General features: G+C 60.5%; 75 protein-coding genes and 2 tRNA genes. 25 read left to right on the forward strand and 52 right to left on the reverse strand.

From position 1 onward, the window contains the following. From J5441_00255 to J5441_00275, 5 genes are all read right to left on the reverse strand, one after another. The coding region (locus J5441_00255) for an ATP-dependent Clp protease ATP-binding subunit ClpC (protein MBO4933592.1) at window positions 1–664 on the reverse strand (664 nt) is incomplete at its 3' end. A 37-nt stretch (window positions 665–701) separates the two neighbouring features. Next, the gene (locus tag J5441_00260; protein MBO4933593.1) at window positions 702–1,202 is read right to left on the reverse strand and encodes a UvrB/UvrC motif-containing protein; all 501 of its coding nucleotides are present in this window, start codon (window positions 1,200–1,202) and stop codon (window positions 702–704) included. A 46-nt stretch (window positions 1,203–1,248) separates the two neighbouring features. After that, a complete protein-coding gene (locus tag J5441_00265; protein ID MBO4933594.1) occupies window positions 1,249–1,692 on the reverse strand; it encodes a CtsR family transcriptional regulator in 444 nt (147 codons plus the stop codon). 119 nt (window positions 1,693–1,811) lie between these two features. Continuing rightward, window positions 1,812–2,315 carry an RNA 2',3'-cyclic phosphodiesterase gene (gene thpR / locus J5441_00270; protein MBO4933595.1) on the reverse strand — a complete coding sequence of 168 codons (504 nt, stop codon included), beginning with the start codon at window positions 2,313–2,315 and terminating at the stop codon, window positions 1,812–1,814. Between the two features lie 101 nt (window positions 2,316–2,416). Next, a tRNA-Thr gene (locus J5441_00275) sits at window positions 2,417–2,492 on the reverse strand. A 192-nt stretch (window positions 2,493–2,684) separates the two neighbouring features. Between J5441_00275 and J5441_00280 the strand changes: the two genes are divergently transcribed. The 3 genes from J5441_00280 (at window position 2,685) to J5441_00290 (ending at window position 7,412) form a co-directional block, all read left to right on the forward strand. Further along, window positions 2,685–4,949: a dockerin type I repeat-containing protein gene (locus tag J5441_00280; protein ID MBO4933596.1), complete on the forward strand. Its 2,265-nt coding sequence runs from the start codon at window positions 2,685–2,687 to the stop codon at window positions 4,947–4,949. A 44-nt stretch (window positions 4,950–4,993) separates the two neighbouring features. Next, entirely contained in the window at window positions 4,994–6,697 is a 1,704-nt protein-coding gene (locus J5441_00285; protein MBO4933597.1) for a dockerin type I repeat-containing protein, read from the forward strand. Between the two features lie 154 nt (window positions 6,698–6,851). After that, window positions 6,852–7,412 carry a hypothetical protein gene (locus J5441_00290; GenBank protein ID MBO4933598.1) on the forward strand — a complete coding sequence of 187 codons (561 nt, stop codon included), beginning with the start codon at window positions 6,852–6,854 and terminating at the stop codon, window positions 7,410–7,412. A 250-nt stretch (window positions 7,413–7,662) separates the two neighbouring features. Here J5441_00290 and nagB read toward each other — a convergent pair whose 3' ends face one another. The 17 genes from nagB to J5441_00375 all read right to left on the reverse strand — a co-directional run bounded on the left by nagB (window position 7,663) and on the right by J5441_00375 (window position 25,313). Further along, on the reverse strand, window positions 7,663–8,388 hold the full coding sequence (gene nagB, locus J5441_00295; GenBank protein ID MBO4933599.1) for a glucosamine-6-phosphate deaminase: 726 nt from the start codon (window positions 8,386–8,388) through the stop codon (window positions 7,663–7,665). Window positions 8,389–8,431: 43 nt separating this feature from the next. Then, window positions 8,432–9,775 carry a phosphoglucosamine mutase gene (locus J5441_00300; GenBank protein ID MBO4933600.1) on the reverse strand — a complete coding sequence of 448 codons (1,344 nt, stop codon included), beginning with the start codon at window positions 9,773–9,775 and terminating at the stop codon, window positions 8,432–8,434. A 1-nt stretch (window position 9,776) separates the two neighbouring features. Further along, on the reverse strand, window positions 9,777–10,445 hold the full coding sequence (locus J5441_00305) for a UDP-N-acetylglucosamine pyrophosphorylase (protein ID MBO4933601.1): 669 nt from the start codon (window positions 10,443–10,445) through the stop codon (window positions 9,777–9,779). Between the two features lie 46 nt (window positions 10,446–10,491). Continuing rightward, window positions 10,492–12,828 carry a hypothetical protein gene (locus J5441_00310; protein ID MBO4933602.1) on the reverse strand — a complete coding sequence of 779 codons (2,337 nt, stop codon included), beginning with the start codon at window positions 12,826–12,828 and terminating at the stop codon, window positions 10,492–10,494. Window positions 12,829–12,891: 63 nt separating this feature from the next. Continuing rightward, window positions 12,892–15,168: an ATP-dependent Clp protease ATP-binding subunit gene (locus J5441_00315; GenBank protein ID MBO4933603.1), complete on the reverse strand. Its 2,277-nt coding sequence runs from the start codon at window positions 15,166–15,168 to the stop codon at window positions 12,892–12,894. Between the two features lie 39 nt (window positions 15,169–15,207). Then, on the reverse strand, window positions 15,208–15,987 hold the full coding sequence (locus tag J5441_00320; protein MBO4933604.1) for a CDP-alcohol phosphatidyltransferase family protein: 780 nt from the start codon (window positions 15,985–15,987) through the stop codon (window positions 15,208–15,210). Between the two features lie 32 nt (window positions 15,988–16,019). Next, window positions 16,020–16,718: a CvpA family protein gene (locus J5441_00325; GenBank protein ID MBO4933605.1), complete on the reverse strand. Its 699-nt coding sequence runs from the start codon at window positions 16,716–16,718 to the stop codon at window positions 16,020–16,022. 15 nt (window positions 16,719–16,733) lie between these two features. Beyond that, window positions 16,734–17,897 (reverse strand): hypothetical protein, encoded by a 1,164-nt coding sequence (locus tag J5441_00330; GenBank protein ID MBO4933606.1) that lies wholly within the window; start codon window positions 17,895–17,897, stop codon window positions 16,734–16,736. Window positions 17,898–17,910: 13 nt separating this feature from the next. Continuing rightward, window positions 17,911–18,651, reverse strand: a complete 741-nt coding sequence (gene truA / locus J5441_00335; GenBank protein ID MBO4933607.1) for a tRNA pseudouridine(38-40) synthase TruA — start codon at window positions 18,649–18,651, stop codon at window positions 17,911–17,913. Continuing rightward, complete coding sequence (locus J5441_00340; GenBank protein ID MBO4933608.1) at window positions 18,624–19,463, reverse strand: energy-coupling factor transporter transmembrane protein EcfT; 840 nt, start codon at window positions 19,461–19,463, stop codon at window positions 18,624–18,626. Before J5441_00340 ends, truA begins: the two co-directional genes overlap by 28 nt. Further along, complete coding sequence (locus tag J5441_00345) at window positions 19,460–20,305, reverse strand: energy-coupling factor transporter ATPase (GenBank protein ID MBO4933609.1); 846 nt, start codon at window positions 20,303–20,305, stop codon at window positions 19,460–19,462. Before J5441_00345 ends, J5441_00340 begins: the two co-directional genes overlap by 4 nt. Window positions 20,306–20,311: 6 nt before the next feature. Next, window positions 20,312–21,148, reverse strand: coding sequence for an energy-coupling factor transporter ATPase (locus tag J5441_00350; protein MBO4933610.1), 837 nt, complete (start codon window positions 21,146–21,148; stop codon window positions 20,312–20,314). 3 nt (window positions 21,149–21,151) lie between these two features. Continuing rightward, the gene (locus J5441_00355; GenBank protein ID MBO4933611.1) at window positions 21,152–22,012 is read right to left on the reverse strand and encodes a class I SAM-dependent methyltransferase; all 861 of its coding nucleotides are present in this window, start codon (window positions 22,010–22,012) and stop codon (window positions 21,152–21,154) included. Window positions 22,013–22,031: 19 nt separating this feature from the next. Then, window positions 22,032–23,078 carry a Holliday junction branch migration DNA helicase RuvB gene (ruvB, locus tag J5441_00360; protein ID MBO4933612.1) on the reverse strand — a complete coding sequence of 349 codons (1,047 nt, stop codon included), beginning with the start codon at window positions 23,076–23,078 and terminating at the stop codon, window positions 22,032–22,034. 19 nt (window positions 23,079–23,097) lie between these two features. Continuing rightward, entirely contained in the window at window positions 23,098–23,673 is a 576-nt protein-coding gene (gene ruvA, locus J5441_00365; GenBank protein ID MBO4933613.1) for a Holliday junction branch migration protein RuvA, read from the reverse strand. A 12-nt stretch (window positions 23,674–23,685) separates the two neighbouring features. Then, entirely contained in the window at window positions 23,686–24,207 is a 522-nt protein-coding gene (gene ruvC / locus J5441_00370; GenBank protein ID MBO4933614.1) for a crossover junction endodeoxyribonuclease RuvC, read from the reverse strand. Next, window positions 24,204–25,313, reverse strand: a complete 1,110-nt coding sequence (locus J5441_00375; protein ID MBO4933615.1) for a hypothetical protein — start codon at window positions 25,311–25,313, stop codon at window positions 24,204–24,206. Before J5441_00375 ends, ruvC begins: the two co-directional genes overlap by 4 nt. A gap of 220 nt (window positions 25,314–25,533) precedes the next feature. Between J5441_00375 and J5441_00380 the strand changes: the two genes are divergently transcribed. Beyond that, a complete protein-coding gene (locus tag J5441_00380) occupies window positions 25,534–26,484 on the forward strand; it encodes a glycosyltransferase family 2 protein (protein MBO4933616.1) in 951 nt (316 codons plus the stop codon). Window positions 26,485–26,726: 242 nt separating this feature from the next. On the opposite strand, the gene J5441_00385 is transcribed toward J5441_00380, so the two are convergent. From J5441_00385 to J5441_00435, 11 genes are all read right to left on the reverse strand, one after another. Then, window positions 26,727–29,060: a hypothetical protein gene (locus J5441_00385; protein ID MBO4933617.1), complete on the reverse strand. Its 2,334-nt coding sequence runs from the start codon at window positions 29,058–29,060 to the stop codon at window positions 26,727–26,729. A gap of 323 nt (window positions 29,061–29,383) precedes the next feature. Continuing rightward, window positions 29,384–30,562: a coenzyme F420-0:L-glutamate ligase gene (locus J5441_00390; protein MBO4933618.1), complete on the reverse strand. Its 1,179-nt coding sequence runs from the start codon at window positions 30,560–30,562 to the stop codon at window positions 29,384–29,386. A gap of 34 nt (window positions 30,563–30,596) precedes the next feature. Further along, window positions 30,597–31,994, reverse strand: a complete 1,398-nt coding sequence (locus J5441_00395) for an HlyC/CorC family transporter (protein ID MBO4933619.1) — start codon at window positions 31,992–31,994, stop codon at window positions 30,597–30,599. Between the two features lie 166 nt (window positions 31,995–32,160). Next, window positions 32,161–34,482 (reverse strand): family 16 glycosylhydrolase, encoded by a 2,322-nt coding sequence (locus J5441_00400; protein ID MBO4933620.1) that lies wholly within the window; start codon window positions 34,480–34,482, stop codon window positions 32,161–32,163. 7 nt (window positions 34,483–34,489) lie between these two features. Then, entirely contained in the window at window positions 34,490–35,515 is a 1,026-nt protein-coding gene (locus tag J5441_00405) for a carbohydrate ABC transporter permease (GenBank protein MBO4933621.1), read from the reverse strand. A gap of 13 nt (window positions 35,516–35,528) precedes the next feature. Then, entirely contained in the window at window positions 35,529–36,713 is a 1,185-nt protein-coding gene (locus tag J5441_00410) for a sugar ABC transporter permease (protein MBO4933622.1), read from the reverse strand. Then, window positions 36,710–39,211: a hypothetical protein gene (locus J5441_00415; protein ID MBO4933623.1), complete on the reverse strand. Its 2,502-nt coding sequence runs from the start codon at window positions 39,209–39,211 to the stop codon at window positions 36,710–36,712. The genes J5441_00410 and J5441_00415 overlap by 4 nt, the downstream gene beginning before the upstream one ends. Before the next feature lie 19 nt (window positions 39,212–39,230). Then, window positions 39,231–41,543: a YIP1 family protein gene (locus J5441_00420; GenBank protein ID MBO4933624.1), complete on the reverse strand. Its 2,313-nt coding sequence runs from the start codon at window positions 41,541–41,543 to the stop codon at window positions 39,231–39,233. Between the two features lie 5 nt (window positions 41,544–41,548). Beyond that, window positions 41,549–42,448, reverse strand: coding sequence for a carbohydrate ABC transporter permease (locus tag J5441_00425; protein MBO4933625.1), 900 nt, complete (start codon window positions 42,446–42,448; stop codon window positions 41,549–41,551). 105 nt (window positions 42,449–42,553) lie between these two features. Continuing rightward, a complete protein-coding gene (locus J5441_00430; protein ID MBO4933626.1) occupies window positions 42,554–43,477 on the reverse strand; it encodes a sugar ABC transporter permease in 924 nt (307 codons plus the stop codon). A 14-nt stretch (window positions 43,478–43,491) separates the two neighbouring features. Next, on the reverse strand, window positions 43,492–46,662 hold the full coding sequence (locus J5441_00435) for an extracellular solute-binding protein (GenBank protein MBO4933627.1): 3,171 nt from the start codon (window positions 46,660–46,662) through the stop codon (window positions 43,492–43,494). A 385-nt stretch (window positions 46,663–47,047) separates the two neighbouring features. Between J5441_00435 and J5441_00440 the strand changes: the two genes are divergently transcribed. The 3 genes from J5441_00440 to J5441_00450 all read left to right on the forward strand — a co-directional run bounded on the left by J5441_00440 (window position 47,048) and on the right by J5441_00450 (window position 49,780). Continuing rightward, window positions 47,048–47,806, forward strand: a complete 759-nt coding sequence (locus tag J5441_00440; protein ID MBO4933628.1) for a histidine phosphatase family protein — start codon at window positions 47,048–47,050, stop codon at window positions 47,804–47,806. Window positions 47,807–47,934: 128 nt separating this feature from the next. Beyond that, window positions 47,935–48,987 (forward strand): O-acetyl-ADP-ribose deacetylase, encoded by a 1,053-nt coding sequence (locus J5441_00445; GenBank protein MBO4933629.1) that lies wholly within the window; start codon window positions 47,935–47,937, stop codon window positions 48,985–48,987. A gap of 118 nt (window positions 48,988–49,105) precedes the next feature. Beyond that, window positions 49,106–49,780: a VWA domain-containing protein gene (locus tag J5441_00450; protein MBO4933630.1), complete on the forward strand. Its 675-nt coding sequence runs from the start codon at window positions 49,106–49,108 to the stop codon at window positions 49,778–49,780. 64 nt (window positions 49,781–49,844) lie between these two features. On the opposite strand, the gene J5441_00455 is transcribed toward J5441_00450, so the two are convergent. Next, a complete protein-coding gene (locus J5441_00455) occupies window positions 49,845–50,264 on the reverse strand; it encodes a helix-turn-helix transcriptional regulator (GenBank protein ID MBO4933631.1) in 420 nt (139 codons plus the stop codon). 273 nt (window positions 50,265–50,537) lie between these two features. Between J5441_00455 and J5441_00460 the strand changes: the two genes are divergently transcribed. Continuing rightward, window positions 50,538–51,440 carry a 30S ribosomal protein S1 gene (locus tag J5441_00460; GenBank protein MBO4933632.1) on the forward strand — a complete coding sequence of 301 codons (903 nt, stop codon included), beginning with the start codon at window positions 50,538–50,540 and terminating at the stop codon, window positions 51,438–51,440. A 201-nt stretch (window positions 51,441–51,641) separates the two neighbouring features. Here the strand turns inward: J5441_00460 and J5441_00465 are convergent, their stop codons facing one another. The 4 genes from J5441_00465 to J5441_00480 all read right to left on the reverse strand — a co-directional run bounded on the left by J5441_00465 (window position 51,642) and on the right by J5441_00480 (window position 64,463). Then, window positions 51,642–54,950 carry a dockerin type I repeat-containing protein gene (locus J5441_00465; GenBank protein MBO4933633.1) on the reverse strand — a complete coding sequence of 1,103 codons (3,309 nt, stop codon included), beginning with the start codon at window positions 54,948–54,950 and terminating at the stop codon, window positions 51,642–51,644. A 269-nt stretch (window positions 54,951–55,219) separates the two neighbouring features. After that, complete coding sequence (locus J5441_00470; protein ID MBO4933634.1) at window positions 55,220–58,531, reverse strand: hypothetical protein; 3,312 nt, start codon at window positions 58,529–58,531, stop codon at window positions 55,220–55,222. A 356-nt stretch (window positions 58,532–58,887) separates the two neighbouring features. Then, window positions 58,888–62,211: an FIVAR domain-containing protein gene (locus J5441_00475; GenBank protein MBO4933635.1), complete on the reverse strand. Its 3,324-nt coding sequence runs from the start codon at window positions 62,209–62,211 to the stop codon at window positions 58,888–58,890. A 587-nt stretch (window positions 62,212–62,798) separates the two neighbouring features. Beyond that, complete coding sequence (locus J5441_00480; GenBank protein MBO4933636.1) at window positions 62,799–64,463, reverse strand: phospho-sugar mutase; 1,665 nt, start codon at window positions 64,461–64,463, stop codon at window positions 62,799–62,801. Window positions 64,464–64,607: 144 nt separating this feature from the next. Between J5441_00480 and J5441_00485 the strand changes: the two genes are divergently transcribed. From J5441_00485 to J5441_00500, 4 genes are all read left to right on the forward strand, one after another. Next, the gene (locus tag J5441_00485; GenBank protein MBO4933637.1) at window positions 64,608–67,136 is read left to right on the forward strand and encodes a DNA polymerase I; all 2,529 of its coding nucleotides are present in this window, start codon (window positions 64,608–64,610) and stop codon (window positions 67,134–67,136) included. 108 nt (window positions 67,137–67,244) lie between these two features. After that, window positions 67,245–67,733: a ribosomal protein S18-alanine N-acetyltransferase gene (rimI, locus tag J5441_00490; GenBank protein ID MBO4933638.1), complete on the forward strand. Its 489-nt coding sequence runs from the start codon at window positions 67,245–67,247 to the stop codon at window positions 67,731–67,733. Continuing rightward, window positions 67,730–68,728: a tRNA (adenosine(37)-N6)-threonylcarbamoyltransferase complex transferase subunit TsaD gene (gene tsaD, locus J5441_00495; protein MBO4933639.1), complete on the forward strand. Its 999-nt coding sequence runs from the start codon at window positions 67,730–67,732 to the stop codon at window positions 68,726–68,728. The genes rimI and tsaD overlap by 4 nt, the downstream gene beginning before the upstream one ends. 27 nt (window positions 68,729–68,755) lie before the next feature. Further along, window positions 68,756–69,964: a cofactor-independent phosphoglycerate mutase gene (locus tag J5441_00500; protein MBO4933640.1), complete on the forward strand. Its 1,209-nt coding sequence runs from the start codon at window positions 68,756–68,758 to the stop codon at window positions 69,962–69,964. Window positions 69,965–70,154: 190 nt separating this feature from the next. Here J5441_00500 and J5441_00505 read toward each other — a convergent pair whose 3' ends face one another. Together J5441_00505 and J5441_00510 are read right to left on the reverse strand one after the other, a co-directional pair. After that, the gene (locus J5441_00505; protein MBO4933641.1) at window positions 70,155–71,990 is read right to left on the reverse strand and encodes a dockerin type I repeat-containing protein; all 1,836 of its coding nucleotides are present in this window, start codon (window positions 71,988–71,990) and stop codon (window positions 70,155–70,157) included. Between the two features lie 227 nt (window positions 71,991–72,217). Beyond that, window positions 72,218–74,821, reverse strand: a complete 2,604-nt coding sequence (locus J5441_00510) for an ABC transporter ATP-binding protein/permease (protein ID MBO4933642.1) — start codon at window positions 74,819–74,821, stop codon at window positions 72,218–72,220. Between the two features lie 208 nt (window positions 74,822–75,029). Here J5441_00510 and J5441_00515 point away from each other — a divergent pair, with 208 nt between their 5' ends. The 8 genes from J5441_00515 to J5441_00550 all read left to right on the forward strand — a co-directional run bounded on the left by J5441_00515 (window position 75,030) and on the right by J5441_00550 (window position 82,098). After that, entirely contained in the window at window positions 75,030–76,481 is a 1,452-nt protein-coding gene (locus J5441_00515; GenBank protein MBO4933643.1) for a polysaccharide deacetylase family protein, read from the forward strand. Window positions 76,482–76,485: 4 nt separating this feature from the next. Continuing rightward, a complete protein-coding gene (locus J5441_00520; protein ID MBO4933644.1) occupies window positions 76,486–77,136 on the forward strand; it encodes a hypothetical protein in 651 nt (216 codons plus the stop codon). Between the two features lie 42 nt (window positions 77,137–77,178). Beyond that, a complete protein-coding gene (locus J5441_00525; GenBank protein ID MBO4933645.1) occupies window positions 77,179–78,447 on the forward strand; it encodes a hypothetical protein in 1,269 nt (422 codons plus the stop codon). A 49-nt stretch (window positions 78,448–78,496) separates the two neighbouring features. Then, the gene (locus J5441_00530; protein MBO4933646.1) at window positions 78,497–79,192 is read left to right on the forward strand and encodes a hypothetical protein; all 696 of its coding nucleotides are present in this window, start codon (window positions 78,497–78,499) and stop codon (window positions 79,190–79,192) included. A gap of 277 nt (window positions 79,193–79,469) precedes the next feature. Beyond that, window positions 79,470–80,054, forward strand: a complete 585-nt coding sequence (locus J5441_00535; GenBank protein ID MBO4933647.1) for an NUDIX hydrolase — start codon at window positions 79,470–79,472, stop codon at window positions 80,052–80,054. Further along, window positions 80,051–80,956, forward strand: a complete 906-nt coding sequence (prmA, locus tag J5441_00540; protein MBO4933648.1) for a 50S ribosomal protein L11 methyltransferase — start codon at window positions 80,051–80,053, stop codon at window positions 80,954–80,956. The genes J5441_00535 and prmA overlap by 4 nt, the downstream gene beginning before the upstream one ends. A gap of 93 nt (window positions 80,957–81,049) precedes the next feature. Then, window positions 81,050–81,478: a zinc-ribbon domain-containing protein gene (locus J5441_00545; protein ID MBO4933649.1), complete on the forward strand. Its 429-nt coding sequence runs from the start codon at window positions 81,050–81,052 to the stop codon at window positions 81,476–81,478. Window positions 81,479–81,615: 137 nt separating this feature from the next. After that, window positions 81,616–82,098, forward strand: coding sequence for a zinc-ribbon domain-containing protein (locus J5441_00550; protein ID MBO4933650.1), 483 nt, complete (start codon window positions 81,616–81,618; stop codon window positions 82,096–82,098). Between the two features lie 307 nt (window positions 82,099–82,405). On the opposite strand, the gene J5441_00555 is transcribed toward J5441_00550, so the two are convergent. Continuing rightward, complete coding sequence (locus J5441_00555; GenBank protein ID MBO4933651.1) at window positions 82,406–82,621, reverse strand: hypothetical protein; 216 nt, start codon at window positions 82,619–82,621, stop codon at window positions 82,406–82,408. Next, on the reverse strand, window positions 82,621–84,795 hold the full coding sequence (locus J5441_00560) for a hydratase (GenBank protein ID MBO4933652.1): 2,175 nt from the start codon (window positions 84,793–84,795) through the stop codon (window positions 82,621–82,623). Before J5441_00560 ends, J5441_00555 begins: the two co-directional genes overlap by 1 nt. Before the next feature lie 236 nt (window positions 84,796–85,031). Between J5441_00560 and gdhA the strand changes: the two genes are divergently transcribed. From gdhA to J5441_00575, 3 genes are all read left to right on the forward strand, one after another. Beyond that, window positions 85,032–86,378, forward strand: a complete 1,347-nt coding sequence (gdhA, locus tag J5441_00565; protein MBO4933653.1) for an NADP-specific glutamate dehydrogenase — start codon at window positions 85,032–85,034, stop codon at window positions 86,376–86,378. Between the two features lie 130 nt (window positions 86,379–86,508). Then, window positions 86,509–87,378: a 2-oxo acid dehydrogenase subunit E2 gene (locus J5441_00570; GenBank protein MBO4933654.1), complete on the forward strand. Its 870-nt coding sequence runs from the start codon at window positions 86,509–86,511 to the stop codon at window positions 87,376–87,378. A 325-nt stretch (window positions 87,379–87,703) separates the two neighbouring features. Beyond that, entirely contained in the window at window positions 87,704–89,587 is a 1,884-nt protein-coding gene (locus J5441_00575) for a hypothetical protein (protein MBO4933655.1), read from the forward strand. A 262-nt stretch (window positions 89,588–89,849) separates the two neighbouring features. On the opposite strand, the gene J5441_00580 is transcribed toward J5441_00575, so the two are convergent. From J5441_00580 to J5441_00590, 3 genes are all read right to left on the reverse strand, one after another. Beyond that, window positions 89,850–90,431 (reverse strand): hypothetical protein, encoded by a 582-nt coding sequence (locus J5441_00580; protein ID MBO4933656.1) that lies wholly within the window; start codon window positions 90,429–90,431, stop codon window positions 89,850–89,852. 532 nt (window positions 90,432–90,963) lie between these two features. Beyond that, window positions 90,964–91,587 carry a DUF47 family protein gene (locus tag J5441_00585; GenBank protein MBO4933657.1) on the reverse strand — a complete coding sequence of 208 codons (624 nt, stop codon included), beginning with the start codon at window positions 91,585–91,587 and terminating at the stop codon, window positions 90,964–90,966. 43 nt (window positions 91,588–91,630) lie between these two features. Then, window positions 91,631–92,686, reverse strand: coding sequence for an inorganic phosphate transporter (locus J5441_00590; protein ID MBO4933658.1), 1,056 nt, complete (start codon window positions 92,684–92,686; stop codon window positions 91,631–91,633). A 259-nt stretch (window positions 92,687–92,945) separates the two neighbouring features. On the opposite strand from J5441_00590, the gene J5441_00595 reads away from it, so the two are divergent. After that, a tRNA-Gln gene (locus tag J5441_00595) sits at window positions 92,946–93,019 on the forward strand. Between the two features lie 52 nt (window positions 93,020–93,071). On the opposite strand, the gene J5441_00600 is transcribed toward J5441_00595, so the two are convergent. Further along, window positions 93,072–94,865, reverse strand: a complete 1,794-nt coding sequence (locus J5441_00600; GenBank protein ID MBO4933659.1) for an ATP-binding protein — start codon at window positions 94,863–94,865, stop codon at window positions 93,072–93,074. Between the two features lie 35 nt (window positions 94,866–94,900). Then, window positions 94,901–95,767 carry an HD domain-containing protein gene (locus J5441_00605; protein MBO4933660.1) on the reverse strand — a complete coding sequence of 289 codons (867 nt, stop codon included), beginning with the start codon at window positions 95,765–95,767 and terminating at the stop codon, window positions 94,901–94,903. Between the two features lie 532 nt (window positions 95,768–96,299). Between J5441_00605 and J5441_00610 the strand changes: the two genes are divergently transcribed. Beyond that, window positions 96,300–97,118 (forward strand): YwaF family protein, encoded by an 819-nt coding sequence (locus J5441_00610; protein MBO4933661.1) that lies wholly within the window; start codon window positions 96,300–96,302, stop codon window positions 97,116–97,118. A gap of 208 nt (window positions 97,119–97,326) precedes the next feature. On the opposite strand, the gene J5441_00615 is transcribed toward J5441_00610, so the two are convergent. The 5 genes from J5441_00615 to J5441_00635 all read right to left on the reverse strand — a co-directional run. Beyond that, a complete protein-coding gene (locus J5441_00615) occupies window positions 97,327–98,016 on the reverse strand; it encodes an SGNH/GDSL hydrolase family protein (GenBank protein MBO4933662.1) in 690 nt (229 codons plus the stop codon). Between the two features lie 69 nt (window positions 98,017–98,085). After that, window positions 98,086–98,871: a hypothetical protein gene (locus J5441_00620; GenBank protein ID MBO4933663.1), complete on the reverse strand. Its 786-nt coding sequence runs from the start codon at window positions 98,869–98,871 to the stop codon at window positions 98,086–98,088. Then, window positions 98,868–99,206, reverse strand: a complete 339-nt coding sequence (locus tag J5441_00625; protein MBO4933664.1) for a PadR family transcriptional regulator — start codon at window positions 99,204–99,206, stop codon at window positions 98,868–98,870. The genes J5441_00620 and J5441_00625 overlap by 4 nt, the downstream gene beginning before the upstream one ends. 359 nt (window positions 99,207–99,565) lie before the next feature. Beyond that, window positions 99,566–100,657: a sodium ion-translocating decarboxylase subunit beta gene (locus J5441_00630; protein ID MBO4933665.1), complete on the reverse strand. Its 1,092-nt coding sequence runs from the start codon at window positions 100,655–100,657 to the stop codon at window positions 99,566–99,568. Between the two features lie 99 nt (window positions 100,658–100,756). Then, a partial coding sequence (locus tag J5441_00635) for a biotin/lipoyl-binding protein (protein MBO4933666.1) occupies window positions 100,757–100,993 on the reverse strand: 237 nt, incomplete at its 5' end.

Consider the following 100,993-nt stretch of genomic DNA (forward strand, 5'->3'; position numbering starts at 1 on the left):
CGGCGGTCTTGCCGACGCCCGGCTCGCCGATCAGGCAGGGGTTGTTCTTCGTGCGGCGGGAGAGGATCTGCGTGATACGCTCGATCTCCTCCTCCCTGCCGATGACGGGGTCGATCTTGCCCTGCGCCGCGAGCGCGGTAAGGTCGCGGCTGTACTTTTTCAGCGCGTCGCCCTTAGCCTTGCGGCCGCCGCCCTCGGGCTCGTCCTCCCCGGCCTCCTCCTCGTACGCCTCGCGGCATTCGGAAAGCAGCTCCTCCATAACGGCGCTGACGTTTCCGCAAAGCTCGCTGATGATGCGGCATCCGATGTTGTTATTCTCTTCGATTATCGCTATGAGCAGGTGCTCGGCGCCGATGAGCTGCTTGCCCATACGGTTCGCCTCCGCGAGCGAAAGCTCGACGATGCGCTTGGTGCGCGGAGTCAGCTCCGCGTTGACCACCTGCGCAGGATCGCCCCTGCCGATGGCGGCTTCTATCTTTTCCCGTACGGCGTCTTCGGTGACGCCGTTGTTCTCAAGCACCTTCGCGGCGACGGAGCCGCCCTCGCGGAGCAGTCCGAGCAGCAGGTGCTCGCTGCCTATATAAGCGTGTCCGAGCTCCTTCGCGGCCTGCACGCTCAGTTCAAGCGCCTTTGACGCTTCTTCCGTAAATCTTCTGTTATACATAAGTCATTCCTCCTTTTCGGCCTTCGGGAAACCGCGCTTACGCGTTCTTTCCGCGCAGCACGTCCCTGATGCGCGCCGCCTCCTCGAAGTTTTCATCGGCGACGGCTTTTTTCAGCTGCGCCTCGAGTTCCTCGCGCGAAGGCGTTTCGTTCTTCGGCGGTTCCTCGCCGGGCTCGCGCTTCGGCTTCGGCAGCGGCATGCCGCCGAAGACGCTGTAGCATTCGCCGCAGCCAAGACGGCCGTTGCGGGTTATGTCCGCGAGCGTGGAGCCGCAGACGGGGCAGCGCTTTTCGCCGCGGGGCTCGCGCCTGCCGCTTTCGAGCGCGAAGGACGGCATCGCGGCGTTCAGCAGGCCGTTGAAAAGGCCGCCGCCGAACAGACCGCCGCCGAAGTTCAGCATCTCCCTGCCGAAGTCGGGGATGCTGACTCCCTTTTCCGCCGCGCAGTCGGGACAGAGCTTGTAGCTCTTCTTTTTGCCGTTTATGTTTTCCTCGTAGAAGACGGTCGCTTCTCTTTTCTTGCAGTTTTCACACAACATATCAAACACCTCTTTCAAGTGATATTTATATAATGTAGTATTTGCGCTAAATATTCATGAGCATATTTTTGAGAAGGTCCGCGCGGATCGCGCCCGCGGTCTCCGGCGGAAGCGACGCTACGCTCCTGCTGCGGAGCGCGGCGAGGATCAGCTTGCCCTCCTTCTCGGTCAGGCAGCCGTTGGCGACGAGGTTGCGCAGTATCGCGAAGGCGGAGTTCATATCTATATATGCGCCGATGCTGTTGACTATATGCATCCGGTAGCCGTCGCGGCTGCCGTCAACCATTCTGATGCGGATGTAGCCGCCGCCTCCGCGCCGGCTCTCCACGATGTAACCCTGCTCCGGCGTGAAGCGCGAGGAGATAACGTAGTTTATCTGGCTCGGAACGCACCCGAGCTTGCCCGCGAGTTCGTTGCGGGCGATCTCCGCGGAACCCTCGCTTTCGATAAGCTCGCGTATCATCGCGTATATCCTGTCGGTCATTGCCATACCGTTTCGCCTCCGTTTTTGACTTTGACTTTCTTTGACCTTTCGAGACATATTATAGCACCCCTTTCGGATTTGTCAAGGGGTGCGGAGAAAATTTTTTGAAAATTTTTCGGGAGCGGTCAGCCGAGGGCTTTGCGGAAGACGGGGGTGTAGACGAGGCGGCCGTCGACGCGGTCGGAGCGCATGAGGACGAACTCCGTTACCGGCGCGGAAACGGCGGGCAGCTCGAGCTGCGGCTTCCCCTCGCAGACGGCGCGGCGCGCGAGGGTGATATGCGGGCGGAAGGGCTTCGGGTCGAGCGCGAAGGCGGCGGCGTTGAGCGCTTCGCGCACCTTCGCGGCGAGGAAGTCGAGGCCGGGCTCGCGGCGGAGTCCCGCCCAGAGCAGATCGCCGAAGGCGCCCGAGCCGCCGAGCGCGACGCGGAAGGTACGCGCTTTCACGGTATCGAGCGCCGCCTTCGCATCGGCAAGGCGGTGTGTCTCGCCGATGAAGGCGAGCGTCAGGTGCATATTCTCGCGGCTGGTGAAGTTCGCGGACACGCCCTGCGATTTCAGCGAAACGATCGCGGCGGAGAGGGCGTCCTTTATCTCCGGCGGGAACTCTATGGCGACGAAAAGTCTCATACGCGGCTCCTTATATCGTGATAGCGGTTTCCCCTATTATATCACCCGGCGGCGCGGATTTCAATTATAAAAGAGCGATGCTTTCGCATCGCTCTTTTGAATGGAGCCGGTGGACGGACTTGAACCCCCGACCTGCTGATTACAAATCAGCTGCTCTACCGACTGAGCTACACCGGCGACAAGCGTTATTATATTATCCGCGCGTCAATTTGTCAATATATTTTTCCAAAACGCGCCGCGTTCCGCCACGCCGCCGATACCCCCGGCCGCACGTTTTCTATCATATTATAATAATTGACTATACATTTCGTGAAAAATGTGATATAATTCATATGGCGTATACTAATCCGACACACAGGAGGACTTTTTATGAAACGGCTTATTTCAATCATTATCGCTATCGCGATGCTCATCGGGATCGCGCCGCTCGCGGTCTTCGCCGGCGGCGGAAACGACTTCCCGCCGGTGCCCTGCATCAACGAGGGCAACCCCATCCGCGCGGAAGGCGAATACGAATTCGACTACGACGGCAGCGGGGTCTACATCAACCTCTACACCGGCGCCGCGGGTATGTATACCATCGAATCGGAGAGCGATCTCGACCTCTACTGCTACGTCTATGACAGCGAAGGTCAGCAGCTCGGCTACGACGACGACAGCGGCGAATACACCAACTTCAAGTGCTACTGCGACCTTGGAAAAAGGACGAACGTATACATTTACGTCGGCATGTGGGGCTCCTCCTCGGGCCACGTGAAGGTCACCGTATCGCGCTCCGACGTGCAGAGCGTCGACGTCATCAGCTGGCCGACGAAAACGACCTACCTGCCGAACGATCGCAATCCCGACCTTGCCGGTCTCACGTTCAGGATAAACTACGCGAACGGCGACAAGGCGACCTGGATGCCCGCTTCCGGCGAGTACTCCGACGTTGAATCCCCCGACGGCGTCATATGCAAGGCCGATTTTGAAGACGAGCCCACGGCGGGCTGCGCCAACCGCGTCATAATCGAATGCTACGGTTTCAGATTCGTCTACGACGTCAGCTTTCTCTCCTACAACTTCGACGAGGCGCGCGTCACCCGTATGCCCTACAGAACGGAATACATCGTCGGGCTCGATAACCACAGCTTCTACCCCGACGGCATGCTGATACAGTTCTGTAAAAACGGCTCGCCCGTAGAAACGGTCAACTTCCGCAACGATTCGCCCACGCATCCGTTCTTTCAGGATTACGTCTTTCCCGACGAGTACTCGCTCGGCGATAACACGGTCACGGTCAGATTCACCAACGGCGTCACCGCCGAGCTGACCGTTACCGGCATCGAGAATCCCTATAAGTCCATCGAGTTCGTCAAGCTTCCGGACAAGACCGTCTACGACACCACGCCCAACGGCTTCTTCCCCGCTCCCGACCTCACCGGCGCGGTGCTGCGCATCCATTACAAGAACGACGATTATTACGACTACACGTTCGAAAATAACTACGACTGGCAGATACTCGGGCATTATTACATGTGCGACTTCGAATCGGGGCTCTCGGTCGGAACAAACACCGTTATGTTCGAATACTGCGGCATGACCTGCTCCTTCAACGTCACCGGCACCGCGTCCAAGATAAAGAGCATCGAGCTGACGAAGCTCCCCGACCACACCGTCTACTATATCGGCGAACAGTATCCCTCGATCAAGGGCGCGGTCCTGAAGGTCAACTACACGGACAACACCTATAAGACCATCGTCTTCAAAGACGACACCAGATACGTCGACGGCTTCTATATCGACTTCTGGTTCGACGGCGACATCACGGTCGCCGGCGCGAACACCGCCACGCTCTGGTACGGCGGCGAGAGCGTCACGATCGACGTCACCTTCGTGGAGAGCGGTATCAAGCGCATAACCGTCGCGCAGGAACCCTACAATAACGAATTCGCCCTCTCCTCCGTCGTCAGACCCGAGGACCTGGACGGCCTCGTGCTGAACGTGACCTATAAAGACGGCACGACGGAAAGCTGGGACTTCACCGCGAACGGCGGTATCTTCAAGGGCACGCAGACCTTCAGCGCCGCTTATATCCAGCACGACGGCTACAACGCCGTGACGCTCGACATGGCCGGCAATCACGCGACGATCTATCTGCTCGCCAAAGACTTCTACGTCATGCAGCGCGAAATAATCAACAACGCCGACGCCTTCGGCAACAACGCCACGATCAAGTTCACGCTCGAGGACGGCAAAACGTTCGAGGTCACCTTCGTCGGCAAATATAACGAAAACGACTACGCGACCGGCTTCTTCACCCTCCCCGGATACGGCACCTTCAGCTACGACCTCTACCGCAACGTCACGCTGACCGGAGTCAAGGGCGTCAACGTCTACGTCTTCCAGAACAACGAACCGATATTCGTGCCTATGGAAGAAGGCGGCGTTTCCAAGGGCGATATGGACGGCGACGGCGAGATCACGGTCGCCGACGCGCTGAAAGCGCTCCGCATCGCCGCCAAGCTCGTCGCCCCGACCGCGCAGGATATCACGCTCGGCGACGTCGATAACGACGGCGAGATAACCGTAGCCGACGCGCTGAAGATACTCCGCGTCGCCGCGAAGCTGGCTCCTCCGAGCAGTCTTGGATAAGTTTTTGAAGCAAGCGCACGATATCCATAATTACGGAGGAAAAAATGAAACGCATTCTTTCAATTATAACGGCGTTCGCGATGCTCATCGGGATCGCGCCGCTTGCGGTCTTCGCGGACGGCGGGAAGCCGGTTGAATCGAGCTTTAACATCACCTACGATCCTTCGATGGTAATCGCCACCACCCGCCTGACCGGCAAAGACGTATCAAAAATGCTGAGGCTCGCCGTCACCTCGCTCAAGAGCACCGACTATTACGGCGACGATCAGGGCTGGTACGTTTACGCGAATCTGAACGCGGACGACAGCGAATACACCTCGCTCGGATATTTCGAAGACGACCGTTTCCGCAGTCTTGCGGATTCGGACGAGTACCTGACCTTCGGCAGAGAGTATTATTACGAATTCAACGTCGAGAATACGAGCGGTTATATCTGGGACGTAGACAATCTGCCGGCCGTGACGGTCAACGGCAAACCCGCCGACGTCAGATGGAGAAACCATGACGAAACCGGCGATATCGACGTCTTCGTCAAGGCGCCGCTCGACGACAGCGGCCACGCCGTCGCGCAAGTCAAAGTAAATCCCGATCACGCCATAGTTCAGCGCGGAACGCAAAAGCAGTTCTCGCTCGAGGCGCTCGGCACCTCTAACTCCGCCGAATGGACGGTCATCGGCGCCGAAAGCGCGTCTACGCGAGTCAGCTCCGGCGGCCTGCTCACGGTCGCCGCAAACGAGACCGCGAGCCTCATCCTCGTCAAAGCGTCCTCCGCTTATTCGACCGCGTGGGCGCAGGCGCAGGTAACGCTCATTGACGAGCCCGTCAGAATCGACAGCGTTACGCTCGACGTTTCCGCCGCGGTCGTTCCGAGAGGCGGCGCGCTGGATATCGAAGCGACCGTCACCGGTACGGACGTGCTCGACGTCGAATGGACGCTCGACGGAGACGGCATGGATCCCGGAACCGAACTGACGGCCTTCGGCTCGTCCGCGCGCCTGAACGTTTCGGTGAACGAAGGGGAAAAGGTCCTGACCGTCACCGCGCGCTCCGTCGCCGACCCCACGAAATTCGCGGTCGCAAAAATCACCGTCGGCCCCGGCGTCCCGGTCCCGTCGAGCATCAACGTCGAATATGACGCGGCTCAGGTCGCGCTCACGACCGCGACGACCGGAAAAGAAGCCACACAGGCGCTCCGCGACTCGCTGATCTCGGTTCACGGAACGGAATCATACCGCCCGGGTGAAACCTGGTACGTTTACTGCAACGCCAACGCCGAAGACAGCGTCTACACCTGCATCGGCTTCTTTGACGAATACGGCGCCTTCGTAACGCTCAACGACAGCGACGAGCCGCTTTCGGCGGACGTACAGTATTATCTCTGGTTCAACGTCGAGAACTGCTCCGGCTGCGAATGGGACGTCGACAACCTCCCGGCCGTGACGGTAAACGGCGCAAAAGCGGACTTAATCACATGGAGAACACATGACTACAACGGCGACGTCGACGTCTTCATCAAGGCTGACGTCGCGCCCGCCGGCGCTCTGAAGGGCGACTTCGACGGCGACGGCGAAATCACCGTCGCGGACGCGCTCTACGCGCTCCGCATAGCCGCGAAGCTCGTTCCCGAAACGCTCGAAGCTATCGCCGTCGGCGATACGGACGGCGACGGACGCCTCACGGTTTCCGACGCGCTGGCGATACTGCGCGTCGCCGCGAAGCTGGCAACCCCCGGTTCGCTTCAACAGTAAAGCAAACTTTCCCCGCCGTCATCCCGGGCGAAGCGAGTGGCCCCGCGCCTTTTGCAGACGGCTGCACGGGGATTCCCCGCCGGCGCGTCCGCGGCTCGGAATGACAGACTGAAACGCGATAACCGCAATTCAAAATACAGAAAGGAAAAACACCATGAGCATTTTCGATTCCCTCAAAAAGACGGCTGAAAACGTCGTCAGCGGCTTCAAAAAGGAGCAGAAGACCGAGACCTTCACCTTCGCCGCGCTGCCCGAAAGCGTCGACGAGATGAAGGCGCTGCCCGAAGGCGCGCTCGACACCCCCTTCAAGACCGCGGCTCTGTCGATCTGCGCGCTCTGCGCCTACGCCGCCGCGCCCGAGATCGGCACTCAGATGCTGGACTTCCTCAAGGGGCCCCAGCCGCTGAGCCCGCTCAACAAGCAGTTCCTGCGCGACCGCTTCATGGACGGCAGCACCTACGTCCCCTTCTCCTATTTTGAAGGCGCCGTCCCCGGCAACGACTACACCCCCACCGAGCCATTCAAGGTGACCTTCTTCACCAACCCCTACTCCTTCGATAACGAGGGCTACGTCAAGCTCTTCGTCCGCTCCGGCGGCGCCGACAGCGAACGCTACCTCGTGCTTCGTCAGAAGGGCGAACAGTGGTTCCTGTGGGAGTACGAAGGCCTGCTCTCCGGCATCCGCAAGCCGAAGTCGCAGGATCCGTGGGCGTAAGCTCGCTGCGCTCGCAGCTAAATTCGCGGGCGTTGCCCGCGCGAACTCTTAACTCGGCGGAGCCGATCATAACTCTAAACTATAAACTATAAACTCAAAAGCCCCATCCGGATTCGGATGGGGCTTTCTTTTAGTGATGAGTTTAGAGTTATAATGCCGCTCCGCGGCAGTTATGAGCCGCCTTCGGCGGCGTACAACCCCTCCGCCCCTTCGGGGCACCTCCCCTCGCACAAGGGAGGCGTCGCTGCTCTTACAGCAGCTTCGCGGCGTCCTTGTCGATGAAGACGTGCACGTCGGGGTGGAGCTGCAGTATCGACGCCGGACAGAGCGGATCGACGCCGCCGGTCAGCATCGACGCGATCGCCTGCGCCTTCGCCTCGCCGTTGGCGACGAGGACGATGCGTTTGGCGGACATTATCGCGCCCATACCCATAGTGACGGCGAAGCGCGGAACGTCGGCTTCGCTCGCGAAGAAGCGGGCGTTCGCCTTTATCGTGTTCTCGGTCAGCGCGACCTTGTGGGTCGCGGCGGTGAAGAAGCCGTCCGGCTCGTTGAAGCCGATGTGGCCGTTGCATCCGATACCGAGCACCTGCACGTCCGCGCCGCCCGCCGCGGCGAGCGCGGCGTCGTATTCGGCGCACTCCTTTTCCACGTCCTCGGCGACGCCGCTGGGTACGCGGGTATTCGCCTTGTCGATGTTGACGCGGTCGAAGAGGTTTTTATTCATAAAGTAGCGGTAGCTCTGGTCGTTCTCCGGCGAAAGCGGATAGTATTCGTCCAGATTGAAGCTGCGGACAGCGGAGAAATCCAGCTCGCCGGCCTCGTATTTGCGGGTCAGCGCGTCGTATATGCCGACCGGCGAAGAACCGGTGGCGAGCCCGAGGATGATATCCGGCTTATCCAGCATCAGCGCGGCGATGTAATCCGCCGCCGCTTCCGAAAGCCCTTCGTAGCTGTCGAAGACTTCGACCTTTATGTTTTTGTTATAGCCGTAATAAAGCGTTTCCATAGCGAACCTCCTATTTCTCGCCGAGCCGTTCTCTGACGGTGTCGGCAACCTGCGCGACGACTCGCTGCGCCTTATCTTCGTCGCCGCACTCGACCATGACGCGGATCAGCGGCTCGGTGCCGGACTCGCGCACGACGATCCTGCCGTCGTCGCCGAGATCCTTACCCGCTCCGTCGATCGCCGCGCGGACGACCTTGTCGGTGAAGAGGCGCTCCTTGCCCGCGGGCGTGACGCGGACGTTGATGAGATGCTGGGGATAGCGCGTCATAACGCGCTTCAGCTGCCCGATAGGCGCGGAGCTGCGGGTGAGCATATCCAGCACCTGAAGGGCGGTAAGCTGCCCGTCGCCCGTCGTGGCGAACTCCTTGAAGATGATGTGCCCCGACTGCTCGCCGCCGAGGGAGTAGCCGTTTATCAGCATCTCCTCGAGCACGAAGCGGTCGCCGACCTTCGTGGGAATGAAGGCGAGCCCGTTCTCCGCGCAGAAGCGGTTGAAGCCGAAGTTGGTCATTATCGTGCCGACGACGGTGTTTTTGTTCAGCGTGCCGCGCTGCTTCATATCGACGGCGGCCATCGCCATAATCATATCGCCGTCCACGACCTCGCCCGCCGCGTCCACCATGAGGCAGCGGTCGGCGTCGCCGTCGAAGGCAATGCCGAGGTCGTAGCCGCCGGCGACTACATTTTCGCAGAGCTTATCCAGATGCGTCGAGCCGCAGCCGGCGTTGATGTTCACGCCGTCCGGCTCCGCGAAGATGATATCGCAGTCGCAGAGCGACGGGAAAAGCACCGGCGCGGTCACGGAGGCGGAGCCGTTCGCGCAATCGATCAGCGCGCGCACCTTGAAGCCGCCGCCGACGGTGGACTTCAGGTATTCCACGTAGTCCGCCACGGCGTTCTCCGCGCGCGAGATCCTGCCGACGGAGGCGCCGTCGCAGGCGTAGAACTCGTTACCGAGCACGAGCGTTTCGACCTTCTCTTCCAGCAGGTCGGGCAGCTTGTAGCCGTCGCCGCTGAAAATCTTGATGCCGTTATACTCCGCGGGATTGTGCGACGCGGAGATCATCACGCCCGCGTCCGCCTTGTACCTGCCGACGAGGTACGCGACCGCGGGGGTCGGCACGACGCCGAGCTGAAGCACGTCCGCTCCGGCGGCGCAGATGCCCGCCGCGAGCGCGGAGGCGAGGAAGTCGCCGCTTATGCGGGTGTCCATACCGAGCGCGATGACGGGGCGTTTCCCGTCCGCATCCGTGAGCACACGCGCCGCGGCGTTGCCAACCTTCATGGCGAGGTCCGCGGTCAGTTCCTTGTTGACTACGCCGCGAACGCCGTCGGTTCCGAAAAGTCTGCCCATACTATCTCCTTTCGGCCACGTTGTTCTTCTCCTTGTAGATGCTGTTCGCGGCGAGCACGCCGCGGAAGCAGGAGGTGGGATATACTATGCAGTTTTTGCCGAGCACCGAACCGGGATTCAGCACGCTGTTGCAGCCGACCTCGGTGCCGTCGCCGACCATCGCGCCGAACTTTTTAAGCCCGGTCTCGATATCGCCCTCGTCGGAGCCGTGAAGCACGACGAGCGTTTTGTCGCTCTTGACGTTGGAGGTCACGGCGCCGGCGCCCATGTGCGCCTTCCAGCCCATGATGCTGTCGCCTACGTAGTTGAAGTGCGGCACCGTCGCCTTCTCGAAGAGGATAGCGTTCTTGACCTCGACGGAGTTGCCGACAACGGCGTCCTTGCCTATCAGCGCGGAGCCGCGGATGAAGGCGCAATGGCGTATCTCCGCGCCCTCGTCGATGATGCAGGGTGCGCCGATGAACGCCGTGGGCGCGACCTTAGCGGTCTTATGTATCCAGACGCCCTCGGACGGGTTGTCGAACTCGTCGGCCGGCAGAGTCGGGCCGAGCGCGAGCAGGAATTCCTTTATCCCGCCCAGCGCCTCCCACGGACGCTCGAAGCCTTCAAGCCAGCTGCCCGCGCGCGACTTCGTCAGGTCGAAAAGCTCGGTTGTTTTTACTGTTTTCATTCGTATCACTCCCGGATATATACGTTCTTTCTATTCTATTCGGCGATTACGAAATCGTTACCTTGACCTCGTGCCTGCCGCCCTCGAACAGAGGCAGACGCGCTCCTTCGATAGCTTCGCCGTCGACAGAAACGGAAACGGCGCCCTTCTCGAGCCCCTTCGGGTTCTCGATCGTGATGTCGTATTCCGCGCCGCGATAGACGCGCTTGACGGCGCAGTGTTTGAACTCGGCGGGCAGGCAGGGATCGATGACGATGCCGCCGAAATCGGGCTTGACGCCGAGCATTTCGTTCAGCAGAACGGTGGTGAACCACGCGACCGAGCCGGTGATCCAGGTGAACTCGGTGATGTACGCGCTGTTCTTGTGGTCGGGCCCGAAGTAGCAGTTGGCGTACATGAAGGGCGGGTTGTTATCCTTGTTGTCGTCCGCGGAGACGAGGTATCCGGGCGAGACCTTCTTGAAGAGCTCGTAGGCGAGGTTGCCCTTGCCGATGCGGAGCAGGCCGAGGATCATCCAGATATTGAGGTGGGAATAGATGGTGCCGTTCTCGGCGATGCCGGGCTCCATGCTGCTGATCCTGCCGATGCCGGGATCGAATTCGCGGAAGCAGGGTGCGAGAAGCAGGTAGCCGTATTTGCTGCCGAGCAGACGGTCGCAGGTCTTTATGACCTGCTCGGCGCGTTCGCCCGTGGCGACGCCGGAGATGAGGCTCCAGCACTGCGGCTCCATGAAGATCTCGGCGGCCTTCGCGCCGGCGGCGCCGACCTTCTTGCCGTAGTCGTCGATGCAGCGGATGTATCTGTCGCCGTCCCACGCTTTTTCGTTGATGACGGCCTTCATATCCTCCATACGCGCGAGGTAGTCCGCCTCCGCGTCCTTTTCTCCGAGGTAGTTCGCGAGCGCCGCCATTTCGGTCAGCGCCTCGACGTAGGCGATGCTGAGCCAGACGCTCTCGCCTCTGCCCTCCTTGCCGGTGCCGGTAAGGGAGTCGTTCCAGTCGCCGAACTTGATAAGCAGCAGGCGGTCGGCGCCCTTGTTGCTCTCGAGGAAGTTCAGCGCGCGGTCGATGTGGCCGCGGACGGTGGCGCTGCCGCCGTCGTAGAACGGGACTTCTTCTTTAAGCAGGTCAAAGTCGCCCGTCTCGCGCAGGTACGCGATGAGGGTGAAGACGAGCCACATCGCGCTGTCGGAATACGCCTTTTCGTCTATCGGGTTCCAGCCGCGGACGGCGAGGCCGCTCGAATACTGGCGCTTGAGCGCTTCTACGAGGATCTCGCGGGTGCGGGCGGGAGTCTGCGCAGCGCAGCCGAGCCCCTGCTGGACGATGTCGCGGTAGCCGTTGTAGCCCCAGCGGCCCCAGGCGGCGCCGTAGAGGTTCGCCTGCTTCGCCCATACGTTGATGAGGCGGTCGAAGTGCTCGTCCGGAGTCGTCGCCTTGTTCTTGCCGATGACGGAGGCGAAGTACGCCTTGACCTCGGCGAGCAGCGAATCGAGCCTGCCTATGTACTTATCCTTGAACGCCTTGACCTCGGCGGGCGAATCGACGACGCCGACGACGATCTCGACGTTCTTCTTCTCGCCGGCGGCGAGCTTGTAGTTATACTGCGCGGCGCCCACGGTCGCTTCCGCGGAGCCCTCGGTGTTCGTGCAGCTTCCGGCGGCGACGGCGTCCGGCGCGGCGAGCGAGCCGTATCTGCCGACGAAGGCGGCGCGGCTGCCGTCGAACGCGGCGATCTTCTCATCCGACGCGAAGAAGGCGGTCAGGTGGTTGTGCGGCTTGATGAAGGGGTGCTTCGTGGCGACGATGGCGTTGTTCTCCTTGTCGAAGACGACGCTGCGGTAGATCATATCGCCGTAGCTGTCGAAGCCCCACTTGAAGGAAAACTGATACTGGTTATAGCAGAAAACGGAGATATCGCGCTCTCTGCCGGAGACGTTCTCGAAGGAAAGCTTCCAGAGCTCCGCGGGCACGGGGCCGACGGGCAGGAAGACGGTCATTTCGGCGGCGATGCCGTTGGTCTGATTGCGGATTATCGAGTAGCCGAGCCCCTGGACACACTCGTATTTCTCATACTTCGCCTTTATCGGCTCCCAGTTGAGAGTCCAGAACTCGCCGGTCTCGTTGTCGCGGATGTAGATAAGGCGGCTCATGAGGTGGTCGCGGCCGAAGACGTCGAAGTCGCAGATGCGGCCGATGCCGGTGTAAAGCTGAACCGCTTCCTTGTCGCCTATCTGATAGTCGAACCAGCCGATGCCGGTCTGCTCGACGTTCGCCTGCGAGCACTCGTTGAACAGGAAGTTGTCGAACGCTCTCGGGCAGTCGGGACGGGTAACGATGAACTCGGTGCCGTCGGAATTGAAATGTCCGTACTTGTAATCCATTTTTGTCTTTCCTTTCGGTTTTATATTTTTATTTTAATTATTTTTCAATAATTGATTCGCCGATTACTTTGCGGTGATTTTGAGCTCTTCGCCGTCGGCGGAAAGCGCGACGCCGGACTTGATCTTTCCGGTGACCATCAGCTCCGCGACCTCGTCCTCGACGTTGCGGCGTATCAGACGGCGCAGTTCGCGCGCGGACTGCTGACTGCCTTCCGCGCGGGAGGCGAGCCAGAGTCTGACGTCGTCGCCGTATTCGAGGCTGAGCCCCTTCTCCTTCATGCCGGAGGCGAGCTCGTCGAGCATCAGGCCGGCGATGTCTTTGTAGTTATCGAGCGTGAGCTTGTTGAAGAAGATGACGTCGTCGATGCGGCTCAGAAGCTCGGGGCGCATTATCTCCTTGAGCGCCTTCTCCGCCTTCGTCTTATCGAAGCTGCCTCCGCCGCCTCCTGTGAAGCCGAGGGTGGAAACGCCCGTTCCGCTGCCCGCGTTGGAGGTCATGACGACGATGGTGTTCTCGAAGTTCACGCGCCTGCCGTGGGCGTCGGTGAGGCGGCCTTCGTCGAGTATCTGAAGCAGTATGTTCAGCACGTCGGCGTGCGCCTTCTCGATCTCGTCGAAGAGGATTATCGAGTTCGGCTTGCGGCGGACGCGCTCGGTCAGCTGCCCCTGTTCGTCGTAGCCTATGTAGCCGGGTGGCGAGCCGACGAGCTTGCTGACGGAATGCTTCTCCATATACTCCGACATATCCAGCCGGATGAAGTTCTCCTTCGTGTCGAAAAGCTCCTCCGCCATGACGCGCACGAGCTCCGTCTTGCCGACGCCGGTGGGACCCATGAAGACGAAGGACGCAGGGCGGCGGCGCGTGGTAAGCCCCGCGCGGGCGCGCTTGACGGCGCGGACGACGGCTTCGACCGCCTCGTCCTGCCCGATGACGCGGCGCTTGATGCGCTCCTCGAGCAGCGAGAGCTTGTCGAACTCCTGCTCCTTTATCCTGTCGGCGGGAATGCCCGTCCACAGCTCGATGACGGAGGCGAGCTCCGCGATCGTGACCGGCATAATGAGGTTCTTTTGGCGGAGCTTCTCGGCGTCCTCTTCAAGACGGCAGCGCTCGACGCGCAGGTCGGCGATCTCTTTGAATATCTCGTCCTTGTTCTCCTCGCCGCCTTCGGAGGCCTCGACGTTCGTAAGCTCCTCCTCGCGCGCGGAGAGCTCGGCGATCTTTTCCTCCAGCTCCGCGAGCTTCGCCGCTTCCTTGTTCTTGATGCTCGCGGTGGAGCACGCCTCGTCGATAAGGTCTATCGCCTTATCCGGCATGAAGCGGTCGGTGATGTATTTCGCGGCGAGGGAGGCGGCCTTGTAACAGAGCCCGTCGTCCAGCTTCACGCCGTGGTGTTCTTCGTAATAGCCCTTTATCCCCTCGAGGATGGCGGCGGTCTCGGCCACGCTCGGCTCGTCGACGTTTATCGTCTGGAAGCGGCGCTCGAGCGCGGCGTCCTTCTCGATATACTTGCGGTATTCGCCGAAGGTGGTCGCGCCGATGACCTGTATCTCGCCGCGTGAAAGGGCGGGCTTGAGGATGTTGGCGGCGTTCATGCCGCCTTCGCTCTCGCCGGTGCCGATGAGGTTATGCACCTCGTCGATGAAAAGTATGATGTTCCCCTCGCGCTTGACCTCGTCGACGAGCCCCTTGACGCGGCTCTCGAACTGCCCGCGGAACTGCGTTCCGGCGACCAGCGCGGTCAGGTCGAGCAGGTGTATCTCCTTTTTGCGCAGGCGCGGAGGGATGAAATCCGCGTGCTGAAGCGCATATGCGAGCCCCTCGGCGATGGCGGTCTTGCCGACGCCGGCTTCGCCGATGAGGCAGGGATTGTTCTTGATGCGGCGGTTGAGTATCTGGACGGCGCGGTAGATCTCCTTGTCGCGGCCGATGATGCGGTCGACCTTGCCCTGACGGACACGCTCGGAAAGGTTGATGCAGAAGCCGTCGAGGAACTTGCGCTTCTGTTCCTTCTCCGGCTGCTCCTGCGCCTTTTTGCCTTTTCCCCTCTGCTTTTTGCCGTCGTCCTTGCTTTCCTTGTCGCCGGAGACCTGGAAGAAGGGCATCGGCGCGGTGCCGCCCGGCTCGAACATATCGCCGTCGCCTATAAGCTGCGCCATACTCTCGTTGACCGCTTCTATATCCTCCTCGGTCATACCCATGCGGTCGATGATGTTGCGGATGTTCGGGAGGTTCATTTCGCGGGCGCAGGGTATGCAGTAGCCCTCGTTGACCGGCTTGCCGTTATCCATTTTCGTGACGAAGACTACCGCCACGCGTTTTTTACATTTGCTGCAAAGCATTTCAGTTCTCCTGTTCTTCGGTGGTCGACTGTATCGGTATCAGTCTTCTGCGGTTTCGTCCTTGCGGGCGGCCTTCGCGGCCTCCCCCGCTTTCGCGGCGGCGCGTTCGGCGCGGTCGTTCGCCTTCTCGACCGCCTGCTCGGCGTTCCTGACGGCGATATCCGCGTGCTCCTTCGCCTTCTCGGCGTGCTTTTCGGCGCGCTCGGCGAGTTTCTCCGCCCTCTCGGCGTGACGCTCCGCTTTTATCTCGGCGCGCTTGTACGCGCCCTTGAAGCCCTCGATGTAGTAGCGGATGAAGGAGTACACGAGCAGCACTCCGACGATGCCGAAGACCACGAAGCAGACCGGCTTCGGAATGCCCCATCCGAGCGAAGCGCCGCTGTCGTCGAGGTGGCCTTCGATACCGTAGCCGCGCCAGATGAGCAGGCTCAGAAAGATGAAGATTATCGCCGTGTTAAGCTTGCCGTACCACTTCGAAGGCATAATCTCCTTCTTATCCTTTATCAGCTTGAAGCCGCCGATTATCTGCAGCACCTCCTTGGCGCAGAGCATCGCGAGCAACCAGAGCAGCTGCGGGAACTCCCACGCGAGGAGCACGACCGCGCACATCTGCATCAGCTTGTCCGCGAGCGGATCTATTATCTTGCCGAGGTCGGTCGTCATGTTGAACCTGCGCGCGATCCAGCCGTCGAGCACGTCGGTAACTCCCGCGACGAAGAAGAGGATCGCAGCCAGCAGGAAGTTATCCGCTTTGTACGCCCAGAAAAAGAACGGGATCATTATGAATCTGCATATTGTGAGTACGTTCGGAATGTTCATGGTATCGCTCCTTGATCAGAGTGTATTTATCGTTACTCGCCGTCGACGAGTGAGTAAGCGTATTTGAAAACCAGCGTTTTGTCTATGGTCTCGCGGTTGATCGTGTTTGAGATCGCGGGGAGCGCGAGCCGCAGGACGAACGCCAGCAGCAGCACTATAAGCACGCCCCGCGCGCCGCCGAGCACGCCGCCGAGCGCGGAATCGAACCCGCCGAGGTGCACCGCCTTCAGAATCGGACGTATGACCAGCTTCAGCACGAAGAGGATCAGCACGCCCGCGAGGATTATCGCGACCGCGGCGATAATACGCGAAACACTGCCGGAAAGCTTATCGACAAGCGAGAATATTCCCTTGACGACACTGCCGGACGCCTCCTGCGCCGCCTGATTTATCTTTTCCCTCCCGATGCCGAGGACGGTAAGCCCCTCCTCGCTCTCGTTTTTCTGCTCTATCTCGGCCTCGAAGTTCTCGAGCTGGGCTTCCTTGTCGCCCTCCTGAAGCTCGACGCCTATCTTGTCGGCGATGCGGCTCGACGCAGTTCCGCGAAGCGACGGATTGACGATCTTTTCGTCTATCACGTTCCCCAGCGGGACGGAAAGTTTATACGCAAGGAAGAAGACGAGAATCATTCCCGCGAGCGCGAGGACCGTCTTCAAAAAGCCCTTTTTTATGCCGAGAAGCACGGATGCGGCGACTATGGCGACCGCTATGATATCAAGCGCAATATTCATAAAACGCTCCTTTCATCAGACGGGGATCTTGGAAATGCTGCCGACGCCGAAGACGAAAACGTTATCCCCCGAAACACAGGCGTAGCTGCCGTCGGCGGAGGTCTCGGCGACCGCCTCCTGCTCAAGCTTCTTTGAGAAAACCGTTACTTCGTGCGACCCGAGAACGGCGACGCCGCTTTTACCGGCCGAAACGCAGCGGAAATCGACCGAGAGCTCCGCGCGCGCATATTCTTCGCCGTCGTCGTCGACGGAGACGATAACGTGCTCCCTGCCGACGCCGTATTTGCTGAACACGAGCACTGTGCGGTCGGACGTGTTCGCGTAACCGCGCAGGCTCATTCCGCCGTAGTCGAAGGCCGCCTCCGTGCCGCCCTCGTCGTTCAGCGTCACGGCGCTCGAATCGCCGATAATCGTGGCGTTACTACCTTTATATGAGACGTAGTAGAAATTATTACCGCCGAGCGGAACTCTGAGCGGCTCCGCCTTGCTGCTCGGCTCGAAAAGGAACGCCGTTACGGAGCTTTCGCCGCTTTCGGCGCTCATGCCGAGGGCGGTCAGCATCTTGCCGTTCGACTTCATGCCGACCTTGTATATGTAATTGTCGGCGGAGTACCAGACGTAAGTCTCCGCTCCGTCAGAGTCGAAATAATGCACCTCGTTGTGGTAGCTTTTCGAGGTCGTGACAAGCGCCATGCTGCCGTTTGAGGCGACCGCGGCGTCGGTTATGTCATAAGGCGCCGCGCCGGAGCGTATGAGCCCGTCCTTGGAATAAAGCTCCCAGCGCACGCCCCCGCGGTCGAAGACAAGGAACCGGTCGCCGCATGCGACGGCGGACGGTTTCGCGCAGCCGTGCTGAGCAGTCAGCAGTTCTCGGCCGCTGCCGCTCATTAGCATCACGCCGATGTCGCTGACGACGAGCATATCCGAGCCCATCAGTTTCACGTCCTCGACGGAGGTGCCGTTAAGCGGTGCGACCTTGTCGTCCTTGCCCGAGGTGAAGGTCTCGATAAAGAAGTTCTTTATGCCCTTGAAGGAGATGACGTCGTTGCCGAAGAGAAAAAACCACGCGGCAACGCCGAGGACGGCTATCCAAAAGACCGTCTTCAGTATGCGCTTGCGCCTGCGTATTCTGTTTTTTTCGTCCCGCGTAAGCTCGCGGGCGTCGGTTTTGCGCTTCATTCTCTCTCCGCTTTCAGTCGTAATATACTTCGCTCAAATAGAGTCCCTGCGGTTTCGCGGTCGCGCCGGCGGCGTTCCTGTCGCCGGAGGCGATTATGCCCGAAAGCGCGTCCGGAGCGATCTTGCCCTGCGCGATCTCAAGCAGCGTGCCGGCCATTATCCGCACCATGTTGTATAAAAATCCGCTGCCCGCGACCGAGAAGACGACAAGGTCGCCCTCGCGCCGCACGGACGATTCGGTTATCGTTCTGACTTTATCTTTGACAGAACCGCCCGCCGAGCAAAACGCCGAGAAGTCGTGCTCGCCGAGGTACGCCTTCGCCGCTTTGTCGAGCAGCTTTTCGTCCAGCGGGTAGGGGTAGTGGAGCGCACGCCCCTCCCAAAACGGATCGCGCTGCGGCGAATTCAGTATGTAATACTCGTATTTCTTGCCCGTCACGCTGAAACGCGCGTGGAAGTCCAGCGCCGCTTCGGAAGCCGCCTTCACCGCGATATCGCGCGGCAGCAGCGCGTTCAGCCCGCGCACGAAGGTTTCGGGCGAAGCCTTCGACGGCGTCTTGAAGGAGCAGACGTAGTTCTTGGCGTGGACGCCGGAATCCGTTCTGCCGCAGCCGTGGAGCTTCGGATACGCGCCGGTCAGCTTCTCTATCGCGGCGGCGAGCGTTTCCTGCACCGTCGTGCCGTTGCGCTGGGACTGCCAGCCGCAGTAGGCGCTGCCGATATAGGTTATATCAAGTTTAATATTTCGCTCCATGGGGGCACGTCAATTCCTTTCACCCTTGCGAATATCACCGCGCCGAGCAGCGCGAGGACTATCAGCGCGGCAAGCGCGTCGCGGTATCCCGCCTTCATGACGCGGAGCTTCGTTCTGCCCTCGCCGCCGCGGTAGCAGCGGCACTCCATAGCCGTGGCGAGCTCCGGAGCGCGGCGGAACGCCGAAACGAGCAGCGGCACGAGCACCGGTATCAGCGCCTTCGCCCTGCGGAAAAGGCCTCCGCTCTCGAAGTCCGCTCCCCTCGCCTTCTGCGCGTTCATTATCTTATCCGCCTCTTCGAGCAGAGTCGGGATGAAGCGGAGCGCGAGGGTCATCATCAGCGCCGTTTCGTGCACCGGGAAGCGCACGAACTTCAGCGGCTTCATCAGCCATTCGAGCGCGTCGGTCAGCGCGACCGGCGTAGTCGTATACATCAGCGCGGAGCTGACAATTATCAGGCTGACTATCCTCACTATCATCTTAAGCGAGAAGAGAACGCCCTCGAATTTCGGGTGGAATATCCACCAGTCGAAAAGCGGTATCACGCCGGGGGTGTAAAAGATATTCAGCAGCGAGGTGAATACGACGAGTATCAGCAGCGGCTTTAAGCTCTTCATATAGAGCTTCAGCGGCACCTTCGTCATCAGCATCACCGCGACGCTGAAAATGAAGACCGCGGCGTATGAAACGGTGCCGTTCGCGGTGAAGATCGCCGCCATCAGCACTATCATGAGCAGTATCTTCACGCGCGCGTCGAGCTTGTGGATGACCGAATCGGCTCGGTAGTAGCTGCCGAGGGTTATGTCTCTCATAACGAACCCCTCCCGAGCAGCTTTTTGACCGCTTCCGCGCCCTCCTCGACCGTGAGAACGGTGCCTTCGCAACCGGTCTCGGAGCAGATGCGCGTCACCTGCGGCACGGAAAGCCCGTGCTCCGCAAGCTCGCCGACGCGGGAGAAAACCTCGCGCGTCGCGCCCTGCATGACGAACTTTCCCTCGCGCATGACGGCGACCGAGGTCGTATAAGCGGCGATATCCTCCATCGAGTGGCTGACGAGCAGGATCGCGGCGTTCGTCTCCTTCGCGTAGGCGAGTATGTCGAGCATTATGCGGCGGCGCGACACCGGATCGAGCCCCGCGGCGGGCTCGTCGAGCACCAGCGCCTCCGGCTCCATCGCGAGCACGCCCGCGAGCGCGGCGCGGCGCTTCTGCCCGCCCGAGAGCTCGAAGGGCGACGCCTTCAGCTCGCGCGCGGTAAGTCCGGCAAACTCCGCCGCCTTCTCAACGCGGCGTTTTATTTCTTCATCGCCGCAGCCCATGTTGCGCGGGCCGAAGGCGATATCCTTCTCGACCGTTTCGTCGAAAAGCTGGTATTCGGGGTACTGGAAAACCAGGCCGACGCGGTGGCGCAGCCGGCGGCGGTCGTAGCCCTTGGCGAAGATGTCCTCGCCGTCCGCCCTGACCGTGCCGGAGGTCGGCTTCATAAGTCCGTTCAGGTGGCGTATAAGCGTGGACTTTCCGCTGCCGGTGTGACCGATCACGCCCATGACGTCGCCGCTTTTCAGCGTGAAGGACACGCCGCTGACGGCGGTCTTTTCAAACGGACTGCCGGGCGAGTAGGTATGAGTCAGGTTTTCCGTGGAAATGGTTATCAATTCGGGTTATCCTTTCAAAAGGGCTTTTATCGCGGCTATGCACTCGTCGGCGGTGAGAATGCCGGCGGGGAGGTCGAAGCCTTCGCCGCGGAGCAGATCCGCGAGCTGCGACGGCTGCGGCGGTATCAGGCCGCTTTCCGCGAGCTTTTCGCGCTGCGAGAAGACCTCCCGCGGCGCGCCGTCGAGGAGTATTCCGCCTTCCTTCAGCACTATCACGCGGTCGGCGGAGACCGCTTCGCTCATGTGATGCGTCACGCAGACGACGGTCATGCCGCGCTCCGCGTTCAGCCGGTGCGCGATCGCCGTTACCTCCCGTCTGCCGACGGGATCGAGCATCGAGGTCGCCTCGTCCATTATCAGACATTCCGGCTCCATGGCGAGCACGCCGGCGATCGCGACGCGCTGCTTCTGCCCGCCGGAAAGGTTCGCGGGCGTATACTCACGGTGATCGTACATCCCGACCGCGTTCAGCGCGTCGTCCACTCTGCGGCGTATCTCCTCGCGCGGAAGCCCGAGGTTCTCCGGCGCGAACGCCACGTCGTCCTCGACGACGGTGGCGACGAGCTGGTTATCGGGGTTCTGGAAGACCATACCGGCGCGGCGGCGTATTTCAAACGTATTCGCCTCGTCGGAGGTGTCCATGCCGGCGGTGAAGACCTTGCCCTCGGTGGGGACAAGGATGCAGTTGATGAGCTTCGCCAGCGTGGACTTGCCGCTGCCGTTATGGCCGAGGACCGCGACGAATTCGCCCTTCGCGATGGTCATATTTATATTTTTCAGCGCCGGCGTTTCGCTCTTGCCGTAGGTGAAGCCGGCGTTTTCAAAGCGTACAAACTCGTCCATTCGCTATTTCAAAAACTCCGTTATCGTGGTGTTGCCGCAGGGAAGCGCCCCGCCGCTGACTATCGGAAGCCCGATCTCGTCGCTGACCGTGCGGCTGTTCGCGCCCTTGCCCGCGGTGAGGGAAAGTATCTGCCCGCCGACAGACGGCGCGAGCGCGGTGGTATACATATTCAGAATGAAGAAAACGGGATCGTCCGAGAGCAGCTTGGCGCACTCGGCGCAGAAGACGTAAAGGTCGTCCTCCAGCTTCCACACCTGCGAGCCGCTTCCCCTGCCGTAGGACGGGGGATCGCAGATTATCGCGTCGTAGGTCTTGCCGCGGCGCTGTTCGCGGCGGACGAAGGCGAGGCAGTCGTCCGCGATCCAGCGCACTGGCGCATCCGCGAGGCCGGAGAGCGCGGCGTTTTCCTTCGCCATCGCGATCATGCCCTTCGACGCGTCGACGTGCGTGACCTGCGCGCCGGCGGCGAGGCAGGCGACGGTCGCTCCGCCGGTGTAGGCGAAGAGGTTGAGCACGCGCGCGCCGGAACGCTTTTTCAGCTTCGCCGCGGCGTAATCCCAGTTGACCGCCTGCTCCGGAAAGATGCCCATATGCTTGAAGCCCATCGGCTTGATAACGAAGTTATAGCCGCCGTAACTGATGCGCGACTGCGCCGGAAGACCTCTGTCCTCCCAGCGTCCGCCGCCCGTTTCGGAGCGGTGGTAGCGGCCGGCGAATTCGCGCCAGCGGCGATCTTTTTTATCCGTCGTCCATATCACCTGCGGGTCGGGGCGCACGACGCAGAAGTCGCCCCAGCGCTCCAGGCGTTCGCCGTCGGAAGCGTCGAGCAGCTCGTAATCGCGCCAGCCGTTTGCAATCCTCATAGTTTCTCCTTAACGTATCTTAAACGTCGAATTTGATCTGCGCGTCCTCCTTGACGGGGATGCCGAGATATTCGTAAGCCGCCTTCGTCAGACACCTGCCGCGCGGCGTGCGGTTTATGAAGCCGAGCTGCATGAGATACGGCTCGTAGACGTCCTCGATGCTCGCGGACTCCTCGCCCGTCGCGGCGGCGAGCGTTTCAACTCCGACGGGGCCGCCGCCGAAGGTATTCGCTATCGCGCCGAGGATGCGGCGGTCGACGGTGTCGAGGCCGAGGGAGTCGATCTCCATCAGCTCCAGCGCCTTCGCGGTCGCCTCCGCGGTGATGACGCCGTCCGCCATGACCTCCGCGTAGTCGCGTACGCGTTTGAGCAGGCGGTTGGCGACGCGGGGCGTGCCGCGGCTGCATTTCGCGATCTGCATCGCGCCGTCCGGCGCGCAGTTGATGCCGAGGATGCCGGCGCTGCGCGTGACGATGTCCGCAAGCTCCCGCAGGGAGTACATTTCGAGTCTGAAAAGCACGCCGAAGCGGTCGCGCAGCGGGTTGGAGATCGAGCCGGGCTTGGTCGTCGCGCCTATCAGCGTGAAGCGCCGCAGGTCGAGCCTTATCGAGCGCGCCGAAGGCCCCTTGCCGATGATGATGTCTATGGCGAAATCCTCCATCGCGGGGTAGAGCACCTCTTCGACCGCGGTGGAAAGGCGGTGTATCTCGTCGATGAAGAGCACGTCGCCTTCGCCGAGGTTGGTCAGCAGCGCCGCGAGGTCCGCCGGCTTCTCGATCGCCGGGCCGCTCGTGACGCGGATATTCGTATTCATCTCGTTGGCGATGACGCCGGCGAGGGTGGTTTTGCCGAGGCCGGGAGGCCCGTAAAGCAGGCAGTGGTCTATCGGCTCGCCGCGCTTCTTCGCCGCTTCGATGAAGATGCGCAGGTTCTCTTTCACCTTCTCCTGCCCGACGTACTCGTCGAGCGTGCGCGGACGGAGGGTGTTCTCTATGTCTCTGTCGTATATATTCTCTTCGGGGGCGACGAAGCGGCCCTCGTCGAAATCTTCGTAATCCATCTGCATATCAACTTCTCCTTTCGGTTCAGCGCTTGCCGAGCGCCGCCGCGATCAGCTGCTCGACGGTCATATCGCCGTCCAGCGGAGCGACCGCCGCCGCCGCTTCACGCGGCTTCATGCCGAGCGCCTCGAGCGCCTGCGCCGCTTCCGCCTTGTTGCCGCGCACCTGCGGAACGTCGCCGCCCGTCAGCTCGGATATGTCGCCGAGCTTGCCCTTCAGCTCGAGCACGATGCGCTGGGCGAGCTTCGGCCCGACACCGTTAGCGAGCGTCAGCAGCTTGTAGTCCCCCGCCGATACCGCGGAGGCGAAGCGGTCGGGAGTAAGCTCCGAAAGTATCGCCAGCGCCGCCTTCGGCCCGACGCCGCTGACGGAGATCATGCTGCGGAAGCAGTCCAGCTCCTCCTGCGTCAGAAAGCCGTAAAGCTCGGCGGCGTCCTCGCGGACGACGTAGTGAGTGAGCAGCTTCACCTTTTCGCCGAGCGCGGGCAGATTGCGGTAGGTGTTGCTCGACACGCCGGCGTAGTAGCCCACGCCGCCGCAGTCGACGACCGCCCAGCCGGGGCCGGCGCTGTCAAGTATGCCTCTGAGATGATGATACATAGCGTTTCTCCGTTATCTTATATTTCTGCGGGCGGCGCCGCGGTTCATTTCGTAGACGTTCAGCGAGCCGGAGCAGTGCGCGTGGCAGACGGCCACGGCGAGCGCGTCGGCGGCGTCGTCCGGACGCGGTATCTGCTTGAGATTGAGCAGCATGCGGGTCATTTCCATTACCTGCTTTTTCTCCGCCTTGCCGTAGCCGACGATCGCCTGCTTGACCTCGGCGGGATTGTATTCGTAGACGCCGACCCCCGTCTTCTGCGCCGCGAGGAGCAGGACTCCCCTCGCCTCCGCGACGGGTATGCCGGTGGTGATATTTTTGCTGAAATAAAGCTCCTCCATCGAGATGGCGTCGGGGCGGTATTTCGCGAAAAGCGCGGAAGCGTCCGCGAAGATGCGCTCCAGCCGCTCCGGCACGGGAGTATGCGCCGGCGTGGTCAGCACGCCGTAGTCGAGCGTTCTGAAGCGTCCGCCCGCGTAGTCTATGACTCCGAAGCCGATGGTAGCGAGTCCCGGATCTATGCCGATGATAATCAATATCTTCTCCCCCGTACGAGCGCCGCGGCCGTAACCGCGAGCAGTATCGCGATGCCCGCGAGCATCCATATCCATACCTTCAGCCCGAGAAAATCGTTCATAAGGAAGGACGGCGCCTCAAACTGCGGGTTGTTCCCCTGATCGAGGTATTCGCCGATCGCGGTCGCCTCGGTCCAGTCGGATCTCATATCCCTGCCGGAAACGGCGTAGGCAAACCGGACGCGAACGTTGCTCCGCTTGACAGCCTTCGCATCCGCGAATTCCGGCTCCTGCGGCAGCGTGAAACGCGCCATGTCCGGCGCGGACTCCGCGGCGGGCGCGTCCAGCCACTCGCCCTCGTTAAGGCTCACCTGCGCGGTCAAACTCACGCCTTCGCCGCCGTTCTCACGCAGGAAGCGGTCGACCAGAGTGACCTGCACCGGCGCCTTCGCGGTCACGGCAAGCTCGGTGCCGTTCGCGCCGTCGACCGGCTCGGCGGATACCACTGCCGGCAGACGGAGCGCCTGCGGGAGCGTATCCTCCGTCACCTTCGTGGAGGCGGTCACCGCCGCCGACCACGGCGACGTGACGCTTTTGACAACAAGGTCGTTTTTGTCTATCCATTCGAGCTCCACGCGAACGCGGAAGCGGAATTCGTGTTCTTCATTCAGCAGACAACTGTTCTGCGGCAGCTCCGGGTCGTAGTAATAGACTCCTTCGGGAAGCTGATTACGCTCCTGCTCGCGCATCAGATTCAGCACTGAAACGCTGTTTCTGCGCGTGATAGTCAGCTTTCGCGCTGCACGCTGCACTTCGTTGCCGTCGTCGTCCGCTGCGGTGAAATAAAAGCTTTTCCAGGCGTCGCCGTCTATTGAGAACTGCACGTAGAGCTTGCCCTCCATCGTCAGCGCGTTATAACGCGCCGGATCGGTCGACATTACCTCTATTACGTCGTCCTGAAGGGTGAAGTAGATGAGCGTGCGGTACTGGTATTCCTCGGCGAGAAGATTCTCGGCGGCAACGCCGGTTGGGACGTTCAGCTTTTCCGGCACGGTCAGCGCGGCGGCGGGCGTTGCGAGCGCGAACGCAAGCAGCGCCGCAAGCATTATGGCAGCTGTTTTTTTCACGCGCTTCACGCCCCTTTCGCACGGCTTTTCGTCCCATTCGGCGACGGATAATAACACTACTCCATATTTACCCTACTATACAGAATATATTATAATACCAAACGGCGGATTTTGCAAGTGAAAGTTGCGGATGAGGCGAGTTTTCGCGCGCGCGCACTTGTATTTCGGAGCGTTTTGTGGTAAGATGTATTCGGAAACAAAAGCAAGGGAGTGAAACCCCGTGAGAAATAACGATACGCTCTATATCGTCGTGCCATGCTTCAACGAGGAGGAGGCGCTGCCGGAAACCTCGCGCGTACTGCTCGGGCGCGTCGCGGAGCTGGCGGAGGCGGGGCGCGTTTCGGCGGAAAGCCGCGTGCTCTTCGTCGACGACGGCTCGAAGGACGGCACGTGGAAGTTCATCGCAGGGCTGAAGTCCGTCAGCCCCTACGCCGCGGGGCTGAAGCTCTCGCGCAACCGCGGACATCAGAATGCGCTGCTCGCCGGGCTCCTCGCCGCGAAGGACGACTGCGATATGACGATTTCCATCGACGCCGACCTGCAGGACGACGTTTCCGTCATAGACGGCTTCCTCGATAAGTATTACGAGGGCTTCGACGTCGTATACGGCGTGCGCTCCGACCGCAAAAGCGACTCCGCCTTCAAGCGCGGCACCGCGCGGCGGTATTACAAAACGCTGCGGAAGATGGGCGTCGAGATCGTTCCCGACCACGCCGACTGCCGCCTGATGAGCAAGCGCGCGCTGGACGCGCTCGCGGAGTTCAAGGAGGTCAACCTCTTCCTGCGCGGGCTCGTGCCGCTGGTCGGCTTCCCCTCCGCGACGGTGGAGTACGCCAGACACGAACGCAAGGCGGGAAAATCGAAGTATTCGCTGAAAAAGATGCTCGCGCTCGCCTGGCAGGGCGTCACCTCGATGTCGGTGCGCCCGATACGGCTGATACTTACGCTCGGCGCAGCGCTTCTCGCGCTCGGGCTCGCCGCGCTGATCGCCTTCTCGATAGTGACCGCCTGCGGCAATCCGGAATGGAAGTGGACGATTATCCTCGCGGCGATCGCCGCCGCCTGCGGTCTGAACCTCACCGCCGTCGGCATAGTCGGCGAATACGTCGGCAAGGTCTACCTCGAAACAAAGGCGCGGCCGCGGTATATAGTTGAAGATTACTTCAAGTAACGAATACCGGAAACCGGAAAATGAATATTGAATAATTAACGAACAAAGCCGCGCCCGCGGGCGCGGCTTTGAATTATAATAACATGCAGTTCGGAAACCGCAGAAAGACCGTATACGGTTTTGCCGTATGCGATCCCGTTTTTATCCGAACGTTTTTCTACGAAGCAAAGCGGACGGAGCAAATTGCTCCGTCCGCTTGTGTGGCTATTTGCCGCTGCGCTTATCCGTAAGCGCAGACGCTATCAGGCAATGCGATAAGCGAGAGACTGATAGGCGATCATGTTGCCGGAGGCGTCATAAGCGTAAACGTACAGCGTGGCGTTTACACTGGTCACGTCAAAGTCCGCGGAATAGAAGTGATACGCTCCGTCCGCAAACCAGATGACGCTGCCGTTAGAATTGCTGATCAGCGTTCCGGATGCGCTGCCGTCGGAAGTCTCGTTGATGACGTCATACTTATAAATACCGGACGCATAGGTCGCAGCGTCGGTGTCGTCAAAGTCCTTCGTGATGAAGCGCGGATAACCCTGGCCGACGCTGAACACGACGGCCGCTCTGTATGTCGCGGCGTTAACGTCCTTGACTATGACCTGATTATCGGCGTCGACAGTGAACAGATCGGTGGACGCGGCAATCTTGGAAACGACGGCGTTCGCGCCGAGCGTTACGCTGTCGTTGAGCGTGGCGAGCGCAGCGCTGCCGCCGGTGATGTTGCCGTTGCAGCCAAACGCTCTGGCATCCTTGGAACCGATGATAGTGCCGTTCATAACGTTGCCGGTGCTGGTAACGGCTCCGCCGTTGGGAGCGGAACAGTTGTTAAGGAACGCGCTCGCGTGCGGCGCGACGACGCTGCCGTTGAACGTGCAGTTCGTCACGGACGCGGTCACCTGAGTTCCCTGAACGTATCCGAACAGGCCGCCGACGTAACCGTCGGAATTGGAGCTGGCAATGCTCAGATTATTCACGATTTTGTCGGCGGAAATCACAACGGTATCGCCGCTGCGATAGTAGGCGCCGAACGCATACGCGACCAGAGGGCCGAAGTGTGAAGCACTGTTGCCGATGATCGTACCGGCAAGGGTAAGATCGTGGAAGCTCAAGTTGTAGCTATCGACGTTCTGATTGCACGCGTAGCCGACGACAGCGGTGCCGACGCCGGTGTAGGCGATGGTTCCGTTGTAAATCTCTATGTTACGCGCATATCCGTACATGTACTTGGTTCCGAGGGTAACGGTCTTTCCGCCGAGGTCTATGGCGAAGGTTCTGGGATCGCCGGTCAGCCAGGAATGAGCCCAGTTGGTTCCGTCCTTAGCCGCGAAGTTGATATCCTCGGTCACCTTGTAATAAACCTTATCGGTGCCGGTCTCGGGATAAGAGCTTCCGATGCCGACGTCAACGTTGACCAGCTGATAGTAAGTGCCGATCAGATAAGGATACGCCTCGGTGCCGAGACCGCCGTCGAAGAAGTATTCAGCGGTGAAGGGGCTGAAGGAATCGGTGATGAAGGTAAGCTTTCCGGCAGTCTGATCGTAATAGTACTTATTCATCGCAACAGCGTCGAGGCTGTCGACCTTCGTCATCTCGGTCGCGTTGTGATAGAAGTGCTGCAGATCGACTACGCCGATATCAAGCTCGACCTTGATGCCGGCCGCGCTGGTGACCTTCTCGTTATCCTGATTGGTCAGCGTGACCTCATAGGTCGTGGTGCCGTTGCCGTCGGTAATCTGGAGATTCGAATCCGGAGTGCCGGGCAGAACGGTCAGGTTGAGGGTGTCGCCGTCGAGAGAATCGCCGTTCTCGGTCGTCGAAGCGGCGGGAACGGTAGCCTTGGCGTGAGAAGCCTCAAGGACCGTGTCGCCGGTAGCGGAATAAGGCGCGGAAGCGTTCTCAATCGGGAAGTCCGCGTTATCCGGAGAGCCGTTCGCGTTCGCGTCGTACTGGTCGTTGAAGCTGTCGGACTCGTAGGTGTACTGAGTGGCAAGGATCTTGAGGTCGAAATCGATCTCGCCTTCCTGATACTCGTTGCCCGCATTCTCGTCCATATGGATGACGAGCGCGAAGTTGTGGACGTCGCCCGGCTGCATCGGGACCTGGCCGGAAACGGCCTGAGTGCCCGCGGAAACAGGCAGCGCGCCGGCGGGAACCCAAGCGGTAACTCCGTTCGGGCCGACGGCGTCGGGCTCGATCTTGTAAAGCATCGCTTTGTCAAGATTCTTGACGATGTTGTAGGTCTCGAGAGCGACCTGATACTTGAGCGCGAGGTTGCCCGCGTTCTTCAGCTGCAGATACGCGATCTGAGTCTTGCCGGGCTCCCAGAGCGTCGCGGTGCTGTTCTGAGCAAGGTTCGCTCCCTGGAAGATCGGGGCCTGACTGTCGCTGATGTCGACGTAGGCGCCGGCGGTCTCGTCGTACTTCCAAAGCTCGAGGTCAAGCTTACCGGAAATAATCTTGTTTCCGGCGCTGGTCACGGAATCCGTAAACCACGCAAAGGTCGTACCCGCCAGCATAGTGAAGCACATCACGAACGAAAGGAAACTGCAGATGAACGCGCGCTTCGCTGACTTTTTCTTTGTCATTGTTCATTCCTCCTCAAAGAATGTCGAATATGAGAAATCTTACATATTCTTTTCTTTACGCAGTCAATCCCACATAATAGCAGAATTAACCTATAATACAGTTATATTCTATATCAACATCCGGAAATAGTCAATAGTTTTTCTCGATTTTTTGTCGGGATTTTTTGCGTTTTAACGCGCCGCACGATATTTTGATATCCGGGCGGCGTATTCCTCCGCCGGCACACAATATATAGTTCCGCAGGAAATAAAAAAATAACAGCGTGCGTCTGAAACGCACGCTGTTCTGCGGTTTTTAGCCGGTTTTTCGCCCGTTTTCTCTCTTACTCCGTGGCGAAATTGGTGAAGTAGCCCTGGATGAGGACGACGGGGGTTCCCCTGTCGCCGCTGCCGCTGGTCAGGTCGCAAAGGCTGCCTAGCAGGTCGGTCAGGCGGCGCGGAGTCGTGCCCTGCGACTGCATATTGCCGACGAGGCTCTTATCCTTCTCGCGGATGCGGGAGCGCATCGCCTCGGCGAGCGCTTCGCCGGACAGGGAGGCGAACTCGTTATCCGCGAAGTACTTCATCTTCAGCTCGTTGGGCGTGCCCTCGAGGCCGGCGGTGTAGGCGGGGGAAACGACCGGGTCGGCAAGTTCCCAGATGCCGCCGACGGGATCCTTGAAGCCGCCGTCGCCGTAGACCATGACCTCGATGCGCTTGCCGGTCGCTTCATAGAGCGAGGCGGCGAGCTTCTCGACGAACTTGTCGGCGTCGCGCGGGAAGAGCTTGACCTTCTCCTCGGTCGCCTTGTTGCTGCCGAGCAGGCCGTACTTCGGGTTGAAGCCGCTGCCGTCGACGGACGCGGTCATCAGCTCGTCCATCGCCCAGACGTTCGCGCCCGCGCCCTTCAGGATGCGCTCGGTGCGGCGGCGGGTGTGGATGTCGCAGTTGATGACGTTATTGGTATAGTTAAGGATGAAGCGCGGGTCGTTGGAGAAGATTATCTCCACGTTGTCGCCCAGCGTGCGGTAGTATTCGATATAGTCGACGCCGGTGAACTTATGCACGGTGTCGTTGCCGAACTTCGCGCGGAACTGCTCGAGGGTGAAGCTGTCCTTGTAGGGATCGACTCCCGCGGCGTCGACCTGCTCCCAGGTCAGAAGCGGGTTGCCGACCTCGTCGGAGGGGTAGGAAAGCTGTACGATCAGCTTGCCCGCCGCGCGCGCGAAGGCGCGGAGCATTATCGCGAATCTGTTTCTGCTCAGGATCGGGAAAACCAGGCCGATTGCGCCGTCGCCGAGCTTGGCGCGGACGTCCGCGGCGATCTGGTCGCAGGTCGCGTAGTTGCCCTGCGTTCTCGCGACGACCGCTTCGGTGACGCCCACGACGTCGCCGTCGTGAAGGGCGAAGCCCTCTTCGGCGGACGCCTTGATGATGCTCGACGTAACGCCGGCGATAAGGTCGTCTCCCTGCTGGAAAATCGGGGTGATTATTCCTCTTGAAGTTACTCCCGTGTATCTCATCTTGTATCTTCCCTTCCGGCTTGCGCCGTAAAAATTACTCGTTTTCGCCCGCGGTTTCTTCGCCCTCGGGCAGCTTGGTGATGCGGACGCTCTGGATGCGGTGATCCTCGACCTTCAGCACCTCGAAGCGCAGGCCGTCGAACTCCACGACGGGCGTTTCGCCGTCGTCGGGGACGCGGTCGAGCCGGTCGATGAGCATTCCGCCGAGGGTGGCGTATTCGCCCTCCGGCAACTCGACGCCGATGCTCTCGGAGACCTCCTCGAGGTCGGACGCGCCGTCGATGACGAAGACGCTTTCGTCGACCTTGACGATCTCCTCGTCCTCGTTATCGTATTCATCCTGAATATTGCCGACGATGGCTTCGAGCAGGTCCTCCATCGTGACGATGCCGGCGGTGCCGCCGTATTCGTCGAGCACGACCGCGATGTGCTGGCGGCGGTTCTGCAGCTCGCGCAGCACTTCGGAAACCGTGTTCGTATCCGGCACGAAATAGACCGGCCGCAGCAAGGTCTTTATGTTGAAGTTTTTCGGTGCGTTCTTCGTGACGAACTTCAGCAGATCCTTGACGTAGAGCACGCCGATTATATCGTCTATCGTTTCTTTGTAAACGGGGATACGCGAATATCCCTCTTTTATCGCGATTTCGACCGCCTCGTCGATGCCGTCTTCAACGGAAATGGCTTCGATCTCCGTGCGGTGGGTCATTATCTCGCTGACGCGGATGTCGTTGAGCTCGAAGACGTTGTCGATCATCTCTTTCTCCGACTGCTCGACGACGCCGGCCTCCTCGCCCTCTTCGACCATGATGCGGATCTCCTCCTCGGTCACTTCCTCGGAGTTGAGATTCGGGTCGACGCCGCAGATACGGAGCACGCCGTTAGTCGTCTTGGTAAGCAGCCAGACGAAAGGCGCGAATATCTTAGATATCCCCGTCACGAAGCCGGAGACCGCAAGCGCGAGCTTTTCGGACTTCTGCATCGCGATGCGCTTCGGCACCAGCTCGCCGAAGACGAGCATGAGAAATGAAAGCAGCAGCGTCAGCACAACGAGCACCGCGACCTCGACCGCGCCTCTCGACGCGCTCGCCGGATCGCAGAAAAGATTGCTGACCGGAGTCACGAAGCTTTTCGCCGCGCTCGCGCTCGCCATGAGTCCCGCGAAGGTCACGCCGACCTGAATGGTCGCGAGGAACTTCGCCGGATTGTCGATGAACTTCATCAGCCGTTTCGCTTTTTTGCCGCCTTCGTCGGCCATCTTCCTGACCTTGCCCTCGCTGACGGATATGACCGCTATCTCGGTCGCCGCAAAGAAAGCGTTGACGGCTATAAGCACTATCAATAAAAGTATTCTGAGCACTATGCCCGTTGTCGTGTCTCCGCCGGAGACCTGTGATACGGTATCAACCGCTGATGCGCCGGCCAAAACCGGCATTATACTTCCACCGTCCATATGGATACCTGTTATTTCTCCTTTCGATTCAAACGCGGTATGAGCGCGGAAAGCGCCCTCTAACAAATTATCATAATACAATACATATGCGGCTTTGTCAAGTGAAAAAACACAACCGGTTGTGATTTTCACAACCGGTTGAAAAGTATTACCCTATCTGATAGAAGCAAAGCCGTCCGTTCTCCGTACAGACGACGGCGCGTGTGCCGTCAGTCGAGAGGGCGCATCCGGACGCAAAGCCCGAGACGCCCTTCAGCTCGTACTTCACGTTCAGCTCCGCGTCGCAGAAGAACGCCTTGCCGTCGTAGCCCGCGCTTAGCACTCCGCCGCGCACCGACGCCTCGCAGACGGAGGCGCCGTGAAGGGCGCGTACCGCGGTTATCTCGACCGGTTCGCCGAGCGCGTAGCGCCTCAGCGCTCCGTCGCCGCCCGCGGTGTAAAGCGCGCCGCCGGACGCGTATATCCCGTTTATCGCGCTCAGGCAGTGAGACGAAGTATAGTACCTGACGTTCACGTAGATATCCCACAGCATAAGCTTGCCGGAGGCGTCGCCGCTGGCGAGGGCGCCGTCGTTTATGAATTTCAGCGCGGTCACGGCGCAGTCGTGTCCGTTGAAATAGGTGAAGAGCTTGCGCGAGCCCGTATTGTAGACGCGGACGTAGCCGTCGTTGAAGCCTATCGCGAAGCGGTCGCCGGAGAAATTGATCGCCGCGGAACGCGGAGCCGATTCGGCGTTTATCACCGCGAGCGACTCGCCGCTGTCCGCGCTCCATATGCGTATCGTGCCGTCCCGCGCACCGGTCACGCACACGCCGGAAACCGCGAGCGCGCCGCAGGTTATGCTGTCGGTATGACCGGAGAGGGTTTTATACGCGCCGGAGAGACAATCGACGACGTAGGCGTTCCTGCCGCCGCGGCAGAGCACCAGCAGCAGGTCGCCGCCGCGCCCGGGCACAAGCGAGGTAACGGTGCCCTCGAAGCCGGAGACACCCATATATTTCACGCCGTTTCCGGTGTAAAACTCAACTCCGTCAGCGACCGCGACGGCGAAACCGCCGTTGACCGCGGCGGCTCCGTGGCAGACTCCGCCCGCTGAGGCGGTCGCCATAGGATCGATCGGCGTTCCCCCGCCGGCGGGGGACATCGTTTCGCCCCTGGGCTTCCGGAATTTTACGTAGTCTATGCTTTCGGAATACGGCGGCGCAAAGCCCTCGATCGAGAGCGTCATCAGCGTGCCGGTGAACGAAGCGCGCGCGGCGTCGGTGGTGACGTTGAAGACCGAATACATGACGCCGTCGAAGTAGAACCGTATCTGTTCGGCGTCCCATTCGACCGCGTATTCGTGCCAGCCGTCCAACTCCGCGCCGAGGCCGAGCTGCCCGTGCTTTACGGTCGTCGCACCGTCGGTAAAGGAAACGCCGCAGCGCAGCGTTCCGTCCGCGACGGAGTTGTCGAAAACGTCCACACGCGCCGCTTCGCCGGTGGCGGTCAGCGCGGTCATATACGCGCGCGCTCCCTGCTTCAGACGCGCCTTTATCTCTATCCTGCCGCCGTCGAACACCCAGCTGCCGTCTGTCGTCAGGTCGTTGCCCTTTCGCGTCCACATTGCCGAGATGAAGCCCGGCTCGAAATTATCGACGAAAACGCTCTGCCAGGATACCCCGTCCACCTCATAGATGAACCAGGCGTCGTCATCCATCAGCTCCTCCCTCTCAAGAACAAGCTGACCGTGATACATATTCAGCACTCCGCCGTAGGGGATCGAAGTTATAACGTACCTGCCGCTTTCCGCCTTTTTGACGTCCCAGCGACGTCCCGCAACGAAGCCGGAGTCGCGCAGCATCGGGTAGCCGCCGACCTCGGAAAGCATTTTGCCCGAGGATTTTGAAATGATGTAATACCCGCCCTCCGCGGCCGGTATGAAGAGGAATTCCTGCGAATTCGAATCGCGGCGCTCCTCGTGATATATCGTCATATCGGGCGTAACGACGGTGTTAAAGCCGTCCGACGTCCGCACGGTACGCGAGTCGGTAACGTCCGGCGCGGCGCGTACCGCGTTGTCGTCCGCGGCGTAGACGATCTTGTAGAAGCTGCTTGTCTTCAGGCTGCCGGCGGCGGTCTCCGAATACCCCTCGCGCTCGATATTGCAGGCGACGGAATTGCGGAGCAGCTCCGACATACGCGCGTAGTACTGCTCGTCCGTCTCGCTCTGTTCGCTGCCGGAATCGCTCGAGGATTCGGAAACGTCGTCCTGCGAGAACTCCGACCAGCCGTAGTTGTAGCGGTGATCGCTGTAGCTTCTGGAACCGAACCGGTAGGGTTCCTTTTTGCCGACCGCCATAAGCACAACGAGCAGCGCGACTATCAGCGCGAGCGCGATAACGGGCAAGAAAAGAAGCTTCGAGCCCGCCCACGCGGGCCCGAAGCCTTGTGAAAACTTATTTTTGATATTCTCAAAAAAATTCTTCATACGGTGATCAGCCGACGATACCGGTCTTCTCGATGCTCTGCGTGAAGAAGCGCTGGAAGATGATATAGACTATCAGCGGAGGCGCTATCGTCAGCAGACATCCCGCCTGCATGTAGGTGATGATCGAGTACGGGTCGAAGCTTACGCTCGCCTGGCTCATGCTCAGCAGGCTGCGCAGGCCGGAGAGCCTGACCGAAACCGTGCCTATGTTCGAGAAGAACATTCCGGATACGTAATAGTCGTTCCAGTACCAGACGAAGGAGAACAGGAAGACCGTGATGAACGCCGCCGAAGACAGCGGGATCATTATCTGGATGAACGTTCTGACAGGTCCGCAGCCGTCGATGTACGCCGCGTCCTCCAGCTCCTTCGGCAGTCCGCGGAAGAACTGGCGGAAGATGTAGATCATTATACCGGCGCGGATGCCGTTGGCGAAGATCGCGGGCAGGTAGAGCGACCAGCCGGTGTCGAGAATGTTCGTCGACCACAGCTTGCCGGTTATCAGCTGCACTATCTTACCGATCCCGAAGAAGTCAAAGTATCTGAACTGGATGAACTGCGGGATTATCGTCGTCTGCGACGGGATAATGACCATCAGCAGAACCAGCACGAAGAGGAACTTCTTACCCTTGAACTTGAATCTCGCGAAGCCGTAGCCGGTTATCGCGCAGGACGCGACCGCCAGCAGCGAGCTGAGTATACTGAAGAGCACCGTCTGCTTCAGCGCGTCCCAGTACTTCATCAGATCTATCGTCATCTTGAAGTTGTTGAGCGTCAGCGTTCTGGGGATCCAGACCACGGACGGATCCATGACCTCTTCCGGTACGCGGAAGCCCATGGAGAACATATAGATTACGGGATAGATGATGATGAAGCTCAGACCGATAAGCAGCAGCGTTCTGAATATCGCCCACGCGTAATGCGCCAGCTTGCTGGTCGCCTTCTTGGCGAAGTAGGGGTTCTTCTCGTGCTTTTCGCGCAGGAAGCTCTTCGCTCTGCCGGGGAAGCCGAATACTTTTTCTTTCAAATCCATATCAGCGCCCCCCTTAATCCACCGAGTAGAAGACCAGTCGGTCGATTATCACGTATACGATACCGATGACCGCGAGGGCGAGCAGCGAATAGATTATCGCGAGGACGGAGCCGTATTCGATCCTGCCCTTGTTCTTGACCTGATCGGTGATGTACGTCATTGTACTGCTGGAGTAGTCGGTGAAGGAGTCGACTATCGTGTAGATCGACGCCAGCAGGATCATCGGAGAGATCATCGGAATGGTGATCTTCCAGAAATCCTCCCACGCCGTGGCGCCTTCGATCGAGGACGCCTCGTAGAGGTCCGGAGATATAGTCTGCAGAGCCGCTATAAACAGCAGTATCTGCACGCCCGACTTCCACGCGAAGTTGAACATCTGGTTCGTGAAGTTCGAGATGAAGTTGACTATGTCCGCCTGCAGGTTCAGCGAATAGAGGAAGTTACTGAGTCCGAACGCCTGCACCATCGAGCCGCCCTTCGAGCCGCTCAGAACGACCGTCGACATCGAGTCGCCCTGGATTATCGAGATGACGACGCCGCTGGTGACGATGACGGGCAGGAAGAATACCGCTCTCGCGAAGGTCCTGCCGCGGAACTTTCCGTTGAGTATGACCGCTATCGTAAGGCTGAATATGACTATGCCCGGCACGGAGTAGAACATACTCAGGAAGGAAGTCACCATGCTGCGCAGGAAGGACGGGTCGGTCTGGAACGCGTACTTTATCCACTCAAAGTTGTTCCAGCTCAGCGTGTAGCCGCCGACCTGCTGATTGATGTTTATGTCGCAGAAGGCGAACTCGAAAACGCCGATCAGCGGACGGATGAAGAAGGTCAGCACGCCGATGATCCAGATGGCTATGAAGCCGTAGCCGTAAAGCCCCTTCTTGCGCTCGTATGACATCTTGTGCCTCCCGCGGCGGCGCAGCGGGCTGCGCGAAGCGCCCTCCATTCCCGCGTAAGCGGGCTCGAGGACCGTTATGCGCTCGACCTCCGCCTCGGCGGCGGCGATCCCGGGGGCGGCTTCTTCGACGCTTTCGACCGCTTCTTCGACTGTTTCGGCGGCTTCTTCCGCTTCAGCCTCGACGGCTTCGACCGCTTCGGCCGCTTCTTCCGCTTCAGCCTCGACGGCTTCGAGCTTTTCGATCTCGCCGTTCACGCCGATCTCGTCGTCAGGGGCGAATCTCTTTCTGAAAATCATTGCACGCTTCCCTCCTCCGAAACGATAACGTAACTGTCGGCGGGCACCGTAACGCCCTGCTCGGTGACGAAGTCACGCTCCGTGTAGTTGAAAACTATCTTCTTACCGCTCTCGTACGTGCTCTCGGTCACGCCCTCGGCCAGTCTCTTGTGGCCGCGAAGGACGTTCGAGCCGAGCTCGTCGTAGACTCCGGTAAGCTCCTTGTACGCCGCGACAGCGCCTTCAAAGCCGTTCTCGTAGCTCGCGCCGTAAAGGAATTCGTACCAGGTATCCTTCAACTCGTAAGGATCCTTGTAGATGAAGGTGTAATACAGCGCGCTGCCGGTCTCCATCGTGCGCATCAGCGCGTCGTGGATATCGCCCTCGAAGTTCAGCGCGGGCGAGGTGTAGATCATGCTGCCGCTGATCACCATCTGATAGAAGGGCACGCTGTAATCCGTCAGGTCGTAGCCGGAGGAGGTCGTCGGGACCTCGGTGGCGTAGTCGACGTATTTCAGCTGGTAATAAATCGGGAACTTGGTCATCACGGAGTTCTTCTCCGTCGCGACGGTGAACATATTCTCCTGATAGATGCTGTAGGCCTCTCTGGAAATGAAGCCCGTGCGGGAGAAGTTGCTGTAATGCGTCTGTTCGTTATTCATATAGACGCCGAACTTCGTGCCGGTATCGTTGGCGTTGTTCAGATAACGCGTGATCAGCTCCTCGAACTTCAGCGGCGTTATCGCGCTCGCGCCGCGGCTGTACGCGCCGGCGTAGCCGGTTGCCACGGAGTAGGCGTAAAGCGCGACGGGGCTGCCGCTGAGGCTCTTCGCGGTGTCGGAGTTCTTCGTCAGTCCGCTGCCGTTGCTGTTGAGGTTGATCGGGTTGTAGCTGAGATAGAGCTTGCCGTTCAGCCTGTCGTAAAGGCTGCGGAGCTTCTTGACGGAGCCGAGGCCGGACGGGATGCTTATATCGGTGATGAATTTGCTCTTCTTGATATCCGTCGTGTTGTATCCGGCGTAGGTCGCGACGACGTTCTTGATGCCGACTCCGTCGAAGTCGTCGAGTATCTCGTTGATATTATCGACGCTGGTGAATACCTTGAGCTTGTTGACAGGTATGCCCGCGACGCTCTCCTTCTTGTACTGGCCGCCGATGAAGTTCATGAATATCGGCAGGTCGGCGTTATCCTCCTCTTTCTCGCGATTGACGAGGATGGCGTTGTCGGTCATATACCCGCGGACGGCGTCCGCCATTTCGACGTATCCGGCGTCCTTTTCAAGCAGCAGGTAGTTGACCTCGGCGATGGAGAACTGCGCGCCTTTGGTGTAGTACTTCTCGACCTCGCGGGCGGTCCAGTCGCCGCGCTCGCCGATCGTTACCGTGCCATGGGTGTAGCGCTCGAAATTGGGATAGACCTGGTTCTGAAGGTTCTTTGAACCGGAGGTGTACGCAACGACGGTCGCCGCGGAGTCGCCTTCGGTTATAAGCGCCGCAAAGGACGTGTCGTTGTTCTTCACGCCGAAGACGGGCAGCGCGGGAATGTAAACTCCGGAGGAACGGTAGTCGTAACGCAGAGCGGTATCCAGACCGTAGACCGGCACGGAGTACTTCGCGATGTTGGAAGAAAGCCCTTCGTTCTTGCCGTTGTTGAACTCGATTATCGCGCCGCTGCCGTCGGGAACGAGCATATATCCCTCGTCCTGAACGGAGCCGGAGTTGAAGTAAGGCAGGATGACGACGTTGGATACGACGATGCGCTTCGTGCCGTCCTTCTTCGTCTTTTCCTTTATCTGATTCTCGAGCGTGTACGCCTTAAAGCCGGTATCCGTCAGCTGAACGTAGAGCGGAACGGTGACGTTCGGAGTCGAGAAGTGATACTTGCAGACGAAGCCGTCCTCGATGCCCTGGATGCTGAAACCGTCGGCGTTGTCGGCGCGGTCGCTCGACGCGTGCCAGTAGGAGTTATAGCCCTCGGCGGTGCTGGTGCTGTTATCGTAGGTCGTGATGAGCAGCTGCGAGTACATCTCCCACTTGAACTTGCCCGCGGCGGTCTCGCCGTCGCTGTCTCTGTCCTGCGGGTTGGAGAACCAGATCTGCTCGCCGTCGCCCTTGACGACGCAGAACTCGCCGCGGCTGCCGTAGCATTTCGTGCCGTCCGAAAGGTCGTAGATACCGCCTTCGGCGCAGACGCAGAGCGTGTAGTCTCCCTTGCGCGCCGCCGGTACCATGTACTCCGGCACTCCCGCGGGGAGCGAAACGCCCGCAAGCGGGACGAAATCGAAGGTCTCGACCTTGCGCTTGGCAAGCGGGACTATATCCCTGCGGCCGAGAACGGGAAGCACGAGGGACGCGAAAAGCTCCCAGAGGATAAAGAGGATGATCAGTATGATGAGCACGGGCTTGAGCCACTTCTTGGTCCTGCCCCACTTCGTTTCATCCTTGGTCAGAACGAGCGAAGCCTTATCGAATTCAGCTTCTTCGATCTGCTCGGACTGCTTTTTCTTTCCGAATTTCATATATCTGCTCCCCCTTCCCTTAAGATATCCTGTACGCTATCTCGTTGTAGACCGAGAGCAGGAAAACGTAGAACTGCTGGATAAGGCTGATCGACAGCGCCACAAGAACCGCGACGACGATCATGAACGCTACGGTGCATACTATCGTCAGCACCGAGCCCGCCATCCTGAACTGGTGGATGCCCTTGACCATATTCATCAGCAGCCAGATGCTCCAGAGAGTACCGATATAGGTGATGACGTTCAGCAGCGCGCTCTCATCGTATGTGATGAAGTTGCTGGCGATCGCCTTCAGGATTATCGATACGCTGTAAGGAAGCAGCGAATAGCAGGTGCCGTAGAAGATCTTGCGCAGGTTGCCTTCGCCGTTGGTAAAGGTCGTGACCGCCCAGTTGGACGCGATGAACAGCAGCGCGATAACGACCGTCTGCAGCATTACCATTCCTATATCGAGGTCCTCCGGCTTGTTGGTGTTCAGTATGAAGCCGGTCGACTGTCTCTCGATGACGCGGGAGATGAAGAAGAGGAAAAGTATTCCTATAGAATAATATATCTGTCTGTTACGCCACTGGAAACGCAGGTCTTCAAAGCCTTCTATCGGGTGACGCGCGATATAGAACGGACTGAAGATGTCCTTGTAGTCCTCCGGCTTGCCGCGCTTGCGGTTGAACCAGCGCTTGAAGCGGCCGATCTGACTGAGCAGGACAATCAGCACCACAAGACCGACGACGACCCACACGAAGTTCTTGCGGATCAGGTCGGCGCGGTAATACTTATACGCCTGCGAATAGGTCTCGCGGTCGAAACCGAGCTTCAGATATTTGAGAGCCTCTTTGTAATTCTCTTCCTCGTAATACGCCTTGCCGATGCCGGTGTACGCCATTTCAAAGTTGGAGTTGCGGAGGATGACCTTTTTCCAGATCTCCTTCGCCTCGGCGTATTTGCCTTCGTTGAAGAGCAGCGTGCCCTGATGGACGAGCTCGCCGTATTCCGTCGGCGACCACTTCGTGACGTAGCCCTTGTGCATATCGAGAACGAGGATGCTGTCGTCCGGCAGCGACTCGATCGCGATAGGCTGACTGGAGGTTCCCGCCTGATCGCCGAGTCCGCTGAAGATGAAGAGCAGCTCGCCGTCCTGGTCGTACTGGAAGAGCCTGCCGCGGGTATAGTCGATGACGTTGATGAAGCCGTTATCGGAGATGTCGATGTCCTTGAAGCGCGTCTCCTTGGAAACGCCGAGGTCCCACGACATCTCAAGGTCGCCGAAGACGGCCTTGTTTCTGCCGACGCGGACCGTCTCGGTCTGCAGGACGTTATCGCCGACGGCGTTCAGCTTTTTGATCGCGTTCGCGCCGTTGTCGGCTATGGTGTAAATGAAGTTTTCGCTGTCGACGTCGAAGCCGTTGTACGCCGTCGGAACGTAGTTGGCGGTGTAGCTGGTCGCCTTCTTCGTCATTATCTTACGCCAGGCGCGCTCGACGAGCAGTCCGGCGGTGACGGCGACCTTGTTCGCGCCGTAGAAACCGACGAAGGTACCGTCCTCACGGTAGACGATCGCGCCGTAGTAGAAGCCCTCGGAGAGGATATAGATCTGACCGAGCCCGTCCTTCAGAACGGCGGTCGGCTTCATTTTGATATCCTGACGGAAAATGTCGCTGTCCGGCTTGGTGAACTCGGCGACGATGTTTCCGCCGTCGTCGATGCAGATGACCTTGTTGCCGACGGTGATCTCCTGCTTCGTGCCGTCGGGGTTGCGGACGATCTCGCCGTTTTCGTCATAAACGGTCAGCGTTTCGTTGTTCGTATCCGCGATGTAGATGTGCTTCTCGTCGGTATCGACGAAGAATCCGTTCGGGTCGTGGAGCTTATACTCCGTGCCGTCCTTCTCGTAGAAGCGATCGATGACCTTGACGAGGTTGAAGTCGAAGTCGGTCACGATTATTCTGCCGCTCTGCGCGCTCGTGCCGTCGGAGTTTTCGGAGACGGCGGTCTCCGTTTCCGAGGCGGCTGCCTCGGCGGCTTCGACGGCGGCTTCGCCGCTCGTCTCTTCAAGGCCGGTGCCGGTGTAGCCGGAGTCGAGAATATAGATGTGGTCGTTGCGCACGAATATATCCTTCGGGCTGCTGAGCTTGCCCACGCCCATATCGTGGCCGCTGACGACCTTCGTCACCTGATAGCCGTCCGGCGCGACGCGCGCGGTGCTGTAGGTGTCGTAGGTGTAGGTGTCGTAGGATACGGCGGCGGAGGCGGGCATCGCGGCGAGCGACATCGCGAACGCGAACACGAGCGACAGCGTTATGAATCTGACGAAGTAATTACTGTTTCTCTTCATACGCCTTACTCCTTTATGCCCGAATACGCCATGGTCTCGATAACGTTCGACTGCGTCAGTATGAAGACGAGCAGCGGCGGGATTATCATTATGACCGAGGCGGCTGCCGCGGCGCCGGAACGCGCGATTCCGGACGCGGTTATCTGGGCGAGCACCGTGGGAAGCATTTTCCAGGCCTCGTCGTAAATGTACGTTCCGCCCGAGTTGTTCCAGAGCCCCTGGAACGTGAAGATTATCAGCGTCAGCCACGCCGGCTTGACGGAGGGCATCACGATGCTGCGGAAGATCTTGAACGTGCCCGCGCCGTCGATCGTCGCCGATTCGATAATGGACGGATGTATCTGCTCCATAAACTGCTTCATGAGGAAGAGTCCGAAGGAGCCGCCGATGGCGGGTATGATTATCGCCAGCGGTGTGTTGATCAGGTTCAGTTTATTCATTACTATGAACGACGGCATCGCGGTAACGGAGCCGGTGAAAAGCAGCGAATAAACTATGATGGTGAAGAAGGTCTTGGAGCCCGGGAACTTATACTTCGCGAGCACGAACGCGCCCATCGACGCGACGATGACGTGAAGCAGCGTACCCGTGACGGAGACCATGACGCTGTTGGTGATGTATCTGGAAAGCGGGACCCACAGCGAGTTGGTCAGCTGACCGAGAACGATGAAGTTATCGATCGTCGGGTTTCTCGGGATCAGACGCGGCGGGTAACGGAACAGCTCCTCGGCGGGCTTGAAAGCCTGCATCAGCGTGAAGACGAAGGGGAGCATGAAGAACGCGGCGAACGCCAGCAGCAGCACGAATATCGCGATATTGCCGGCGCGGCTTCTGGCGTGCCTGCCCGCGCGTTTCGCACGGACGCGGCGGTTTCTCGCCTTTATCGCCTTTTTGCGCGCCTTCATTTCCTCTTTGGACATGAAGTCCTCTGCTGTGAGGAGACGCTTTTCGCCGTTAGCGTTCTGCTCGGCGAGTTTCTTTTTCTTTGACATATTGCCGACGTCACCCCCTTACAGATACTTCTGGAGTACCTTACGTACTCCGACGTTGGCGAAGATCATCAGCACAAACAACACGGTCGATATCGCGCAGGCGTAGCCCATTTCGTATCGTCCGCTGACGTCGTAGATATGCGTCAGTATCGTCGCCGCCGAATAGTCTGTCGACGGGTTGCCCGCGAACGCCACGCAGATGTCGCCGGCCGCGAAGGAGGACGCTATCTGCATGACCGCGCCGAAGAGCAGCTGCGGCCCCATCGACGGGAGCGTGATGTGAAGAAGCTCCTGCCAGCGGTTGCTGACGCCGTCGACCGCGCCCGCTTCATAAAGCGAGGTGTCGACGTTCTGGAAGCCTGCGACGAACGCGAGGAAGCCGGTGCCCAGACTCGCCCATACCTGAACAATCATTATGATCGTCAGGTTGTACTGCGGGTCGCTCAGCCACAATATCGGTTCGTCTATCAATCCCCAGCTCATCAGTATACCGTTCGCCCAGCCGTACATATCGCCGGAGAATATCAGGCTCCAGATCATATACAGCGAGCCGCTGATACTCGGCGCGTAGAACATAAGCGTCATCAGCGTGCGGAGCTTCGGGCCCAGCTCGTTGACGAACCACGCGAGCATAAGGCAGGCGAAGTAGCTCAGCGGGCCGGTGATGACCGCGAAGACAAGGGTGTTCTTTATCGCCTTCGGGAAGATCGTATCCGAAAGCAGCAGTCTGATGTAGTTGTCGAATCCGACGAAGCCGGGAGTCTGCACCATGTTGTAGTTGGTGAAGCTCAGGACTATCGCCGCCGCGACGGGAATGACGGTGAAGATCGTGAAGATGATGAAGAAGGGGGCGAGCATAACGTACTTATCCCAGTTGCGCGCCACGAGAGTTCCCTGCAGCTTTATGTATTCTTTCGGCTTCAGCTTGCGCTTGACGGGCATTTTTACTTCTGTCGTCATTTCTCATCCACCTCCAGACCGAATTCCTTGCGTTTGGTCGTTATCTCCGCGTTGATCTCCTTGTTGTAGCTCAGGAGCATCTCTCTCGGGTTCTTCGAGTAGATAACGACGTTTCTGAACGCGAAGGTTATGTTTCTCGAATAGTAGTAGTCGCCGATGACAACGGGATTGATGAACATGTTGTCCCACTGTTCTTTCAGCACCTTCCACTCCTTGGCGCTCCAGGGAAGGCGTTCCGCGGCGGCTCTGTTGGCCGTGTCGTAACGGCCGGCCGCGCCGAGTAAGGTCTCGATATCGAAGCCGTACTTCGCCTGCGCGTCCTCGCTGGTGAACCAGTCGATGTACGCCCACGCCGCGTCCGCGACTCCGCGCTTGACCGCGCGCTGATAGATAAGAGCGCCCGCGCCGCCGCCGGAATCGATGTTGTTGACCGTGCCGTCCTCCATAACGGTGCCGGGGATCGTAGTCATCTGCCACAGACCCTTCAGCTCGGGCGCCGCGTAGTTCAGCTGGTTGACGAAGGTGTAACCCGCGAAGCCCATCGGCATTTCGCCCGTTCTGAAACGTGTGTAGAGGTCGTAGCGCTGCGGCATACTGTACTGCGAGTAGAAGCCGGTCCACTGCTTGAACACCGCGAGGGCGGTGGTCGTATCGAGATTGGTCTTCTTCAGGTCGTCGCTGTAAAGGCTCAGGCCGTTCTGCTTCAGCAGCGTCAGGAAGATACCGCTGTCGACGGCGCTGTCGCTGCCGTTCGGGATACCGACCTGCATATTGTTGTTCTGCAGCACCGTCAGGACTTTGTAGAACTCGTCCCAGGTCTTCGGCGGCTCGAGCCCGAGCTCATCGAAGATGTCGGTGCGGTAGAAGAGCATATTGAAGTTTTCGGTTATCGGGATCGAATAGTGGCCGGTGTGACCTGTCTTGTCGGTGAATCTGTAGGGCTCGCCGGCGTACTTCGAGAAGCGCTGCATGACGTCCTCGTAGCTGCTGACGGTGTACTTCTCGCCGTTGACTCCGGTCAGCTCGCGGCTCTTGAACTGCGACATATCCACCAGCGCTTCACGGGCGGACAGGTTGACGACGTCGCCGCCGCCGACGAAGAGGACAACGTCAGGTCCGTCGTTCGCGATATTCGCCTGGATGAGGTTCTGCTGAACAAGACTGACCTTGACGCGAATGCCCGTCTTCGAGGTGAAGTCGGAGTCGCTCATCTCCTTGATGAGGTTCGCCTGATCGCGTCCGAGGTTTACCCATACGCGGAGAACGTCCTCGCCCTCGGCGTTGGAGCCGACGGAGTTGTAGTCCTCGACGTAGGTGGCGAAGTAAGCCTTGATCTTATAGCTGAGGTTCTTGAAGAAGCCCTTGTCCTCGACGAACTCTTCGACGTCCTTGGCGGTGGCGGTCAGGTAGTCGAGCTCCAGCGGCTGCTCCTTCAGCTTGACGGAGAGCGCCGCGAGGGCGGAAATGTTATCCTTGAACATCGAGAGTCGGACCGGAATAGTCTCGGGATCCTTCAGCAGGCTCTTGAGCTGAACGCTCATGTTCGTCAGCGACGCGACCTCGGAGGAGGACGAACCGCCGCGGATCTCGATCAGTCGTTCTCTGATGCTCTCGCACTGCTCCTTCAGACGGGTAAAGGTCGGCAGCAGCGTCGGGATATCGGATTCGAGGTGATAGTCGCGGTAGGGGTCCGGATCGAGTCCGGTTATCATGATGATCTTTCTGTATATGTAGTTGAACTCGTAGACCATATCGTCCAGCTCGGCGATTATGACTCCGGTCGGACCGGTTATCGCCTCTATGCGGACTTCGTTTTTGCCGGCGTTAAGATGGAACCAGTAGGGCTCCTCGTTGTTGTCGATCTCGCCGAGCACCGTCTTCTGCCAGTAGTCGGAATACTCGAAGGTCATGCAGTCGGCTTCGGCGAAGGGTACTTCGCCGTTGATATAGACGCGGCGGTAGGTCTTAAGTCCGCGGGCGACGTTCTGTCTGTAGCGGACGGCGATCTTGTACCAGCCTTCCTGCGGTACGTTAAAGGTGTATACGGCGTACTGTCCCTGAGACGCCCAGTTGCCGCTGCCCATCGTGTTTCTCTTGAGCAGTATCGGATCGGCGGGCAGCGTGTTGACGCTGGAGCGGTCGTAGATCGGGTGGAGCGCCGGGTCGCAGGTGTAGGACGGCAGTTCGCCCTGCACCAGCTCGTAGTAGTTATTTTCGCTCGGGGAGGCGTTCTTGGAATATTCGGCGTAGGAAACGCGCTCGGGCGTGTTGTAAAGGCTGATGCCCGCGATCGCGAACTGCGCTCTCGCGCCGATGATCGTCAGCGTGTTTTCGCCGGCGTCAAAGCAGAAGGTGAAGGGCGCGTCGTAAAGTCCTTCGTTATCGCGGACCGGCCCTTTTATCCACGCCTTGTAGGCGACCTGAGACGGGTTCAGGTCGTTGCCGCGGACGTCCTGCTCTATCGTGTCGTTCTCATTGTGCCAGAGGCGCGTCATGTTGATACGCTCCGCCTGAGAGAAGGTCTTTTTGCCGTTAAGGTAAAGCTCGAGCTCAACGTTGCGGGCTTCGTCGGACAGCGCGAAGTAGTCGAACCAGATCGCGTAGCGGCCGGCCTGAGCGACGTTGAACTTAACGTCAAGGCGGCCCTCGGCGTTTTTCCATACGATTATGTTGCCTTCCCTGCCCTCGTAGCCGTTGACAAGCTCGAAGTCCTCGGAGGTGAAGGCGGCGGGGCCTTCCTCCGGCTGCGCTTCGGCTTCGTCGGGCGCGGCGGTCTGATCCGGCTGCGCTTCGGCTTCCGGCTGCTGCGCTTCGGCTTCCGGCTGCGCTTCGGCTTCGGGCTGCGCTTCGGCTTCGGGCTGCTCCTGCTCGTCCTCAACGGGCACGAAAACGGTGTCCATCGAAAAGACGGCGGCCGCCAGGTTGGCTTCTATCGGATCGGCGTAGACGAGCTTATAGTCCGGGTTCGCCTTCAGATAGTCGTCGTAGGTCGTGCGGACGGTTCCGACCATACGCATATCGCCGCTCCCGTTGCCGGAAGCAGCGGCAGCGCCGTCGGAGCCGCTCCCCGTGCCCGTAGCCTCAGTCGGACTGCAGGCGCAGAGCGATATCACCATTGCCGCGAGCAGCAGCGCAGATAATATCCGCTTGAGGTTTGAGATCTTCAAAGTATTTGCCTCCCGTCAGTTGGTGTCTGCTTTGCGCAAAAACGCAAACGTCCCGCCTTCCCCGCCGCCGTCGCGGAGGGGCGCGGAGCAATATTTAATATGTAAATACCCATATCAGAAGACGCGCGCTGGCTATTCTCCTAATATATACCTAGTTAGATTATAGCGCACGTTTTCGAAAATGGCAATAGTAAATGTTCAATACTACCTAAACTTTCGCCATATTTTTGTCTTTTTATCACAATTTGAAGACAAAATCGCGGTCTAAATATGAATTTCTTTCATTTTTCTCATAAAGGGGTTTATTATGCGTTCGTAATATGTTATTATTAGCACAACAGAATAATGCTGAACGGCGACGCCGTCAGCCGATACGGAGGTCATTATGAGAATACTCGTTTGCCGTCACGGCTATCCCGATTATGAAAACGATTCGCTGACCGAGCGCGGAGTCATGGAAGCGGAGCTGCTTTCGCAAAGGCTCGCGCCGCTGAAGCCCACGGACATATACTGCTCAATCCTCGGCAGGGCGAAGCTGACCGCGAAACCGACCGTTGAAAAGACAGGTGTCGAACCGGTCATCTGCGACTGGCTGCAGGAATACCCGATCTCCGCCAACGTCTTCCCCGAGAAGGACGGCGACATGAGCTGGCTCTGCCCCTGGGCGATCGGTCACGAGGAGTGGTTCGACGACGAGAAGTCGATCAGCCCGACGAAGTGGCTCGAATGCGACCGCTGCATAGGCAAGAAGTTCCCGGAGCATCAGCATAACATCATCACCCACCTCGACGAGATCTTCGCGACTAAGGGGCTCGTTCGCGAGGGCAGCTTTTACCGCAAGACGCCCGAATACGAGGCGCACAAGGACGACGTCATCCTCATCTTCTGCCATTACGGAGCCGCTATGGGCATACTCGCCGCCCTGCTCCCGCTCTCCGCAGTCACCCTCTGGAACGGCTTCAACATCGACCCGACCGGCGTTACGGAGTTTATGCCGGACAAGGTCGACGCCGAGCGCTTCATCATGCGCTGCATCAGGCTCAACGACGTCTCGCACTTCTACGGCAGCGGCAATGAATACACCGGCGCTCCGCGCGAGGGCTGGTACCTGCCGCGCGAGGAGAGGGACGCGCCGAAGGTGTAAACCGATACGCGCATCAGTTTACACAATGATATCGCCGCCGGCGCAGCGAAAACAACCCCTCGGTCAGTTTCACTGACAGCTCCCCCCTGCACAGGGGAGCATTTCACCGCACGTAAGCGAGGTAACTTATGCCGCTTTTTATCGTTGAAAACGACATAACCCGAATGAAATGCGACGCGATAGTCAACGCCGCCAACCGCTCCCTGCTCGGAGGCGGCGGAGTCGACGGCGCGATACACGCCGCCGCGGGTCCGGAGCTGCTCGCCGAATGCAGAACGCTCGGCGGCTGCGAAACGGGCGGCGCGAAGATCACGGGCGGCTATTTGCTGCCCGCGAAGCGCGTCATACACACCGTCGGCCCCGTCTGGCGCGGAGGCGCGAACGGAGAGGAAGACCTGCTCCGCTCCTGCTACCGCCGCTCCCTCGCGCTCGCCGAGGAAAACGGCTGCGAGACCGTCGCCTTCCCGCTGATCTCCGCCGGCGCCTACGGCTACCCGAAGCGCGCGGCGTTCGAGGTCGCCGTCGACGAGATAACCGCCTTCCTGCGCGGGAGCGAAATGACGGTCTATATAGTCGTCTACCGCCGCGAGGAAGCGCTTTTTGACGAAGCGGTCACCGCGTCGGTGGCAGAGGCGCTGCGCGACAGCGCGGAGCCGGAGCCGGTGAACGCCGCCGAGCCGCGGGCGCGCGAAAAGCGGCTCTTCAGTCCGCTCGCGAAACGCGCCGCTCCGCGCAGGCGCGAAACGGAAGAGTACTGCGATTCCGCAGCGGGGCGTTTCGCCATGCTCGCCGAGCCGTGCGGCTCCGCGGCTCCGGAGCTGGAGAATCAGCTCCGCGATCTTGACGAGAGCTTTTCGCAGTCCCTGCTGCGCCGCATAGACGAAAAAGGCATGACCGACGTCGAATGCTACAAGCGCGCGAACGTCGACCGCAAGCTCTTCTCGAAAATACGCGGCGACGCGGGCTACCGCCCGAGCAAGCAGACCGCCGTCGCCTTCGCGATCGCGCTGCGCCTTAGCCGCGCCGAAACGGACGACCTGCTGATGAAAGCCGGCTTCGCCCTCTCGCGCAGCAGCAAGTTCGACGTGATAATCTCCTATTTCATCGCGCGCGGCGACTACGACGTCAACCGCGTCAACGAGGCGCTTTTCGCCTTCGACCAGCCGCTGCTCGGCTGCTGAAAATGTCGCTTCGCAGGCGACCTCTTCCCCTCCGAAAAGGTATAAAATAACAGCCGTAAGGTCAAGAAAACGACCGCACGGCTGTTTTTTCAAAACTATTTTTACGGAGGAAACGAAAATGAAAAACAACGAAACTAAGAAAAACGGGAACGGAAAGAACGAAAACCTCACCGAGCTGGTTTTCATCCTCGACAGAAGCGGCTCCATGTCCGGTCTGGAGGGCGACGTCGTCGGCGGCTTCAACTCGCTGATCAAAAAGCAGAAGGCGCAGGAGGGCGACTGCTTCGTCACGACGGTGCTCTTCAGCAACGACTGCGAAACGCTGCACGACCGCGTTCCGCTGAAAGACGTGCCGGAGATGCGCGAAAGCGACTTCGAAGTCGGCGGCTGCACCGCCCTCATCGACGCCATCGGCGGGACCGTCGAGCATATCGCGAAGATCCACAAGTACGCCCGCCCCGAGGACGTGCCCGCGCACGTCGTATTCGCGATAATGACCGACGGCATGGAAAACGCGAGCCGCCGTTTCAGCTCCGCTAAGGTAAAAGCGGAGATCGAGAAGCGGAGAGCGCAGGGCTGGGAGTTCCTTTTCCTCGGCGCGAACATAGACGCCGTCGAAACCGCCGGCCGCTTCGGCATCGCCGCCGAGAAGGCGGTCAACTACCGTTCCGACAACCGCGGCACCGGATTGGCCTTCACGGCGTTCAGCAAGGCGATGGGCGCCGCACGCAAGGGCGAGGTCTGCGCGGAGTGGCGAGACGAGCTCGACGCGGACTTCGAAGAAAGAAAATAGGAACCGCACGCACAAAAGCCGCACCCTCACGGGTGCGGCTTTTCTTTCTTTTTTCAGTGCGGGCTTACAGCTGATACTGCTTCTGCTCCTTCAGGCGCTGGATAACGTCGCCCATATTGAGCGCGTTGAACGCGGAACTCATGGACTCGGTGATGAGGATGCTCATTTCGGGCTCCTCAGCCTCACGCTTCGCTTCAAGATACTGAAGCACGCGGCGGTCGATGAGCTTGTTCTCAACGAAGTACTCCTTGGTCAGCTTGTTCAGCGAGAAGATGAACAGGAAGGAGGTGAACTGCGACCACGTCATCTGGAAATGACCGTTCTCAATGAGAGAAACGCGGTCGACGGATACGCCGGCGCGAAGGCCGAATTCTTTCTGAGACAGTCTGAGGAGCTTTCTCAGCTTGGGCATATGCTTTGCGAGCGCTTTGCAGAGCATTGCTTTTTCTTTCGGGGTTATGACTACCAGATCTTCTGCTACCATAATCGGATTCCTTTCTTGATGCTCGATTTCGTGCAATTCTTTACACTTGCCATCGTTGATTATATCACACAATAGCCTATTTTGCAAGCACTTTTTCCAAAAACACTGTAAAAATATACATATATCGTATGTGTTCCGCTTCTTTATACCGATATGATGTATTTCGTGAAAATATTATATTATGTCGAATCTGCACGTACGGCATTTTTGCGGTACGGGCGGCATATAATTCACTGAAAATCAGCCGAAAGGACCGCTTTGAACGCGGTGGTGATGATAATGACGTTTTTACCGGAGGGGCGGATAGGCTTCCGCCCCGGCACAAGAGCCGAGCTGCTGCGCGCTCGTGATGAAAAGCGAATATGCGAGGGGGTGGCGCTGCTTTGCGACAGAGAACGCAACCTCGTCGTCGACCTCGGCTCCATGCGCGGGATCATCCCCCGCCGGGAGGGCGCGTGGTCGCCCGAGGGCGGAGTCAGGGATATCGCCGTGATCTCCCGCGTCGGCAAGGAGGTCTGCTTCACCGTTACCGGCGTCGTAAGAGACGTTGACGGCAGCGAATACGCGCTGCTCTCCCGACGCGAGGCGATGAAAATGTGCGCGGACGAATACCTCACCGGCCTGCGCCCGGGCGACGTCATCGACGCGCGCGTCACGCGCCCCGACAGCTTCGGCGCCTTCGCGGACGTCGGCTGCGGGATCGTCGGGCTGCTGCCCATTGACGCGATCTCCGTTTCGCGCATCGCGCATCCCGCGGAGCGCTTCGCCGCCGGCATGGATATCCGCGCCGTCGTCAGCGGCGTCAGCGGCGGACGCGTCACGCTTTCTCACCGCGAGCTGCTCGGAACGTGGGAGGAGAACGCCGCGCTCTTCGAGGCGGGGCAGACCGTGGCGGGAACGGTGCGTTCGGTGGAGAAATACGGCGTCTTCGTGGAGCTGACGCCCAATCTCGCCGGACTCGCGGAGCCCGGCGCGGAAGTCTCCGCCGGCGACCGCGTCTCGGTCTACATAAAAAGCATCATTCCCGAAAAAATGAAGGTCAAGCTCGTACTGATCGACCGCCTGCCGCGCGTCGAGTCTTATCGCGGCTTCAACTATCCCGACGTGACGCATATAAGCAGGTGGCGCTATTCGCCCGAAAGGTGCCCGAAGGTGATAGAGAGCGTCTACGACTGAATGAATACTGAAAACTGAAGAATGAATAATGAATAATTGAGGAAAAAACGGCTCCCCGAAGGGAGCCGTTTTACTCTGTTTGAATTGTTGTCTATCAAAAGCGAGGGGTTTTCGGATGATTTGCGGCGCGGAAGGAGGAAGGCCAGGCTATCTGCCTGCCGACGACGACAAGCCGCAAAGGGCCGAAAAGACCCGCTTTACTTATCCGAGGCTGCTTTCGTCGGCGAGCTTCGCGGCGACGCGGAGGATCTTCAGCGCGTCGTTGACGGAGATCTCGCCGTCGCCGTCAGTGTCCGCTATCAGCATATCCTCTTCGGTCGCGACCGCGAGTCTCGCGGCGATACGCAGCGCCTTCAGCGCGTCGTTGACCGTGATCTCGCCGTCGCCGTCCATGTCGCCTTTCTTATACTCCGGAGGCGGCGGGGTCTGCTCCTTGATCTCGAAGCGCACCGTGACGCTCTTGTCGCCGTTGACGACCCTGAGTGCGTATAAGCCGGGTTCGCTCACCACGACGCCGCTCTCGACCGCTTCTCCGTTCAGCACGCCCTCTCCGACGTCCCAGGTGATCGTGACGGGCTCCTCGTAAACGCCGCTTCCTACGACGCCGGCGACCACAGGCATCGTGTACTCATCTTCGCCGCCGGTGACGGTGAAGGTGACGGTCGTGCGCTTATCGCCGTTTATCAGCTCGAGGGTGTGCTCGCCGTTTTTCTCAACGGCGGCGTCGACGGGGAAGAATTCGCCGTCGAGTATCGCGGCGCCCGCGTTCCACGCGGGAACGAGCGGCCGCTCGGAAACGTCGTAAACGCCGCCGTCTTCGATATTGGACGCGGCGGGGACTTCCCACTCGCCGGCGGTCACGTTCTTATACGCGTGGATGCCGGTTACGTAAATCTCCGCGCCCTGCTTTATCTCTCCGTTGAAGCGGATGACGTAGAAATAGATCCTGGCGAGGTCGATCTCCTGGCCGTTGGTCCACTCGTCGTAACGCTCGAAGCACTCCCACGGGATATATATCCAGCCGCTGCCGGACGCGGGAAGCGGGATATGCAGGGTCGAACGCTCGAAGAGCGGGCTTACCTCGCAGTTCGACACGCCGAAGCGCAGCGTGCCCTCGCGGATCAGCGACATATCGTTGACGCCTACCCAGAGGCAGATCCCGTCGGTGCCGGTCAGGTCGCCGATAAGGGTGTTCGCCTTCGGATCCTCCGGCGTGCCCATCTTCAGAGGCACTACCCTGTTCGTGCCGGCCTCTCTGTACATCGCCGCGAACTGGAGGATGCCGTTGACGCTTTCGTCGTCGACGCTCTTATCTTCAAGAGATGTCATTTTCAGCGCCTTCGCGTAGCCCTCGGGGAGCTTGTCGAAGTCGGAGTCGAGCGAATAGCTCACCATGTTGCTGCCGCCGGTCGCTCTGTTCAGGTCGCGGGTGGTGTAATCCTCAAAGCTGTAAATGCTCGTGACCTTCCCGCCCGCTTTTATCGGAACGAGCCCGGCGATCGCGGCATCGAGCGTTTCTATTCCCGCGTTGAAGTCGCGAAACGTGCCGCCGTATTCAAGCAGTTCCTCCGCCTGTTCGAGCGCAAGCTTCAGCTCGCGGTAGCTCGCGGAGGTCACGTTGCCGCGCCAGCAGGCCGCGCCGCATTTATACAGCGCCTCGAGCCGCACCACCACTTTCGGAGGCGGAGCGACGCCGCCGTAGGTCAGCCTGCGGACCGCGTTATCGATATTGTTGACGGCTTCCTCGACGTCTTCCTCAGTCGCGCCGTAAACGCCGAGCAGAGCGCGTCCGTCTTCGATCGCGCTCAAAACTCTGTTCCATGAATTGATCATATATTCGCCTCTGTCGAGCGTCGCCAAATACGCTTCGGTTTTGGCGATCTTCGCTTTGAGCGGGCCGAAATCCGCGGACGACGTGCTCCACGTGAAGCCGCCGAGATCCCCGATATAGTAGAGTCCGGCCGTTTGGCCGAGATAAATATAGATCGTGTCGAACTCGTCGATGCGGTCGTAAACGTCCTCGTCGCCGTCGACGTCGTAGAAAGCGGACCACGGAACGCCGATATATCCTTCACTGTCGGGCAGGGCGACCGATCCGTCTTCGCTCTCGAAGTACAGGCCTTCGGAGGAAACGCCGAGGCCGACGCGGAGATCCTCCGGCGCTCCGTCCATCGCCTCTCCCCACTTGATCCAGAAGCGGAGGCCGGCGGCGCTGCTGAGCGGCGCGGAGCCCTCGAGCGGCTCGAAGGGATTTTTGACCGCGCCGTCTTCGACGGCGTTGGTGAAGCAGCTGTAGCCGTAAAGCGGCTCGCCGTCGAGCGGCTGCGCGAGGATCATAACGGACTGATCGCGGTTTTTCGGAACGTTCTCATCTTCGACCGCAGCGGTGTCGAAGCAGACGCCGCCGTTCATAATTTCATCGAAGTCGTCGTCGTCCCAGACCTCAAAGCCGGCGAGCTTCACGTCGTTTTTGGCCGCCTTGAACATCGGCTTGAGCGCTTTCAGCGCGAGTTTCAGCTCGCGCGCCGCCGCGTCGATCTGCTTCTGGTCGCATCCGGTGTGATCCAGCAGCATTCCGTATGCGCTTAGGTACGCCTCGGTCGCGGCGGCGTAGGTCTCCTCGGTGTACGCCTCGGGATCGAGGGCGTCATAAGCGGCGCACTGCTCCTCAAGCTCGTCGAGATGCAGGCGCGTATCCCTGTACGCGCGCCAGTCGCCGATATACAGCGTGTCGCCCGTCTGCAGCCCGCTGAAGGTGATCTGGAAGCCGTTGAGCCGCGCGATCACACTGTACGGGATCGGGTATTTGCCCATTCCGAACGCGTTGACGCCGTATTCGTCGGTAGTCCACCAGTCGACCTGCTTATAATCCGTTTTGAAATCAAAGTAGAAATAACCGTCCTCGTCCGGACGTATCATATCGGTCTCGTAAACGGAGCCGATCCCGTATCCGCTCATATCGGTCGAGCCGTCCTCGCTGGCGATATAGAAGGGCCCCCTCGCGGGAACGTCGTAGATCGTGACCTTGGCGGTCCCGACGAAAGCGCCGCCGTTCAGCCCCGCCCAGAAGCAGAAGCCCTGAGAATCGGCGAAAGTCAGACCGGTATCGCCGAAGATATCCTTACCGTTCGGCTTATCCTTCGCCGCCCAGTTCGGACTGTCGAGCTCCATGCCCTGCGTGTTGTTCTCGGGCGCGGTGTTGCGCAGACGGACGGACGAAACGGAGCTGCACCCCCACGCGTCGGCGCCGGTAACGGTGAACGACTGCACCGCTTCAACCCCGCCGCCGGCGGGCAGGCACGCGCCGCTGCTCCCCGCGTAGGACGCGCGCGGCATCCACGCGAGCGCGAAATCCGCCGCGTCGAACGCGTCGAGCCCGGGGATACGGGTATATTCGTAGTAATCGAAAAACTCGGCGCCCGCGCCGAGCGCGCCTCCGAACAGCGACGCCGCGCCGAACGCGGTCAGCGTAATAAGAGACGCGAGCAGCATTGAAACGAATCTTTTCATTGCTATTCTCCTTTTTGGAGTTCTTGGAGTTTTATAACGGGACAGGGCGCGCCCCGCTCAATATACATATACATTATAGCGAGCGCGGCGGCGCAATCTCTTGTCGGATGGTGATATTATTCACGCTCCGTGATATTTACGCGGATTTTTCGGAAGCAAAAGGCAGCCCCCTCAAATTGAGGGGGCTGCCGGCGCTTCGTTTGTTCGCGCCGCGTCCTTCGCCCGGGCGGACGGGGACGGTCTGCGCGGACCGTTTTCAGGCGGTCGGCTTATCCGAGGCTGCCTTCGTCGGCAAGCTTCGCGGCGACGCGGAGGATCTTCAGCGCGTCGTTGACCGTGATATCGCCGTCGCCGTCGACGTCGCCGATCTCAAGCGCTTCGGGAGTCGACTCCGCGAGTCTCGCGGCGATACGCAGCGCCTTCAGCGCGTCGTTGACCGTGATCTCGCCGTCGCCGTCCATATCGCCCTTCTTGACCGCGGGAGGCGCGTCCGTGGTGACGGTGAAGCGGACGGAAACAGACTTCGTTCCGTTGACCACCTCGAGCACGTAGCCGCCGGGAGCTTCAACGACAAAGCCGTTTTCGACCGGCTGGTTATTCAGCGTCGCGGTGCCGACGCTCCAGTTGAGCGTCAGCGGCGCGGCGTATTCCTTGCCGTTCTCGACGTTGACTACCGGAGTATCATACTCGACGGCGCCGGTGGTGGTGAAGTGGACCGTGGAGGACTTGTCGCCGTTGGTCACGACGAGCGTGTGCTCGCCGTTCTGAAGAACGGGAGCGCCGTAGATCAGGAATTCGCCGTCCAGCATCGCGGCGCCGACGTCCCAGTCGGGAATGAGCTCCTGCTCGGAGACGTCGTAGTCCGCGCCTTCGGTAATGTTGGCGATGACGGGCGTCTTCCAGGAGTCGGCGGCAGCGTCCTTATAGGCGTGGATGCCGGTGATGTAAACCTCAAGTCCGGCCTTGATCGCTCCGTCGAAACGGATAATGTAGAAGAATATCTTCGCAAGGTTGATCTCCTCGCCCTTGGTCCAGCCGTCGTAATACTCGAAGTATTCCCACGGCAGGAATATCCAGCCCTGGCCGGTGGCGGGAATGGGGATGTTGATGGCGGCGCGCTCGAAGAGCGGGCTGGCTTCGCAGTTGGATACCGCGAAGCGCATCGCGCACTCCTGAACGAGGTTGACGTCGTTGACGCCTACCCAGAGGCAGATGCCGGCGGTGCCGGAAAGGTCGCCGATAAGGGTGTTGACGGCGGTCGCGCCGTTGCCCTCCATCATAAGCGGATGAGGATGGCCGTCCGGGGTACCGCCCTCGCGGTACATGGCCTTGAACTGCATCATACCGTGCTCCATGTTCGTCTCGGAGGACATATCCTGAGTCGCGGTCATCTTCAGCGCCTTGGCGTAACCGGCGGGCAGCTTCGGGTAGGTGCTGTCCAGCTCATAGGTGACGTCGGGCTTGCGGTCGCCGTTCGCTCTGGAGAGTTCGCGGCTCGTGTAGTTCTCGAAGCTGTGGATGCTCGTGACTCTCTCGCCCGCCTTTATCGGAACGAGACCGGCGATGGCGGCTTTCAGCGCGGCGATGGTCGCCTCCGCCTCGTCCTGCTTCGGGCCCTTGAAAAGCAGAGCTTCGGCGTCTTCTATCTGCTCCTTCAGAGCGATATAGGAGCGCGGGGTAACGTTGCCGCGCCAGTAGGTCTTGCCGCTCTTGCAGAGTCCCTGAAGCTCCTTGATGGTCGGTTCGTCGGCGAGTTCTCCGAGCAGCGTCAGAGAGTTGATCGCCTTTTCTATATCGGAGATCGCTTTGCTGACTTCTTCGTCGGTGGTGCCGTACGCGTCAAGCAGGGATCTGCCGTAATCGATGGCCTGCTCGGCCTGGTTCCAGGAAACGTAGTAATAATCCGCCTTGTTGAGGGTGGCCATATAATCCGCCTTCGCGTTGATGACGGATATAAGCTCGGTGAAATCGGCGGGCGCGTAGCTCCATTCGAAGCCGGTCAGATCGGCGATGTAGTAAATGCCGGACGCGCCTTCAAGGTAGATGTATATGGTATCGATCTCGTCGATCCAGTCGTAGATATCCTCTTCGCCGTTCAAGTCGTAGAACGCGGACCATGCGACGCCGACGTAGCCCTGCTTCTCGGGCAGTCTGACGGCGGTGTCCTCGCACTCGAACTCGAGCTCGTCAGCGGAAACGCCGAGCCCGATGCGGCAGGCGGCCGGGAGCTCGGTCATCGACTCGTCCCACTTCAGCCAGAAGCGGACGCCGGCGGAGGCGCTCAGAGGCTCGGAGCCTTCAAGCAGCTCGAAGGGGTTCTTGACGGCGCCGTCTTCGGTGGCGTTGGTGAAGCAGCTCCAGCCGTAGTAGGGCTCGCCGTCGATGGCGTTCGCGTATACGAGTACGGACTGCTCCCTGGAGGCGGGAACGTTATCCTCGTCGACCGCGGGAGTATCGGCGCAGAGACCGCCGTCCATCATTTCTTCAAAGTCGTCGTCGTCCCAGACCTCGAAGCCGGCGAGCTTGACGCTCTTCATCTCCGCGTGGAACATCGGCTTCAGATCGCGGATAGCCGTATTCAGCGACACGGCCATCGCGTTGATCCTCTTCTGGGAATAGGAGGAAGCGTCCTGCAGCATTTCAAACGCCGCGAGATAGACCTCGAGCGCGGCGGCGTAGCTTTCCTCGGTGTACTCCTCGGGGTTCAGCTCGTCGAAGATGGCGCACAGCTCGTCGAGCTCGTCGACGTAAACGCGGGTGTCGCGGAAGGTGCGGAAGTCGCCGACGTAAAGCGTGTAGCCGGCTTCCAGTCCGCTGTTGAAGCGGATCTCAAGCGCGTTGACGTACGGGAGCGTCTTGTCCGGGACCGGAGATTTGCCGACCTTGTACTGATTCACGCCGTTGTCGTCGGTGCTCCACCAGTCGGTCTGTGAGAAATCGGTCCTGAAGCCGAAGTAGTAATATCCGTCTTCGTCGGGCGTAACGAAATCGGAGCTGTAAACGAAGCCCCTGTCATATTCGCCCATATCGGTGCTGCCGTCTTCGCTGGATCTGTAATACGGTCCTTTTGTCGGCGCGCCGAAGAGCGAGATCTTGATCTTGCCGTCGTAACGGTCGCCGTTGACGGCTACCCAGAAGCAGAAGCCGCTGGCCTCGTCGAAGGTCACGCCGCTGTCGCCGAAGATGTCCTTGCCGTTCAGCTTGTCGTTCGCCGTCCAGTTGGGGCTGCCGTGGTAGTCGGCGTTCTGCGTGTTGTTCTCCGGATCGGCGTTGCGCTGACGCATGGTGCCGAGGGAGGCTCCGCCGTACTTATCCGGCGTCAGAACCGTGAACGACGCCACGTTCTCGACGGGGTTGCCCGCCGGCAGACAGTCGGAAGACAGGCCGGCGAATTCGAGGCCGTTCTTCCACGCGAGCGCGTAGTCGTCCGCGTTGAAGGCGTTGAGGCCCGGGAACTGCGTGTATTCGTAATAATCGAAGAACACGGCGCCCGCGCCGATCGCTCCTCCGAATACCGTCGCAGCGCCGAACGCGGTCAGCGTCATCAGCACGGCAAGCAGTGTTGAGATGAATCTTTTCATGGTTTTATCCTCCTTCTGACGCACGGCTTAGCGGCACGTCGCAACAGTATACCGTTTATATTATAGCGCAACCGCGCCGCAAGCTCTTGTCGTATTGTGATATTATTCGTGATTTGTGATATTTGGGAACTTTTTTTGCGTTCCGCCCGCCGCGCATTTCGTTCTGCGGCGCGGAAAGACGCCTCCCCGGGTAAAAGGCGTGCAGATAAGGGATAAGCCGGATCTTGAACGGCTGTTTCCCGCCCGCGCTTTACAAAAAACAGCGGCCATACGTCAAGTATGACCGCTGTTTTGTTATTTTGCCGTTTGTGCGGGATCCTCAGGCGGCGACGCCGCTTCGGGACCCGCGCGCGTTATCAGCCGAGCGAATCCTCGCCGGCGAGTTTCGCGGCAACACGGAGGATCTTCAGCGCGTCGTTGACGGTGATGTCGCCGTCGCCGTCGACGTCGCCGATCAGCATATCCTCATCGGATGCCGCAGCCAGCTTCGCGGCGATACGCAGCGCCTTCAGCGCGTCGTTGACGGTGATCTCGCCGTCCTTGTCCATATCGCCCTTCTTGACCGCGGGCTCGTCGGTGACGGTGAATTTGACGGTCAGCACCTTGTCGCCGTTGGTGACGACGAGGGTGTAGTTACCGGCCTCTTCGATGAGGTCGCCCTGCATGAGCGGGATACCGTCCAGCTCGGCGGTGGCGTCTTCGGGAGTCCAGGTGATCGCGACGGGCTTGACGTAGCTCTTGCCGTTCTCAACGCTCGCGGTGGGCATCTCGTATTCGATGGCGCCGGAGGTGGTGAAGTGAACGGTGGTGGACTTGTCGCCGTTGGTGACGACCAGCTCATGCTCGCCGTTGGTGACGACCGGATCGCCGTAGATCAGGAACTTGCCGTCCAGCATCGCGGCGCCGACGTTCCAGTCGGGGATGAGATTCTGCTCGGAAACGTCAAAGCTCTGTCCCTCGGTGATGTTGGAGATGACGGGAGCGTCCCACGTGCCGTTCTGCGGATCAGAGTAGGCGTGGATGCCGGTGACGTAGACTTCGAGTCCCTGCTTGATCGCGCCGTCGAAGCGGACGATGTAGAAGAAGATCTTTTCGAGGTGGATGTCTTCGCCGTGAGTCCAGTCATCGTAGTATTCGAAGTACTCCCAGGGGAGGTAGAGCCAGCCGGCGCCGGTAGCGGGTACCGGGATGTCGACGGTGGCGCGCTCGAAGAGCGGGCTGACCTCACAGTTGGAGACCGCGAAACGCATCGTGCAGTTCTGGACGAAATCCATATCGTTGACGCCTACCCAGAGGCAGATACCGGAGGTGCCGGAAAGGTCGCCGATAAGGGTGTTGACGGCGGTCGCGTTCGAGCCTTCCATCTTGATCGGAACAGGATGGTTGGACTTGTCGCGGTACATGGCCTTGAACTGCATCATGCCGTGCTCGTCGATCGTCTCGGAGCCCATATCGGCCTGAGCGGTCATCTTGAGCGCCTGGCTGTAACCGGCGGGCAGCTTCGCGAAGTCGGAGTTCAGCTCGTAAACAACGTTGGGAGTACGGTCGCCGGTCGCTCTGCTGAGGTCGCGGTTCGTGTAGCTCTCGAAGCTGAAGATGGTGTTGACGGTAGAGCCGGCCTGGATCGGCACGAGTCCGGCGATAGCGGACTGCAGCGCGGCGATCGCGGCTTCGGCCTCGGCCTGAGTCGGGCCTTCGGCGAGCAGTCTCTCGGCGTTATCGAGCGCTTCCGAAAGCGTCATATAGGTGCGCTGGACAAGGTTGCCGCGCCAGTAGGTCTTGCCGCTCTTGTAAAGGCCGTTGAGCTTGGCAAGGGTCGGGCCGTCGGCAAGATCGCCGAGGAGCTTCAGATGGTTGATGGCGTAGTTGATCTCTTCGATAGCTTCGTCGACTTCTTCCTGAGTTACGCCGTACTGGCCGAGCAGGCCTCTGCCGGCCTCAATGGCGGCTTCGGCTCTTTCCCAGGAGGGAGAGTAATACAGCGTCTCGTCGAGAGTATTCATATACGCCGACTGAGCCGTGACAACAGACTCGAGCGTCGTGAAGTCGGCGGAGGAAACGCTCCACTCGAAACCGGTCAGATCGGCGATGTAGTAAATGCCGCTGACGTCTTCAAAATAGATGTAGATGGTATCGAGCTCGTCGATCCAGTCATAGATGTCTTCATCGCCGTTGACGTCGTAGAAATTCGTCCACGCAACGCCGACGTAGCCCTGCTTCGCGGGCAGGTCGACCGCGGTCTCTTCGCATTCGAAGTAGATCTCTTCGGAAGAAACGCCGAGGCCGATGCGGCAGGCGTTCGGGATCGGATCGAGGCTATCGTCCCACTTGATCCAGAAGCGGATGCCGCTGGCTTCGCTCAGAGGCTCGGAGCCTTCTTCAAGCTCAAAGGGGTTCTTGATCGCGCCGCCGTCTTCGATGGCGTTGGTGAAGCAGCTCCAGCCGTAGTAGGGCTCGCCCGGAACCGCGTTCGCGTATACGAGTACGGACTGCTCCCTGGTGGCGGGAACGTGATCCTCTTCGATCGCGGCGGTATCGACGCAGAGGTCGCCGTCCCTCATTTCTTCAAAGTCGTCGTCGTCCCAGACTTCGAAGCCGGCGAGCTTGACGCTCTTCTTCTCAGCCTTGAACATGGGCTTCAGATCGCGGATGGCATGCTTGAGCTCGGTCGCCATGGCGTCGACCTGCTTCTGAGTGTAATCGTCGGGGCTCTGGAGCATCTCGAAGGCTTCGAGATAGATCTCCATCGCGTCGGAATAGCTCTCTTCGGTGTAGGCTTCCGGATCGAGGTCGTCGAAGATAGCGCACTGCTCTTCGAGCTCATCGACGTGGATACGGGTATCCTTGTACATACGGAAGTCGCCGACGGAGACGACGTCTCCGGACTGCACGCCGCTGAGACGGATGCAGACGGCGTTCAGCTGAACGAGGTACTTCGCGGAGATCGGGAAGTGATCAGCCATGTTGCCGGTGTTGTGGAAGTTGCCGTCGTCATCGGCGTACCACCAGCCGGGCCAGTAGAAGTCCGTTTTGAAGTCGAAGTAGACGTAACCGTCTTCATCGGCTCTCTTGCCGGAGCATTCGAAGATGCAGCCGGAGCCGTAATCGGACATCGTAGTGCCGCCGTCGTTGTCGGTGCTGTAGGAAACGCCCTTGGTCGGGATCGCGAACAGCTGGATTTTGACGTCGCCGTCAAAATGTCCGCCGTTGTTGCCGACCCAGAAGCAGAAGCCCGCGCAGTCCTCAAAGGTGGTGTCCAGAACTATCTGGCCTTCGCCGTCCTTGGAGTTGCCGAACATGTCCTTGCCTTCGATGGTGTCGAGGGCGCACCACATCGGTTCGGTCTGCACGCCGTAGGTGCTGGTCTGGTCGTTCTTGACCTCCAGCGGGGCGAGGACCATGCCGTGATACTTATCGGGCGTCGTGCAGGTAAAGGTGGCTACCTTGTCAACGCCGTCCGGCATGTAGTCGCTGCTGAAGCCGGTGAACGTGCAGGCGTTCTGCCAGGCGTGATTCGTGATGGCGTCCGCCGTAAAGGCGCTGAAGCCGGGGAACTGCGTGTATTCAAAGTAATCATAGAATACGGCGCCCGCTCCCAGCACGCCGCCGAATATCGTCGACACGCCGAACGCGGTCAGCACGAACATCACGGCAAGCAGCATGGAAAGTGTCTTTTTCATGTGTTTTCTCCTCCTGTAAGATTTGTCTGTTTTCGTGTGCGACAGTGTGCATATATTGCAGATGCGACACCTACGCACAATATCAGCATTGTATTTTAACACGATTGAACGCGGGGTTTCTTGTCGTATGGTGATATTATTACGAACTTGTGATATTTTTGCAAGTTTTTTGAGAAAAAGAACGGCGGCCGCAAAGTGAAGGGGATTCCTCGTCGGCGCGTTCGCGGCTCCTCGGAATGACAGAACACGCAGCGCCGCGGGTAGGTCTGTCATCCTGAGCGGAGGCGAAGCCGGAGCCGAAGGATCTTAAAGACGAGGTCGTGTCAATAATGAAAGTGTGTATTCGGAGCAGTCGGTAACGCTCATATTCCGAATACACACTTTTCCTTTTATTATGCCGTTACCTTCAGGATCCTTCGACTGCGCGGGCTTCGCCTCCGCTCAGGATGACATACGCTCTGCTGACGGCGGGGGATCCTTCAGCGGCTGCGCCGCTTCAGGATGACAGACGACAACGTGAGATCCTTCGGCGCGTTGCGCCTCAGGATGACACGAACGCGGCGTCGGCGCATGAATGCGCGGGCGTATTACGCCTCGATAAACCTCTGCATCTTCGCCAGGACCGCCTGCGCTTCCGCGTCGGCGGCTTCGGCGGAGTCCGCCTTCGCGCTGACGTAGACTTTCAGCTTCGGCTCGGTGCCGGACGGGCGGACGGTCAGCCGCGCCTTCGAATCGGTGAAGGAAAGCACCTTCGACGGCGGAAGGCCCTCGATGCCGTTCGAGTAGTCCTTGGCGAGCGGCGCTTCGCCCTCGTGGAGCGTGATGCCCTCTTTTGCCAGGCGCGCGATTATCGCGTCCATCTGCGCCTTGCCGGTGATGCCCTCGAAGACGAAGGTTTTGAGCGTTTCTCTGTAGTATCCGTATTTCTCATAAAGCTCGGCGAGCCTGTCGAGAAGCGACTTGCCCTGCCTGTGATAGAAGGCGGTCATCTCGCATATCAGCAGCGAGGCGACGACGGCGTCCTTGTCGCGCACGTAGCCGCCGGGGAGGTAGCCGTAGCTCTCCTCGAAGCCGAAGACGTAGCGGTCGCCCTCGCCCGCGGCTTCAAGGCGGCCTATCTCTTCGCCGATATACTTAAAGCCGGTCAGCAGCTCCTTGACCGTCGCGCCGTGGTCGGCGGCGACGACCTGCGCCATGGGGGTGGAAACTATCGTGGTGACGATCTCGGGGCGCTCGGGCATCCTGCCCGCCGCTTCGCGCCTGCCGAGGATATAGTCGATGAGCAGAATGCCCATCTGGTTGCCGTTGATGAGGGTGAAATCTCCGCTGCCGTCCGGCACCGCGGAGCCGACGCGGTCGCTGTCCGGATCGGTGGCGAGCACGAGGTCTGCGCCTTCGCGCTTCGCCTTCGCGACCGCGAGGGAGAGCGCCGCCGCTTCCTCCGGGTTGGGGTAGGTGCAGGTCGGGAAGTCGCCGTCCGGCTGCTCCTGCTCCGGCACGACGGAGACGTTCGTGAAGCCGGCGCGCGCGAGCACGCGGCGGACGGGCTTGTTGCCCGCGCCGTTCAGGGGCGTGTAGACTATCTTCAGGTCGCCGCCGACTCCCGTCGAGCAGGCGAAGACGGCGTCGTCGTACGCCTTTATCACGTCGTCGCCGATATAGGTGACGCGTCCGTCCGCGACGGCGGCTTCGAAGTCCGCCGCCGGTACGGCGAAGGGGTCGTCGTATTCGCAGATGCGGGCGTAGATCGCGTCCGCCGCCGCGTTGGTTATCTGGCAGCCGTCCGCGCCGTAGACCTTGTAGCCGTTATACGCCGCGGGGTTGTGGGAGGCGGTTATGACCACGCCGCCGCTACATTTCAGCTGACGCACGGCGAAGGAGAGCATCGGGGTGGGCATCAGCTCGGAGTACATATATACGCGCACGCCCTTGGCGGCGAGCGTCGCCGCCGCTTCGCGCGTGAACTCCGCCGAGCCGTTGCGCGAGTCGTGCGCTATCGCGCAGGATGCGTCCGCGCCGAACTCCGCGAGCAGATAGTCCGCGAGCCCCGCGGTCGCTCTGCGCACCGTGTATACGTTCATCCTGTTCGTGCCGGCGCCGAGCTTGCCGCGCAGGCCGCCCGTGCCGAACTCCAGGTGCTTGTAGAATCTGTCTTCGATGGCTTTTTCGTCGCCGGCTACGGCGAGCAGTTCTTCCTTCAGCGCGCCGGAGCACTCCGACTTCCACTGTTCGTAAAGCTTGTTGATTTCCATTTGTGTCACCCTTTCGTGTTTACAAGGGTTATTCTACCACGATGATATGAGATTTTCAACAAAAAAATCCGTTTTGTTGTTGTGAGTTGCGGCGGGAGGTGTTATAATAGGATGTTATTATGGAGATTTCCGGAGGTGCGCCCCGTGAAAACACTGCTCATTGACGGCAACAGTCTGCTGAACCGCGCGTTCTACGGCATACGCCCGCTTTCCACGAAGGAGGGCGTGCCGACGAACGGCGTATTCGGCTTCATGAACATACTCTTCAAGCTGCTCGCCGACGTCGCGCCCGAACGCGCCTGCGTCGCCTTCGACCTGAAGCAGCCGACCTTCCGCCACAAGATGTACGCCGAATACAAGGCGGGGCGGCATCCGACTCCCGACGAGCTGCTCGCGCAGTTCCCGGTGCTCAAAGAGCTGCTCGACGCCTACGGTATCCCGCGCCGCGAGGTACCCGGCTACGAGGCGGACGACATAATCGGCACGCTCGCCGACAAGCTCGGCGGCGAGGTCTTCATCGCCACGGGCGACCGCGACTCCCTGCAGCTCGTCAGCGGCCGCGTGACCGTGCTCCTCGCCGGAGCGAAGGTCGCCGGCGGCGAAACGATGCGCTGCGATCCGGCGAAGATAAACGAACTTTACGGCGTCGAGCCGAAGCAGCTTCGCGACGTCAAGGGGCTGATGGGCGACAGCTCCGACAATATCCCCGGCGTCAAGGGAGTCGGCGAAAAGACCGCCTGCGACCTGATACGCCGCTACTCCGACCTCGAGGGCGTCTACGCCAATATCGGCGAGCAGAAGGGCGCCCTGCGCGAGAAGCTCGAACGCGACCGCGACGCCGCCTTCATGAGCCGCGAGCTCGGCACGATCTGCCTCGAAGCGCCGGTCGAATACGACCCCGACGCGTATCTGATAAAGCCCTACGACCCCGCAACGCTCGCCGCCGCGCTGAAGAAATACGAGCTCGAGAAGTTCATCGACAAGCTCGGACTGCAGAACGCCGCGCCCGCCGAAGCCGCGCCTTCCGCGCCCGCTCCGGAGGCGGAGGAAGCCGACGCCGGCGCCTTCGCCGCCGCGCTCTCCGCGCGCGAAAGCGCGGACGTTTACCTCGATTTCACCGCCGGCGAAGCCGCGCTCTGCGGCGGAACGCCGCTGATATGCCGCGACCTTGACGGCGCGGTACGCGCGCTCTCCGCATACTCCGGACGGCTGCGCGTCAACGATTACAAACGCCTCTGCCGCGCCTGCGCGGAGCTTTCGCTCCCCGCGCCGCGCGCGGAGTTCTGCGCCGCGATAGGCGGCTATCTGCTGCGCCCCGACCGCAGCGACTACTCCGTCTTCGCGCTCGCGCGGCTGCTCGGACTTCCCCGCGCCGCGAAGGAGGACTCCGCGGCCGCCGCCTCCCTGCTCCCCGCCGTCTGCGACGCCGAGGCCGCCGAGCTTGAAGCCGACGGCATGACCGCGCTGATGCGCGATATGGAGCTTCCGCTCGCCCGCGTGCTGACCGATATGGAGCGCGCCGGCTTCACCGTCGACGTCGCGGGGCTGCAGGCCTTCGGCGCGGAGCTTTCCGCGCGCGCGGAGGCGGCTCAGACGGAGATATACCGCCTCGCCGGGTGCGAATTCAACGTCAATTCCCCGAAGCAGCTCGGCGACGTGCTCTTCAACAGGCTCGGCCTGCGCGGCGGCAAGAAGACGAAGACCGGCTGGTCCACCGACGCCGAAACGCTCGGCAAGCTGCGCGGCGAGAGCGAGATAGTCGACCTCGTGCTCGAATACCGCACGCTGACGAAGCTCGTCAGCACCTACGTCGTCGGGCTTTCCGAAGCCGCCGGCGAGGACGGGCGCGTGCACACCACCTTCCTGCAGACCGAAACGCGCACGGGGCGCATTTCCTCGCGCGAGCCTAACCTGCAGAATATCCCCGTCCGCACCGAGCTGGGCAGCAATATGCGCCGCTTCTTCCGCGCCGCGGACGGCTGCGTGCTCGTCGACGCCGACTACTCGCAGATCGAGCTGCGCCTGCTCGCCGCCCTCTCCGGCGACGAAAACATGATCGCCGCCTTCCTCTCCGGCAACGACTTCCACCGCGAGACCGCCGCCCGCGTCTTCGGCCTCCCCGCCGATATGGTCACACCCGAGATACGCGGCCGCGCGAAGGCGATAAACTTCGGCATCGTCTACGGAATGGGCGCGTTCACGCTGTCAAAAGACCTCAAAATAAGCGTCTATGACGCGAAGAAATATATCGAGAACTACTTCGCCACCTACCCGAAGGTGCGCGAGTGGCTGGACGCGAGCGTCGCCTCCGCGAAGGAGAGCGGCTACGCCCGCACCGCCCTCGGCCGCCGCAGACGGCTGGAGGGAATCAACGGCACCAACGCCGTCATGCGCAACTTCGAGGAGCGCGTGGCGATGAATATGCCCGTTCAGGGCACCGCCGCCGACGTCATCAAGCTCGCGATGGTCAACACCGCGAAGAAGCTCCGCGAATGCGGCTTCAAGGCGCGGCTGATACTCCAGGTGCACGACGAGCTCATCGTCGAGGCGCCCGAGGCGGAGGCCGAGGCGGTCGGCAGACTGCTGAAAGAGGAAATGGAAAACGCCTACAAATGCGCCGTGCCGCTGATTGCCGAGGTCGGCGTCGGAAAGACGTGGTACGAGGCGAAATGACGCTTTGCCTGTCATCCCGAGGGTGAAACCCGAGGGATCCCCCGCCCTTCACAGCCTGCAAAAGGTGTGGGATTCCTCGTCGGCGGCGGTTACCGCCGCCGACGAGGAATGACAGAGTCATATAACTATTCACGCACCGGAGGCGCCGCATTGGATAACCTCACCATCACACCCTTCACAAAGGACGATATCGACGCGATACTCGAGGCCGAGCGCGTCTGCTTCACCCACCCCTGGACGCGGGAGGACTTCGCCGCCGCGCTCGACTGCGGCTACGTCTGCCTCGCCGCGCGCGAAAACGGCGCGCTCGCCGGATACGCGGTCGCCATGGCGGTCGCGGACGAGGCGACGGTCGCGAACGTAGCCGTCCTGCCGGAGTTCCGCGGGCGCGGCGCCGCGAAGGCGCTGCTGGCCGCTTCCCTCGCCGCCTGCCGCGAACGCGGCGCGGCGGTCTGCTTCCTCGAGGTGCGCGAATCCAACAAAGCGGCGCGGAAGCTTTACGAGAGCTTCGGCTTCACCGGGATCGCGGTGCGCCGCGGCTACTACGACTCCCCCGTCGAGGACGCGGTCATAATGAAAAAGGAGCTGAGCGAATGAGAATACTCGCGATAGAGACCTCCTGCGACGAGACCTCCGCCGCCGTCACCGACGGGCGCAGGGTCGTTTCCAACGTCGTTTCAACACAGATAAGCGTACACCGCGTTTACGGCGGCGTAGTGCCCGAGATCGCCTCGCGGCTGCACATCGAATCGGTCGTGCCGGTCACGGAGCAGGCGCTGCGCGAAGCCGGAATGACCTACGCCGACGTCGACGCCGTCGCGGTCACCAACCGCCCCGGCCTCATCGGCGCGCTGCTGGTCGGAGTCAACTTCGCAAAGGGGCTCGCCGCCGCGCTCGGCAAGCCGCTTATCCCCGTTCACCACATGCGCGGCCACATCGCCGCCAACTACATAACCCACCCCGAGCTCGAGCCGCCCTTCCTCTGCCTGACGGTCTCCGGAGGACACACCAACCTCGTCGCCGTCCGCGGATACACGGAGTTCGAGACGCTCGCGCGCACGCGCGACGACGCGGCGGGCGAGGCCTTCGACAAGGCCGCGCGCGTCCTCGGACTGCCCTACCCCGGCGGCGCGGAGATGGATAAGCTCGCCTCGCGGGGAAACCCCGACGCGTATAAGTTCACCGCGCCGGTGGTCCACGATAATCCGCTCGACTTCTCCTTTTCCGGAATAAAGACCGCCGTGGTCAACCTCGCGCACCACGCGGAGCAGACGGGCGAAACGCTCTGCGTTCCCGACGTCGCCGCCTCCTTCACGAAGACGGTGGTCGGCGCGCTGACCGAGCACGCGGAGGCGGCGCTGGAGCAGTACGGCTTCGGCACGCTCTGCCTCGCGGGCGGCGTCGCCGCGAACTCCCACCTGAGGGCTTCGCTCGCGGAGATGGCGAAGCGCCGCGGAGTGCGCCTGCTCGCGCCCGCGCTCGAGCTGTGCGGCGACAACGCCGCGATGATCGGCGTGCAGGCGGCGTTCGAATACGCCGCGGGCGTACGCGCCGATATGACGCTCAACGCCGAAGCCACCGCGGAACTTTGATTTGATTTTATTAAAGGAGCAATACCTATGAAATACGTCGTCGTACTCGGCGACGGGATGGCCGACCGTCCCGTGCCCGAACTTGAAAACAGAACGCCGCTTCAGGCGGCGCGCAAGCCGAATATCGACTCGCTCGCCCGTTTCAGCGAGACGGGGCTCGTCAAGACCGTGCCGGACGGAATGAAGCCCGGCAGCGACGTCGCCAACCTCGCCGCGATGGGCTACGACCCGCGCGCCTGCTACACCGGACGCTCGCCGCTCGAGGCGGTCAGTATGGGCATAAAGCTGAAGGACACCGACGTTACCTACCGCTGCAACCTCGTTACGCTCGCCGGAGGCGGCGTCGGCGAGGGCGTTATGGCCGACTACTCCGCGGGCGAGATAACTACCGCGGAAAGCCGCGAGCTCGTCAGCTTCCTATCCGAAAAGCTGAGCGAGGAAGGCTTCCGCCTCTACCCCGGCGTCAGCTACCGCCACTGCCTCGTCTGGGACGGCGGCTCGACGAACGTCACGCTCACGCCTCCGCACGACATACTCGGTAAAAACACCGCCGGCTACCTGCCGAAGGGCGAGGGCGCGGAGCGCCTGCTGAAGCTCATGCGCGACAGCGCGGAGCTGCTGCGCGATCATCCCGTCAACGCCGCGCGCCGCGCCGCCGGAAAGAACACCGCCGACTCCCTCTGGATCTGGGGCGAGGGCACTAAGCCCGCGATCCCCGACTTCCGTGCGCTGCGCGGGCTGAAGGGCGCGGTCATCTCCGCGGTCGACCTGCTGAAAGGCATCGGAATCAGCGGCGGCATGGAGAGCATCGACGTCGAGGGCGCGACCGGCACGCTGACCACCAACTTCGACGGCAAGGCGGAGGCGGCGATAGACGCCTTCAGACACGGCGCCGACTACGTTTTCATTCACATGGAGGCGCCGGACGAGTGCGGACATCAGGCGGATATCGAAGGCAAGGTGCGCTCGATAGAGCTGATAGACGAAAAGGTCGTCGGGCGGTTGCTGCGCGAGCTCCCCGCCGTCTGCGGCGAGTTCAGTATGCTCGTCATGCCCGACCATCCCACGCCGATAAGCATCCGCACCCACAGCGGCGACCCGATACCGTTCATGATCTACAGAAGCGGCCGCGACTGCGGCAACGGCGCGGATAAGTACGACGAGGACTCCGCCGCGAAGACGGGCTTATTCGTCGCCTCCGGCGCGGAGCTGACGGAGAGGTTTTTGAATTGCTGAAAACTGAAAACTTAAAAATGAATAATGAATAATTAACGAGAAACCGCACCCGAGGGTGCGGTTTTTTTAATATAAGCATTTTTTGCGGTTCTGTCATTCCGGGGAGCCGCGAACGCGCCGACAGACGCTTCTGCGTCAATGCGCGGACGAGCAATGCTCGTCCCTACGCAGCGGCGTTCCGCCGCTTCGCTCAGGATGACAGACTCGAGGGGTCGGCCAGCTTTGCCGCGACGCGAAGTATCCTCAACGCGTCGGAGACGGTTATCTCGCCGTCGCCGTCGACGTCGCCGATGCGGAGCGCCTCGGGAGTCGCCTCCGCGAGCTTCGCCGCGATACGCAGCGCGCGGAGCGCGTCGGATACGGTTATCTCGCCGTCGTTATCCAGATCGCCCGCCGCCTGCTCCGGCTCACCGCCTTCGACGACCTCGCGCCAGAGCGAAACGCCGGTGGGTATTTCGGTTATCACCCAGATATAGTCCCCCGTATCGGGATCGACGAGGCACATACCTTCGCCGTCCGTCGCGCAGTCCTCTTCGTATATCCATTCGTCGCGCAGCGTGAACTTATAGTCGGTCGAACCGTCGAAGGTCATCGGGTGCATACCGTCGAAGAAGTTGACGCCGACGTCGCCGTTTTTGAGGAAGGTGAAGTTGAGCGCCCAATCCATACGCAGGCCGTCGAGATACATCTCGATCTCCTCCTCGTCCTCCATACCGGCGATCGTGTTCGCCACCTCGATCAGGGCGTAAGACTTATCCTCGAAGTGCAGCGGATTCGGGTATTCCCACGAATAGTCAGGCACAAAGGAGAAGCACCCCTCGACTTCGACGAGGTATTCGCATGAAGGATACTCCGCTTCGTCGTCGTACCGTTCGCTTATCTTCTCGCGCGCTTCCTCCTCGGTGGCGGGGGCGTCCTGAAGGTAAAACGCCGCGCCGCCGCTGCCGTAGACCGTGCGGAGCCCGCCCTCGAGCTCGAAGCTCTCGACGGGCGCGCTTATAAGCTCGGGCACGTCGTAGCCCCCGTCCGTCGCGGACGGACGCGCGATATCGAGCGCGAGGCCGGTCTCGTCGTTGATCAGCAGGTAGCGTCTGCCGGAGATGAGTTGAGTCACGTCCGTCACCTTCTCGTAGACGGGCGCGCGCCCGCCGCAGCGGAGGCAGACTCCGCTCTCCGCGTCGTAGCAGTGCCCGAGCGCCGGACAGGTGTAGAAGTCCCAGAAGCCGAAATGCTCCTCGTACCCGGTCCCGTCCTCCTCGTCGACGCGCGCGGCGTAGATATTCATATCCTCGTCGAGCATCAGCCCGCAGTCCTCGCATTCGTAGTGCGCCTTCCTGCCGTAAGCCGTGCAGGTCGGCTCCGCCGCGGGGATGAAGGTCTTGTGCTCGTGCTCGCAGACGCGCTGGTAAACGTAAAGCTCCCAGCCATCCGGGAAGCCGCTGTCGAGGTACGGGGTGCGCTCGCTGAGGACGAAGGCGCCGTTTCTGAAAAGCAGGTGCCATATCTGATCGCCGTAGGTGATCCCGTTATCGTAGTCGTAGTAGTAATGGACGAAGCGGTGGACGGCGCCGTTCTCCGCGAAGGCGCGCCACTCGTGGTTGCCTTCGCCGGTCTGCGTGCCGAAGCCGAAGCTCGCCGCGCCGGTCTCCGCGTTCTCTATATCCAGCGTCATCTCGCGGCCGTCACGGAGGAATATGCCCTCCCACTCGGCGATCCTCAACACCGCCGCGTCGCCGGAAAGCTCGCCGCCGTCCGGCTCGAGGAGGGACGCCGTCACGGCGCCGCCGTTTTCGTTGAGGGCGTAGTATCTGCCGCCCTCCTCCGCGACGACGATGAAGCTCTGCAGCGGGTCGTCCTCCTCGCCGCTGCCGTAGTAGCCGGCGCCGTGGTCGAGGCGGTAGCGCACGCCGCCCGAAACGAGGTATTCGGGCATCGCGTCCCGCGGCTGCGCGCTCACGCCGAACGCCGGCAGCGCGCCGAGCAGCATCGCGAGCGCGATGAATACGGATATGATTCGCTTTTTCATTTCGCATTTTCTCCTTTGGCGTATGATTCCTTCCTTATGACCACAGTATAGCACGGACGGCGCGCGAAGTCAACGGAGAAAGCGCAAACAGTCCCCCGCGCGTTCGCGAACGCGGGGGGCTGTCGTTACGTTATATCCGAAGCGCGGCGTCAGTATACCGTGACCGACGTTCCGGGCGTGACGGCGCGGAGGATCCTTATCATATCGTTCGCCTCTTTGATCACGTTTTATTCGGTCCGCAGCGCTTCGACGGGGTCCTTCTTCGCCGCGAGGCGCGACGGGATAAGTCCCGCGACGAGCGTCAGCAGCATGCTTACCGCGACGAGCGCGACCGCTCCGGCGGTCGGCAGCGCGGCGAGATGCGAGATATCCGTCAGCGATTTCAGTATGATATTCGCCGGTATCAGCAGCAGGAGCGTTATCAGTATGCCCATCATTCCGGCGGTGAAGCCGATGATGAGCGTTTCGGCGTTGAAGACGCGGGAGATATCCTTCTTCGACGCGCCGATGCTGCGCAGTATGCCTATCTCCTTCGTGCGCTCCAGCACGGAGATGTAGGTGATGACTCCGATCATTATCGAGGAGACGACGAGCGAGACGGAGACGAACGCGATGAGTATATAGCTGATGGCGTTGATTATCGTCGTCACCGAGGTCAGCAGCAGGCCGATATAGTCGGTGTAGCGTATCTCGTAGCCCTCGCCCATCTTCGCGTTATAATCCGCGATGACCGCCTCGATGGCGTCCTTCGACTCAAAATCCTTGGGATAGATATTTATCAGCGAGGGCGTGTCGAGGTCGACGCCGCCGATCTTGCGCATAACGCTCTCGTAGGTGTCGCCGGAGGCGGCGGAAAGCGCGGCGATCGCCGCGGCGCGTTCCTCGTCGGAAAGCGCGGCGAGATACGCCTGCTGCTCCTCGGGGAGCGTTGCGATATCGAATCTGCCGTTGGAGAACGCCATCCCGGTCAGCACGTTGGTCTCCGGATCGGCGCGCTGCGCCTTGACGATCTCGCTTTCGTTGACCTTGTTTATAAGGTGCTCCGTCAGCTCGTGGGTGTAGCCGACCATGCCGCCGCGAAGCATCGTGACGAGCGCGTTCTCGGCGGGGCGGATGATGCCGACGATCTTTATATCCTCGGCGTTTTCAAGCGCCTTCGCGACGAAGTCGCCGTCCGCGGACATATCCACCCAGCGGTCGCCGAACCGCGCGTAGTAATCGCAGTTGAGCATCAGCTTGAACTTCAGCCCGACGAGCTCGTCGTAGGAATACTCCTTCTCCTCGGTCTGCGGCATTTCGCCGCCGTTCATCAGCGCCTTGAACATCCGCTCGAGCTCGGCGGAGTCCTTCAGCCCGAGGGCGTAAAGCGTATAGTCGCTGACGCGGTTGTATTCGTCGACGACGATGACCGCCTCGTCGTACGCCTCCGGCATCCTGCCGGAGAGGACGTCGAACTGCTCGTTCATGAATTCGCGGTTGCCCATCATCTCGCGCCAGACGTTCGAATTCGACAGTCCGGAGGAGGCGAAGGGGTTGGTCTGCGCCATCGTGTTCATACCCATGAAGTCGAAGACGGCGGAGGGGTTGACGCGGGTGACGCCGCCCGCGCCGTCGGCGTTGTAGAGGTTGAGGTCTATATCGTAGGAATACTGGATATCCGTAGTCAGCTCGCCGAGGCCGCTTTCCCCGCCGTCGACGAACGCCTTGAAGGATTTAAGGTCGTTGGTCTGCACCTCGTTGAGCATAGTTTTGAGCATATCGCTCATCATATTCGAGGAATAGACGCGGTCGAGCGGTCGGTCGGCAGGCTTGCCGCGCGTTCCGCGCAGGCTCTCCAGCAGAGAGGCGACGTCCACCGACTGCTTCTCTATCGTTATCGGGTAGCCGGAAAGGGTATCCTTCTCGACGCGGTGGATGTAGTTCGTCGCGCCGTGGCTCATCGCGAGGATCAGCGATATGCCGATGATGCCGATGCTTCCGGCGAAGGAGGTCAGTATCGTGCGGCCGCGCTTCGTGAAGAGGTTTTTCAGCGAGAGCGAAAGCGCCGTGGCGAAGGACATCGAATGTGCCTTCGCGCGCTTTTTCTTCTCGCGGCGCGCCTTGCGGTCGGCCTTCGCCTCCGCTTTGGCTTCCGCCTTCAGCTCCGCTTCGGCGTCGAAGGGCGCGGTGTCGTCCGTTATGCGTCCGTCGAGCAGGCGGACGGTGCGGGTGGCGTACTTCTCCGCGAGCTCGGGGTTGTGGGTGACCATTATCACGAGGCGGTCTTCCGCGATCTCTTTGAGTATCTCCATAAGCTGGATGCCGGTCTCGGTATCAAGCGCGCCGGTCGGCTCGTCGGCGAGGATTATCTTCGGATCGTTGACGAGCGCGCGGGCGATGGCGACGCGCTGCATCTGGCCGCCGGAAAGCTGGTTCGGCTTCTTGCCGACCTGGTCGCCGAGCCCGACCTTCTCAAGCATCTTACGCGCGCGCTCGCGGCGCTCCGCCTTCGGCACGCCGGAAAGCGTCAGCGCGAGCTCGACGTTGGAAAGCACGCTCTGATGCGGGATGAGGTTGTAGCTCTGGAAAACGAAGCCGACGGAATGGTTGCGGTAGGAATCCCAGTCGAGATCGGCGTATTCCTTCGTGCTGACGCCGTCGATGAACAAATCGCCGTCGGTGTATTTATCGAGGCCGCCGATGATGTTCAGCATCGTCGTCTTGCCGCAGCCGGACGGGCCGAGCACCGCGACGAATTCGCTTTCGCGGAAGCTGACGCTGATCCCCTTCAGCGCCTCGACCGCGGATTCGCCCTCGTCGTAGACCTTTTTTATATTCTTCAGTTCGAGCATTGCCCTCACTCCTTTTCGGAACGATTATAGCGCGGGTTTGTTAACGATATGTTAAATTCCGCGGGTATTTCAGTAAAACTTAACCGCTTTTCGTTATTATTCTATTCTCCGGCGCGGCGTCTGTCAACACATTTTCATCTTGCATTATCAAAAAAATGAGATATAATAGTATTTGTAGAATTATGAGTTCCCGCAAGGAGGAATGAATATGACAGGAACACACACCAGAAAACGCGTTCGCGTGCGCAAAAAGCGCCTCGCGATAGCCGTCGTCGCGCTCATCGCGGTCGTCGCGCTGACAATCGGGCTGATCTCGATCATCTCCAACCGCCAGACGCTCGACGGCGCGGACGTGAAGGACGAGCTCTCGATAGTGAACAACATCGCGTCGATAACCCACACCGAGGAGCAGCGTTTTTACGACGTCCGCATCTTCAAGCCGGACTTCGACGCCAAGAAGATGCCCGACGGGATGAAGAAATACTACGAGGACACCGAGGCTGACTTCCGCGAGCAGCTTCAGGGACTTCTCGAGGAGAAGCGTCTCTCCAAAAAGGACAAGGCTACGCTGGATATGAGCTATGAAGCGGAAACCTTCCAGCAGTTCACCACCTACACGGTCAACGCGGACGTCCACGTCTGCGAGGACTGCGTCGCCAACGGCAGCTTCAGCCGCCGCTACGCCGTAGTCGACACCACCGGCGCAGAGTACGTCGCCGCCGATCTTTTCAAGGACGACTACGACTACAAGACCGTGCTCGCCGCCAAGATAGCCGCGAAGCTCGAGGATAAGGACGTCCTCGGCGCGCTCCTCGAGATCGAGGAGCCCTTCACCGACAACGTCTTCATGACGGGCGAAGGCCTCCGCGTCGAGTTCGACGAGCCTGTCGGCGCCTCCGTCAAGGCGGGCGACGCGGTCACGATCGAGTATAAGTATATCTACTACGGCCTCAACTTCGAGCTGCCGGACAAGTATAAGCCGCCGGAGCCGAACCCGATCGACCCGAAGAAGGAAAAGGTCGTCGCGCTCACCTTCGACGACGGCCCGAGCGGCACGGTAACTCCGAAGCTGCTCGACCTGCTCGACAAGTACGGCGCGAAGGCGACCTTCTTCGTCGTCGGCGACTTCGTCGAGGCGAACCCCGAGGTGCTCAAGGACGCGGCGGAGCGCGGCCACACCATCGGCCTTCACACCCTCCACCACGACTACAGCTGGGTAAAGAACACGCAGGGCGCGATTCAGAACCTGCAGGACGAAGAGGATATGATCTATGAGATCTGCGGCGTCAGGCCCTACCTCTTCAGACCGCCCGGAGGAATAATGAACGCCAAGCTGCTGCAGGCGCTCGCCAGGCCCGCGATAATCTGGGACGTCGACCCGCAGGACTGGAAATACAAGGACGCCGACCACGTCTATAACGAGGTCATGAACCAGGTCACGAGCGGCGACATCGTCCTCTCGCACGACCTCTACGAATCGACCTATCAGGCGTACGTCCGCATAATCCCCGCGCTGAAGGAGCGCGGCTACCGCTTCGTCACCGTCGACGAGCTGCTCGGCATCACCGATCCCTCGATAGAGGGCGCGTACGCGGGCGAGTTCATCTATTACCGCACCCTCGCCTCCAAGCTCCGCAAGGAAGGCAAGTTCGGCGAGTAAGAGTATGAAAGAAGACATCTGCACCATCCCGATAAGCGAAATATTCGACGACAGCGACGGCTGCCCCTTCTGCCGCCTGCGCAGGAAGCTCGAGGACCGCGCGCTGGACTACATCTCCGGCGCGGCGATGATGGAGCCGGATATCCGCATAAAGACGAACGAAAAGGGCTTCTGCGAGAAGCACTACGCCGGGCTCGTTTCAATAGGCAAGCGGCTGCCCGTCGCGCTGATGCTGCAGTCGCACTGCAACGAGATACGCTTTTCGCTCTTCGGCGGCTCCGCCTCCGCGAAGAAGAAGGCGGAGAAGGCGCGCGCCTTCCACGACGGCTGCTACGTCTGCGACAGCGTCGGCTTCAACTTCCGCAACCTGCTCGTGCAGTTCACGCGGATGTATAAGACGGAGGACGACTTCCGCAAGGCGTTCACGCTGCAGCCGCAGCTCTGCCTGCGGCACTACGCCGACCTGCTCGCCGTGGGCGAGAAGGAGCTGGACAAGCGCACCTTCGCGAAGCTCAGCGACGACTGCGACCTGATGCTCGCGCGCACGCTGAAAGAGGAGTACGACCGCATAAGCGCGTTCTGCAAGTCCTTCGACTACAACAGCGACGTCACGCCGGACGGCAGGGCGATAGAGAAAATGATCGACGTGCTTTAACGCCCCGAAAACGGCGGGAAAGGATAACGGCTTCCTAAGGATATGAGTAAAAACTGGATGCGGCTGGACAACGCCGCCTTGATCTTCCCCGCCATAAGCCATACGCGCTGGAGCAACGTCTTCCGCGTTTCCGCGACGCTGACCGAGCCGGTCGATCCGGAGCTGCTGCAGCGCGCGGCCGCGGACCTTATGCCGCGCTTTCCCTCTATGTACGTGCGGCTGAAGACCGGCGTCTTCTGGCACTACCTCGAGGCGCTGCCCGAGCCGCCGCGGGTGCGCGAGGACTTCGCCTTCCCGCTGACGCTGATGCAGAAGAAGGAGCTGAAGACCTGCTGCATACGCGTCATATATTTCAAAAACCGCATCGCCGTCGAGTTTTTCCACTCGCTGACCGACGGAACGGGCGGCATGATCTATCTGAAAACGCTGACCGCGCGCTATCTGAAGCTTAAATACGGCGCGGATATACCCGCGGAGGAGGGCGTGCTCGATCCGGACGAAGCGCCGCTGCCCGAGGAGCTGGAGGACAGTTTCCCGCGCTTCTCGAACGGCGTCGCGCTCGACGACCGCGAATCCGACGCGCTGCGTCTGCGCGGCACGCGCGAGCAGAACTTCCTGCATCTCACGACCGGAGTCGCGCCGACGGACGCGCTGAAGGCCGCCGCGCACGGATACGGAGCGACGGTGACCGTTTTTCTCGCCGCCGTTATGGCCGAATCGATACTCGCGATCCAGGCGGAGCGCCGTCCCGAACGGCGCCGCCAAAGGCCGGTAAGAATAACCGTGCCGATAAATCTGCGCGCCCTTTACGGCAGCCGCACGCTGCGCAACTTCGTGCTGACGCTCAACCCCGGGGTCGACCCGCGCATGGGCGACTACACCCTCGGGGAGCTCTGCTCCGTCATCGCCGCGCAGCTGAAGGCGGAGGCGACTCCGCAGCGCATGGCGGGGCGCATCGCCGCCAACGTCAATCCGCAGAAGATACCGCTGGTGCGCGCCGTGCCGCTGCCGGTCAAAAGCTTCATAATGCGGCTGATATACGACCGCCGCGGCGAATCGAGGGGCTGCATCAACCTCTCGAACCTCGGCGTAATACGCGTGCCGGACGCGATGGCGCCCTTCGTGCGCCGCATGGAGTTCATCATCGGCACGCAGCGCAGCTACCCGAACAACTGCTCCGTGGCGACCTTCGGGAACGAAACGTATATCAATATGATACGCAACATACGCGAGCCCGAGCTTGAGCGCCGCTTCTTCTCCCGCCTCGTGGAGCTCGAAGTGCCGGTCGCGATAGAAACCAACTCGAACTGAATGGGCGCATTTTCACGCGCCCGCGCCAATATCATTTCAGGAGTATGCCATGTACTGTGTAAAATGCGGAGTCAGACTTGCCGACGGAACGGCCGCCTGCCCGCTCTGCCGGACGCCGGTGCGCGATCCCGGCGGCGCCGAAGCCGCGCCCGCCGCGCCGACCTATCCCGAACGCTATCCCGCCCCGCCGAAGACCCGCCGCTATCCGATACTCGCGTTTCTGACCGCGCTGCTGCTCGCGGCGAGCCTTTCCGCCTTCATATACTGCATAACGACCCTCCACAAAGTCGGCTGGTCGGGCTACGTCATGCTCGCCTGCGCGCTCGTCTATTTCGCGGTGCTGTTCCCCTTCTGGTTCGAGCGGCGCGAGCCGCTGATATTCGTGCCGATCGGATTCGGACTCGCCTGCGGATATCTGCTCTATATCTGCCTTTATACCGGAGGAAGCTGGTTCCTTTCGTTCGCCTTCCCGGTCACGATGCTCGCGGGACTGCTGACGACGGCGAGCGTTCTGCTTTTCCGCTTCGGCAAGCGCCGCAGGCTGCTCAAGATCGGGATACTGCTCATAGTCATCGGTCTGTCGAATATGCTGATAGAGTTCTTCCTCTGCATCACGTTCGGCACGCGGATGTTCACCTGGTCGCTCTATCCGGTCTGCTCCTTCTCGCTGATAGGGCTCGTTCTGATCCTCTGCGGCACCATACCGGGCTGGAGGGCGTATCTGGAGAAAAAGCTGTTTCTGTAACGCCGCGTTCGCCCGGGGGATTCCTCGTCGCTTCGTTCCTCGGAATGACAGAATCACGCCCTTTACTCACAGTAAAACCCCGCCTTGCCCTTGAGAAAAGTTTTTCACACTTTCAACAGGGTTTTCAACAGGTTAAAGCCCGATACGGCGCGTTTTCGACGGTTTTCGGCCGAAAATTTCAACGAAAGCGGTCGAAAAACGCGAATATACGTTCTGTAATTTCAGGCGAGCGGAGGCTCCGCAAGTCCCCTCGCCTGCCACGAAAGGAGCTGCCGATATGGACGGCGAAAACAAAATCGTCACTCCGGCCGAACAGCCGATAGACAAGACCGAAGTCACGCTTTCGAGCGAATGCGTCTACGACGCGGGCTTCATTAAGGTAATGAGCGACCGCGTGCGCCTGCCCAACGGCAGGGAGACCGGACGCACCTACGTCAAGCACCCCGGCGGCGTATGCGTATGCGCCGTCGACGCCGAGGGCAACGTCGCCTTCGTCAGACAGTACCGCTACGCGATGGCGGAGGAGGTGCTGGAGCTCCCCGCCGGCAAGATCGACGAGGGCGAAAGCCCCGAGGACTGCGGCCGCCGCGAGCTGATGGAGGAGACCGGCATGACCGCCGAGAAGTTCATTCCGCTCGGCATAATGTACCCCACGCCCGGATATTCCAACGAGGGAATATACATGTTCCTCGCGGAGAACGCGATACGCGGCGCCGCGAAGCCGGACGAAGACGAGTTCCTCGACACCCTCTATATGCCCTTCGACAAGGCGCTCTACCAGTCGCTGACCGGCGCGATAAACGACGCGAAGACGGTCATCTGCATGGCGCGCGCCGACCTGCGCAGAAGGAGGGGCAAATGATCTATACCGACGTCGCCGCGCGGGTGAAGACCGCCGACACCGAAGCCGCCTCCGCCGTCTTCACGATGGCGTACGACGGCGGCATTTGCGTCGAGGACTGCTCCGACATCGCCGAAGCCGCCGCGGTCATGCGCATGGACTACATCGACCGCGAGCTCGCCGAGCGCAACAAGGGCTTCTCGATCATACACCTCTACCTGCCGGAAACGGAGGACCTCTCCGCCGTGACAGATTTCATAAAGGAGCGCTTCGCCGCCGACGGCATAGAGTACGAGCTCTCCTTCAACCCCGTCGCGGAGGAGGACTTCGCGAACGCGTGGAAGGCGTATTACGAGCCGGTGAAGACCGGCGGGCGCATAACCGTCGTGCCTTCGTGGAAGGACTACGAGCCGGAGGACGGCGAGATAATTCTGAAGATGGATCCCGAAATGGCGTTCGGCTCCGGCACTCACGAGAGCACCCGCCTCTGCCTCGGCGAGCTGGATAAGCTCGTCCGCCCCGGCTGCACAGTGCTGGACGTCGGCTGCGGGAGCGGCATCCTCGCGATCGCCTCCGTGCTGCTCGGCGCGGGAAGCGCCGAGGCGTGCGACGTAGACGGCATCTCCGTGGAGACCGCCAGGCGCAACTGCGAGAAGAACGGCGTGAGCGTGAAGACCTACCGCTCCGACCTGTTTTCCGCGGTCGCGGGGCGCTTCGACGTCATCTGCGCGAACATAGTCGCCGATATAATCATCCGCATGGCGCCGGAGATAAAGGCGCACATGAACGCCGGCGGCGTTTTCCTCTGCTCCGGCATCATCGCGGAGCGCGCGGGCGAGGTCCGCGGCGCGCTTGAAGCGAACGGGCTGACCGTCCTGCGCACCGACGAGCTCAACGGCTGGGCCGCGATAGTCGCGGAATAGTTCGGGAATAACGGTGCTTGTTTTGTTCTTGACAAGCGCCGTTTTTTCATATATTATTTTTGTATGAACAATAATATTTACGGGAGGCAAATTATGGCTAAATTCTGCGTATACTGCGGGTCGTCTATGGACGACAACGCGAAGTTCTGTCTGAAATGCGGCAAGCCCGCGCCCGGAGTGCAGCCCGCGGCTCCCCAGCAGCAGCCCGCGCGGCCGCAGCCGGCTCCCCAGCCGGCGCTCTCGTCCTACTCCCCGCCCGGCATCACCGTCGACTACGCCGACAAGTCCGTCTTCTCCGGCGCTTCCGGCCAGAACCTGCACTACGTCGTGCTGCAGGTCACGCTGAAGGAAAAATTCATCGGCACCGGCTCCGGCAACCTGACCGAGCTCGAGGCGTGCATCAACGCGCAGGCCGCCAAGGGCTACCGCCTGCACACCATCACCACCTCCAACGGCGGCAGCAAGGGTATGCTCGGCGGCGACCGCATCCAGGCGACGCTGGTCTTCGAAAAAATAGTCTGACCTTTTTGAAAAAGCGGTCTTTGCGCGCGCAAAGACCGCTTTTTCTCCGCGTTTTCGGTATTGACAAACACGCGATCTTGTTATAATATACATATATACAGATAAACGCGGCTGCGCCGCGAATAAGGAGGATATTTATGGCTAAATTTTGTATGAAGTGCGGCAATCCGCTCCAGGAAGGTCACAAGTTCTGTCTCAACTGCGGCGCTCCCGCCGCGCCCGTTGCGCCTGCTGCGCCCGCTGCGCCCGCGGGTCCGGTCTGCGCCAAGTGCGGCAATCCGATCCAGGAAGGCCACAAGTTCTGCCTCAACTGCGGAACTCCCGTTGCCGCCGCCCCGGTCGTTGAGGCCGCCGCTCCGGTAGTCGAGGCCGCCGCTCCCGTCGTGGAAGCCGCCGCTCCCGTCGTGGAAGCCGCCGCTCCGGTCGTTGAGGCCGCCGCCCCGGTAGTCGAGGCCGCTCCCGAAGCGCCGAAGGCGTGCGCCGTCGTCATCGCCGAGCTGAAGGACGCGGGCGCCCTCGAGGAGCTCGTCAACGGCAAGGCCGCCGAGGGTTACCGCCTCGTCGCCGCCGTTCCGAACGGAGTGAGCAATAAAGCCACGCTTTTCTTTGAGCTGAAGTAAAAGCGCGTCTTTTCGGTGCTTTTCGGCTTGTCGTCCTCGGCAGGCAATAGCCTAGCCGTCGTCCTTCCGCGCCGAAAATCATCCGAAAATTCGTCGCTTTTGAGCTTCCGTTAAACTTCGAACGCCTCCCTCAGACGAGGGAGGCGTCATTTTTTCGCGGGAAAAATGACGGAGGGAGGGAAAAGCCGTTCGCGTCAGCGAATATATCGCGCCGCCGATGCAGAGATTCCCTCCCCCTTCTTATTTCGGGCAACGCCCGAAATAAGAAGACAGCCCCCTCGTCTGAGGGGGCTGCCCGGGCGTGTCGTTATATTTCAAATTCTTCTTTATTATGCTCCTGCAGCTTCGGGGCCGGCATCGGGACGCGCTTGAACGGATCGTATTCATACTTTTTGCAGACGTCCGAGGAATATACCTGTCCCTTTTTGATGCAGAAGCATTTGCCGTCCTCCGTTTCCGCCGAGTGAGCGCAGAGGGCGCAGCTCGGCTCTACGCCTTCGCCGAGGCGAAGCTTGTTTTTCATCACGCGTTCCCCTTTCCGTAATAGTTCGCCAGACAGCCGGCGAGGATAATGTCGCGCTCCTGCGCCGTCATCGCGGGCAGGTTCAGGGTAATTTCACGGCGTTCGCCGTTTCTTATCACGACGGCGGGTATCTCCTCCGCGCCGGAGGCGACGAGCTCGCGGACGCGCGGGATATAAACGTAGTCGCCCTTCTCGAGCGAGTCTGTATCCTCGAACTCAAACGGCAGCATGCCCCAGTTGACGAGGTTGCTGCGGTAGCGCTTGGTCGCGTATTTGCGCGCGATATTCGCCTTGCCGCCGAGCACGCGCTGGCAGGACGCCGCCTGTTCGCGCGCGGAGCCGTCGCCGGGGCGCACCGCCACGAGCAGGCTCGCGACGCGGGTGGTCGCCGGATCGAACTGAGGCACGTCGCGCTTTATCTCATCCGCGGTAAGCGCGGAGATGCGTTCGCATTCCGGCACGTAGTCCGGCGCCTTGCGCGAGAGCGCGAAGCGCGCCAGCCGCAGCGGGTTGGAACGGTAGGAGGAGGTTTCACCCGACGGGATAAGCTCGTCGGTGGTGGTAACGCCGTCGCGCAGCGCGCAGGCGACGCGGAAAAGCATATTTTCGGCAAGGTCGTCCATCTCCGGCCAATCGGCGATGTTCGGGCCCTTCTCGAGCGCGGTCTCCGGCTTCGCGGCGCCGACGCCCTTGTAGACGCGCTTATCGTAGCTCGACGCGTCGAACTCGCAGCCGTACTCGCGCTCGGGGATGCCGAGCTCCGTCGCGGGAGTAAGCCGCCCGCCGTTCGCGGCGGTAGCCGCTATCGAGCGCGCGTCCATCAGCGCGACGAACGCCGACTGCCCCTCGCCGGGCTTGCTGCCCTCGCGGTTGGGGAAGTTGCGGGTGGTATGCCGCACCGAGAGCGTGCCGTTCGCGGGGATGTCGCCCGCGCCGAAGCAGGGGCCGCAGAAGGCGGTCTTCAGCACCGCGCCCTGCGCGATAAGCCGCTCCGCGACGCCGTTTTTCATCAGCCGCGCGTAGACCGGCTGGCTCGCGGGATAGAGCGAAAGCTCGCCGCGATTGCCGCCGAGCGCTTCGAGTATATCCGCCGCGGCGGCGAGGTTTTCGTAGCCGCCGCCCGCGCAGCCGGCGATTATATGCTGACGCGCGGTCAGCCGTCCGTCCTTCACGAGCGGGCGCAGGTCGCAGCCCCTCTCCGCCTGCGCGGCGAGGATATCGGCGGCGTTTTCGTTCAGCTCCTTTATCGTGAAGACGTTGGAGGGGTGGAACGGCAGCGCGATCATATTCTCGATCTTGTCGAGGTCGACTACTATCGCGCCGTCGTAGCACGCCGCGGGCGCGGGATCGAGCCGTTTATAGTCCTGCGGACGCCCGTGCGCCGTCAGGTATTCCTTTATCTTTTCGTCGGTGCGCCAGACGGACGAGAGGCAGGTCGTTTCCGTCGTCATGACGTCCACGCCGAAGCGGTATTCCGCGCTCATCGCGCCGACTCCCTCGCCGACGAACTCCATTATCTTATTCTTGACGAAGCCGTTCTCGAAGACCGCGCCGATGATCGCGAGCGCGACGTCCTGCGGGCCGACGCCCGCCTTGGGCGCGCCTTTGAGATAAACGCATATCACTTCCGGCTTCGCGACGTCGTAGGTCCTGCCGAGAAGCTGCTTGACCAGCTCGCCGCCGCCTTCGCCCACTCCGAGCGTGCCGAGCGCGCCGTAGCGCGTGTGGCTGTCGGAGCCGAGGATCATTTTTCCGCATCCGGCGTACATCTCGCGCATATACTGGTGAATGACCGCGACGTGCGGCGGGACGAACTCGCCGCCGTACTTCACCGCCGCGGAGAGCCCGAAGCGGTGGTCGTCTTCGTTGATCGTGCCGCCGACGGCGCATAAGCTGTTGTGGCAGTTGGTCAGCACGTAGGGTATCGGGAACTTATCCAGGCCGCTGATTCGCGCCGTCTGGATTATGCTGACGTAGGTTATGTCGTGGCTCGTCATCGCATCGAACTTCACGCGCAGCTGCTTTCCGTCGCCGGTATCGTGCGCCGCCAGAATGCGGTCCGCGATGCGGCCGGACGCCGCCGCCTCCGCGTCGAGCTGACACTCCGACGCCTTTTTAAGCTCCGTGCCGTTCAGCAGGAAGACTTTTTCATTTATAAGGGTTATTCCGTTCAATTTTTGCCTCCGTTCGGGATCTGAACGCGACCGAAACGCTTTAACATTTCAGCGCATTAAACACAAAAAGTTTTAATCATAATCTAATTGTAATTCATATTTGACAAAAAATCAACCCGCGCGCAAAAAAATGTTGCATATCGGGCGTTACGGTGCTATAATTCGTCTATAAAAATGAGTGTTTCCGATCGTGCGGCGCGGCCGCCGCGGGACGCCCTCAAGAAAGGAAGAATACTATGGAAATCAAAAACGCGTATCTTGCTGAGCTCTACGACCGCGTCGCGAAGCGCAACGCCGGCGAAAAAGAGTTCCTCCAGGCCGTGGGCGAGGTGCTCGAATCCCTCTCCCCCGTCGCCGACAAGCGTCAGGATCTGATCGACGCCGGCGTTTTCGACCGCATCGTCGAGCCGGAACGCTTCGTTCAGTTCCGCGTCGCGTGGGTTGACGACAGCGGCAAGGTGCAGGTCAACAGAGGCTACCGCGTGCAGTTCAACTCCGCGATCGGCCCCTATAAGGGCGGCCTGCGTCTGCATCCCTCCGTATGCGCCTCCGTCATCAAGTTCCTCGGCTTCGAGCAGGTCTTCAAGAACAGCCTGACCGGTCTGCCGATGGGCGGCGGCAAGGGCGGCAGCGACTTCGACCCGAAGGGCAAGAGCGACGGCGAGATCATGCGTTTTTGCCAGAGCTTTATGACCGAGCTGTGCCGCCACATCGGCGCGGACACGGACGTTCCCGCCGGCGATATCGGAGTCGGCGCACGTGAGATCGGATATCTCTTCGGCCAGTATAAGCGCATACGCAACGAATTCGTCGGCGTGCTGACCGGCAAGGGCCTGACCTACGGCGGCTCCCTCGCCAGAACGCAGGCGACCGGCTACGGCCTGTGCTACTTCGCCAAGTGTATGCTCGAGGGCGCCGGCAAGAGCTTCGACGGCAAGACCGTCGTCATCAGCGGCAGCGGCAACGTCGCCATCTACGCCTGCCAGAAGGCGCAGTCCTTCGGCGCGAAGGTCGTCGCGATGAGCGACTCCAACGGCTACGTTTACGATCCCGACGGCATCAAGTTCGACGTCGTGCGGCAGATCAAGGAGGTCGAGAGAGCCCGCATTTCCGAGTACGCAAAGCGCGTTCCGGGCGCGACCTACACCGAGGGCTGCAAGGGCATCTGGACGATCAAGTGCGACATCGCCCTCCCCTGCGCCACGCAGAACGAGATCGACGGCGAATCCGCCGCCATCCTCGTCAAGAACGGCTGCTTCGCGGTCGCCGAGGGCGCGAATATGCCCAGCACCCCCGAAGCCGTCGAGTGCTTCAAGGCCGCGGGCGTCCTCTTCGGACCCGCGAAGGCCGCCAACGCCGGCGGCGTCGCCACCAGCGGACTTGAGATGAGCCAGAACTCCCTGCGCCTTTCCTGGACCTTCGAGGAGGTCGACGAAAGACTGCACGGCATAATGAAGAACATCTACGCGAACGCCGTCGCCGCCGCCGCCGAATACGGCTGCGCGGGCGACCTCGTCGCGGGCGCGAACATCGCCGGCTTCCTGAAGGTCGCCGAGGCGATGAAGGCCCAGGGCGTCTGCTGACACCGTACAATTTACCCCGATCCGACGCCGGCGCTTTTTCAGCGCCGGCGCCGACGTATCCTTGACAAATATCGGGAAACATAGTATAATATGAAACAATAAACCGTAACCGACTACCGGAGGTGGCACAATGTTCGGACACAGATCTGACGGCAGAAAAATAAAGAGTCTCGACCCGCTGTTTTACGCGATCCCGCACCTTATGCCGAGGCGCGACGACTCGATGGTCTTCGCCGATATGAATATCGAAATGACCGAGCTCGACCGCTACGTCAAGGAAAAGCGCGCCGAATGCCCCGACATTTCTCACATGACCGTCATTATGGCGGCGATGGGCAGAGTCATGGCGGAAAAACCGTTTCTCAACCGCTTCATCATCGGCAGGCGCATCTACGCGAGAAAGTATATCAGCGTCTGCTATAACATACTGACCGAGTTCGGACCGGAAAACCCGCGCGAAGACATCATCAAGCTCTATTACGAGAACGGCGACGACGTCTTCAAAGTCACCAAGCGCGCCGCCGACGCGATAAAGAATATGCGCGAGACCGCCGCGAAAGCGCAGACGACCTCCGGTCTGGACAAGTTCCTGAAGCTCGTCTTCCATCTGCCGACCTTTATGATCTCCGGCGCGATCCGCTTCCTCTTCTTCCTTGACAGGCGCGGAATGCTGACGAAGTCGCTGCTGGATATTTCGCCGCTGCACTCCTCGATGTATCTGACGAACATGGCGTCGCTCGGCATGGGCAGCGTCAAGCACCACCTCTATGAAAACGGCACCGTCAGCCTCTTCCTCGCGCTCGGCAAGCGCGAGTTCACCCCCGTCTTCGACAGGGAGGGGCTCGAGAAGACGAAGCGCACGATGAACGTCACCTTCACCGTTGACGAGCGCATCTGCTCCGGATACGTTTTTTCACGCTGCCTGCGCTTGTTCGAGCACTACCTGCGCCATCCCGAAGAACTCGAGCAGCCGATGGAAATAAGACAGGACGTAAAATAAAAATAACGGGGTTTTTTAATCCCCGTTATTTTTTAATGAATGCTGAAGATTGAATACTTAATAACGAATAATTAAAGGAACAAACCGCCGGAGGCGGTTTGAACGGACCGGACCTCCCTCAGACGAGGGAGGTGGATTGACGGAGCGGAGCGACGGCAAGACGGAGGGAGGGAAAAGCCCTGCCTGCGCCGCGGCGTTTGCGTTTCAGACGGCCTTTTCCCTCCCTCAGTCTCGGACGGCTTGACAGCCGACCTCGACAGCTCCCTCATCTGAGGGAGCTCTCCGCACTTCATCTTCTACTCCACTTAAAAAAGGAGCCGCGCCTATGCTTCGCACGATTACACGAAACGACTTCACGCTGATGCTCGATCACGACGCCCGCCTGCGCGGGCTTACGCTGCTGCGCGGCGAACGCCTCGTCGCGGACGGCTTCGCGCTCCGCTCCGGCGGCGCGGACGTAACCGCGCCCGCGCTCGAAGGCGTGACCGAAACGCCGGACGGCGTTATCCTCTCCCTCGCGGCGAACGGCGCGGCGATCGAATGGGAGCTGCGCTTCGGCGGCGGCTTCTTCGACGACCGCGTTATCCTCACCTGCCCGAAGGACGCCTCGCCCGACGGCTTCTTCCTGCTGCTGACCTGCCCCGCCGCCGGAGCCGGCTTCATGCGGGTGCCGATGGGCGACCCGAACGAAAAGCCGCGCGTCCTCGGCGCCGACGAGCTCGGCGAAGGCGGCGAATGGGAGGGCGTCACCTTCTCGCGCGGAGACGAAGGCGTCTGCGTGGCGAAGCACCCCTCCGACCTGCGCCCCGTGTGGATTTCTCTGCGCCGGATCGGCGGCAAGCTGCTTTTCGGTGGCGCGGCGTACGTCTCACGCTTCGGCATCGCGCCCCCGCGCGAAGAGAACGCGGACGGAACGCGCGTCGACTTCCGCTTCACGCGCTATATGCTCTTCGAGGGCGGCGCGGAGGAGGGCTTCCGCTTCTACCGCGAGTTTATGCGCGAAAACGGCGTAACCCTGCCGGCGGACTACGACCCGCCGACGAACTATTGCGTATTCTACGAATCATGGTTCCTCGCGCCGCCGGAGATCGGCGAGTGCCACGGAATGGATTTCGACTTCCTTACCGGCAAAATGGCGGACTACGCGAGCGCCCTGCGCTGCGGACTGATATATCTCGATCAGGGCTGGGACAAGGTCTTCGGCTCGCTCGAATGGGACGAGCCGCGCCTGCGCAAGCCCGCGGAGCTCGTCGCCGCGCTGCGCGAAAAGGGGCTCGGGCTCGGCGCGCTGATCGCGATGCACGTTCAGGGCGACTGCCTGCCGGAGAGCGTTTATATGCGCGGCGAGGACGGCTCCGTCATCGCCGGCGACCCGTGGCATCCCATCGGCGTCTGCCCCTGCTCCGACGAGTATAAGCGGCTGCGCTACGACCGCCTCAAATACCTCGCCGACAGCGGCGTGAGCTTCTTCAGCTACGACTTCATGAACCTCGACGTGCCCTGCTGGTCGCACGAACACGATCACCCCGCGCCCTCCGACGCCTACTACGGCACTATGGCGCTGGTCGAGGGGCAGGAACGGCTGAAAGCCGAATGCCCCGACCTGCTGATCGAGAGCCACGACTGGTACAGCTCCGGCGGCTGCTACTACCCGATATACTGCTTCGGCGCAAGCCACCACGAGCGCTGGGGCTTCGAGTATATGTGGAAGCCGCTGGAAGACTACGCCAACGGCCGCGTGCAGAATCTTTACTGGTATAACCTCGCCTACGACAAGCCGCTCTATCTGCATATGGACCTGACCGGCGCGGGCGACAAGGCGGAGGTCTTCTGGTTTTACGCAAGCTTGGTGCGCCACCTCGGCGTTGGCAGCTACGGCAACCTCGACGAAGCGCACAAGAAGCTGATGCGCGACGCGGCCGCCGTCTACGCGGAGCTGAAGCCCTACTTCACCCGCGGCGCGTTCGACGGGCACGGGCCGACGGCGCATATTCATACACTGGGGGGCGAGGGCTCGGTCGTATGCCTCTTCGCGGAGGCGGAGGACAGGGCGGGCGAGGAGTTCTTCACCGCCGCGGAGCTCGGGCTTGAGCGCGTTTCCGAAGCGCGGCTGCTCTGGGGCGACGCGGAGGTTGAAGCTTCCGAAGGCGGCGTGAGGATCTCCCCGCGCTTCGAAGGCGACGGAGCCGTGATCGTCCGCGTGCGCTGACGCGCCCGGGGGACGGACAATGATATATCGCCCGTTCGGGCGATCATAACTCTAAACTCTAAACTCTAAACTCAAAACTCAAAACTCAAAACTCAAAACTCAAAACTCAAAAACCCCGTCCGAATCGGACGGGGTTTTCTTTAAGTTATGAGTTCGCGGCAAGCCGCTGCACCTCATCCGTCATCGCCGCATCCGCGCCGATGACACCTTCCCCTCAAGGGGAAGGCATGCGGACGAGCGATGCTCGTCCCTACGCGTTCGCTTATCCGAGCCAGAGAGTCGCGAGGACCGTTTCTTCCATCTTCTCGTACTCGGCGGCGTCGCTGCCGCGCGTGAGGACGACTTCGTAGACGGCGTCGTCGGTCGCGGCGGCCATATAGAGTTTCTTTCCGTTGTCGCTCGCGCGCCAGGTCGTGCCGTTGACGACCTTGTCGGAAAGGGCGCCGACGCCGCTGTTGCTCGCGAGGACGGATTTGGCGATATACGCGTCGAGCTCAAAATCCGCGCTCAGGCCGCTGACGCAGATATTCAGGTCGGTGCCCGCGGCGGTGTAGTAATTATACACACCGAGCATGCCGTTATACTCGTTCTCGGTCATGCCCTCGGGGTATTCGGCGTAGAGGTCGTAGATCTCGACGGGTACGCCGCCGGCGGTCGGACGCTGCGCTGCAGACGAGCTCTCCGGTCCGGAACCGGATTCGCCGCCCTGTTCGCCGCCGGATCCGACGGCCGAGCCGCCGGCTTCGGAGCCCGCGGGCGCGGCGGGTTTTTCGCCGCAGGCGGCGAAAAGAAGCAGCGCCGCAAGCAGCAGCGCAAGGATGGAGATCACGCGTTTGGTTTTCATGATAAACGCTCCTTTGTCGTGTATGATTATGTCATTCTGAGCGAACGGAGCCGGAGGCGCAGTGAGTCGAAGAATCTCGGGTAATCATTAGGATTCCGAGCAAGGCAAGGGATCTCATTTTCAGATACTTCGGCGCGTCGCGCCTCAGTATTCGGGAGATAACGTAAGATCCTTCGACTTCGCGGCGTTCCGCCGCTTCGCTCAGGATGACAAATAGAAACGCTTATGCGTAAATGCGCGGACGAGCAATGCTCGTCCCTACGGTTTGCTTTCTATGCGTACTTCCGCGTTCTGTCATTCCGAGGAGCCGCAGGCGACGAGGAATCCCCTTCCCTATGCAGCCGTCTGCATAAGGTGTGGGATCCTTCGGGCTTCGCCCTCAGGATGACAGCAACTTCGGCGTCTTATCTTCAATCAAGCAACGCGGAGAAATGGTATTTTCAGATGATTTGCGGCGCGGAAGGACGACGGCTAGGCTATTGCCTGCCGAGGACGACAAGCCGCAAAGGGCTGAAAATAACATTTCGTCGTCTTAGCTGTTTTTCATGATGACGCTCTCGCATACGTTCGCCACGTGCTCGCACGCGTCGCAGCATTTCTCGAGGCGTTCGTAGCAGTAGGTCAGCGGCAGGAGCTTGGTCGCGTCGGCGCACTCGGCGTAGAGCGAGTGCATGCTCTCGACGTAGAGCTTGTCGCCCTCCTCCTCCATGCTGTTGACGTCGATGATGAGGGCGCCGATGCGCTCGGACTTGCGGAACTTCGGGAACTCCTCCATAACGTCGCGCAGGGTGCGGCAGCACATGGCGATGATTTTGGTGAAGCGCTGCGCCGCGGGCGGCACCTCGGTCATGTTATACATGTATATGCGCAGGTAGACGTCCTCTATGCAGTCGACGACCTCGTCGATCTCGCTGGCGAGGTGCGCGATGTCCTCGCGCTCGATGGGCGGGACGAACTCGCGCGAGAGGTTGTCGATGATCTCATGCTTGACGTGGTCGGCCCGGTTCTCGATGACGTGCAGGCGCGTGCGCGTTTCCTCGACCTTGTCGGGGTGGAAGTCGGTGATCTCCGCTTCGAGCAGCTCCGCCGCGTCCACCGCGCAGACGGTCATATCGTAGAACGCGCGGAAGTAATCAAAACCTTTTTTTCTTGCCATAGCTTCCTCCTAAAACGTCGCCTTTGAGGCGAGGGCGTATCACTTAAAATATACGAAGCGCGAGCCAGGTCAGCGCGTAGCCGATGGCGCCGCAGAACGGAAAGACGATGAACCACGAATATATAAGGCGCTTTGAAAGCCCCCAGTTGACGTTGGTCAGACGCTTCGACGCGCCGGTGCCCATGATGGCGGCGGTCTTCGCGTGGGTGGTGCTGATGGGAAGTCCGGTCAGGGTGGCGATCAGCACGCAGGTCGCGCCCGCGAAGTCCGCGGAGAACGCCTCATAGCGCTCCATCTTGACCATATCCATACCGACGGACTTGATTATGCGCGTGCTGCAGAACGCCGAGCCGATACCCATCACAAGCGCGACGGCGAGCATCATCCAGTACGGGACGGCGGTTTCGGAGGCGCTCTCGCCCCTCATCATGCAGGCGGCGATAAACATTATCGCGATGAACTTCTGACCGTCCTGCGCGCCGTGCATGAAGGACATGAACGCGCCGGAGCCGATCTGCGCCAGCTTGAACGGGCGGTCGTATTTGCGCCTGTCCGCGCGGCGGAAGAGGAATCCGATGACGCGGGTGTAGAGGATGCCGAGCCCCGCGCCGACGACTATCGAAACGGCGAGGCCGTAAAGCACCTTTTGCCACTCGCCGAAGTTTATCGCCCTGAAGCTGCCGACGGCGGCGATAGCCGCGCCGGAGATGCCGGCGATGAGCGAATGGCTCTGGCTGCTCGGCAGTCCGAACGCCCAGGCGACTACCGCCCAGACGACGACGGCGACGAGTCCGGCGCAGAGCGCGACCATCGAGACGTGCTTATCCGGACCGAAATCCAGCATATTCGCCATCGTGCTGACGACGGCGGGGGTGATTATGCTCATCACGAAGACGCCGAGGAAATCGAAAAACGCGGACATCAAAAGCGCCGCGCGCGGCCGCATACAGCGGCTCGAAACGCAGGTCGCGATCGAATTCGGCGCGTCCGTCCAGCCGTTGACGAAGACGCCCGCGAGCGTCAGCAGCACCGCGATGAGCAGCACCGGATTCGTGAACATCGTATTCAGGAAGTCGCCCGAAGGCAGCCATGAACCCATAAGCCTTTTTTCCTTCTCTTTTCGCGTTTTGCCGGCGCGGAACGACGCCGCGCCGCAATCCCTTATGTTAATGATACCATACAACCGCCGCAATTTCAAGGGGAAATTCGACCGGGGGCGCGCCGCGGCGCGTTTTTTCGGCAAAAACCGCGGGGCGCGCGCGGACAAGACCGGTTAAGTCGGATTTTCGACAAAAAAGTGTTGACAATTCTGATTTTTCGGTTATAATATAACTTGCGTTCGAAAAAAGGCGCGGTATTGCCGAATTGTGTAATGGTAGCACGACAGACTCTGACTCTGTTTGTCTGGGTTCGAATCCTAGTTCGGCAACCAGAAAAAGCACCCCTTGCGGGGTGCTTTTTTTATGCGGAAGTCATGCCGCGGCTCACACGGTTATTATCAGGTTGTTCGTATTCATAGTCGAGGTGTAGGAGATGTCCTTCGCGGCGGCCATGACGGTGCGGATGCCGACGCCCTTCTCCGGATTCTCCGGATCGTACTCCCACTTCTCCGCCTTCTCCTTGAAGTTGAAAAGCACGCAGTCGTCGCGCAGGCGCAGGACGGGCGCGCCGTCCTTGACTATCACGCGTACCGCGAGGTTATGCGGTTTGCCGTCCTTAGTGAAGCCGTGTTTGATGACGTTGACCGCCATCTCCTCCGCGCAGAGCGCGAGGCGGTTGGCGGTCTTCGCGTCCACGCCGCGGTCGGCGCAGAAGCCGGCGAGGCGTTCCGCGAAGGCGGCGGACTCCTCCACCGTCTGCGGCGAGGCCTCTATAAGATCCCCGTCCGGCACGCCGAAGCCGCGCGGCAGGAACATATACGCCTCCGCGCCGCTCCTGCTCTTATTCCTGAAGGCAAATGCGCTTATCAATATCAGCGCGCTGAGCAGCGCCTGCCCTATCGGGAAGGCGAGCCAGACGCCCGTTATGCCCATAAACGAACTGAGCGCGTAAGCCGCGGCCGCGGGGAGCGCGACCTCGATGCCGATATTCACGAGGTTGGACGCCCAGACGCGCGAAAGCGCCTGCAGATAGCCCGCGGCCGATACGTTGAACGCGAGGAACGGCAGGCAGCACGCGTAACAGCGCAGCGCCGACGTCGCCATATCCCGCGTCGCCCCCGCCTCCGGTATGAACACCGCGGCGATGAACGGCGAAACGCAGAACACCGCGGCCGCAAGCGCGGTCACGCCGATCACTATATCCTTCACGGCGGTCGAGAACACGGTCTTCAGCCCGCGCGTATTCTGTTCGCCGACCATTATGCCGCTCATCATCAGCACCGCGCCGCCTATCCCCCAGCCGAGCGAGCCGAGCGCGAAGGAACTGCCGGTGCCCGCGGAGAGCGCGGTCACGCCCGCGTCTCCGGCGATGCGGAGCACGAGCGCGTTCAGCAGTATCGGGAGCAGGGCGCGGCCGAGCATACAGACCGCGCGCGGAGCGCCGTCCTTCAGCAGCGGCGCAATATTCTTCGCCCGCATCTCCTTCGCGGAGTAGCGGAGCGATCTCTTCTTTTTGCCCGCGAAGTGCAGGAGCACTACTGCGAGGGCGGCGTAATGGCCTATCGCGCTCGCCAGTCCCATTCCGAACATCCCGCCGTCGAATACGAATATGTTGAGCAGGTCGCCCGCTATATCCACGGCGGCGCTGACGACGCTTGCGACCTTCGGGAGCGTCGCGGCTCCGTCAAGCTGCAGCATCGGAGTCAGCACGACAAACATTATGAAGCCCGGCGCGCCGATGAATATGCCGCGCAGGTAAACGACGGTGTCGGAAAAGACCTCCGCGCTCGCCGCCTTCGCGCCGAAAAGTCCCGCGAGCCCCTCCGTGAAAACGAGTCCGCCGACGCAGAACAGCGCGGAAAGCGCGACGCCGAGCGTTACGGTCAGCGAGTAAACGCCGGAAAGCCCCTTCGGATCGCCGCGGCCGACGGCCTTCGTCATCATATTGATGCTGCCGACCATCAGAATGCCGCTGATTATCGAGGCGATGCTGAAATACGGGCCGCCGAGGCCGAACGCCGCGAGCGCTCCCGCGCCGAGGAACCGCCCCGTCAGCATGGAGTCTATTATCGCGGTCAGCGCTCCCGTCAGCTCCGCTATGAGCAGCGTTACCATCGCGCTCTGGAAGAGCTTAGCCGTCATCGCTTTATCCGCTTTGTCAACGCCCGTTCGCGCCATGCGTCCGCCGCCTTTCTTTCGTTGTTCCGATCGGGTCAAAGCTCCCTGATAAGCACCTTTTTCTGCGAAATGCTATGAGGCGTGCGCCCTATGACCGCGGCGCGGCATTCGTCGAGCGTAGCCTGCATCTTGACGGCCATCTTCTTTATCTCTTCAAAAATGCCCGCGTCGGAGGAATCGACGGCCAGCGTGAACGCGTCTTCGGTTATCTCAAGCCCGTGCACCGCGCGGTGCATATTGAAAGAAAGTATGTTCGCGACCTCCTTGTCGCCGTAAAGCAGCGGCGAGTTGCGGTCGGAGGCGACGTCGATCTCGTCCGCGAGGCGTATCAGCGCCGCGAGGTATGGCAGGCAGACCGTGTTCCCGTTCGGCATTTTCAGCGCGACGGGGTATTCGGCTTCGTCCTTCAGGTCGGTGCGGCGGTGTCCGAGCGCGATCTCCGCGACCGCGCGCAGGTGCTCCTGCGACGGCAGCTCGAAGAGATCGGCGTATTTCCTGATGAAAAACCAGGAGTATTGGTGATGATACGCGCGTATGGTGTTTTTTATATCGTCCGGATTGTTGGCGTCGAAAAAGTCGCCGAACTCCATCTCGCGCGAGAACTCCTCATAGTCCTTTTTCGTCACTCCCATGCCGGTGTCGTGGAAGTAGCAGCCCATCAGCAGCGAATATATCTCGTCGGCGTTCAGCGCGTCGATCCCGTCGCCGATGAGCCTGTTGCAGAAGTTGATGACGGTCAGCGAGTGGAGCTCCGAGTGGTCAGTGTAGTCCGGGAAGATGAGCTTGTAGTTCGACAGTATGCGCTGCAGGCAGAAGACCGCGTCCGTGAAGCGCTTGTGAAGCTCCGGATCGAGCGCTTTCAGCCTGCGCTCCATCGCGAAGTCGTGCTTGTACTCATCCATTCGTCTTCCTCCTCCCGCGGCGGATTTAAGTTTACGGTATGATTATACCATTATTGTAAGGCGCCGTCAATGAGATTTATATCGCCGCGCCTGCCGACCCGAGCGGAGTAAAGCGAGTCAAAGGATCTCACACAGCGCAGCGGGCAGGTCTGTCATCCTGAGCCCGCAGGGCGAAGGAGCACCCAAGCGAACGCAGGGCGTCTGTCATCCTGAGCGGAGGCGAAGCCGGAGTCGAAGGATCTTAAAGACGAGGTCGTGTTAATAATAAAAGTGTGTATTCGGAGCAGCCGTTAATGCTCATACTCCGAATACACACTTTTTCTATTACAACGCCGTTCCCTTCAGGATCCTTCGACTGCGCTCCCTGCGGTCGCTCCGCTCAGGATGACACGAACACGGCTTGCTGCGTGAGTGCGCGGACGAGCAATGCTCGTCCCTACGGGTGACGAACGCGGCGCGGGCGCGAAAATCACTGTTCCCTTTCCGCGCAAACCGTGTTATAATACACTTATAAACTCAACGGGGGCGCGGTATGAACTACAGCTTCTTTGACTACAAGTACAACATCGAGGGGTTCGATTCCGACTTTTTCTCCACCGAGCACATCATCTTCATCGCGCTGGCGTACGTACTCACGCTGCTGCTCTGTTGGGTCTTCCGCAGGGCGCGGCACGAGCGCATCGACATCGGGCTGAAGGTGCTTTCGATAGCGATGGTGCTGCTCGAAGCGACGAAGATAACGTGGGAAAGCTATTACGATATAACCACGGGGCGCGGCTTCAACCGGTACGGCCTGCTGCCGATATACACCTGCTCGCTTTTCATCTACGCGCTGCTCGTCGCCGCCTGGACGAAGGGCAAGCCGCGGGAGTACTGCCTGAGCTTCATCACGACGATAAGCCTGCTCTACGGCGCGGTCGGCGTCGTCTACTGCAACGGGCTGAACTTCTACCCGTTCTGGACTTTCGGCGCGTTTTATTCGATGTTCTTCCACACGACGATGTTCGCGACCGGCGTCTTCCTGCTCGCGACGCGGTATAAGGCGCTCGAGTGGAAGGATTCGCTCCGCGCCATGGTGCCGGTGCTGATCCTCGCGGCTGTCGCGATACCGGTCAACCACTTCCTCGGTTCCGACTATATGATGATATACAGCGGCAGCGGAGTGCCGTTTTACGAAGGCCTCGCCGCCTCCCTCGCGGAGAAGGGATTGCGCTTCGTCTACACCGGCATAATGCTCGCCACGCATATCCCGCTCGCCCTGCTCGTCATCGCGCTCTATAAGCTCGCGAAAGCGGCGAACGCGAAGGCGTGCGGAGGCGAAGCCGCCGGCGTTCACGAAGCGAACTCATAACCCGCGCAAAGCGCGATCATAGCTCTGAACCGTAAACTTATGAGCGAAAACCGCTTCCCTGTAGGGAAGCGGTTTTTGAGTTCAGAGTTTACAACTGTGACGCGGCTTCGCCGCGGTTATGAGCCCGCCTGCGGCGGGCGCTTACGCCGCTTCGCGGCTACACCTCATCCGCCCCTTCGGGGCACCTTCCCCTCAAGGGGAAGGCTTTTCACGCGCTCACTCCGCTGAAATTGCCCTTGCGGTACTCTTCCGCGATGGTGTGGTAGATCAGGTCGTAGCCCTTCTCGTTCGGGTGGATGCCGTCGCTGGAGATCAGGCGCTCGTAATGCCTATCCTGCAGGAAGACCGAACGTATGTCGATCAGCTTGACGTCCAGCTCCTTGGCGAGCTCGACGACCTTGAGGTTATACATCTCCTGCCAGCGGTAGATGGTATGCGTGCCGCCGAGCCATTTCAGTATGTTCTCGCCGTTCTTGTCGCGGCTTATCCAGCGGAAGTACCGCTCCGCGACGATCGGCGGGAAGGTCAGTATCACGAGGTTGCCGCCGGCGTTGACGATCAGCTCGATCAGGCGGCGGTAAGCCTTCTCGAAAACGCCGCAGGGCGTTTTACATTCGTGCTCGCCCTCCGGATCGTCCGAAACGCGCTGCCAGTCGAAGTCGCAGTCGTTGCCGCCAAGCTCGAGGAATACGCTGTCGTACTGCCCGAGCTCCGCGCTGTGCCGCTGCACGACGGGCAGCGCCTTCGCGAGCGTGCAGCCGAAGCAAGCGTAGTTTTTCACCTCGAGCTCCTCGCCGGTCAGCCCGACGACGTCCGGTTTGATTATCTTATACTTGCCCTCGTCCGGCAGGGCGACGCCCTTGCCGATCGAATCGCCGAAAATACATATCTTTTTCATAAGTAAGCACCTCTCTTGAGGAACGAACGCGGGATCTCCCGCAGTCTGGTTTTCCCTGTTTTGCCGCGGTCATTCTCTGCGCCTGCGGCGCAGCTCCGCGAAGTATATGGCGAACGCCACGATGACAAGGTAGAGCACGTAGACGAGCCAGGCGACGTTCCACGCGCCGGTGAAAACGGAGAACGCCAGGAAGATTATCGTCGTCACAAGGAAGCCGAGCCCGACCAGCTCCCACCAGAACGCCTTCGTCCCGCGGGCAAAGAGCATCGTATCCGCGGTAAGCCAGAGCGCCGCGATAAGCAGCGCGACAAGCCAGCCTCTGCCCCACCAGTCCGCGCCGAAAAGCACCTTCGCGCCCAGACACGGCAGCACAAAGAGCAGCGGCACGAGCGACAGGAATATTCCGCCGAACGCCGAACGCGTCAGCACGCTGAAGCCGAAGGAACGCGCATAGTTATACAGCTTCACGGCGACGTAAACGACGTAGACGAACGAGCCGGCGACCATCAGCAGCCACGTCTTGTCGAAGCTCCCGAAGGTCACGAGGCTGAGGAAAAGATAAACGCATGTCAGCGCCAGCATGAACGCCGCGCTGAATGTCAGCAGTCCGATCAGCATACGCCTCAGCGCACCCATCGAGCTGCCGACTTCCGCTTCACGCACAGCGGCGGTGCAGTCGTTCATCAGCTCGCGCGCCTGCCGCGCCGCCTCGCTTTCATCGACTCCGGATGCCGTCAGATCGTCGTATTTGTCACACATCATCGAATACAGCTCGTCGCGCAGGTCGGTTATCTCCTTCGTTTTCGGATAGCGGCGGAACTTGCGCCACGCGTATTTTTTCAACTCTTCTCTCATTTTCCGTCGCCTCCTATCAGTTTATTCAATATCACGTTCAACTCGCGCCATTCGCGCGATTTCCGCTCGTGGTACTCCCTGCCCGCGGCGGTGATGGAGTAGTATTTGCGGCGTGCGCCGCCGTCCTCCTCCGCGCCCCAGTAGGTCGTGATGAGGCCGTCCTTCTCCATCCGCTTGAAGGCGGTGTATATCGTGGCGTCCTTGATGTCGATCATGCCCTCGCCCGCTTCGAGTATTCGCTTGAGGATCTCGTAGCCGTAGGAGTCGCCGCCGCGCAGGATCGCGAGGATCACCGTTTCGGTGTGTCCGCGCAGCACTTCGCCGGAATAGGTCAACTTCGCCGCCCCCTTGTCCTGTGTTTAGGTATCTAACGTGATTAGGTATTATTATAATAGCATCGGTTTTGCGTTTTGTCAAGAGGAAAAAATAAATTGAATGAATTGACAGCTCCGCCGCCGCGAATTGATCGCCGCGGCGATTATGAATTGCAGGCTCCGCTTGCGTGAACGAAAAAAACGGCTCCCTGACGGGGAGCCGTTTTGAACAATTCGAGCCGCAAGCGGTTCGCTGCATATTTATCACCGAAAAGCGAGGAGTTTTCGGATGATTTGCGGCGCGGAAAGCGCGAAGATTATGCTATTGCATATCGAGCGCGACAAGCCGCAAAGCGCCGAAAAGACCCGCTTTGGTTCTCTTACGCGAACAGCGCGTAGAGGAAGCCGGCAGCGACAGCGGAACCGATAACACCCGAGACGTTCGGGCCCATTGCGTGCATGAGCAGGAAGTTCGACGGGTTCGCCTTCTGGCCCTCGACCTGCGAGACGCGCGCCGCCATAGGAACGGCGGAGACGCCCGCGGAGCCGATCAGCGGGTTGATCTTGCCGCCGCTGATCACGTACATCAGCTTGCCGAGCAGGAGGCCGCCGACGGTGGAGAAGCAGAACGCGAAGAGGCCGAGGCCGATGATCTTGAGCGTATCGAGCTTCAGGAAGTTGCTCGCGACGGCGGTCGCGCCGACGGAAACGCCGAGGAAGATCGTGACGATGTTCATCAGCGCGTTCTGCGCGGTGTCGGAGAGGCGGTCGGTGACGCCGCACTCCTTAAGCAGGTTGCCGAGCATCAGGCAGCCGAGCAGCGGCGCGACGGACGGCAGGATCAGGCAGGTAACTATCGTTACGATTATCGGGAAGAGTATCTTCTGGGTCTTGGAGACGGGGCGGAGCTGCTCCATCTTGACCTCGCGCTCCTTCTTGGTCGTCAGCGCGCGCATTATCGGCGGCTGGATCAGCGGGATCAGCGCCATATACGAGTACGCCGCGACCGCGATGGGCGCAAGCAATTCGGGTTTCAGCGATTTCGTCAGCCATATCGCCGTAGGACCGTCCGCGCCGCCGATAATGCCTATCGAAGCCGCGCCCTGCGCGTCGAAGCCGAGGATTATCGCGAGCGCGAAGGCGACGTAGATGCCGAACTGCGCGGCCGCGCCGAGCAGCATCGACTTCGGATTCGCCATCATCGGGCCGAAGTCGGTCATCGCGCCGACGCCGAGGAATATCAGCGAGGGGTAGACGCCCGTCTTGACGCCGATGTAGAGTATGTCGAGCACGCCGCCGTGGCGGAGCACTTCGCCGTAGTTGATATCCGGAACGTTCCACCAGTCGGCGTGGAAAACGCCGCCGAGCGGAAGGTTCGTAAGAAGCATACCGAACGCGATGCCGACGAGCAGCAGCGGCTCAAACTTCTTCTTTATTCCGAGGTAAAGCAGCACGCAGGAAATGGCTATCATCACCACGGAACGCCAGTCGATATTGGCGATCAGCTGGTAAATGCCGGAGCTCTTCGCCAACTCGACGAAAGTGTCGAGAATGTTCAAAGCGCTACCCCCTTAACCCAGCGTAACGAGCGGATCGCCGCTGTTGACAGAAGCGCCCTTGGCGGTTATCACCTGCGCGACGACGCCGTCGCGGGGCGCCATGACCTCGTTCTCCATCTTCATCGCCTCGATGACGACGAGCACCTGCCCCTTCTTGACGGAGTCGCCGGCCGCGACCTTGATCGCGACGACGGCGCCGGGCAGCGGAGCGGGTACGACTTCGCCGCTGACGGCGACGGCCGGAGCGGC

This window comes from Clostridia bacterium (assembly GCA_017620395.1).
Taxonomy (GTDB): domain Bacteria; phylum Bacillota; class Clostridia; order Oscillospirales; family RGIG8002; genus RGIG8002.

Coding starts and splice junctions, on each gene's coding strand:
- rimI (MBO4933638.1), top strand. CDS start 67,245: ATGACAGAGTCATATAACTATTCACGCACCGGAGGCGCCGCATTGGAT.
- J5441_00570 (MBO4933654.1), top strand. CDS start 86,509: ATGTTCGGACACAGATCTGACGGCAGAAAAATAAAGAGTCTCGACCCG.
- J5441_00620 (MBO4933663.1), bottom strand. CDS start 98,871: ATGAGAGAAGAGTTGAAAAAATACGCGTGGCGCAAGTTCCGCCGCTAT.
- J5441_00585 (MBO4933657.1), bottom strand. CDS start 91,587: ATGGCAAGAAAAAAAGGTTTTGATTACTTCCGCGCGTTCTACGATATG.
- J5441_00545 (MBO4933649.1), top strand. CDS start 81,050: ATGGCTAAATTCTGCGTATACTGCGGGTCGTCTATGGACGACAACGCG.
- J5441_00440 (MBO4933628.1), top strand. CDS start 47,048: ATGAGAATACTCGTTTGCCGTCACGGCTATCCCGATTATGAAAACGAT.
- J5441_00475 (MBO4933635.1), bottom strand. CDS start 62,211: ATGAAAAAGACACTTTCCATGCTGCTTGCCGTGATGTTCGTGCTGACC.
- J5441_00310 (MBO4933602.1), bottom strand. CDS start 12,828: ATGGATTACAAGTACGGACATTTCAATTCCGACGGCACCGAGTTCATC.
- J5441_00530 (MBO4933646.1), top strand. CDS start 78,497: ATGTACTGTGTAAAATGCGGAGTCAGACTTGCCGACGGAACGGCCGCC.
- gdhA (MBO4933653.1), top strand. CDS start 85,032: ATGGAAATCAAAAACGCGTATCTTGCTGAGCTCTACGACCGCGTCGCG.
- J5441_00315 (MBO4933603.1), bottom strand. CDS start 15,168: ATGCTTTGCAGCAAATGTAAAAAACGCGTGGCGGTAGTCTTCGTCACG.
- J5441_00580 (MBO4933656.1), bottom strand. CDS start 90,431: ATGAAAACCAAACGCGTGATCTCCATCCTTGCGCTGCTGCTTGCGGCG.
- truA (MBO4933607.1), bottom strand. CDS start 18,651: ATGGAGCGAAATATTAAACTTGATATAACCTATATCGGCAGCGCCTAC.
- ruvB (MBO4933612.1), bottom strand. CDS start 23,078: ATGCAGATGGATTACGAAGATTTCGACGAGGGCCGCTTCGTCGCCCCC.
- J5441_00515 (MBO4933643.1), top strand. CDS start 75,030: ATGACAGGAACACACACCAGAAAACGCGTTCGCGTGCGCAAAAAGCGC.
- J5441_00555 (MBO4933651.1), bottom strand. CDS start 82,621: ATGAAAAACAAGCTTCGCCTCGGCGAAGGCGTAGAGCCGAGCTGCGCC.
- J5441_00520 (MBO4933644.1), top strand. CDS start 76,486: ATGAAAGAAGACATCTGCACCATCCCGATAAGCGAAATATTCGACGAC.
- J5441_00425 (MBO4933625.1), bottom strand. CDS start 42,448: ATGAAGGCGCGCAAAAAGGCGATAAAGGCGAGAAACCGCCGCGTCCGT.
- J5441_00320 (MBO4933604.1), bottom strand. CDS start 15,987: ATGAACATTCCGAACGTACTCACAATATGCAGATTCATAATGATCCCG.
- J5441_00430 (MBO4933626.1), bottom strand. CDS start 43,477: ATGCCCGTCAAGCGCAAGCTGAAGCCGAAAGAATACATAAAGCTGCAG.
- J5441_00280 (MBO4933596.1), top strand. CDS start 2,685: ATGAAACGGCTTATTTCAATCATTATCGCTATCGCGATGCTCATCGGG.
- J5441_00285 (MBO4933597.1), top strand. CDS start 4,994: ATGAAACGCATTCTTTCAATTATAACGGCGTTCGCGATGCTCATCGGG.
- J5441_00300 (MBO4933600.1), bottom strand. CDS start 9,775: ATGGGCAGACTTTTCGGAACCGACGGCGTTCGCGGCGTAGTCAACAAG.
- J5441_00445 (MBO4933629.1), top strand. CDS start 47,935: ATGCCGCTTTTTATCGTTGAAAACGACATAACCCGAATGAAATGCGAC.
- J5441_00305 (MBO4933601.1), bottom strand. CDS start 10,445: ATGAAAACAGTAAAAACAACCGAGCTTTTCGACCTGACGAAGTCGCGC.
- J5441_00605 (MBO4933660.1), bottom strand. CDS start 95,767: ATGGATGAGTACAAGCACGACTTCGCGATGGAGCGCAGGCTGAAAGCG.
- J5441_00405 (MBO4933621.1), bottom strand. CDS start 35,515: ATGGATTTGAAAGAAAAAGTATTCGGCTTCCCCGGCAGAGCGAAGAGC.
- J5441_00330 (MBO4933606.1), bottom strand. CDS start 17,897: ATGAAGCGCAAAACCGACGCCCGCGAGCTTACGCGGGACGAAAAAAAC.
- J5441_00415 (MBO4933623.1), bottom strand. CDS start 39,211: ATGAAATTCGGAAAGAAAAAGCAGTCCGAGCAGATCGAAGAAGCTGAA.
- J5441_00510 (MBO4933642.1), bottom strand. CDS start 74,821: ATGCTCGAACTGAAGAATATAAAAAAGGTCTACGACGAGGGCGAATCC.
- J5441_00290 (MBO4933598.1), top strand. CDS start 6,852: ATGAGCATTTTCGATTCCCTCAAAAAGACGGCTGAAAACGTCGTCAGC.
- J5441_00385 (MBO4933617.1), bottom strand. CDS start 29,060: ATGACAAAGAAAAAGTCAGCGAAGCGCGCGTTCATCTGCAGTTTCCTT.
- J5441_00400 (MBO4933620.1), bottom strand. CDS start 34,482: ATGAAGAATTTTTTTGAGAATATCAAAAATAAGTTTTCACAAGGCTTC.
- ruvA (MBO4933613.1), bottom strand. CDS start 23,673: ATGTATCATCATCTCAGAGGCATACTTGACAGCGCCGGCCCCGGCTGG.
- J5441_00590 (MBO4933658.1), bottom strand. CDS start 92,686: ATGGGTTCATGGCTGCCTTCGGGCGACTTCCTGAATACGATGTTCACG.
- J5441_00525 (MBO4933645.1), top strand. CDS start 77,179: ATGAGTAAAAACTGGATGCGGCTGGACAACGCCGCCTTGATCTTCCCC.
- J5441_00350 (MBO4933610.1), bottom strand. CDS start 21,148: ATGGACGAGTTTGTACGCTTTGAAAACGCCGGCTTCACCTACGGCAAG.
- J5441_00355 (MBO4933611.1), bottom strand. CDS start 22,012: ATGAGGATTGCAAACGGCTGGCGCGATTACGAGCTGCTCGACGCTTCC.
- J5441_00390 (MBO4933618.1), bottom strand. CDS start 30,562: ATGAGATACACGGGAGTAACTTCAAGAGGAATAATCACCCCGATTTTC.
- J5441_00630 (MBO4933665.1), bottom strand. CDS start 100,657: ATGATAGCCATTTCCTGCGTGCTGCTTTACCTCGGAATAAAGAAGAAG.
- J5441_00575 (MBO4933655.1), top strand. CDS start 87,704: ATGCTTCGCACGATTACACGAAACGACTTCACGCTGATGCTCGATCAC.
- J5441_00500 (MBO4933640.1), top strand. CDS start 68,756: ATGAAATACGTCGTCGTACTCGGCGACGGGATGGCCGACCGTCCCGTG.
- J5441_00340 (MBO4933608.1), bottom strand. CDS start 19,463: ATGAGAGACATAACCCTCGGCAGCTACTACCGAGCCGATTCGGTCATC.
- J5441_00550 (MBO4933650.1), top strand. CDS start 81,616: ATGGCTAAATTTTGTATGAAGTGCGGCAATCCGCTCCAGGAAGGTCAC.
- prmA (MBO4933648.1), top strand. CDS start 80,051: ATGATCTATACCGACGTCGCCGCGCGGGTGAAGACCGCCGACACCGAA.
- J5441_00600 (MBO4933659.1), bottom strand. CDS start 94,865: ATGGCGCGAACGGGCGTTGACAAAGCGGATAAAGCGATGACGGCTAAG.
- J5441_00420 (MBO4933624.1), bottom strand. CDS start 41,543: ATGAAGAGAAACAGTAATTACTTCGTCAGATTCATAACGCTGTCGCTC.
- J5441_00455 (MBO4933631.1), bottom strand. CDS start 50,264: ATGGTAGCAGAAGATCTGGTAGTCATAACCCCGAAAGAAAAAGCAATG.
- J5441_00325 (MBO4933605.1), bottom strand. CDS start 16,718: ATGAATATTGCGCTTGATATCATAGCGGTCGCCATAGTCGCCGCATCC.
- J5441_00395 (MBO4933619.1), bottom strand. CDS start 31,994: ATGCCGGTTTTGGCCGGCGCATCAGCGGTTGATACCGTATCACAGGTC.
- J5441_00480 (MBO4933636.1), bottom strand. CDS start 64,463: ATGGAAATCAACAAGCTTTACGAACAGTGGAAGTCGGAGTGCTCCGGC.
- J5441_00470 (MBO4933634.1), bottom strand. CDS start 58,531: ATGAAAAGATTCATCTCAACACTGCTTGCCGTGCTGATGACGCTGACC.
- J5441_00450 (MBO4933630.1), top strand. CDS start 49,106: ATGAAAAACAACGAAACTAAGAAAAACGGGAACGGAAAGAACGAAAAC.
- J5441_00465 (MBO4933633.1), bottom strand. CDS start 54,950: ATGAAAAGATTCGTTTCAATGCTGCTCGCGTCTCTTATTACGCTGACC.
- J5441_00610 (MBO4933661.1), top strand. CDS start 96,300: ATGAACTACAGCTTCTTTGACTACAAGTACAACATCGAGGGGTTCGAT.
- tsaD (MBO4933639.1), top strand. CDS start 67,730: ATGAGAATACTCGCGATAGAGACCTCCTGCGACGAGACCTCCGCCGCC.
- J5441_00410 (MBO4933622.1), bottom strand. CDS start 36,713: ATGATTTTCAGAAAGAGATTCGCCCCTGACGACGAGATCGGCGTGAAC.
- J5441_00615 (MBO4933662.1), bottom strand. CDS start 98,016: ATGAAAAAGATATGTATTTTCGGCGATTCGATCGGCAAGGGCGTCGCC.
- J5441_00535 (MBO4933647.1), top strand. CDS start 79,470: ATGGACGGCGAAAACAAAATCGTCACTCCGGCCGAACAGCCGATAGAC.
- thpR (MBO4933595.1), bottom strand. CDS start 2,315: ATGAGACTTTTCGTCGCCATAGAGTTCCCGCCGGAGATAAAGGACGCC.
- J5441_00505 (MBO4933641.1), bottom strand. CDS start 71,990: ATGAAAAAGCGAATCATATCCGTATTCATCGCGCTCGCGATGCTGCTC.
- J5441_00460 (MBO4933632.1), top strand. CDS start 50,538: ATGATAATGACGTTTTTACCGGAGGGGCGGATAGGCTTCCGCCCCGGC.
- J5441_00260 (MBO4933593.1), bottom strand. CDS start 1,202: ATGTTGTGTGAAAACTGCAAGAAAAGAGAAGCGACCGTCTTCTACGAG.
- J5441_00265 (MBO4933594.1), bottom strand. CDS start 1,692: ATGGCAATGACCGACAGGATATACGCGATGATACGCGAGCTTATCGAA.